Here is a 115,343-nt window from a genome sequence, read left to right on the forward strand (position 1 = left end):
GTCGTTCGGCGAGTCGAAAACGCTGTCTCCGAGGCACTTGCGCATTCCGATGTCAGCCTCGACCGAATCGCCGATCTACTCGGGCGTCCGACGAGCAGCCTGTTCGCTGCCCGTGTCGGTCACTCGCCCGGAAAGAGCGTCGACCTCGAATTCGTCCGAACCGCAACAGAACTTCGATTGACGGTTGATGCCGGGCTGTTCGACGCCGCGACTGCGGACGCATTGCTCGACGGTGTGATCGCGGTCCTCGGTCACGAAATCAGCACTGTCGTCGCGGATCTGCGACTGGCGGAAAACAAGCCGGATCGCGACCCGGGCCGACGCGCGACGCCGCCGTCGGGGATCTCGCAGTTGTTCGCTCGACACGTCAGCCGCCACCCCGACGACATCGCGGTGATCTCCGGCGAGGTCGGAATTACCTACGGGGAACTGTCGGCGCGCGTCGACGAGCTGGCCCGCGAACTTCTCGCGGTCGGCGCCGGACCCGAGAAGGTAGTCGCCGTCGCGCTGGATCGAAATGCGGATCTGGTGGCCGGACTGCTCGCGGTACTGCGCATCGGCGCTGCGTACCTGCCACTCGACGTCGATTACCCGACTGAGCGGCTCGAGTTCATGATCGAGGACGCGGCTCCGGTGTGTGTCCTGACCAGTATCGACAGCGCCGGGCAACTTCCGTTGACGGTCGCCACGTGTGTCTTCGTGGACGGTGAGTTCACCAACTCGGGTGTCGTGCTTCCTCCGCCGCCCGCGGCGGGTGATCACCTCGCCTACATGATCCACACCTCCGGTTCGACGGGTCGCCCCAAGGGCGTGATGGTCTCGACGGGCAACCTCGCAGCCTTCGCGGACACGGTACTCGAGGATTGCTGGATCAGGCCGGGCGATCGCATCGTCGCGGTGACAACGGTGTCGTTCGACATCGCGGCACTGGAGTTGCTGTGCCCGCTCGCGGCGGGCGCGACTGTCGTGATCGCAGACCGCAGGACGGTTCGCGATCCGGATGCGTTGTCGGCGTTGATCATCGCAAGCGATGCGACAGTGATGCAGGCAACGCCGGCGCTGTGGCGAGTGGTCACCGAACACGAGAACGCAGTCGGACTCGCGATGGTGCGAGCCCTGGTGGGAGGGGAAGCCCTCCCGCAGGATCTGGCCGACGATCTGGTGGCCAACGCTGCTTCGGTCCGGAATGTCTATGGACCCACCGAGGCCACGGTGTGGGCGACATCTTCGGTGATCACGACCGGCGACCGAGTCACGATCGGTCAGCCCTGGACCGATGTGCACGTGCGAATCCTCGACGAGGACCTGCGTGAGGTTCCGGAAGGCGTTGCGGGCGAGCTGTATCTGGGCGGTGCGCAGGTGGTACGCGGATACCTGAACCGCCCCGATCTGACCGTCGCTCGGTTCGTCGCCGATCCTTCTCTGCCGGGGGCACGCCTCTACCGCACCGGCGATCTGGTCCGACGCCGGCGAGGGGTTTTGCACTTCCTTCGTCGTGCGGACGATCAGGTGAAGGTTCGCGGTTTCCGCATCGAGCTCGGCGAAGTCGAAGGCGCGCTCGGATCGGTGGCAGGTGTGTTCCGCGCGGCAGCCACCGTTCGCGTCGATGCGGCGGGTACCGGAAGTTTGCACGGGTATGTGGTTCCCGAAGGTGCAACCACACTCGATTCGGTACTGGTGCGCAAGGAGATTGCGCAGCTCCTACCCGAACACATGGTGCCGCAGACCATCACGGTGCTCGAGGCACTACCACTCACCCTCAACGGGAAGGTGGACCGGAAGGCATTGCCCGACACCGCGCCGGATCGCGTGCCGAGTCCGCTCGTGGCCGTCGATGCGGATCGTCGGGCGCGGCTCGAGTCGCTGAGCCCGGGCTGGCAGGACGTACTACCACTCGGTCCCTTGCAGGAAGGCATGTACTTCCAGTCGGTTCTCGACGGCGCCGGCGGCACGGATGTCTATCACATGCAGCCGCGATTCGAGTTCTCCGCCGATGCCGCCGTCGACGTTCGCTCACTCCGCGCAGCAGGGGATGCGCTCTTGCGACGCTATCCGAACTTGCGGGCCGGCTTCACACACGCCGGGTTCGACGCTCCGGTGCAGTTCGTGCCCAGGGAAGCCGAAATGCCTTTCCGTGAGATCGATCTGAGCGCAGTCGCACCCGAGGACTTGGATATCGAGGTCCGCGCCGTCGACGAGGCCGACTTCGGCAGGCTGTTCGACTTGAGTGCGCCGCCACTCATTCGAATGGTGCTGGTCTGGTTGCCAGGTGGGGGAGCGCACCTCGTCTTCACTCAGCACCACCTGCTCACCGACGGTTGGTCGCAGACCTTGATGTACGCGGAGTTGTTTGCGCTCTACGAGTTTGCTCGCACACACGGCACGGACCCGGTTGGACTCGACGGCGCGCTCGACAAGCCTGCGGACTTCCGTGATCACCTGCGATGGATCGCCGAAGCGGATCGCACGGACGCCATCTCGTCCTGGAAGGACTACCTCGCGGATCTCGAGCAACCCACACTCGTGGGTGGTACGGGATCAGCCGGACGCGCTCCGTTGCCGGTGTTCACCCGGGTTCAGCTCGAACAGAAGATCACCGAGCACGTACGCGAGTTGGCCAGACGTAGCGGAGTGACGCTGTCCACCGTCGTCTCTGCGGCGTGGGGTCTGGCATTGCGCGCCGTGACGGGCCGTGACGACGTGGTCTTCGGATCGACGGTTTCGGGACGTTCACCCGAGGTCGAGGGCGCCGACCGCATGGTGGGATTGGCGCTCAACACCATTCCCGTGCGTGTCCGGGCCCGGCCCGGCGAGGAGATCTCGGCGTTGCTCGGACGCCTGTTCCGTGAACAAGGTTCGCTGCTGGGGCATCACCAGCTCGGGCTCGGCGACGTGCAGCGAAGCGCTGGGTTCGCAACACTGTTCGACACGCTCTACGTCTTCCGCAACACGCCTCGTGACGAACAGGCACGTCGAGACACGTTCGGGCGCAGTGGAATCGTCGGGTTCGACGCAGTGGACGGCACCCACTATGCGCTCACGCTCGACGTGGATCCGGGTGTCGGGGACGCGGCGATGGCGCTCACACTCGAAAACCGTCCTGACCTGATTCCGCACGACGTGGCTCAGGACATCCTGTCCCGCACCATCACGATTCTCGAAGTGATGGCGAATTCCGATACCGCCACGGTGGCGGACACGGCGGTTCCGCTTTCGCGCACCCCCGCGGAATTCGCTTCGGAGCACGTCGTGATGCCACGGCCGGACCAGGCCGGCGGTAGCGTGGACGCACTACTGCGCGAAAGGGCAGCGGCAACTCCGGACGAGACGGCGCTGGTCTTCGGAGACGTCACACTGAGCGCAGCCGAGATGAACTCTCGGGTGGACAGACTGGCACGGATACTCGCTTCGGCGCTGGGGCAGTCGGTACCAGGCGGGGGACCGACCCGTGTTGTCGCGCTCGCGCTTCCGCGTACTGCCGATCACGTCGTCGCAATCTTCGCCGTCATGAGAACCGGAGCGGCCTACCTTCCCTTGGATCTGGCTCACCCGCCGGCACGCCTGCGCGAACTCATCCTCGACAGCGATGCGGCGCTGGTAGTCACCACGACTCAGACGCGTGACCTCGTTGTTCCCGATGGACAGCCATGTCTGGTCCTCGACGACCCGGATGTGGCCGGGGTACTCGACGGGCAGTCTTCGGCACCAGTTGTCGACGAGGCTGCGGTCTGCGGGCCGACCTCACCGGACCAGCCTGCCTACGTCATCTACACCTCGGGCAGTACCGGAAAACCCAAGGGCGTCGTGGTGGGTCACCGCGGGTTGACGACGATGTATCACAATCACAAGGCCGAGATATTCACTCCGACCGAAAACAGTGTGGGTGGCCGACGTCTGCGCATCGCGCATACAGTCTCGTTCTCGTTCGACATGTCGTGGGAGGAACTGTTCTGGTTGCTCGCGGGGCACGAAGTTCACGTGATCGACGAGCAGGCGCGACTGGACCCCGCGTCTCTGGTGAAGCATTACCGCGAAGTCGGTATCGACGTCGTGAATGTAACCCCCTCGTATGCACGGGAACTGATGGCCGCCGGTCTCCTCGACGGTGAGCGGACGCCGGTGTTGGTGATGCTCGGCGGAGAAGCTGTACCTGCCGAGTTGTGGTCGCGATTGCGCGATCAGGACGGTGTCGACGGGTACGACCTTTACGGGCCGACGGAGTTCACGATCAACGCGATGGGATCCCCGGTTCAGGGGAGCGAGACACCCTGCTTGGGTCGTCCGATTCTGAACGCGTCTGCGCGGGTATTCGATTCGGGTCTGCGGGAGGTACCGATCGGAGCGGCGGGCGAGCTGTACATGTCCGGAGACGGAACGGCGATGGGTTACCTTCACCGGACCGCGTTGACCTCCGCTGTGTTCGTTGCTGATCCCTACTCCGTCGGCAAGCGCATGTACCGCACGGGTGACGTTGTACTGCGTCGCCGCGACGGCGAACTCGAATATCTGGGTCGCGCAGACCATCAGGTCAAGATCCGAGGCATTCGGATCGAATTGGGTGAAGTCGAATCCGCGCTGGCGTCGTTGCCAGGAGTGTTGCGAGCGGCAGCGTCAGTCCGTAGCGAAGGCGGTGCGCCGCCGCGACTGGTCGGCTACGTCATCGAAGAACCCGGTGCCGATTCAACCGATCTGCGAGCTGCGTTGCGGGAACGCGTACCGGCACACCTGGTTCCGTCGGACATCGTCGTCGTGGATTCGATTCCGCTGACGCCCAACGGAAAACTGGACCGCGGTGCGTTGCCGGCACCCCCCGCCCGTGTAGCGGCCCGAGCACCGCGAACCGAGATGGAAAGGCAACTGTGCCAGGTCTTTGCGCGGGTACTCGGCGTCGAGGCAGTCGATCCCGAAGAGAGTTTCTTCGATCTCGGCGGCGACTCGCTTCGAGCAATGCGACTGGTGGGGGAGATGGAGCACGACCTGTCGGTGAGCGTCGGTGTGGCAACGCTGATGGCCCGTCCGACAGTCGCCGAGCTCGCAGCACACCTTGACGAGTCGGCGTCCGAAATCGATCTGAGTCGCGATCGCCTCCTGACACTGCGAGCCGAAGGCAGCGGAGAGCCACTGTTCTGCGTGCATCCGGCCGGTGGATTCGCTTGGCCCTTTGCGCCTTTGACCGGTGTTCTCGATGCCGACCGTCCACTGTTCGGCCTGCAACTGCCCACAGTTGCCGGTGAGCCACTCGAACCGACGAACGTGGACCAACTGGCAGCGATGTACGTCGACACGATTCGCGGCGTGCAACCGAGCGGGCCGTACCACCTGCTCGGCTACTCGTTCGGTGGCAACGTCGTTGCCGCGATGGCGGCTCAGCTGGTCGATATCGGCGAGACGGTGGAGTTCGCCGGTCTGATCGATACTCATCCACTGGGAGATCGTGACGATCACGGTCGCGACGATTCCGACGACCGAGATCTGGCCGCCGCCCTGCCACCCGAGATCCTCACTCAGGCACCGGGACTGGTCGACGCTGTTCGGGCGGGTTTTGATGCCACTCGTTTGCTCGTGGCCAGTTCGACCGACACAACCTACGACGGACCGGTTACTCTGATCACCGCCGACGCCGAGGCGTCCGGACAGCTGCTGGCCGATCGCTGGCGCAGAGTCCGCGGGGACCGGGACATGGCAGTACACCATCTGCCGTACGACCACGCCGGATTGGTGACCCCAGCCGGGTGGGCGGCGATCGCCCCGCTGCTCGACAGCCATTTGTCGAAACGCACGGCCACATAGTTCGAAAACCACACAGTTGAAACACAATGGGAGCTCAATGATGAAGTCCACACCGCCCCTCGCGATACGGAGTTGGCGACGATTCGTCGCCATCGCAGGGTTGCTGATCGTCGCACTCGTGGCGATGATCGGTTGCAGTAGCGATTCGAACGACGAACCGACCAAGGCTGCAGAGCCCACGACCCGTGTGATCGAGACCGAGAAGGGCTCGGTCACCGTGCCCGCGTCGGCGGAGCGCATCGTGGTTCTGAGCGGCGGTCTCGCCGGATACCTGTACGCCCTGGACGCACCGGTGGTTGCCACCGATACCCGCGTCCTCGGTGTCACGAACCTCGACGGTGGATTCCCGCCGGCTTGGGCGGACGCCGCAAAGGCGCAGGGCACCAAGGAATTGCCGGCCGGCGAGCAGCTCAACATCGAAGCCGTCGCGGCGGCTGAGCCCGACCTGATCATCGGCGGTGGCCAGGGAATCACCTCTGTTCAGTCCGAGGAACTCTACGATCAGCTCACTGCTATCGCACCCACCGTCTTGGTCCCCAAGACGGTCGCCGCGTGGGACAAGCAGCTCGAAATCGTCGCCGACGCGGCGGGCCGTTCCGACCAGGTTCCGGCGCTGATGAGCGCATACGAGGACAAGGTCAAAGAGGTCAAGGGCAAGATCAAGGTTCCCGAGGGCAACGTCGTCTACTTCCTCTCGGTCTCGAGCAACAAGCCGTACCTCGTTCCGCCGACGGCCGCGCTGCCCGCGATGCTCGCCGAGCTCGGTTTCAAGGCCGACGACGTCATGGCCAAGGCCGGCAACCCGCAGCTCTTCGGCTCGGGTGACTCGTTCGAGGTCAGCCCGGAACTGCTCTCGCAGGTCGCCGATGCTCCTGTCGCCTTTGTGATTCCGGTGTCCGGTCGCCCGATGGCCGAACTTGCCACCGATCCGCTTTACTCGCAGTTGCCGTCCTTCAAGGCAGGCACGACGTTCGAGCTCCCCGCCAGCAGCTACCGTCCTGACTACGACGGCGCAATGGCTACCCTCGACCTGATCGGCCAGACCTTCGCATGACTCGATTCGCTGGGCTGGTGATCGATGTTTCACCCTTGCGGACCAGCCGTCCCTTCAGGTACGCCTTTTCCGCGCGATTGATCTCGCTGCTCGGGATCGGACTGCTCGTCGTAGCCGTCCCCGCGCAGACGTACCAGCTCACCGGCTCGACCTTGCAGGTTGCCGGAGTGTCCACGGCGATGGCCATCGCCATGTTCTTCGGCAGCCTGTTCGGCGGCGTGCTCGCTGACCGTTACGATCGGCGACGCACCATCCAGTTGGCCCGCAGTGCTGCGGGTCTCGGCTTTGTCATTCTCGGGTGCAACGCGCTCTTGCCACACCCGTCGATGTGGGTCATCTACGTCGCGGCAGCTGTCGACGGCTTGGCCGGCGGTGTCAGCAGCTCGGCCTTGATGGCTTTGATGCCGACGTTGTTGCCGCGCAACAAGATGGCTGCGGCCGGCGCTTTGGTAGCGCTGACCACCGACATCGGGACGATGATCTCGCCGGCAATCGCCGGCGTGATCATCGCCTCCGGCGGCATTCCCGCGACATACTTTGTTGCTGCGGTGGCCACCGCAGCAACTGTCACGTTGTTCCAAGCCATCGGCCCTTCTCCTGCACCGGGCACGAATCACGAAAGCCCGATGCGCGCGCTGGTGACCGGCGTGAAATTCGCCGGCACGCACACAGTCATTCGCGGCATCCTGATCAGCGGTCTGTTGGTCATGTTCGTCAGCGGGCCGATGGTGTTGCTGCCTGCCTTCGTCGACCAGGTCCTCGGCGGCGGACCCACCATGCTCGGTCTGCTCTACGGCGCCCCCGCTGTCGGCGCTGTGGTCGGTTCCCTCACCAGCGGTTGGACCGGACGAGTCCACCGCAACGGCGCCGCGATGTTGATCTCTGTTGCGCTGATGCCTCTCGGCCTGGTGGTACTGGGTGCGTCGGGAGCAGCGATTGTCGCGTTCCTGGGCCTGGCCGGATTCGGCCTCGGCCGCGCACTCAACGACATTCTGAGATTTGCAGTCCTTCAACAGAACACGCCGGACGAATTGCGCGGACGCGTGTCCAGTCTGTGGATGGTGCAAGCCGTCACGGGTACGGCGATCGGTTCGATGGCAGCCGGGTTCCTCGGGCAGTGGCTCGAGCCTGGCGCCGCGCTACTGGTCTTGGGGCTCGCCGGTGTGACACTGGGCCTGGTGCTCCTGGCAGCATTGGGTTCGGTGCGCCGGGTAACTTCGGAGATCAACGAAGTCGATCTCTCCGAAAACACTGTGCCGGTGGGGAATGCTCCGCCGGAAAAGGAAGGTAGTTCATGAACCGAGGAGACCACCTCGCGACCATCGCCGAAGTTCTGGCGGGAACCACCGGCGCAAAAGTGCCGTACCCCATCGGCATTCGCGAACTCGAAGTTGTTCGCAGCGAAATGGTCGGGACCGGACTGTTGCGTCTGACCTTGGGTGGACCGGAGTTGGCGGGCTTCGAATCGCACGCTCCCGACGAGCATGTTCGCCTGGTCTACCCGGATGCAGACGGAACTTTACGTCTACCCGAACGCGACGGATTCAGCCTGAAGTGGCCTCGTCCATTGCCGATCTCGCGTGAGTACACCGTCCGTCGATACGACGCCGAGGCGGGGGAGCTGGACCTCGACTTCGCGCTCCACGAAGGTGGGTACGCCTCTGATTGGGCTCAGGCGGCGACCGTCGGCACTCGGGTGCACGTGGCAGGTCCGCCCGGTGGCGTCGTGGTTCCGTGGACGTACGACCGCTATCTGCTGGCCGGTGACATCACCGCCCTTCCTGCCATTGCTCGTTGGCTCGAGATGATGCCCGCTGCTGCCGCCGGGTGGGTGTTCGTCGAGATCACCGACCCTTCACAGGAAATCGAACTCACTGTTCCGGAAGGCGTCGAGGTGCGATGGCTGCACCGCGGTGACGTCCCAGCCGGTCACTCGGATCTGCTCGAGCAGGCAGTACGGACGGTCACCGTGCCCGAGGGCGAGCGTGTCTACGCCTGGATCTCCGGTGAGGCCACCAGTCTCAAGCCGATTCGCAGATTCGTGCGCGACGAACTCGGCCTGAGTTCGGGCGACCACCTGATCACGGGCTACTGGAAGCGCGGAGTCGCAGACTTCGACGAGGACGACGACGACCACTGAACATCGGTTGATGCCGGTTTCGGCATCGTCACCGCGACAACGAGTCCGACAATCGCAACGATTGCCGCCACTCCGAAAGCTGTGGCGAATGCCGAGTGCTGGGGAAGGCCGCCGGATGAAGTCGCGCTCGCGATGATCCCGGCGGCAATTTGGGTTCCCACAGCAGAACCCAGCGATCTGGCGATCGTGACTATTGCCGTCGTGACACCTACGCGGTCTGCCGGTGCGCTGTCGGCGGAGATGACGAACACTGCCGTCGACGCGGCGGCAACGCCGGTACCCGCAAGGATCAGCACCACAACGATCTGCCACATCGTTGTTGCAAAGACCCCGACGGCGCCGCTCAGGCCGAGGAAGGCAACTCCCGCTACCGCAATGGCTTTCGTGCCGACCCGTTGTGCGAGCTTTCCGGAGATCACCGACGCGATGACCGCTGCGCCGTAGCCGACGCACAGCAGGAAGCCGATGGCGCTGGTCGACGCACCGCGGCCGAATCCGCTCTCTGCCGGCACGGCGAGTTGTTGCGGAAGTAGATAGACAACAGCGCCGTAGGTGAACCCGAAAACCACGCCGACGACCACGGCGCTCCACATCGAACGATGCCGCATCATCGTCAGGTCGACCATCGGCTCGGTTGTCCGGCTCTGATACCTGGCCCAGATCGCGAACACGGCAGCGGAAGCGAGAAGCAGCAGCATCGACGTCGGTGCGCCCCACCCGTTGCTCGATGCGCTCGCCAGCCACGCCGTCAGCGTCAACAATCCAAGAGCCAATCCGCCCGCTCCCGGCCAATCGAGTCGGCCGCCGACGTTCGACATGTGATCTCGTGGTGTGCTCACGGCAAAAGCAATTGCGCCGAGCAAAACGAACGCGGTCGGAACTGCATACATCGCGGTGCGTGAGACGTTTTCCGCGACGGGCCCGGACAATACGACTCCCAGAGCGCCGCCGGCCACTACAACAGCCCCGAGCAAACCCGTGGCCGTCTTCAGTCGGTCCGAGGATAAAGTGCGTCGTAGGACCACGAAGCTCACGGGAAGCAACCCGAGCCCGAATCCCTGGAGAAATTGGCCGAGGACGAACAGCGGGAAGATCGTTGCGAGAGCGGACACGCTGCCGCCCAGGACAACGATTGTCGTGATCGCGAGCAAGGTGGGGCGGGCGCCGTACACGTCGGCTATTCGCCCGGCCATCGGCGTGACGAGGACAGTGCTCAACGTCAGAGCGACGGATGCGAGCGCTCCGACGTCGGCCGTCACTCCGAAGTCTCTCTGTATCAGGGGGAGTGCGGGGACGATGATGCTTTCGAGCGCGGCCACGGCAGCGATCAGCAGGGTCAGGCTTGCGATAGTTGCTACCGGTCGCGGCTGATTGCCGGAGACGCTCTCTGTGGTCATCGTGCTCTCTTTCGATCGGGGAGTGAGGAGCTTATGGACGCGACGAAACGCCGCCCCTCCAAGAGCCCGGAAGGGTTGTGGCACTGGATATATCGGGCTGTGAAGTAGACCGTCCCGCTATTTCGTTACGCGTACCGTTATTGTGGAGAAATGTAATCGGATTCAGCGCACAAAGCAAGAGTCGGATGGGGTGGAAATGGTGCCATGTATCGCCAGATCGCAACGGGCAGACTTTTGCTGCTACCGTCGGTTGGTGTCAGGCGATGTGACGATGGGGCTCATTTCTCGATGAGCATGACGCTGGTCACCAAAATGCTTCTCCGAGCAGGGAGTTCATCTGCCGGACACATCCAAGGTCCCCGTTTGAATGCCGGGTTTGTTAGCTTTCTGCCTGTGACGCGACGTCACAGAAAGTTCACGAATCACGGAGGATCATCATGGGTTCTATTTCAACGATCATCGGAATCTTCGAGCTCTACAAGCTTCTCGAGCCGCTGCTGAGCTCGCTGAGCTGATTCAGGTGTGATTTCGCTGTTGAGCCGGGGCGCCGAGGGACTCGGCTCGACAGCGGATCTCGAGGATCCGGCGCGATCAGGACCCGTGGAACGGATGTCGGCACCGGCAGAATTCCATCGCTCCGGTGTAGTGGTCCATCACCAGGATTTCTGCACACCGAGCGGGCTGCGGTGCGAACCTGAGGCAGCGCTCGATCCAGCCGCGCTCCAGCGAAGGGGCGGGGTGCGCGCAGTTCCCGCATCGGCCGGGACGTTCGGCGACACGTACGGAACCGTAGTGCTCCGGGGGCATGCCAAACATCTTGGTGGTGCGATGTTTCCAGGGCAATGGTTCGGCTCGAGCGGAAGCTATGTCACGAAAGCCCGGCGGCGATATGCGAGGACCGAACCCGTTGAGCTGCGCTACCTGGCTCCCTGATAATCCGATTGCCCAGACTGAGTTTTTTGGTGCAAGTTGCGGCTACTGCGCTGACGCCCAGAAATTCTCGGACTATCTGGGCAACGATCATGCGGTGGTGACCGCGAACAGAATCCGATCCGGCTCGCGTTGCATACGGGTGATCGCGACGCGGCCTCCGATCCAAGCACCAAGTGCACCAATCGCAACAGCGACAGGGATGGCGAAATAGTTCACCGGGTTCGGTAGCAGCGCTCCTAGTAGCACGCCGGGCGCCGTTGTCGCGGCGAAGATGACGATGGCGAGGATGATCAGTCCGAAGGACGAGCCATTGAAGGATCCACGGGTGTTGAGGGAGAACGACTTCTTCATCTCCGGGACCGGGTAGGGGGCTTTGGCGGATATCGCTACTGCCAGTCCTGCACCGACTCCCATCATCGAAATGCCGACGGCGAGCGGCACGGCCAGTCGGTCGGTCCCGAGGTCCCCGAAGATCCGTACAGCAGCTGTTGCGACGACCACGAAGGGTGTCGTCACGATCGCCCACGCGATTTGTCGGCCCCGGACGTCAGCGGCAGCGGCTTCGGGGATCATCACCAGATGCCAGATCGATGCGCCGTCGAATCCGTACAGATTCGATCCGGCTGCCATTGCCAGGTAGATCAGGAACCAGGCACCCCATGCGGCGGAGAAGGGGATCGATGACGAGATCAGCGGTCCGAAGCCGGAGACCAAGGTCATGATGGCAACGGAGAGCAGTTGTGTTCGTCGGCGCATGTCTCCGTGCCAGAGCGAAAGCTCGCGAGAGATGACGGTGCCCAGTCGGGATGCGCGCCAACCGGTTCGAATGTCGCGGCCCTGGTTCTTCAATTGCACGGAAGTGGCGCCCGCTGATTCTGCGACCTTCCCGTTGAAGTAGCGAACGACCAGGCGTTGCCATGACCACAGCAGTGCGAGATCGACCAGCACCAGGGCGAGGACTGCTCCGGCGGCGAGGAGCCAGGCGCCTCCTGCTGCTGCGTCGACACTGGTGATTCCCCACGCGAACGGGATCGAATGCGCGACCGTGAGCGGCCACGTGACGTCGCCGTCCACGACCGTGCCGAGGCGACTCTGCAGCGGAAATTGCAGCAGATACAGTCCGCCGAAGAACGTGCCGAATGCCAACAGTCCCAGTTCGCGGCTGCGACGACTCCGCAGGAGCTGCGACATCGCCAGCATCGCGACCCGTGAGGTGCCGACAATGAGCAGGACCGTTGCGGGCCAAGCGATAATGGCCAATGGCAGTGCGGCAGGGTGGTGTGTAGCGGCATAAATTGGAATCGCTGCTGCAGCCAACGCGGTAATCGGCACGGTCATACCGACCAGCGACGTCGAGAACAGTGCTCTGGCGAGTCGGACGGGTTCCAGGGGGAGTAGCTGGAAATGTCTGGGGTGAAGATTGTCATCTGACAGACCAGACATGATCGGCATCAAGATCCACATCACGCCGATAGCCGAAAGTGCGAGACTGGTTGTGCCGCTGACGAGATCGGGAGAAACACCGTTCTTTCCCGAAGCTCGTAGGCACAGTAGCGCTGCCCCCAGAACCCCGAACAACGCTGCAATGACCTTGATTACAGCTCTTCCACCGGTGAACTGACGTTTGTAGAGGGTCATGCGCATGCGGAGAACAGTGCGCCACACAGAGACCGACGGGTTCCAGTGTGTCGGTGAAAAGCTGGTGGTGGTCATGCGCGCATCCATGACAGTCCGTCGGGACTGGGACTGCGGCTACCGACCAGGCGAACGAATGCCTCGTCGAGAGTGTTGCCTGCGCGCACCTCGTCGACCGTTCCTGAAGCCACGACGCGACCGTCTGCGATGACTCCGATGTGAGTACACAGTTGTTCGACAAGGGCCATCACGTGACTGGAAAGAATGACCGAGCCACCTGAGTGGACGAACGAGAGCAGAATGCTCCGAATTCCGGCCGAAGAAATGGGGTCGACAGCTTCGAACGGCTCATCCAGTACCAGTAAGCGAGGGCCGTGCAACAAGGCCGAGGCCAACCCGATTTTCTTCGTCATGCCCGCTGAATAATCGGCGATGACCGTTCCACCTGCATCGGCGAGATCGAGCGCGGCCAACAGTTCGTCGCGTCGTGACGCGATGACGTCCTCTGGCATACCGCGCAGTCGCCCGAAATAGGTGAGTAGTTCATGACCGGTGAACTGGGCGGGTAGCGCCAGACCGTCGGGTAGAACGCCGAGCAGACTCTTCGCTGCCACAGGGTCGTTCCACACGTCGTAGCCGTACACCAGGCTGCGACCGTAGTGCGGGCGAAGCAATCCGACAGCCATCGACAATGTGGTCGTTTTTCCCGCACCATTCGGGCCAACCAGACCGAACAACGAACTTGAGGGCACCGCAAGAGAAAGGTCGTTCACAGCAACTTTCGCGCCGAACGCCATGCAGAGGTGTTCCACTTGCAAAGCCATCGGTCCGGGAGGTAACTGTCCTGTCTCGGGGAGAGGGTGCATCGATCGAGGGTAACTGTCCGGAGCCATGTGCGCGGAGACGGAGCGGAGCGATGCAGGCTGCGTGCACCGAATGTCATTCCTAGGTGGGGGTTGCGACATGAGTCGCTGGTTCGCAAGGGGAGCGGATGGCAGGAGTCGAACCTGCGTGGACGGTTTTGCAGACCGCTGCCTTGCCGCTCGGCCACACCCGCATTGATCCAATTATGTTCGTAGTGAACAACAGTCGCCACCATTGTGATCAGGGTGAGTTGATCGCCGGGTGACGGATCGCAGGGACTGCGGGGGAAGTGCCGGGTCAGGCGCGGGAGAACACCGCGACCAGGAATTCGGAATCCTCCTTGAACGGGCGAAGATCCCACGTGGAGAGCAGCAGATCAGCCTCGAGGCCACTCGCGGTCGCGTCGGCGAGAAACTCGGGGAACTCGTAGCCACGGCCGGCACCGAATCCGATGACTACTCGGCCGCTCGGAGCGAGATGACGAGCAAATCCTGACAATACTGCTTGCCTGGTGGACGGCGCGAGAAACGCCACCACATTGCCTGCCGACACGATGACGTCGAAATCCGCCTCGACACCGCGGGCCGGCAGATCGAGTTCGGCGAGATCGCCGACAAGCCACGTCGGTCCGGGGTGGTCTTCTTCTGCGGCAGCGATGAGAACCGGGTCGACATCGACTCCGACAACCACATGCCCGACGTCGTGCAGATAACCGCCGAGTCGGCCAGGCCCGCACCCTGCATCGAGAACCCGGCCACCGCGTCCGAGCATCGCGTCGATCAAACGTGCTTCCCCGACAATGTCCTTGCCGTCCGCTCTCATGGAACGGAAACGCTCGACATATCGTGTGGAATGCGTCGAGTCGGCTGCAGTGATCTCTTCCCACTGGCTGGGGATGCGCTCGTTCGGGGCGTGTGCAGTCATCTTTCGAGGGTACCGACAGCTCACCGGGTGCCGACGACCGTCCCGTCTGCGGCATATCCGACGAGGGTTGGACGAGGGGACGTGAGCGACAGGGGAATCCATCCGTAGAAGCGGTCTTCGGCAAGAATTGTCGGATAGATCTGGCCGTCTGCGGTGTGAAGTTCGGCTCGGACAGCACCTCCCGCTCCTGCGTCGTAGGTCGCCTCGTGCGGACCGGCCTCGTACCCGGCGCCGCCCCCGAATGAATCTGCGCCGTACAAGTCAATTGATCTGCAGCCGTGTCCGAGGCCGATGAATTTCGACGGACCAACCTTGTCGATGTCGGCTGACGCCTCGAAAACCGGGGCGACGCACCTCCAGCCATTAGCGCCGTGGGCGACAAAGACGCTGAACAAGGTTCCGTCAGGTCCGGGAATGGACCCGACCCGCTCGGCGGTGGACGGATCTATTCCGCCGTTGGTTCCCGGCATCGTCTGCCAACCCGAGTACATGTCGGTGAACGCTTTCGGCATCATCCCCGTGGCAGCGGCGCAGCCCACCACCACTGCTGCGCAGATCGCCGCGACGAGAACGATGGCACCGACGCGACGGCGTGGAGCTTTGGTTGCCCCAATGTTGTTTTCGGTAGCCATGATTCGGGTGCGTGCGGCATCTTGGACGTTCTCGGGCCAGAGTTCGGCGGAAACCGTATCGCTCGGCCGCAGCTTCTCGAGCGTGGTGAGCGGATCTTTGGTCATGGGGTACTCCCGTGTTCGGCGGCAGCGCAAGGTCGGGCGGTGTTCATCGGGATTACGGTGTCGGATTCTGAAGTCAACCCGGCGCGCAATCGACGCCGAGCGCGAAAGAGACGAACATGCATGGCCGGAACCGAACACCCAGCGACCCGCGCGGCTTCGGTGGCGGTCAACCCGTCCCAGGCAGTCAGGAGCAGGGCTTCACGTTCGGTGACGGTGAGTGTTGCCAGTGCTTCGAGCAGTTCCGTGCGTTCGGTGACAGTGACGTCGGCGCCCGGCGTCGATGCCGCAATCTGCTCGATGCGTCCCATCTTCTCGGTGAGCGCGTCAAGGCGCCGAACGCTGCGACGGTTGTTGTTCACGGTGTTACGAGCCACCACCAACAGCCACGGCAGTGCCTGGTCGGGCACTTCGTCCAAGCGTCGCCAGGCAACGAGGAACGTCTCGGAGACAACCTCCTGCGCGCTGTGATGATCAACGTGGCGACAGGTATACGCGAACACCCGACCGGCGTAGGCGTCCCACAGGGCGGTGAACCGCTCTTCGCCGCTCGGCGGCGGTTGTTCCTCGGATTTCGGGGTCATATGAAGAGATGTCCGGCTGGTTGCTGATCCTTACAGCCTCTGAGCTAATGGACGGTTTGGCGTGTTACTCCGGCCGAGAACTCCCACTGTCAGAAGCAACAGAGCGAGGATGTACAGCGTCATGATCCAGATGCCCGCAGCGGCGGGCTGCCACTTGTTCGCCTGGCCGAGCAGGATGAGGGCGTCAGAGGTGAGGAACAGCGCGCCGCCGATACCGGTGATCGAGTTGTACGTCAGTGCGGTTGATGCGGTTCCCACCAGGATTGCGGCGTACACGGGGACGGCAATTCGAAGTTCAGGTTCGAGACCGGGCCAGGTGTACGACACAAGAGCGATTCCAGCGATGGTGTAAGCGCACAGAAACCATGGCCGCCTTCGTATCTCCCGAAGAGCGCCGTGTGAGAGAAAGAATCGGATGAAGCAGAGGTGACCGATCGCGAAGGCTGCCATGCCGATGACAAACGTGGAGTCCCAGATCAGGAACAGGTCTCCGAAAGCACAGGCAATCAGTGCCGCAGCCACAACTCGAGGTCCGCGTCGGGCGACAACCCAGGCAGCCAGAATCGGCGCGAGCATGACCTTGGTGATCCCGTCCCAGGGCGCAGCATCAGCGGCATTGAGGATCAGATGGACAATCGCTACCGCTGAAAACCCGACAAACCATGGCGACCGGATGGTGCTCGGCAGTCCGGCGTCGCAATCAGATTCACCCATCGGCTCAGTGTAGGAAGTCCGCTGCACGCTCGGCGAGGTCGAGCGCCGGCTGGGGGAGTATGCCGAGGATGAGCGTGACACCGGCGCCGAGGCCGATCACACTGCTGGTCAGTGCACTCGGCACCACGACGGTCGGAGCGTCTGCGGCCGATTCGGTGAAGAACATCAACACGATCACTCGCACGTAGAAGTACGCGGCGATCGCGCTGCACAGGACGCCGACGATCACGAGAGGTGCGGCCCCGCCCTCGGCTGCCGCGCTGAACACCGCGAACTTTCCGATGAACCCACTGGTCAACGGGATCCCGGCGAAAGCCAGCAGGAACAGTGCAAAGACAACTCCGACCAATGGTGAGCGCCGGCCCACCCCGGCCCAGCGCGAGAGCGTCGCGACCTCACCGTCTGCGTCCCGAACCAGACTCACGACGGCGAACGCGCCCACGGTGCTGAATCCGTAGGCTAGAAGGTAGAACATCGCCGAGGCCAGGCCGGCATCCGAATCCGCAACCACAGCGGTCAGAATGAATCCGGTGTGCGCGATGGCCGAATACGCGAGCATCCGCTTCATATCGGTTTGCGTAACAGCGACGATCGATCCGACAACCATCGTGAGAATCGCGACTGCCCACATCAGTGGACGCCAGTTCACGTACTCGTTGGGCAGAGCCACATAGAAGACACGAAGGATGGCACCGAATGCGGCGATCTTGGTCGCGGTAGCCATAAAACTGGTGATCGGCGTCGGCGCCCCTTGATAGACATCGGGAATCCACGAATGGAACGGCACGGCACCGACTTTGAACAGTAATCCCACGGCCACGAGTGCTGTCCCGAGCCACAGGAAGGCATCGGTACCCGACCCGCTGCGTGCTGCGTCGGCGATACCGGAGAGCGTGACCGTCCCGGCATAGCCGTACAGCAATGCGATTCCGAAAACGAAGAACGCCGACGAAAATGCCCCGAGCAGAAAGTACTTGAGCGCAGCTTCCTGGGAGAGCAGGCGACGTCGGCGTGCCAGACCACACAGGAGATACAGAGGCAGTGAGAACACTTCGAGCGCAACGAACATCGTCAGCAGATCGTTGGACGCGGGAAAGAGGAGCATGCCGCCGACAGCGAAGAGGGTGAGCGGAAAGACCTCGGTCTGGGCGATACCGACCTTGACCGCTTCTTGTTCCGCAACACTTCCGGGGACGCTCGACGCTTGAGGGGTGAAACCGCCGAGCGCGTCGTGTTGCGCGATCACCTCGGCGGTGTTGCCCGAGCCTCGCTCGGCGATCAGCAGTACTGCGGGGATCGACACGAGAAGGATCGTGGCCTGCAGGAAAAGGGTCGGACCGTCGACCGCTACAGAACCCATCATCGCCGTCGACCGCGTGCCGGCGAGTAGAAGCACTGCCACGAACGCGGCCGCCAAACCTCCGACACCGAGGACGAGTTGCACGGGGTATCGAATGCGCCGGGGTGCAAACGCCTCGATGAGTACGCCCACAACCGCAACACCGAACACGATCAACATTGGCGAGAGCAAGCTGTATTCGACACTGGGTGACGCCGTGCCGGCTGAGCCGAGGATGGTCACGTCGTTGAAGGAACTCATTTGTGGGCACCTCCTTCGTGGTCGGCGACGAGCGGGGTCGGAGCCTCGTCGACGACCGTATGGCTCACTGCAGGAGTGATGACGTCCAAGGCAGGCTTGGGGTAGATGCCGAGAAGCAACAGGAGTGCGATCAGAGGGGCGACCACCACGAGTTCGCGTCGAGCGAGGTCGCGGATCGTTCCCTGCCCTTCCTTCACAGGTCCGCCCATCATGCGCTGGTAGAGCCAGAGTATGTAGATCGCGGACAGGACAAGCGCGGCAGTCGCCGCGATAGCGGCCACGTGGTATCGCGAGTACGTCCCGATCAGCACCAGGAACTCACTGATGAACGGCGCGAGACCCGGCAGCGACAGCGTTGCCAGCCCCGCAACGAGGAATGTGCCGGCAAGTACGGGTGCAACTTTCTGGACGCCGCCGTACGCCGCGATCGATCGAGTACCTCGCTGCGAGACGAGGAATCCCGCAATCAAGAACAGAGCCGCAGTGGAGACTCCGTGATTGACCATGTACAGCGCGGAACCCGCCTGGCTCTGGCTGGTCATCGCGAAGATTCCGAGAATGATGAAGCCGAAGTGCGAAATCGACGTGTAGGCGATCAGTCTCATGACGTCTGTTTGCGCGATCGCCAGTATTGCGCCGTAGACGATCCCGATAACGGCGAGCGTGATGATCCACGGTGCAAAGGTCGACGACGACTCCGGGAACAGTTGCAGGCAGTAGCGAATCATCGCGAACGTGCCCACCTTGTCCACGACCGCCATCATCAACACTGCTGTCGACGGAGTCGATTCCACCGCGGAGTCCGGCAACCAACTGTGCAGCGGCCAGAGCGGTGCTTTCACCGCGAACGCGAACATGAATCCGAGGAACAAGGCGTTGAGCACCCCGGGTCCCACACCGAGTTCACCGCTGTTTGCCGCTGAGGCGATCGCCCGGAAGTCGAAAGTGCCGCTGGCGAAGGGACTCTCGTCGCGCGTGGTGACCACATACAGGCCGATGACCGCAGTGAGCATGACCAGGCCGCCGAGGAGATTGTAGAGCAGAAACTTCACGGCTGCGCGAGATCTGCCCACTCCGCCGAACCCGCCGATGAGGAAATACATCGGTATCAGCATGGCCTCGAAGAAAATGTAGAACAAGAGAATGTCCAAGGCGCTGAACGAAATCATCACCATGGACTCGACAACAAGGATCAGCGCGAAATAGGTGTGCGGCATTCTCTTGGGTGATGCCGGGTCTGCCGGGACGTCATTCCAGCCCGCGATCAGGAGTAACGGCACCAGCACGGCGGTGAGAAGAACCAGAACGAGTGCGATCCCGTCGAGTCCGAGTGTGTAGCTGGTACCGAAAGCCGGTATCCAGCTGTGGCTTTCGACAAATTGAAATTGTTCGCCGCCGCGGTCGAACGCAACTCCGAGAACGGCGGCGACCACCAGGACTGCCACGGACACAGCCAATGCGAGAGACTTCGCAAATTGGTACGACCGTGCCGGCAGAGCGAGGACTACACCCGCTCCGATGAGCGGAAGCAACCAGAGCACCGTCAGCGCAGGGAAGCCGGTATTGGTCACAGAGTCGCTCACCGCCGCTTCGATCACCACAGTGTCACCGCCATCATTGTCGCGACCACGAGTGTTGCTCCGACAAACATCACCAGCGCGTACGAGCGAACAAACCCGGTCTGTAGCTTCCGCGTGAGCGCGGACAGCCCGGTGACGACCACCGCAAAGCTGCCCACGACGCCGCCTATTCCCTTGGTGTCGAACACTTCCAACGACTTGGTGAGTTGTTGTCCAGGCTTCATGAACACCGTCTCGTTGAAGGCGTCACCGTACAGATCGCGGCGAGCCGCACCGGTCAACGGTGAAACCGGAGTCGGTGCCACAAGTGGAATCTCCCGGGTGGCGTACTCGCGATACGCAATCGCGACGCCGGCGGCAACTGCGAGCAGCGCCAGCGCGGTGATCGACCATGCGGGTATCGGCGGTTCGACGTGATGTGAGCCGACAACCGGTTCGAGCCAGTTCTGCAAGCTGGACCCGATGGTCAGGAGCATCCCGGCGCCGACGGACCCCACCGCCAGGATGATCATCGGAGACGTCATCACTGCCGGAGATTCGTGAGGTTTCTGGTTCTCCCAGCGGGCCTTCCCGAAGAAGGTCATCAGCATCACGCGGCTCATGTAGAAGGCAGTGAGGGCCGCACCCAACAGGGTGACGATGCCCAGCACAACACCCTTGACGCCACCCTCGCCGATCGCAACCTCGATGATCTTGTCCTTGGAGAAGAACCCGGCAAACGGCGGAACACCGATGATGGCAAGGTATCCGAGCCCGAACGTGACAAAAGTCAGTGGCATGAACGCTCGAAGTCCGCCGTAGCGCCGCATGTCGGTTTCGTCGTTCATCGCGTGCATCACCGAACCCGCGCCGAGGAACAGGCCCGCCTTGAAGAATCCGTGGGTGATCAGATGAAGGATTGCGAAGGCGTATCCAGCTGGTCCGAGGCCCGCCGCCAGGACCATGTATCCGATCTGACTCATGGTCGACGCGGCGAGCGCTTTCTTGATGTCGTCCTTCGCGCAGCCGATGATCGCACCGAACAGCAGCGTCACGGCACCGACGATGACAACCACGAGTTGAGCGTCGGGTGCGAGATCGAAGATCGGATTGGCGCGCACGATCAGATAGACGCCGGCCGTGACCATCGTGGCCGCGTGAATCAGAGCCGAGACGGGGGTGGGGCCCTCCATCGCGTCGCCGAGCCACGACTGCAGTGGCACCTGCGCCGACTTCGCGCATGCAGCGAGGAGGAGCATCAGGCCGATCGCCGTCAGGACACCTTCGCTTGCACCAGACGCGTCGGCGAAGACGCTGCTGAACGAGAGCGAGCCGAACGTGCTGAACATCAACATCATCGCGATCATCAATCCGATGTCGCCCACCCGATTGACGACAAAAGCCTTCTTGGCAGCGGTCGCCGCCGACGGCTTGTGCTGCCAGAAACCGATCAGCAGGTACGACGCCAAACCGACGCCTTCCCAGCCGACGTAGAGCCCGAGGAAGTTGTCGGCGAGCACGAGGAGCAGCATCGCAGCGAGGAAGAGATTGAGGTAGGCGAAGAACTTACGACGCTCGGGGTCGTGCGCCATGTAGCCGACCGCGTAGATGTGGATCAGCGAACCTACACCGGTGATGAGCAGGACGAAACACATCGACAGTTGATCAAGCTGCAGTCCGAACTCGACCTGAAGACTGTCGACCGGGACCCAACTGAACAGGTGCTCGGTGACGGTGCGGTCGGCGGTGTCGCGGCCGAGCATGGCGATGAAAAACACCACTGCGACGACAAACGACGCGAGTGTCATGACGCAGGCGAACAGGTGGCCCCACGCGTTCGTGCGACGACCCGCCAGCAACAGGACAGCGGCGCCGCACAGGGGCAGGGCGGGGAGCAACCAGATGGCGGACGTGATTCCTCCTGACATGTCAGTACTTCAGCAGGTCTGCGTCGTCGACGGATACAGAACGCCGAGATCGGAAGATGATCATGATGATTGCCAAGCCGACGACTACTTCGGCCGCAGCTACCACCATCGTGAAGAAGGCGAAGATCTGCCCGTCCAGATTGCCGTGCATGCGCGCGAAGGTCACGAATGCCAGGTTCGCGGCGTTGAGCATCAATTCGATACACATGAACACCACGATGGCGTTGCGTCGCAGGAGGACTCCCGCAGCCCCGATGGTGAACAACAGGACCGACAGATACAGATAGTTCTCTGGATTCATCGCTGCGTTTCCTCGCCGGTATCGGGATCCGGGGATCGCGGAGTGAGGGCGCTGCTGACGGAGAGGGTCGAGAACGTTCCGTCGGGCAACAACGCCGGCATGTCTACTGCGTTGTGACGTGCGTACACGCCGGGACTGGGGAGGGGAGTGGCCGAGCCCTTGTCGGGATTGCTCTCATCGCTGCCCAGGTACGCGAATCGTTGCTGCGAGAGTTCGCGTTGGCTGAGTGTGGCTCCGATCTTCTCCCGATGCGCGAGCATCATTGCGCCAAGTGTCGCCGTGATCAGCAGTGCGCCGGTCAGTTCGAAGGCCCAGACGTAGCGGATGAAGATGAGATCGGCGAGAGCGTCGATGTTGCCCTGCTCGAGTCCGGTGAATCCGGTGAACCCCGAGATCGACGCATTTCCGAGGCCGCCGATAAGGAGTAGCCCGAATCCGACGCCGATCACGATCGCGCTGACGCGTTGTCCCCGTAGCGTTTCGACCAAGGAGTCCGAAGAATCCACGCCGACCAGCATCAGGACGAACAGGAACAACATCATCACTGCGCCGGTATAGACGACGATCTGGACGACACCCAGGAACAGTGCGCCCTGCACGATGTAGAAGACGGCCAGGATGATCATCGTCATTGCAAGGAAGAGTGCAGAGTAGACGGCCTTGGGGGCGGCGACCACGCCCAAAGCGCTGATCACCGCAAGGGTTCCGAGGATCCAGAACTGCACCGCCTCGCCGGTGGAGGTCGATGTCATCGTTCCCTCAGCCAGGATCGTGGTCGTGACCGCCGCGATCATTTCTCGGTCTCCGGGTTCGGCTCTTGCTCGGGTACTGCCTGTTCGGGAGCTGCTGTGATGTCGCCGCGGTAGTAGTCGTCCTGAGTTGTGCCGGGACGCAGCGTGTGTGGTGGCGCTGCCATGTCGGGTTTCAGGGGCGCGAGAAGGCGGTCCTTCTCGTAGATCAACCCGGCTCGGTTGTCGTCGGTCATCTCGTACTCGTTGGTCATGGTGAGAGCCCGAGTGGGGCAAGCCTCGACGCAGAGGCCACAGCCGATGCACCGCAGGTAGTTGATCTGATACACCCGCCCGTAACGCTCGCCGGGGGAGAACCGTTCTTCTTCGGTGTTGTCAGCACCCTCGACATAGATCGCGTCGGCGGGGCAGGCCCAGGCACACAGTTCGCAACCGATGCACTTCTCGAGTCCGTCCGCATACCGGTTGAGTTGATGGCGACCGTGGTATCCGGGCGCGGTGGGCCGCTTCTCCTCCGGATAGAACTCGGTCTCGGGTTTCTTGAACATTGTCGAGAGCGTCACTCCGAAACCCGCGATAGGTCCGAGGAAATCAGGCATGGGAGTCCTCCGATGTGTCGGAAACATCTGTCCGCCGCGGCGGTGGCACGTTCTGACCCGGTAGTTTTCGGGGCGGCAGCGTTTGACCAGGTAGGGGTGGAACCGGGAAGCCGCCCGACATCGCATGGAAAGGCCGGGTCCCCGAATCGGGCACCAACGCGGCGGTTCGGCGTCGGCTGCGGTAAGTCCCGGCCAACACGATCAGGAGCGCAGCTCCGAGAACCAGTGCGACGCAAAGAAGTACGACCCAGGTGTTGTAACCCTCGTTGCGGAAGGCACGAACAGTCGCGATCACCATCACCCACACCAAGGCAGCGGGGATGAGAATCTTCCATCCGAGATTCATGAACTGGTCGTAGCGCAACCGCGGAAGGGTACTGCGCAGCCAGATGAAGACGAAGAGGAAGCCCCACACCTTGGCAACAAACCACAGCACGGGCCACCAACCGGAATTGGCGCCGTCCCACAGGTTGAACGGGAACGGTGCGTGCCACCCACCCAGGAACAGTGTCGTGGCCAGAGCGGACACCGTCACCATGTTCACGTACTCGGCCAGCATGAACATCGCGAACTTGAGTGAGGAGTACTCGGTGTGGAACCCACCCACCAGTTCACCCTCGGCCTCGGGAAGGTCGAAGGGAGCCCTGTTGGTTTCGCCGACCATGGCTGTCACGTAGATCAGGAAGGACGGCAGGAGGAGAAAGACGTACCAGGCACCTTGTTGGGCACTGACGATTCCGGACGTGGACATCGTTCCGGCGTAGAGGAAGACGGCGGCGAAGGACAGCCCCATTGCTACCTCGTAGGAGATGACCTGCGCGGTCGATCGAAGTGCGCCCAATAGTGGATACGTCGATCCGGACGACCAGCCGGCAAGCACGATCCCGTACACACCGATTGAAGTCACGGCGAGGATGTAGAGAACTCCGACCGGAAGATCGGTCAGTTGCAGGGGTGAAAGGGTTCCGAAGATCGACACCTGCGGACCGAACGGGATGACGGCAAAGGCCATGAACGCGGGCACGACTGCGATGACGGGCGCGAGGAGATAAATCGGTTTGTCGGCGCCGGTCGGTGTGATGCCCTCCTTGAGGGCGAGCTTGATTCCGTCAGCGAGACTCTGGAGCATTCCACGGGGGCCGACGCGGTTCGGTCCGACACGCATCTGCATGCGTGCCATGACCTTTCGTTCCGCGTAAATTGCCACCAGCGGTGTGAGTACAAGGAACACGAAAATGGCGAGAGCCTTGCCGATCACCAACCACCACGGGTCGTGCCCGAACGCCGACAGGTCGACCGGAGCTGACAGGGTCCCGTACTCGTGGGTGGTCATTGCGCTCCCGCCTTCGCAATCTTCACCACGGAACCCGCGGTAACGCAGAGCGTTTCGTAGATCGTGCTACCCGGTGAATTGAGCGGGAGCCAGACTGTTCGAGGCGGGAGTTCGGTGATCTCCAACGGTAATGTGATGGAACCGGATTCAGTCGACACCGCAACGTGATCGCCGTTGTCGGCGCCGATCTCGGCAGCGGTCTCGGCAGACAAACGTACGAGTGGGAGCCGTGCCGTACCCGCCAGGTTGGGCTCGCCGTCTTGCAATCGGCCGTTGTCGAGCAGCATTCGCCAACTCGACAACACTGCCTCGCCCAGTGCCGGTGTGGGCATGGTGCCTGACGGGACCTGAGGCGAGGTGGGGCGCGATCCGGACCAAGCGCCGAGGCGGTGTATCTCCGAGCGTGCGGAATCTGCGTCGGGTAGGCCCAGATCGATGCCCATCTCGGCTGCGATCGCGTGGAGAACGCGCTGATCCGGCATCACTCCTGTCGTTCTCAACGCAGTGTCGAACACGCGCTCGCGGCCTTCCCAATCGAGGAAGGTTCCGGGCTTCTCGGCGACCGGTGCCACCGGGAAGACGACGTCGGCGAGTTCGGTGACTCCGCTGTGACGGATCTCCAAACTCACCACGAAACCTGCTGCTTCGATCGCGGCCCTTGCCTTCGCCGGGTTCGGGAGATCACTCAATTCGACGCCGCCGACAAGAAGGGCAGCAGTCGTCTGCCCCGGATCCAGCAGACTCGCGGCGTCGCGCCCGTCGGATGCCGGGATGGAGGCCCCCCACACTGATTCCACCTCCTGACGTGCTGCCGGGTCCGCAACGGGGCGTCCGCCGGGAAGCAATCCCGGTAGTGCGCCCGCCTCGACGGCGCCGCGATCACCAGCGCGGCGTGGGACCCAAGCCAAACAAGATCCTGTCGCTTCGGCGAGACGTACCGCCGCGGCGAAGCCGCCCGCCACCTCACTGAGTCGTTCGCCCAACAGGATCACTGCACCGGGCTGCCGGAGGAGCTGGCCCTCCTCACTGCTGGGGTGAGACAACGAATCCATCAGAGCTGCTTCACTTCCGGGTACGGTCCGAAGCAAAGAGCCGCCCATCTTCTGCAGGCCGCGCGTAGCGAATGGCGCGCTGGAGAGCACCGTCGTCTTGCCGAAAAGTGCGGCCTTGCGTAGCCGCAGGAAGATGATCGGTGACTCCTCCTCGGGCTCGAGAGCTACCAGCAATGCGGCCGGGGCCGACTCGAGGTCCTGGTACGTTACCGACTCTTCGAGTGTGCTGCCGGCGACGTGTGCTGAGAGGAAACCTGCCTCTTCGGCAGAATGAGCACGGATTCGGAAGTCGATGTTGTTGGTAGCGAAAGCAACTCGCGCGAACTTGCCGTAGGCGTAGGCGTCCTCCAAGGTAGAGCGTCCGCCGACGAGTACGCCTGCGTCACCGCGGGCCTGCGCGAAGGATCGCGCAACGAGGTCGAGTGCCATGGGCCACGACGCCGGAATCAATTCGCCGTCAGCGTTGCGGATCAGGGGAGTGGTGATCCGATCACCTTGGGTCGTGTACGTGAATGCGAAACGGCCCTTGTCGCAGTTCCATTCCTCGTTGACTGCGGGGTCGTCCCCGGCGAGACGGCGGAGAACCTTTCCGCGACGGTGGTCCGTGCGCTGAGCACATCCGTCGGCGCAGTGTTCACACACGCTGGGGCTGGACACCAGATCGAACGGTCGCGCCCGGAATCGGTATGCCGTACTGGTAAGCGCGCCGACCGGGCACACCTGGATGGTGTTGCCCGAGAAGTAGGACTCGAAGGGCTCGTTGGCGTAGATCCCGACCTGTTGAAGCGCGCCGCGCTCGAGGAGATCGATGAACGGGTCGCCGGCGATCTGGCCCGAAAACCGTGTGCATCTGGCGCAGAGGACGCAACGCTCGCGGTCGAGCAGGATTTCGGACGAGAGTGGGATGGGCTTGGGGTAGGTCCTTTTCTCCTCACCGAACCGGGATTCGGTGCGACCGGTCGACATCGCCTGGTTTTGAAGCGGACACTCGCCGCCCTTGTCACACACGGGGCAGTCCAGAGGGTGGTTGATGAGCAGGAGTTCCATCACCCCGCGCTGCGCCTTCTCCGCCACCGGTGACGTGAGCTGTGTGGTGACGACCATTCCGTCCGCAACCGGTGTCGTGCAGGACGCCACCGGCTTGCGTTGACCTTCGACCTCCACGATGCACTGTCGGCACGCCCCGACCGGGTCCAGAAGAGGATGATCGCAGAACCGCGGAATCTGTGTGCCGATCATCTCTGCAGCGCGAATGATCAACGTGCCCTTGGGTACCTGGAGTTCCCGGCCGTCGATGGTGAGGGCGACCAGATCAGTGGGCGGTGCCGTGTCGGTCTTGGTGGCGTCGTTCTTGGTAGCGTCGGCTGCAGTCATGAGACGAACGCTCCTGTCGCGAGAACGGATCGGCGAGGATCGAACGGGCATCCGTTGCTGTCGAAATGCGCTACGTATTCCTCGCGGAAGTACTTCAGGGAGGACATGATCGGGCTGGTCGCTCCGTCGCCCAACGCGCAGAAGGATTTTCCGAGGATGGTGTCCGAGATGTCGAGAAGTTTGGTGAGATCAGCTTCAGTACCTGTTCCGCCTTCGAGTCGCCGCAGGATCTGCACCAGCCAGTACGTGCCTTCGCGGCACGGCGTGCATTTACCGCAAGATTCGTGGGCGTAGAACTCGGTCCACCGCAGCACCGCGCGCACGATGCAGGTTGTGTCGTCGAATATCTGCAGTGCCTTGGTGCCGAGCATCGATCCCGCCGCGCCGACACCCTCGTAGTCGAGTGGGACATCGAGATGTTCGTCGGTGAAGATCGGAGTCGAGGATCCGCCGGGAGTCCAGAACTTGAGGGTGTGCCCGGTGCGAACGCCGCCCGCGTAATCGAGAAGTTCTCGCAACGTGATGCCGAGCGGCGCCTCGTACTGGCCGGGAGTGGTGACATGACCAGAGAGCGAGTACAACGTGAACCCCGGCGACTTCTCGCTTCCCATCGACCGGAACCACTCCGGGCCGCCCAGGACGATCGACGGCACACTCGCGATGGACTCGACGTTGTTGACGACGGTCGGGCAGGCGTAGAGGCCGGCGACGGCGGGGAATGGCGGCCGCAGTCGAGGCTGACCGCGTCGTCCCTCCAACGAATCGAGGAGGGCTGTCTCCTCACCACAGATGTACGCGCCTGCTCCGGCGTGCACGACGAGATCCAAGTCGAATCCCGAACCGAGGATGTTGCGGCCCAGGTATCCGGCCGCATAGGCCTCGGCCACGGCGGTCTGCAGACGTCGCAGGACCGGGACCACCTCGCCCCGGACGTAGATGAACGCCTTGGCCGCTCGAATTGCATACGCCGCGATGATGACTCCCTCGACCAACGTGTGTGGGGTCGCCATCATCAACGGCATGTCCTTGCATGTGCCCGGTTCGGACTCGTCGGCATTGACGACGAGATAGTGGGGCTTGCCGTCTCCTGGCTTGTCTTCGGTGCTCTGTGGGATGAAACTCCACTTGAGGCCCGTCGGGAAACCGGCGCCACCGCGCCCACGAAGGCCCGCGTCCTTGACCGTTTCGATCACGGCGTCGGGGGACATGGCTAGCGCTTTGCGTAGGGCTTGGTAGCCGTCGTGACGAAGGTAGCTGTCGAGAGTCCACGAGTTCGGTTGATCCCAGTAGCGACTCAGGACGGGGGCGAGTGTCATGTCACTTCCCTTCGCCGGTAGCGTCGGCTGCTGAGGCCGAGCCGGGTGGGTTGTCGTCGTGAGATCGGCTGATACGCAGTCCGGCAAGAGTTGCCCCGCCGATTGTTTGTGCTTCGGCTGCTTCGATTCGCGTATCCGGGAACCCGGCCAAGGTGCGTGCGGTCTGTCGGAACGAACACAGTGTGGCACCGCGACTGGGTGTCACGCGCTCTCCGGCGCGGAGCGCATCGACGAGTGAGCGCGCCGATTCCGGAGTCTGGTTGTCGAAGAACTCCCAGTTGATCATCATGACGGGGGCGTAGTCGCACGCCGCATTGCACTCGATGTGTTCGAGGGTGATCTTGCCGTCGGACGTCGAGATGGAGTGTCCGCCTTCGTCTCTGGAGCCTGCTGACCCGAGATGCTCTTCGAGTGCTGCGAGGATGTCGTCTCCGCCCATGATCGCGCACAGCGTGTTGGTGCAGACTCCGACCAGATACTCACCCGTCGGACCACGGCGATACATCGAGTAGAAGGTGGAAACGGCGGCAACCTCGGCGCCGGTCAAACCCAGCTTGGCACTGCAGAAATCGATCCCGGCCGGGGTGATGTACCCGTCCTCGGACTGCACGAGATGAAGGAGCGGCAGGAGGGCTGATCGACTGGTGGTCGCCGCGGCGTCAGGCTCACGGTAACGAGCGATGACGGTTTCGGCATCGGCGTCGAGTCGGGCGAGTACGTCAGGCGGATAACTCGATCGTGCGCCAGGGCGTACCAGTTGCGTGGGCTCGTCCGGGCGCGGCCCGAGTTCGATGAACACCCGTGACGAGCCGTTCGGGCCGGTCATCGGTCCACTCCGCCCATGACGGGATCGATACTGGCAACCGAGGCGATCACGTCGGACACCATGCCTCCCTCGCACATCGCCGCTACCGCTTGAAGGTTGGTGAATGACGGATCCCGGAAATGGACGCGGTACGGCCGGGTTCCCCCGTCGCTGACCATGTGCACACCCAACTCGCCACGCGGGGACTCGACGGCGACGTACACCTGGCCGGGCGGCACGCGGATTCCTTCGGTGACCAGTTTGAAATGGTGAATCAGACCCTCCATGGACGACTCCATGATCTTGGCGATGTGCTTCTGCGAATTGCCGAGGCCATCCGGTCCGACAGCGAGATCGGCAGGCCAGGCGATCTTCTTGTCGTCCACCATGACCGGCCCCGGTTGCAGTTTGTCGAGGCACTGCTCGACGATCTTGAGGGACTCCTTCATCTCCTCGACACGGATGACGTACCTTCCGTAGCAATCGGATCCGTCGTGCGTCACGACGTCGAACTCGTAGTTCTCGTAGCCGCAGTAGGGCTGCGCTCGACGCTGATCGTGGGGGAGTCCCGTGGCGCGTAGGACCGGCCCCGTCACGCCGAGCGCCATGCAGCCGGTGAGATCGAGATATCCGATTCCCTGGGTGCGGGCTTTCCAGATGGAGTTGTCGCTGAGCATCAGTTCGACGTCACGCAACCGTTTCGGTAGGACCTTCAACAGTTCTCGTACCTTCGCGACCGACCCGTCGGGTAGATCCTGAGCGAGACCACCAGGCCTGATGTAGGCGTGATTCATCCGCAGTCCGGTGATCGTCTCGAACACGTCCAGAATCAATTCGCGTTCGCGGAATCCGAACAGCATCGCCGTCACGGCGCCCAGTTCCATTCCACCGGTTGCCAGGGCGACAAGGTGCGACGAGATTCGATTGAGCTCCATCATCATCACGCGAATGACGGTGGCTCGCTCGGGAATGTCGTCGGTGATGTCGAGAAGTTTTTCGACTCCGAGGCAGTACGCGGTTTCGTTGAAGAACGGTGAGAGGTAGTCCATTCGAGTAACGAAAGTGACGCCCTGCGTCCAGTTCCGGTATTCGAGATTCTTTTCGATTCCGGTGTGCAGGTAGCCGATTCCACACCGAGCTTCCACGACTGTCTCACCCTCGATTTCGAGAATGAGGCGCAGGACGCCGTGAGTGGACGGATGCTGCGGGCCCATGTTGACCACGATCCGTTCGGCCTCGCCGGTTCGCTGGCGAGCGGCCGCGGTGACGATGTCGTCCCAGTCCTGACCCGATGCTGTGACGACGGTTTCCGTCGTGGCACCGGAGTTGCTTCCTGTCGTCTCGTTCATCAGTTGTACGACCTACGCTCGTCGGGTGGAGGAGTCTGGGCGCCCTTGTACTCGACCGGGATACCGCCGAGCGGATAGTCCTTGCGCTGTGGGTGGCCCTTCCAGTCGTCGGGCATCTCGATACGGGTCAGGGCCGGGTGACCGTCGAAGACGATCCCGAAGAAGTCGTAGGTCTCACGCTCGTGCCAATCGTTGGTGGGGTATATCCCGACGATGGACGGAATATGTGGATCGGAGTCCGGCACGGACACTTCCAGTCTGATCCGGCGGTTGTGCGTGATCGAAGCAAATGGATATGCGGCGTGGAGCTCGCGACCGGTGTCCTGCGGATAGTGGACTCCATCGACACCCAGGCAAAGTTCGAAGCGAAGTTCCGATTCGTCGCGCAGTCTGCGCGCGACCTGCGGGAGGTGAGACCGTTCGACATGCAGCGTCATCTCGTCTCGAAAGATCACTACCCGCTCGATTGCATCGGTGAAAGTGCTGCCCGCGCTGCGCAATGCGGCATCCAAGGAGTCCGCAACTTCGTCGAAGTATCCACCGAACGGTCGAGAGGCCTTGTCCTCTACTGAGATCGGCGGGGCGAGCCGGCTGTAGCCCGAGGTGTCACCACTGCCGCGGACCCCGAACATCCCCCTCGATCCGTTGTTGCCCGCGGTCATCGCAGAAGCCCCTTCATGTCGATGGTGGGGGTGGATGCCAGTGCGGCGCGCTCGGCTGCCGCGCGTGCCTCTTCGCGGTTCACGCCGAGGGGCATCTCCTGGATCTTTCGGTGCAGTTCGATGATCGCGTTCAGGAGCATCTCCGGCCGCGGCGGACAGCCGGGCAAGTAGATGTCGACCGGCACGATGTGGTCGACGCCCTGTACCACTGCGTAGTTGTTGAACATACCGCCGGACGACGCACACACACCCATGGCCAGAACCCATTTCGGCTCGGCCATCTGGTCGTAGACCTGACGAAGTACCGGCCCCATCTTTTGACTGACCCGCCCGGCCACGATCAGAAGGTCTGCCTGTCGCGGCGACGCGCGGAATGCCTCCATGCCGAACCGCGCCAGGTCGAAGCGACCTGACGTGGTTGCCATCATCTCGATCGCGCAGCACGCGAGCCCGAAGGTGGCAGGCCACAGTGATCCTTTGCGGGCATACCCTGCCAGGCCCTCGACAGTGGTCAGTAGAAATCCGCTGGGGAGCTTTTCTTCGAGACCCATATCCGACTCTTTTCAGTCGCAACTGCTGCGGTGTGACCGGTTTTGTCTGACGTATGTGTGCTGTACCTGTGTCCGCTGGCCTAGTCCCAACCGAGACCGCCTCGTCGCCATTCGTATGCGTATGCCACCGAGACGTTGACTATGAAAAGGCCCATCGCCGCGAGGCCGAACAAGCCGAGCGAATCGAAATGCACCGCCCACGGGTAGAGGAAAACGATCTCGATGTCGAAGATGATGAACAGCATTGCCGTCAGATAGAACTTGACGGGAAACCGCCCGCCACCGGCGGTACGGGGTGCCGGTTCGATTCCGCATTCGTAGGCTTCGAGTTTCGCCCTGTTGTACCGCTTCGGGCCGACCACGGACGCGAGAACAACCGACACCACAGCGAAGGCCATCGCGATGACCCCGAGGACGAGAATGGGGATGTAAGCGTTCATGTCACCCGAACTCCTCTCCGCTGTGCGGATGTCCGCCCAGCCCGAAGGTGCCGTTCGATTTCGATACTGCCAGCAATTCGATACTTATGTGACCTGCGACACCCACACTAGGGGAGGCCTCCGACATTGGGTTCGTTTTCGGGGTGCGGAGTTTCGCTCTCGAAAGTCCGAAGTAGTCGGCGCCGCAACGAATCACCGCTGCAACGGGTGCTCACCGGCTCAGTTGTCGACGCAGAAGCGCGATGACGGTGGAAGCAAGTTCGATCGGATCTATCGGCTGCGGCACTGAGGCTTCCGCTCTCGACCACGACGCCAGCCACGCATCGTCGGGTCGACCGGTCAGTACGAGGATCGGTGGACAGTCGGCGATCTCGTCCTTGAGTTGTTTCGCGACGCCCATGCCGCCCGCCGGACTCGCCTCGCCGTCGAGAATGGCGAGGTCGATTCCGCCGGCATCGAGCTTGGCTACGACGATCGGTGCCGTCGCGACCTCGATGTAGTCGATGGTGGGCATCGACGGATGTGGGCGCTCTCCGAGAGCGAGCCGAACTTGCTCGCGCGTGTGTGCGTCGTCGCTGTAGACGAGGATGCGCACGGGTGCCATGGAGTTGGGCTCTGCGGTCTCGGCGGACACGCGGCCGACGTTACTCCGGGCGGTCCCCGGCTACCGGCGAATCTTCAACATCGGCAGGGACTTCCGCGAAAACACAGCTCGGCTTCACGGCAAACGGCCCCTACCCGGCGATGAACGCCGGAAGTAAGGGCCGCCTGAATTGCGTGTGCGCTCAGAAGTTTTCGACGAACTTCGTCAGGCCCTTGCTCGCTGTTTCCAGCGCCGTCTTCTGTGCCTTCTTCACCAGGAAGCCCGGCAGCGGGATCTTGGGATCGATGGTCAGTTCGAAGGTGACTTTGGTTCCACCGTCGGTGGGAGTCAAGACGTACGAGCCGTCCTGCTGGTTCTGCTGACCGCTCTCCACGAGGGTCCAGGTCACCTTCTCGTCGCCCTCGAAGGTGTAGTCGACTACCTGCTCGTCGTTGATTCCCAGAATGGACACGGCCATGCGAACGCGATGGGGGCGACCGTCGTCGTGGGTGCTCTCGATGGTGATCTTCTTGTGTGCAGACGACCACTCCGGCAGCCGATCGACGGCTGCTACGGCCTTCATCACCGTTTCCGGATCAGCCTTGATCTCGAATTCCTTGACGCCCGAAACGGCCATGAACGTGCTCCTTCTCGCCTTGCGGCAACGGTTCGTGATTACTGCAGTTGCGCAATTAGATCATTCGGTGATCGGGTTGGCGTCGAGCTAGTCCATGCCGTTCTTGCGCATCTGGTCCCGCAATGCGCCCTGGACGGCTTGTGAAACCCACGAGTTGAGGGAGACTCCGTTCTGATTGGCGGCCTCCTCGGCGCGGGCTTTGATCTGTTCCATCATCCTCAACGTCACCCGGCTGATATCACCGCTGACGTCGTCGAACGAGTAGGTTGAGTCCTTCTTCTCGTCGTCTGCCTTCTCGTTTGCACCTTCGCCGCCTGTCGAGTTCGGCGGGCGAACGACGTCGACCAGTAATTCGCTTCCGTCGAGATTGACCTTGACCTCTCGGTCGCCCAGCTTCGCCCCGATCTCCTTGGCCAGTTCCGTCGCCGCGGCCAACAAGACCAGGCGGACCGAGGGTTCGATGGCGGCGGACAACGACGCCGCAATCCGGCGCGTGTGATCGTCGCCGAGTTCGGCTGCAGTGGCGAGGTCGTTCTGCAGCTTTGCGGTGTACTCCGAAATGTCCATGACACCACAGTGGCGTCAAAAGTGACGTCAGTCAAGGATTTGATGACGTCACTCGGTATCGAGGGCGGTCGACCGCTATAGAGTTGCCCAGCACCTGAGGCGAACGGCGCCCGGGTTTCGTGCTGGTCGTTTCGTGCTTGTCGAGGAGTGGGTTGTGCCGAACACGGTGTCGCTGAAGGTGCAGTTGGTGGCGAAGTCCGAGTTCTTCCCGCCCGAGGACATTCCGTGGGAGACGGACGCGGATGGTGGCGAAGCGCTGGTCGAGTTCTCCGGTCGAGCCTGCTACCAGAGTTGGTCCAAGCCGAATCCGCGAACCGCAACCAACGCCGGCTATCTGAGGCATCTGCTCGAGGTCGGACACGTTTCGGTGCTCGAGCATGCGACAGTGAGCTTCTACATCACCGGTATCTCGCGCTCGTGCACTCACGAATTGATTCGTCACCGGCACTTCTCGTACTCGCAACTCTCGCAGCGATTCGTCCGTGAGAACGATGCAAACGTCGTCGTGCCTCCTGCTGTCGAAGGTGATCCCGAGCTCGAAGCACTGTTTCTGAATGCCACCGACGAAAGCCGTCGCGCTTACGGGGAACTGCTGACTGCCCTCGAAGGGAAACTGCAATCGGTGCCCGGTGCCCCGATGCGGGGCAAGCAAGCCAGGCAGGCTGCGCGCTCGGTGCTGCCCAACGCCACCGAGACGCGCTTGGTCGTGACCGGGAACTATCGGGCCTGGCGGCACTTCGTCGAGATGCGTGCCACCGAACATGCGGATGTCGAGATCCGGCGAGTCGCGGTCGAGTGCCTGCGTCAGCTTCGTGATGTCGCGCCAAATGTGTTCGGGGACTACGAGATTCTTCGCGGAAGCGACGGATCGGAAATTGCCGTCAGCGCATTTGCGGCCGAGTCGTGACTCGTGTGCAGAAGTAAGAGCTGAACCGGGTAACCTTCTGACCATGACCTACGGTGATTCCGCTTCTCTTGTCGAGCGTCCGTTCGGCACCATTTCCGTTGCGATGGTGACCCCGTTCACTGCCGACGGGAAGTTGGACGTCGACGCGGGAGTGCGCCTCGCAGCCCATCTCGTCGACAACGGCTGTGACGGCCTCGTTCTTGCCGGTACCACCGGTGAATCTCCCACCACCACCGAGTCCGAGAAGCTCGACCTGCTCCGCGCAGTGATCGACGCCGTCGGTAACCGCGCGAAGATCGTTGCAGGCGCCGGCAGCAACGACACCGCTCACAGCGTCGAACTCGCACGTGACGCGGCTCGCGCCGGAGCGCACGGTCTGCTCGTCGTCACCCCGTATTACTCACGTCCGCCCCAGGCCGGACTGTTTGCACACTTCACCGCCGTCGCCAACGCGACCGACCTGCCCGTCATGTTGTACGACATTCCGCCCCGCTCCGTCGTTCCCATCGAGACCGAGACGATCCGCCGACTCGCCGAGCACCCGCGAATCAAGGCCGTCAAGGACGCCAAGGGCGACCTCAACGCCGGCGCAGAGTTGATCGGCACCACCGAGCTTCAGTTCTTCTCCGGCGACGACCCGCTGAATCTGCCGTGGCTCGCTGTGGGCGCCACCGGCTTCGTCAGCGTCATCGGCCATCTTGTTCCGGGTCGTCTCCGCGACCTTCACACCGCGTTCGTGTCCGGCGATATCGCCCGCGCGCGCGAGATAAACCTCAGTTTGATCCCTGTGATTCGTTCCGTTGCCCGCCTCGGCGGTGTCAGCGCTTCGAAGGCGGGTCTGCGACTCATCGGAATCGATGTCGGAGAACCACGCCTTCCGCAGGTTGCACCCACTAAAGAGCAGATCGACGGTCTTGCCGCCGATCTGCATGCGGCAGGAGTTTTGTAAATGACCCGTCCCCCCCGACGTCGTAGTGCCAGTCGTCAAGCCGGTCCGCCTTCGCCTCCGGCTCCCGAAACGGCCGCAAAGGCCGCACCGGTAGAGGCACCAGCTGCGCCGGCGGCAGAAGCGGCCCCCGCCGCAGCCGCCCCGCCCAAGAAGGCCGCAGCAACCAAATCTGCAGCAACCAAGTCCACTGCCACCAAATCTGCTGCACCCAAGAAGTCGACCGAAGAGAGGTCGCCGCGCAAATCTTCCGGCGGTAACCGACCGGCAGCATCGAAGTCGGGCAACGGGCGCGGAAACAAGCGCCCCGAGAACCGTCCGGCCGTCGATCCCACGGGTCGCCTCGGAACACCCCCGAAGGCGCCGGCATCGGGTCTGCGCATCGTCGCGCTGGGCGGCATCGGCGAAATCGGTCGCAACATGACGGTGTTCGAGCACCGTGGCAAGTTGCTGATCGTCGACTGCGGTGTGCTGTTCCCCGAGGACCAGCAGCCTGGCGTCGACCTGATCCTCCCGGACTTCCGCTACATCGAAGACCGTATGGACGACGTCGAAGCCGTCATCTTGACTCACGGACACGAGGACCACATCGGTGCTCTGCCGTTCTTGCTGCGTCTGCGCGCGGACATTCCGGTCATCGGCGCGAAGTTCACTCTCGCTCTCGTTGCCGCCAAGTGCCGCGAGCATCGCCTGCGTCCGAACCTGGTCGAGGTCGTCGAGGGAAACACCACCACCCATGGCCCGTTCGACTGCGAGTACTTCGCGGTCAACCACTCGATTCCCGACGCTCTCGCGATCGCGATTCGCACCGACGCCGGCGTCGTACTGCACACCGGTGACATCAAGCTCGATCAGCTGCCTCTCGACGGCCGCCTGACCGACCTCGCCGGATTCTCCCGCCTGGGCGACGAGGGCGTCGACCTGTTCCTCGTCGACTCGACGAACGCCGAAGTTCCGGGATTCGTCACACCCGAGCGCGAAATCGGGGGAGTGCTCGACAACGTCATCGGCAAGGCGAAGCAGCGCGTCATCGTGGCATCTTTCGCCAGCCATGTGCATCGCATCCAGCAGGTCGTCGACGTAGCCGCTCGGTACAACCGCCGCATCGTCTTCGTCGGCCGCTCGATGGTCCGCAACATGCAGATCGCCCAGGATCTGGGCTACCTGACGGTGCCCGACGGCCTCGTCGTAGACATCGACACCGCCGCCACCCTTCCCGACGATCGCCTGGTGCTCATTTCGACGGGTTCGCAAGGTGAGCCGTTGGCAGCGCTCTCGCGTATGGCGCGCGGCGAACACCGTCAGATCAACATCCGCGCCAACGACCTGGTCGTTCTCGCGTCTTCGCTGATCCCGGGCAACGAGAACTCCGTTTTTGCCGTGGTCAACGGTTTGGCCAAGCGCGGTGCCACCGTCGTGACCCAGCAGAGCGCCAAGGTTCACGTCTCGGGCCACGCGTCCGCCGGTGAGTTGCTCTACCTGTACAACGCGGTTCGGCCCACCAATGCCATGCCCGTCCACGGTGAATGGCGGCACCTGCGTGCCAACGCCGCGCTGGCAAAGGCAACCGGCGTGCCGGAAGAGCGCATCGTATTGGCCGAGGACGGCGTCGTGGTCGACATGGTGGACGGCCTCGCCGAGATCGTCGGACGCGTACCGGTCGGACACGTCTACGTCGACGGTCTGTCCGTCGGCGACGTCGGTGAGCCGACGCTGTCCGATCGCCTCGTGCTCGGTGAGGGCGGCTTCATCGCGATCACCATCGTCATCAACGAGTCGACGGGCCGTGCGGTCAGCACCCCCGAGGTGTCCGGTCGCGGCTTCTCCGACGATCCGACAGCGCTCAAGGCTGCCGCGGATCTCGTGGAATCGGACCTGGCCCGGTTGGCGAGCGAAGGCGTCATCGACGCTCATCGCATCGCGCAGTCGGTGCGCCGCGTCGTCGGACGCTGGGTCGCGGACAAGTACCGCCGCCGTCCGATGATCATTCCGACGGTCATCGCGGTTCCGTAGATTCGGCACAGCAGGTCGCTTCCGCTCGAACCCGGTCCGGTTCGAGTACTTTGGCGAAGGTGACCTTCGCTCATGACGAACGACTCGCCCTGGTGGACAGCATGGTCGAATTCGGCCCCGATGCTCCGACACTGTGTGGGGAGTGGACCAATCGTGACCTGGCAGCACATCTGATAGTCCGGGAGCGGCGTCTCGACGCCGCTCCCGGAATCATGTTGAGCCCTCTTGCCGGTCACACCGAGAGCGTGCGTAAGGCCGCAGCGGCGCGTCCGTGGGAGGAGATCCTCGACGACGTTCGGAGTGGGCCGCCTCGGTGGTCGCCGATGTACTGGCTCGACGCGCAGGTGAATAGCACGGAAATGTTCGTCCACCACGAAGATGTACGACGCGCACATCTGAATTGGGCGCCGCGTCCGTTGTCGGAGGGTCGGCAGGCTCAGCTGTGGAAGTACGCGCGGCAGATCGGCAAGATGGGTTACCGCAAAGCCGCTGTCGAGGTGATTTTCGAACTTCCGTCCGGCGAGAGTGCGGTCGTCCACAAAGCCGGCTCTCGCAGTGTTGTCCTGCAGGGTGAACCCGCCGAGTTGCTGCTGCACGCTTTCGGTCGCAACGAGGTGAAGATCGAAGCCAAAGGTGAACTGGCCGACGTTCAATCCGTGATGGCGCTCGATCGCAGTTTCTGATGGCCCCCTTCTGCCGGAGCGGAGCTCGACAGACGGGTTGTGAAGATCACGTTTCGCACTCGCCACCAGTGTTGCTGGTGTTGCGGATGGTCCAGATGGGGTCGCACAGACTAGCCTGAACTCCATGGCAGGTAAGTCGAGCGCCCGGGGATCCAGTACAAGCACGTCTACGTCCAGGGCATCGACCAGGTCGTCAGCCTCTACTCCGAGCGCGCGCGCAACCGCAAAACCTCGTGCCTCGCGCACCACGCGAACTGTATCGACTCCTCGAAATGTCACGACTTCGGCCAGGGCTGGTGGGCGCCCCGCGTCGGGCAAAGGCTCCAAGCCGGCGCCCAAGAAGGCGTCCGGTACGTCGTCGGCCGCGCGCCGCCCGGTATCGAAAACCTCTCAGCGGGCCAGCCCGTTGGCCGCTGTGGGCAAGGGAATCGGAGCCGGGTGGTCCCTGGCTGCCCGCGGCGTCGGCGCCACCACACGCACCGTCAGTAAGGTCGGTGAGATCGAAGCCGGCCACCGCCGCGACGGAATAGCGCTCGGCCTGATCGCATTCAGCGTCGTCATCGCCGGTGGCGTCTGGTTCAAGGCCGGTGGTCCGATCGGCGGCGGCATCGACACCCTCGTGCGGGCGATCTTCGGCGCGGCCTCGGCCGTGCTCCCCATCGTCGGCGTCGGTCTCGCGATCCTGTTGATGCGCACCGAACCGAAACCTGAGATCCGGCCCCGACTGATCATGGGATCCTTGCTGGTCGGTCTGCCGGCGCTCGGCCTCTGGCACATCATCTCGGGTTCACCGACAGACGCCACCGGTCGCTCCAACGGCGCAGGGTTTGTCGGATACGTCGTGGGCGGCCCGCTCACCAACGGGCTCACCGTCTGGCTGTCTGCGCCGCTGCTCGTCATCGCCGCCGGATTCGGAATCCTCCTTCTGACCGGAACGACTCTGCGTGAGGTGCCGAGCAAGTTCCAGTCCTTCTTCGGTGCCTCGTATCGCTCGGACGAATACGGCGACTACGGATCCGAATTCGACGAGGACGGCGAGCACCACTACGGCGAATCTGCTTACGATCCTTCACTGTTCGACGCCGACGGCTACCCGGTCGACACCTACGCCGAGCCACCGCTCAAGCCCGCCAAGCGGACCAGCCGACGCGCACCGATCGACAACTACCCGACGGACGAGTTCGAATCCGGAGACAAGAAGACCGAAGTCCTCGGTCTGTGGAACGCCGACGACACCGCAGTACCCGACGAGCCCGTCGCGGCTGCGGCAGCGCCCGTCGTGGAGACGCCGGCACCGCGCCCCAAGGTGCCTGCGCGTTCGGTCCCCATCGCCAAGCCCGTGCCGAAACCCGAACCGGAGCCGGAGGAGAAGGAACACTTCGTCACCGATCGGGTCACCGACGGTGACTACAACCTCCCGCCGACGACGTTGCTGATCGAGGGAGACCCGCCCAAGCTCCGCAGTTCTGCGAACGACGCGATGATCGAGGCGATCAGCGAAGTCCTCGAACAGTTCAAGATCGATGCCGCTGTTACCGGTTTCACCCGCGGACCGACGGTGACGCGCTACGAGGTCGAACTCGGCCCAGGCGTGAAGGTCGAGAAGATCACCGCGCTCGCCCGCAACATCGCGTACGCCGTGGCAACCGACAACGTCCGCCTCCTGGCCCCCATTCCGGGTAAGTCCGCGGTGGGTATCGAGGTACCGAACTCCGACCGCGAAATGGTCCGCCTCGCCGACGTTTTGAACGCGCCGAGCACCCGACGCGATCACCATCCGCTGGTGATCGGTCTGGGTAAGGACATCGAAGGTGACTTCGTCAGTGCGAACCTCGCGAAGATGCCCCACCTTCTGGTGGCAGGTTCGACCGGCTCGGGTAAGTCGAGCTTCGTGAACTCGATGCTCGTCTCGTTGCTCACCCGAGCAACGCCCGAAGAAGTACGGATGATCCTCATCGACCCCAAGATGGTCGAGCTCACGCCGTACGAAGGTATCCCGCACCTGATCACGCCGATCATCACTCAGCCGAAGAAGGCAGCGGCAGCGCTGGCCTGGTTGGTCGAGGAGATGGAACAGCGCTACCAGGACATGCAGGCCAACCGGGTGCGTCATATCGACGACTTCAACTCCAAGGTCAAGTCCGGCGAAATCACCGCCCCGCTGGGCAGCGAGCGCGTCTACCGTCCGTACCCCTACATCCTGGCGATCGTGGACGAGTTGGCCGACCTCATGATGACCGCGCCGCGCGACGTCGAAGAAGCAATCGTCCGCATCACGCAGAAAGCCCGTGCTGCCGGTATCCACCTGGTGCTGGCAACGCAGCGCCCGTCCGTCGACGTCGTCACCGGCCTGATCAAGACCAACGTGCCCTCGCGTCTGGCGTTCGCGACGTCTTCACTGACGGACTCGCGAGTCATCCTCGATCAGCCCGGCGCCGAGAAGCTCATCGGTATGGGTGACGGCCTCTTCCTGCCCATGGGCGCGGGTAAGCCGACCCGTATGCAGGGCGCGTTCATCACCGACGAGGAAATCTCGGCAGTTGTCGACTTCGCGAAAAACCAGGCCGAGCCCGAGTACACCGAAGGTGTCACCGCACAGAAGGCAGGGGAGAAGAAGGACGTCGACCCCGACATCGGCGACGACATGGATGTCCTCCTGCAGGCCGTGGAATTGGTCATCACGAGTCAATTCGGTTCGACGTCGATGTTGCAGCGCAAGCTACGAGTCGGGTTCGCCAAGGCCGGCAGACTGATGGACCTCATGGAAAACCGCGGCGTCGTCGGACCCAGCGAGGGCTCGAAGGCACGCGAGGTGCTCATGAAGCCCGAGGAGCTCGACGGTCTGCTGTGGTCGATACGCGGCGGCGACCCGAATGAGGCACCTGCAGACGAGTAGGGACACCTCGGCGGAGAAGCCGTCGACAGACGACCGGAGGAACCCGTGCATGTGACGCCGTTGGCTTGGGGAATCACGATCGTGGTGATCCTCGGCCTGTTCGTCTTCGACTTCTTCGCCCACGTCCGCACTCCGCATGCGCCGACCTTCCGGGAGTCCGCATTCTGGTCGACGGTCTACATTTCGATCGCCATCGCCTTCGGCCTCGTCGTGATGTGGATCTGGGGCACCACGTACGGCGGTGAGTACTTCGCCGGCTACGTCACGGAGAAGGCGCTCTCGGTCGACAATCTGTTCGTCTTCGTGATCATCATGTCGACGTTCGCCGTCCCGCGAGAGTTCCAGCAGAAAGTCCTGCTGATCGGCATCGTCCTCGCATTGGTGATGCGCGGAATCTTCATCGGAGTCGGTGCGGCCGCCATCAATGCGTACAGCTGGGTGTTCTACCTCTTCGGTGCGTTCCTGATCTACACCGCGTACACCCTGATCCGCGATCACGGGCATGAGAAGGAAGCCGAGGAGAAGCGCGACAGTCGCATCATCTCACTCGTGAAGCGGGTGCTGCCGACAACCGAGGAATACGACGGGGACAAACTGATCACCCGGATCGACGGCAAGCGCGTCGTGACACCGTTGTTGTTGGCGCTCATCGCAATCGGGTTTGCCGACGTGCTCTTCGCGCTCGATTCGATTCCGGCGATCTACGGTCTGACCCAGGAACCGTATCTGGTGTTCACCGCCAACGCCTTCGCGCTGATGGGTCTACGGCAGCTGTACTTCCTGATCGGTGGGTTGCTCGAACGGCTGGTCTATCTCTCGTACGGGCTCTCGATAATCCTGGCGTTCATCGGTGTGAAATTGGTACTTCACGCGTTGCACGAGAACACCCTCTCGTTCGTCAACGGAGGTGAACACGTCTCCGTCCCGGAAATCTCCACGGCACTCTCACTCGGAGTGATCATCGGAGTATTGGCGGTGACGACGGTCGCGAGCCTGTTGAAGACTCGCGACCGGGCGGGGGAGTAAGCCGGGGCCGGGGCCCTCAGGCGCTGAACTGACCCAACACCGGAACCCACTCGGTGATCCGGACCTTCTCGATCAAATCGGCGATCGCGAACGGATCGTGGGTGAAGAGGAGGGAAACGGTGTCGGCGTCTGCGGCGTCGACGATGATCAGCGCGCCGTTTCCATCTGCAAACGGGCCGGATGACAAGACGATCGAGCGGGAAACCAGATCCGCGAGCCACGCGCGGTGATCGCTACGGACTTCGTCGCGCTGAGCGTTCTTCTCGGGCGCGTAGGTGTATTCGACGAGGAACAACGACATCGTGAACCGCTTTCGGGGCTGGTGATCGAGAGGGTGGTGTGTGAAGAGTCTGAACGGTTCAGAGAGTCAGGAGCATGCGAGTATTGCCGAGTGTGTTGGGTTTCACATAGCTCAGATCGAGGAACTCGGCGACGCCGGCGTCGTAGGACCGACACATTTCCGCATAGACCTCGGCGGTGACGGGGGTGCCGTCGATCTCCGCGAATCCGTGACGGTGGAAGAACTCGGTCTCGAACGTCAAAACGAACAACCGTTCCAACTCCAATTCCTTGGCGACCTCGATGAGTTTGTCGACGACGTGGAAACCTGCGCCCTGGCCTTTGGCAGTCGGATCGACTGCGACGGTGCGGATCTCACCCAGGTCCGCCCACAGCACATGCAGTGCGCCGCAAGCGATTACCTGGCCGCCTCGCTCGGCGACCCAGAACTCCTGGACTGCCTCGTACAGCGTCACGAGATTCTTCTCGAGGAGGATCTTGCCGGCGTAGATGTCGATCAGACGCTTGATTTCGGGGATGTCCGACGTTCGCGCGCGACGCACGATCAACTGGCTCTCGGTATAGGTCGGCGCGGTCGAAGTCATGTGGTGCACATTAGTCAATGGCCCTACCGATATTCTAAGTCGCGTGCCTGTCCGCCCCACGCAATTCCCGCGCCGCTCGGCTTTGTCCCGGGTTCGGCTCACCGCCTGTGCGGCGATCCGATGAGTACCCCGCGCGATCAGACCGACGCCCATCGCGCCGCCGTCGGCCCGTCCGACGGCACACCTGTCGCGGACAACCCGGTTCCGTTGCTGAACATCGCGAACATTCTCACGATGGTCCGAATGGTTCTCGTTCCGGTTTTTCTCGTTGTTCTGTTCGTCGACGGCGGACACTCGACGTGGTGGCGTCTCGGGGCAATGGGCGTGTTCATCGTCGCCGCGATCACGGATCGGATCGACGGCCAATTGGCTCGGAAGTACGGTCTGGTCACCGATTTCGGCAAACTCATGGACCCGATCGCGGACAAGGCACTGATCGGCGCCGCGCTGATCGGTCTTTCGGTTCTCGGTGACCTGTCGTGGTGGGTGACCGGAATAATCATCGCCCGAGAACTCGGAATCACGCTGTTGCGGTTCGCGGTACTGCGGCACGCGGTCATCCCGGCGGGCAAGGGCGGCAAGCTCAAAACCCTCGTGCAGGCCGTCGCGATCGGGTTCTACCTGTGCCCGCTGCCGAGCAGTTGGGACATCGTCAGCGGATTGCTGATGGCTGCTGCCGTCGTGCTGACGGTGGCGACGGGAATCGAATACATCGTGCAGGCGATCAGGCTTCGCGCCGGAGTTCGCGCAGTCGAGTCATGACGGACCCGCTGCTCGCACTCGGAGTGGTCGAACTCGTCGACGCCCTTGGCGCCGCGAGGCAGACTGTCGCCGCCGCCGAATCTCTGACGGCTGGCTTGTTCACGGCTGCGGTCGCGTCCGTGCCAGGGTCGAGCGCGGTGCTGCGTGGGGGTCTGGTCGTGTACGCGACCGACCTGAAAGCAACACTGGCCGGTGTGGATCCAAGCCGCCTGGCAACGGACGGCCCCGTGTCCGAGAGCACGGCGGTGGCATTGGCGCTCGGTGCCCGGACGAAGTGCGGTGCGGACTGGGGTATCGGTCTGACCGGAGTCGCCGGTCCGAGTGAGCAGGACGGACACCCGGTCGGAACAGTGTTTCTCGGTATCGCCGGCCCTGACGGAACCAAATGCGAACCGCTCGCGCTCGGCGGCGAACGGTGGGAGATTCGGACAACCGCGGTCGCGACTGCCGTGTCGCGGTTACGTGATCGTGTCGCAGAGCGTGCGGCACGATAGGCTCGGGAACCAATCGGATGTGTTCGGACGTTGACGATTGTGAAGACGTACGACCATGCACGATGAGGTCACGGATGAAGGAGGAGCGAGATGGCGCTGCTATTGCGTGAGGCAATCGGTGACAGTCTCCGGCGTACGCGCGTTTCGCAGAGCCGCACGCTACGTGAGGTGTCGAACAGCGCGCGTGTGAGCTTGGGCTATCTGTCCGAAGTGGAACGTGGACGTAAGGAAGCATCGAGCGAACTGTTGGCGGCGATCTGTGATGCGCTCGCAGTCCCACTGTCCGACGTGCTGGTCGACGTGAGCGAGACCCTGGCCACGAAGAAGAGCGCTCCGGTAGCTGGTCGACAGGTCGCCGAACCCGCCGTGTCGGCTTCCGGTTCGGTCTCGGCTTCCGGTTCGCCGACAATCGCACGCGATACCCGCGTCGTGATTCCGGCACCGAACGCTCGAAGGTTGGCGGCGGCGTAGCCACTACCGGCCGTAACCGATAGATTTTGTACGTAACCGCCGGTTTCCAGCAGGTGGGGTCAGAGCAGATAGGGCGCAGCCCTTGTTTCGGTGCGCGACGGTCGCGCTCCGGGTCGCGTTCGGCGCGGCGCATCAGATGGAGGCAGGATCAAACCAATGGCTAATCCTTTCGTCAAGGGCTGGAAGTACCTGATGGCGCTCTTCAATTCGAAGATCGATGAGAAGGCAGATCCAAAGGTTCAGATTCAGCAGGCGATCGAGGACGCACAGCGCCAGCATCAGGCGTTGTCCCAGCAGGCTGCGTCGGTGATCGGTAATCAGCGTCAACTCGAGATGAAGCTCAGCCGTCAACTCGACGAGGTCGAAAAGCTCAACGCCAACGCGCGCCAGGCCGTCAACCTCGCCGATCAGGCCGCTGCTGCCGGCGACAACGACAAGGCGATCCAGTACACCAACGCTGCCGAAGCTTTTGCGGCCCAGTTGGTGACGGCCGAGCAGGGCGTCGAAGATCTGAAGGCACTGCACGACCAGTCCTTGCAGGCCGCCGCTCAGGCCAAGAAGGCTGTCGAGCAGAACGCGATGACTCTGCAGGCAAAGGTTGCCGAGCGCACCAAGCTGCTCAGCCAGCTGGAGCAGGCCAAGATGCAGGAGCGCGTGAGCGAGTCCCTTCGGTCCATGGACAGCACGCTGTCGGCTCCCGGCAACACACCCAGCCTCGATGCTGTGCGCGACAAGATCGAGCGGCGTTACGCCGACGCACTCGGCTCTGCCGAACTCGCTCAGAACTCCGTTCAAGGCCGCATGATGGAGGTCCAGCAGGCCTCGGTCCAGATGGCAGGGCACAGTCGCCTCGAGCAGATTCGTGCTTCCATGAAGGGCGAGGCACTGCCGTCCGGCGGCGCAGCAGCCACTCCTGCGACTCCGTCCGTCGAGAAGCAGCCCCCGGCTGCCGGTCAGACCGGGCAGTAGCCGAATCCTCGATGTCGGCAGTGATGCTCTGATGTTTTCTTCACGAGACGGTCGATCTGGGCGCGAGCCCCGGTCGGCCGTTCCCGTTTCCGTATCCGGCGCCTTCGGAGCGTTGGGACGCACCGCGGACACATTGCGCGAGGTCGGACTGTCTGCGGCGGATGCCGCTCGGCGGTGGCAGGACCCGCGCGCCAAATTCGAGCGCAAACGTGCCCGTGCACGTCGACGCGCTCAGCGTTGGGGTTTCATGTCCGGCGGATCAGTGGTCGGCACGGCCGGCCTTGCTGTTGCGTCGGCCCCCGAGTGGTCGGTGGTCGTGGCAGGCGGGGGAGCGGCACTGTTCGCGGTTCCCGCCGTCATCGCGGTCGGCCGCTACCGTTCGATGAGTTCCGGCCCACCGCCGTCGGCGCCGATTCGCCGGCGCTTGCCACCGTCGTCGTCTCGCGCGTTCATCCCGATGTCTCGCCTCATCGGCGCCGAGACTTCGTTGTTCGAGATCTTGAGTGTGCTCAGGCGCGCCGACACCATCGACCCCGGTGAGTTGGACGAAATCACTGTTACCGCCGATTCGGCATTGAGAGCGATGTTCGCGGTGTCTTCGGATGTCGTCGCAATGGAACGCGCCGTGGCCGCTACACCCAAGGTGACCGAACCTCTTGATCCCACCATCGACGGCGCAGTTCTTGAGTTGCAGTCGGGGTTGGATCAGTACGAGGATCTGGTGACCTCCGCAGCTGCATTGACAGCGCCTCACAGCCCTTCGGCTCTGGTGGGATTCAACCGAGAACTCTCGGCGCTGCACGCGGCCGCCGAGCGACTTTCGGCGCTTGCCGACGCCATCGGCGAGGTGGACGACATCACCCGCAAGTACAACTGACAGTTCCTGGTCTGATTGGCGCTCAGTCGTCGGCGCCGCGGGCTGCCAATGCTTCACCCATCGCATCTGCGGTCATCAGGGTGCCGACGATGACCGGCACTGCGAAGGAACGCAGCGAGAAGCCGAGCCCTCGTGCCTTGCGTGCTTCGGACACCTGTGTGATGACCTCGAACATCAGCGGAATGCACCGGATCGTCATTGCCAGGAGCAAGGCGATCCGTTCGGGATTGACGCCGAAGCGTCGCAAGGGTGTCAGGAACCGGGTGATCGCGTCGAGCATCTCGGAGATCCGCGTGGTCAGACCCATGATCGCCGCGAAGGCGATCGAGATGATCAGGACGCCGCACACGACGGTCGCTCGCTGCCACCCCGCGACCACCAGCTGGAACGCGCCGATGAACAGCAACATCCACAGTGCGGGTCGCAGCTGCCGGATCGCCGTCATCGGCGGGATGCGCGCAATGACGTACAGGGCGATGACGACGATCGCGGGAGCTGCCAGCTGCCACGGCTCACGTACGAAGATCGAGACGGCCAGGATCGCCACGATCAATGCGAAGAGCTTGATCCCCGTCGGCATCCGGTGCAGGAGCGATGTGCCCGGCCGGTAGACGCCGAGAGTGGTCACGAGACCAACGACCGGTAATGGCCGATCGAGTCGGCGGGGGAGCCGTCGGCGACGACACGGCCTTGGTCGACAACCAACACCCGTTCGAATGATTCGAGGAGGTCGAGTTGGTGGGTCACGACGATCAGTTGTTGATCGAGTGACTCGAACACCGAGCTGATGAGTCGCGAGTTGCGAAGATCGAGGAGCGTGGTGGGCTCGTCGGCGACGAGTACGTTCGGCTCTGTCACCATGATGGCCGCGAGCGCGAGTAGCTGCTTCTGCCCACCGGAAAGCTGGTGGGTGGGATGGTCGGCGTGCCCGGCGAGGCCGTAGCGTTCGAGCACCGAGGCCACCTTTGCGGCGCGCTCGGCTTTGCCCAATCCGCTACGGCGGAGCGAGAATTCGATGTCCTCGGCAACCGTCGGCATCACGATCTGGTGGTTGGGATCGGTGAAGACGAATCCGACCTGCTTGCGTACGTCGCGGCCCTTCTTCGCCGTGTCCAAGCCGTTGACGTGGACGTGTCCTTCCGTCGGAACGACCAGTCCGTTGATCATGCGAGCGAGCGTCGACTTGCCGCTTCCGTTCGCACCCACGATTCCGATTCGCTGCTCGCTCAGTCGCAGATCTATCTGCTGCAGGACCGTTCGTTCACCGAAGCTGTGTCCGACGTTCTCGAAGACGATCTCACTCATCGGAGATTAATTCGCCACCACGGTCTTGTTCGACGAGATCACCGAGTCGCGCAGTAGTGCCGGGTATGCCCGGTGAACCTGGGACGCGACCAACGCGGTGACGACTGCTTTTGCGGCGTCGAGCGGGATGAAGGCGGCGTTGGCCGACCACGCGGCAACGAAGCTCATGTGTCCGCGGACCATCATTCCAACGATGCCGAACGCGTAGAGAACGACGACGCCGCCGAGAAGGTTGATGCCGATGCCCGCGATGATCCGGTACTTGGGCAGCATCTTGGCGGTCAGCCATCCGATAACAAACGCCGTCGGGATCCAACCGATGAGGAATCCGGCTGTCGGGCTCGATAGAGACACGAGTGCGGTGCGACCGCCGGCAAGGACCGGTAGACCGACCAATCCCAGAGCAATGACCGTCAGGACGGCGAGAACACCCTTGCGCGGTCCGAGTAGAGCGCCGGCCATCATGACGCCCATGGACTGAAGGGTGATCGGCACGCCGGAAATGCCGATGTTGATCGACCCGGGTAGGCCCAGCGCGATGATGAGTGCGGCGAAGACGGCTACATGCGCGAGATCGCGAGCGGGGAAACGGGTCGTAGACACTGCGGACGTGCTCCTTCGGCATACGGGATCGAACTTCGCGAGTTTACGCCAGGAGCAAGCTCCCATGGGTTGGACACCTGACCTGCGTGAGGGCCGGTCTCGGGGTGAACCCTGATCTTTACCTGAACTTGCCGCTGAGCTGCTGCTTTGTCACGCCAGACCTGTCAGGCTGGTTCTACGGACGACGCAGCACCTGTCCGATTCGACTGATTATTCAACGGCACGTTGGAGGTAAGCATGTTTTGGAAGATCGTTTTGGCCGTCGTACTGGTGTGGGTCGCACTCGCGGTGGTCGGTGCGCTGATCAAGGGGCTTTTCTGGGTTCTGGTGGTCGGCGCTGTCGGCTTCGGAATCTACTTCCTGGTGAAGGCGATGTCGGGAAGTGACGACAATTCGCCCGCTTCGCGGTTCTGACGGGCAAGATCTGCCCTATGGAAAACTTCCCCGAGGACTGGCAGCGCGCGATTGTCATCGTGGCGCATCCCGATGACATCGAATACGGCGCAGCCGCAGCAGTGGCGCAGTGGACCGATCGCGGCAAAGACGTGCGATATGTCCTGGCCACGCGCGGCGAGGCCGGAATCGCCGGTCTGTCGCCCGAGGAGTCCGGCCCGATCCGCGAGGAAGAAGAGCGTCGCTCGGCCGCGATCGTCGGTGTCGGTGAGGTGGAGTTCCTCGGCCTGCCCGACGGTCGTCTCGTGGAAGGCTTGGAGTTGCGCTCGACTCTCGCCGCAGCAATTCGCCGCCACCGTCCGGAATTGGTGGTGACGATGAACTTCTCCCACACCTGGAGCCCCGGCTATCTGAACAGCGCAGATCACCGTGCACTCGGGATCAGCGTTCTCGACGCAACTGCCGACGCAGCAAACGAATGGATCTTTCCCTCGTTGACGGCGCAGGGACTGGCGCCGTGGCCCGGTGTTCGGTGGGTTGCGGTCAATACGATGACTCCCACACACTGCGTCGACGTGACGTCGACGGTCGATCGCGCCGTGGATTCGCTCGCGGAACATGCGCGATATCTGGCGGCGCTGAGTTCCACGCCGATCCGGGAACAGGCGCGCGCACAGATCGACATGGTCAGCGGACCGAAGCCTGGTTTCGACGCCGAGCGAGCAGTTGGTTTCGAGTTGTACTATTTCTGATGATCTCTGAGCGAGAGAAATCGCAAGTCCCGACGGGATTACCGGTGACTTGTCCGGTATTGTGTTACACGCGATGGTAATCCGTAACGCAGATGACTCATTTGCCCCTCGCAAGGCAGATGGTCAGCGCATCCCCAGCCGCGAGATCGACGACGTGATTCTCGACGCAGCAAGGTCGTGTGTCCTCGATTTCGGAATGCAGCGAACCACACTTGCCGAGATCTCGCGTCGCGCCGGCGTGAGCCGACCGACGGTCTACCGGCGATGGCCGGACACGCGAGCTGTCGTCGCGGACCTGCTCACCCGGGAGATCCGATCGGTGCTGCCCGAGGTGACCTTCAACGGGTCTGCCGGCACGTTGCTCGTGGAGGCGATCGGTGACGTCGTCGGCCAGATTCGCGACCATCCGCTCTTCGTGAAAATTCGGCAAGCTGATCAAGAATTGCTGACGACCTACATCGTGGACCGGCTCGGCGCGAGCCAGAAGTCGATTCTCGAGCTGATCACATCCGTTGTCGCGGCCGGCCAACAAGACGGTTCGATTCGCGAGGGAAGCGTCAACGAGATCGCGGCGATGGTTCTACTGATGGCTCAGTCCGTCGTCATTTCTGCGCCGACTCTCGAGCCGGAGCTTTCCTCCGATGCGTCGGTCGAGCAACTTCGATATGCGGTCGCTGCTTATCTGGCACCCGTCAAGAATTCGGGAGAATAGCTGTGAGCCCCCTAGATTCAGCAGGCAGCGATTCAGCGCTCAACGCACAACGGCGTACTCGTGAACTCGAGCAGTTGGCGAACGGCGATTCGGTCGACGTCCTGGTGATCGGCGGCGGAATCACCGGTGTCGGTGTCGCTCTCGACGCCGTGACTCGTGGGCTCAGTGTTGCGCTGGTCGAAAAGCACGACCTCGCGTTCGGCACCAGCCGCTGGAGTTCGAAACTCGCACACGGCGGCCTTCGGTACCTGGCTTCCGGCAATGTCGGTATAGCGCGTGAAAGTGCGGTCGAGCGCGGCATTCTCATGACGCGCACCGCGCCGCACCTCGTTCGCGCCATGCCCCAACTCGTACCGCTGTTGCCCGAAACGTCGTTCCTCGGGAAGGCCCTGGTGCGTACCGGTTTCCTGGCTGGTGACGCTCTGCGCATGTCGGCGCGAACCCCGGCTTCGGTGCTGCCCAGATCACGGACGGTCAGCGCTGCGCGGGCGCGCGAATTGGCTCCCGCGGTCAAGCGGGAAAACCTACGAGGCGCCTTGACCGCGTTCGACGGGCAGCTCATCGACGACGCCCGCCTCGTCGTCGGTATCGCCAGAACCGCAGCGTCGCACGGCGCGCGAATCCTGACGCGCGTCGGTGCTTACGACGTATCCGGAACGTCGGCCACCTTGCGCGACGAGTTGACCGGATCCGAGTTCTTGATGCGTGCCCGCGTCGTGGTCAATGCGACCGGTGTCTGGGCTGATCAGGTCGACTCCAGCATCACCCTGCGCCCCAGCCGCGGGACGCACCTGGTGCTCGATGCAGCGCGATTGGGGAACCCCACGGCAGCACTGACCGTGCCGATTCCCGGCGAGACCAACCGTTTCGTCTTCGCCCTGCCCGCCCAGCTCGGCCGGATCTACCTCGGGTTGACCGACGAAGCAGCGCCGGGACCGGTGCCTGACGTACCGACGGCGTCCGAGGACGAGATCGGCTTCCTGCTCGACACCGTGAACACGGCGTTGGAAGCTCCGCTGACCCGTGGGGACGTCTTGGGGACCTTCGCGGGTCTGCGTCCGCTGCTGGACACCGGTGAAGGCTCGACGGCCGACCTCTCGCGCAATCACGCTGTAGTCCGTTCGGACTCGGGCTTGGTCACGGTGGTAGGCGGAAAACTCACGACGTACCGCAAGATGGCCGAAGACGCCGTCGACGCTGCGGTCGAGGTCGGGTCGCTGAGCGCCGGGGCATGTCGGACACGCGCGTTGCCGCTGGTAGGCGCTGCATCACCGGCGGAATTGAAGAAGATCAAGGCACCCGCGTCATTGGTGGCGCGATACGGCACCGAGGCCGAGGTCGTTGCCGCGGCGAGCGGCGATCGTCTCCGGTCGGTTGCGGACTTGGAGATCTGCGGTGCCGAGTTCGATTTCGCGGTGTCGCATGAAGGCGCCCTCGACGTCGACGACGTCCTCGATCGCAGGACGAGAATCGGATTGGTGGTTTCGGATCGCGAACGCGCACTGGGTGCGGCGGAACAGGCCTTTCACTCGGTGTGACACTCTGATCCGGTGCGTGTAGCCGTTGTTGCCGGGCCGGACCCGGGTCATGCTTTTCCCGCAATAGCGTTGTCGCTGGCGTTGATCCAGGCCGGCGACGAACCGATCCTGTACACGGGGACCCGGTGGGTCGAGGCAGCGCGAGCAGCCGGCGTGGAAGCCGAGCCGCTCAAGGGCTTGGCCCCGCGGCCGGGAGACGACGATCTTGATGCAGGTGCTCGGATTCATTCGCGCGCCGCCTATATTTCCACCGAACTGCTTCCCGACCTGAAGTCCGTCTCCCCGGATCTCGTCGTTTCCGACATCCTCACTGCCGGAGGCGGATTGGCCGCCGAAAGACTTGGCATCCCCTGGGTGGAACTCTCGCCTCACCCGCTGTACTCACCTTCACGGGGGTTGCCGCCGATCGGCAGTGGGCTCGCGCCCGGCGTCGGAATTCGTGGTCGACTCCGCGATACCCTGATGCGCGCAGCGACGGGACGTTCGATCAAGCAAGGGTTGGCCCAGCGATCCCAGGCCCGTGTCGGTGTCGGACTGCCCGCTCTGGATCCCGGTCCGCAAGCGCGGCTGATCGCAACACTTCCGGCACTCGAAGTGCCTCGCCCCGACTGGCCGGAGCGCGCTCACGTCGTCGGACCGCTTCTGTGGGAGCCGACCGAGGTGATTCTGGATCCACCGCCAGGTGACGAACCGCTGGTTATGGTGGCGCCCTCCACGGCGCACACCGGCGCAGTGGGAATGTTCGAGGGCACGGTCGAAGGACTCGGCGGAGCCGGTGTGCGGCTGATCGCGTCGATGCTCGACGGAGCCGAAGGCGAGCATCCCGATTGGGTTCGTGCAGGTCTCGGACGCCAGGACGCGATGCTGCGTGACGCGTCGGTGTTGGTGTGCGGCGGCGGGCACGGCATGTTGGCGAAGGCCTTGCTGGCCGGCGTGCCGACGGTCGTCGTTCCCGGGGGTGGGGACCAGTGGGAGTTGGCCAATCGCGCTGCGCGGGCAGGGACGTCGGTGATCGTGCGGCCCGCAGATGCCCGCTCGATTCGCGATGCCGTACTGCAGGTGCTCTCCGACAAACGATTTGCGGAAGCTGCGATGTCCGCTGCCGCGACTGCGTCGCAGGTCACCGATCCGGTGGCGGTGTGCCGACAGGTGGTCAACGGCGGTGTGACGGCGTGAGCATGTTGCGCCTGAATGCAGGTGCACCGCTCTGTGGACTACGGTGGCGGCTGTGCGGTTGACCGAATTTCATGAAATGGTGCGCGAAGAGTTCGGACAGGTACGAGGCGACTCGATGCTGATCGACCATGTACTCCAGAGTCTCGACGGAATGACTGCCGCGGAGGCCGTCGAAGCAGGCTGGGAGCCTCGCGAGGTGTGGCGTGCGCTCTGTGTGGAGTTCGACGTACCACCCGCCCGCCGCTGATTCTTCGGCGTGTCGAACGTCTCCCATCTTCTGTTCGAACACGTGTTCGTCTATGCTGAACCTGTTCGGTGGTGACGCTCCTTTGGCAACTGCGAACTTTCGATGTTCTACAAACGCGGTGACCTACAAACGCGGTGACCTACAAACGCGGTGACCTACAAACGCGGTGATCGACAAGCGCTAAAGCAAGATCGAAAAGTCTGTCGGTGGCCGGATCTACTCTGATCGCAACACACCAACAGGGTCGGCTCAGGCAGGCGCTGAAGAGACGGAGTCTGCTCAGGCAGGCACTGAAGACTGAAACAAGGATGGGGATCACGATGGCACCACAGGCACCTGATCGGGACAAGGCACTCGACCTCGCGTTGGCGCAGATCGACAAGAACTTCGGCAAGGGTTCGGTGATGCGCCTGGGTGAGGGTGTCCGCCAGCCCATCGCCGTCATTCCCACCGGTTCCATCGCGCTCGACGTCGCGCTGGGTATCGGCGGACTGCCGCGTGGCCGCGTCATCGAGATCTACGGCCCGGAATCTTCGGGTAAGACCACCGTGGCACTGCACGCAGTTGCCAATGCTCAGGCCAACGGCGGCATCGCGGCGTTCATCGACGCGGAGCACGCACTCGATCCCGACTATGCAGCCAAGCTGGGCGTCGATACCGATGCACTCCTGGTCTCGCAGCCCGATACGGGTGAGCAGGCCCTCGAAATCACCGACATGCTGATCCGTTCAGGCGCCCTCGACATCGTCGTGATCGACTCCGTGGCCGCTCTTGTTCCTCGCGCCGAGATCGAAGGCGAGATGGGTGACAGCCACGTCGGTTTGCAGGCTCGACTGATGAGTCAGGCGCTGCGCAAGATCACCGGTGCCATGAACAACTCGGGCACCACCGTCATCTTCATCAACCAGCTTCGCGAGAAGATCGGTGTGATGTTCGGTTCTCCCGAAACCACCACCGGTGGTAAGGCACTGAAGTTCTACGCTTCGGTCCGCCTCGACATCCGTCGTATCGAAACTCTCAAGGACGGTACCGACGCAGTGGGTAACCGCACTCGCGTCAAGGTCGTCAAGAACAAGGTCGCGCCGCCGTTCAAGCAGGCCGAGTTCGATATTCTCTACGGCCAGGGCATCAGCAAGGAAGGCTCGCTCATCGACATGGGTGTCGAGCACGGGTTCATCCGCAAGTCCGGCTCCTGGTACACCTACGAAGGTGACCAGTTGGGTCAGGGCAAGGAAAATGCTCGTAAGTTCTTGCTGGAGAACACCGATATCCGTGACGAGATCGAGAAGAAGATCAAGGAAAAGCTCGGTATCGGTGCTGACGTCACTGCAACCGACGAAGCTCCCGCCGACTTCTGAGTTCAGTCATGAGCTTCGACGACGGTGACAACGGCGAGAATGCTCGTGAAGAGTACGGCGCTCCTCGGCGTCGATCCCGTCAACGATCCGAGAAGCCGTCGCAACGCGCAGAGGGTGGGACGGAGGCGCAGGCCAAAGATGCTTGCCTACGCCTCCTGACCGACCGGGCGCGCAGTCGTTCCGAGCTGGAAACAAAGCTGAGCGGGCGCGGCTTCGAGCCCGAGATCATTGCCAAGGTCCTCGATCGACTCCAAGAAATCGGGTTGATCGACGACGCAGACTTCGCGAACCAGTGGGTTCATTCGCGGCACACGTACTCGGGCAAGGGAAAGCGTGCGCTTGCAGTCGAGTTGCGGCTCAAAGGAATCGACCAGGACACCGCTTCCGAAGCGTTGTCACAGATCGATCCGGAAGACGAGCGCGAGCGAGCAGCGGAGCTGGTTCGGCGGAAGCTGAAGAACAAGCCCGTCGATGATCGCGACAAGGTCACGCGTCGACTGGTCTCGATGCTGGCACGCAAAGGATATTCAGCTGGGATGTCGTACGAGGTGGTCAAAGCCGAGATGGCGGCGGTCACCGACTCGTAGCGAAGTGCAGCATTCAGAACAACAGGGCGGGGGTACCACCGAAATTCGGTGGTACCCCCGCCCTGTTGTGTATTCACGCTAACGCGGCTGGATTCGACTCACGGCTCCATCTGATTCACGGCTTGGTCAGGTCCATACCCGGAACCGAAACAGCTGGGTCGGCGGACGGAGCCGCGATGGGGCCCTTGCCCTTTCGCTTCCCGGACCGCAGGCGCTTCTCCACCTTGGTTGCCAGGAAGGTCAGAGCCGAGTTGAGAGCGATCATGATCGCGGCGACCACGATGAGCGCCGGCAGGAAGTTTCCGTAGAAGGTGCCGAGCTGTTGGGCCTGACGCACCAGCTCGACATATCCGATCAGGTAACCGAGGGCGGAGTCCTTCAACGCCACGACCATCTGTGAAATCAGGGCCGGGAGCATGGCGGTAACCGCCTGGGGGAGCAGGATCGTCACCATGATCTGCGTCTTGCGCATACCAAGTGCCTTGGCGGCCTCACTTTGCCCTCGTGGGAGTGAGTTGATTCCGGCACGGACGATCTCGGCGATCACAGAACCGTTGTACAGAGTCAGACCCACGACGACTGCCGCGAGTGCGAGGTACTTGGACTTGAAGACCTCGTATTCGGCGAACACCTGATACGAGAAGATCATCAGAATCAGAACCGGTACTGCTCGGAACAATTCGACGATGACGCCGCAAATCTTCCGAATGATGTTGTGCTCGGAGAGTCGGCCGATACCCAGTGCAGAACCGAGGATGAGCGCGAAGACGATGGACATCGCAGCCGCGATCAGCGTTCCCCGGATGCCGGGTATCAGATACGTTGTCCACGACGTGGATTCGAGGAACGGATCCCACTTCGCTGCTGTCAGCTGGCCCTTTTCGTCGAGTGCGCGGTAGATGACGTAACCGATTGCGACCATGAGTGCAGCGACGACAAGGGACGCGAATCGGTAGAGATTTCGCGCTCTCGGACCTGGCGCGTCGTAGAGGACTGTTGCGCGGTTGCTCATCGTGAAACCTCGAATCGCTTGCTCAGCTTGCCGAAGATCAAGCCCATGGGAAGTGTCAGGATCACGAAACCGACAGCGAAGATTCCACCGACGACGAAGATCGCCGCTTCGTTTTCGATCATCTTCTTCATCAGCGCTGACGCTTCGGATACGCCGATCACCGCGGCGATGGTCGAGTTCTTGGTCAGTGCGATCAGCACGCTACCCAGCGGTGCTGTGACCGCGCGAAATGCCTGAGGCAGGACGATCAGCCGAAGATTTTGTGCAAACGACAGACCGAGTGATCGGCCCGCTTCGGCCTGGCCGACCGGAACGGTATTGATTCCCGATCGAAGTGACTCACACACGAACGCGGCGGTATAGACACTGAGGCCGAGTACTGCGAGTCGGAAGTTGTTGTCTGTCAAGAACGTCGGTGAGTCCGACTTGGCGAGATTGACTCCGAGCGTCTGCGACAGACCGAACAGACAGAACAGCAGAATCAGTGTCAGGGGGGTGTTGCGGAACACGGTCACGTACGCGGTACCCAGGAATCGGGCGACCGGAACCGGTGACACGCGCATGGCCGCGATCAGGACACCGATGATGACGGCGCCGATCGCGGAGAAGAACGTCAGCTGGATCGTGGTCCAGAAGGCTTCCAGAATCTGGTCGCCGTACTTGCTCAGAAGGTTCACTTGCCGTCTCCCCAGATCACGGGATCTCCGTTGGTGGCGTCACGCGCTGCGGCTCCCGAAGTGGGGAGCCGCAGCGAGATTGACGGTGAAAAAAGCAGGTCAGTAACGATCAACGGTGGGCGGGGCCGGGATGGGGTAGCCCGAAGCACCAACGGTGTTGTTGAAGGCTTCTTCCCACGCGCCGGTGGAGATCATCTTCTCGATGGCATCGTTGATCTTGCCGCGACCCTCGGAATCGTCCTTGGCCAGGCCGACACCGTACTTTTCGGTCGTGAACGGTTCTCCGACGACCTTCAGCTCGCCCGGGTACTGGGCAGCGTAGCCGGCGAGGATGATGTCGTCGGTGGTGACAGCGTCGACAGCGCCGTTGCGCAGAGCCTCGACACAAGCGGAGTAGGTGTCGAGCGGCTGGAGCTGGACGTCCTTGGCGTAGTTGTCCTGGATGTTCTGCGCCGGAGTCGAACCCGACACCGAGCAGAGCTTCTTGCCGCCGGTCAGGGAATCGGGGCCGGTGATGTCGGTGTTGTCGGAGCGAACGAGCAGCGACTGGCCTGCGATGAAGTACGGGCCGCCGAAGCTGACCTTTTCCTTGCGCGTGTCGGTGATCGAGTATGTCGCGACGATGTAGTCGACCTCGCCGTTCTGGATCAGGGTCTCGCGCTGGGCTGACGGAGATTCCTTGAAGGTGATGCCTTCGGGCTTTACGCCCAGTTCGTTTGCGATGTAACGGGCTACCTCGACGTCGAAGCCGGAGAAGGTGCCGTCAGGGTTGCGCTGACCGAGGCCGGGCTGATCGAACTTGATGCCGACGGTGAGAGTGCCGTCGGAAGCGCTCTCGGTGATCGACTTGTTCTCCTCGCCGCCGCCACAGGCCGTGGCAGCGAACGCGATGGCCATGATTCCGATTCCGAAACGGACGGAACGATTGATCTTCATGAAGATCCTCTCAGTTGTCGACACACGAACAGTGCAGTCGAGATGAACGGTGCAGCCGAGGTGAACGGTGCAGTCGAGCAAGTTGTCTTGTGGACGAGGACAGGACTGTCGGAGGGGAGACTGTAATCAGTGCGTGAGGATCTTGCCGAGGAAGTCCTTGGCCCGATCCGACTTCGGATGGGTGAAGAACTCTTCGGGCGTGGTGTCTTCGACGACCTGGCCGTCAGCCATGAACAGCACACGATCGCCGGCTTTGCGGGCGAATCCCATCTCGTGCGTGACCACGAGCATGGTCATGCCTTCCTTGGCGAGGGAAGTCATGACGTCGAGAACCTCGTTGACCATCTCGGGGTCGAGAGCGGAGGTGGGCTCGTCGAACAACATCACCTTCGGCTGCATCGCAAGAGCGCGAGCAATCGCGACACGCTGTTGCTGACCGCCGGAAAGCTGCGCCGGGTACTTGTCGGCCTGATTGGCGATACCGACGCGCTCGAGCAATGCCTGCGCCGTCTTCTTGGCTTCGTCCTTCTTCGCCTTGCGGACCTTCATCGGTGCGAGCATGACGTTCTCGAGGATCGTCTTGTGTGCGAACAGGTTGAAGGACTGAAAGACCATCCCGACGTCGGCACGAAGTGCGGCAAGTGCTTTGCCCTCCTCGGGGAGCGTCTTTCCGTCGACGGCGATGGTGCCGGAGTCGATGGGTTCGAGGCGATTGATGGTGCGGCACAGAGTCGACTTACCGGAGCCCGACGGACCGAGGACGATCACCACTTGGCCCTTGGGTACCTCGAGATTGACCTCTTGCAGGACGTGAAGTTCCCCGAAGTGTTTGTTCACCGAGGTCATCGAAATCATGGATGTGGAATCGCCGGAGGTGGTCGGCGTCGTCGCATCGTCGGCTTGGGTCATAAACGAGAACCTTAGGCGTAGTTTGCGTCGACGCCCGTGATTTCGCCATGGTTCTTGCCATATGTAATGGAAATTTTACTGTGACGACGTTTATGTCGCGTTTCGGCTGTTTATCAGGGCGTTATTACACGTCGTAGTGGACGTGAGCTAGGCTGAAGCGTGTCACTGATCGACGAAATGTCCCCTGCACTTCCGGAGCCGACTGCAGTTCCGGAGCCGACGGCGAAGTCTGTTCGCACCTACGAGGTGCGGACGTACGGCTGTCAGATGAACGTCCACGATTCCGAGCGACTGTCCGGTCTGCTCGAGGACGCCGGGTATTCGAAGGCGGAGACCGGAACCGATCCTGATCTTGTCGTCTTCAACACGTGTGCGGTCCGCGAGAACGCGGACAACAAGTTGTACGGCAACCTCAGCCAGCTCGCCCCGAACAAGGAGGCGAACCCCGACATGCAGATCGCGGTCGGCGGGTGCCTGGCGCAGAAGGATCGTGACACCGTCGTCAAGAAGGCGCCGTTCGTCGATGTCGTCTTCGGCACTCACAACATCGGCTCGCTTCCCGCGCTGCTCGACCGTGCGCGTCACAATCAGCGCGCCGAGGTCGAAATCCTCGACGCACTCGAGGCGTTTCCGTCGACACTGCCAGCCAAACGCGAATCTGCTTATGCAGGTTGGGTTTCCATCTCGGTGGGCTGCAACAACACGTGTACGTTCTGCATCGTTCCGGCCCTGCGTGGCAAGGAAGTGGATCGACGTCCCGGCGACATTCTGGCCGAGGTGCAGGCACTCGTCGACGAGGGTGTCTCGGAAGTGACCCTGCTGGGACAGAACGTCAACGCCTACGGCGTGTCGTTCGCCGATCCGGAGCAACCGCGCGATCGCGGAGCCTTCGCCTCCCTCTTGAAGGCATGTGGACACATCGACGGCCTCGAACGGGTCAGGTTCACATCGCCGCACCCGGCAGAGTTCACCGATGACGTCATCGAAGCTATGGCAACCACTCCCAACGTCTGCCCGCAACTGCACATGCCGTTGCAGTCCGGTTCGGACAAGGTTCTCAAGGCGATGAAGCGCTCGTACCGCAAGTCGAAGTACCTCGGGATCATCGAGAAGGTGCGCGCCGCAATGCCGCACGCCGCCATCACCACGGACATCATCGTCGGGTTCCCGGGGGAGACGGAAGAGGATTTCGAGGAGACGCTGGACGTCGTGCGTAAGGCGCGATTCTCCAACGCCTACACCTTCCAGTACTCCAAGCGCCCGGGCACGCCGGCGGCGGAGATGGCCGATCAGCTTCCCAAAGAGGTTGTCCAGGAACGCTACATGCGATTGCTCGCCGTTCAGGAAGAAGTGAACATCGAGGAAAATCGCAAGCTCGTCGGCACCGAGGTCGAACTCTTGGTGGCAGCGGGGGAGGGTCGGAAGAACGCGGCGACTCAACGTCTCAGTGGTCGCGCGCGAGACGGCCGCCTGGTGCATTTCCGCCCCGAGGGAAACCTCGACGGCACAATCCGACCCGGTGACGTGGTGACGGTCGTCGTCACCCACGGAGCCCCTCATCACCTCGTGGCAGATGACGGAGTGCTCACGCACCGTCGGACCCGCGCCGGTGATTCGTTCGAAAAGGGCATCACACCCAAGACCCCGCCCATCGGCGTAGGTCTCGGACTACCGAAGATCGGTGCCCCGGCCCCACAACCCGTCCAGATGGGATGCAACGCATGACCTCGCAACACGAGAACACGACACCACAGCCGGGCGACGACGCCTTCGAGGGCTACCGCAAGGATCTCGACGACGCGGAACGCAAGGTCGCGGGAGAAATCGATCCGGGTGTGCGCGCCATGGTTGTCGCGGTTGCGGTGCTCGTGCTGGTCGGCACCCTTGCCCTGCCCCATGCGGGAGTTGCGAACGGCTGGGATGTGCTCGCGTACAACCAGGACGCGGAAACCGAACGGATTGCACTGTTCTCACGCTTGTTCGTGTGGTTCGTCGTCATCTTCGGCATCGGATTCTCGATGCTCGCGCTGGTCACGCGGCGTTGGAGTCTGGCCTGGGTCGCACTCGCCGGCAGTGCCGTGGCGAGCGCTCTCGGCATGATGGCCGTCTGGTCGCGTCAGACCATTCCCGCCGGTTTCAATGTGGCAGGACCGTCGATCGGGCTGATCATCGGATGGTTTGCCGTCGTGTTCTTGACGTTCCATTGGCTCAAGGTGGTCTGGACACGAACCAACATTCAGCTCGCTGCCGAGGAGCAACGCCGGATCGCTGCGGCCGAAGCCGAGAAGCATCAGGAATGGAACGTCGGCTGACACAGCAGGCCGTCCGTCCAAAGCACAAGACAACGCCGGCTGACTCCTTTCGGAGTCAGCCGGCGTTTTTGTTGTCTTTACGGCTCGTCGTCGATTACTCGTTGACGGCGCTTTCGGCAGCTTCGGCCCACTCACGCCACTGCTTGGCCTGAGCGAGAGCCTTCTCGGCGTCCTTCGTCTTGCCGGCAGCCTGAGCCTTGGCGGCCTGCTCCTCGAACTGGCTCACCCGCTCCTTGAACTGCGCGACCCGGGCAAGTGCTTCCGGATCGGTGCGACGCCACTCGGCGTCGACCGCGTCGCGCACCTTGGTTTCGATGGCCCGGAGCTTCGCTTCGAGTTCCTGCATTCGGTCGCGCGGCACCTTGCCGATCGCGTCCCACTTCTCCTGCAGGTCGCGAAGCGCTGCGCGGGCGTTCTCGAGTCCGTGCGCCGGATCGATGTTCGCATTGGCAGCGAGCAGCTCCTCTTTTGCAACCGCGTTCTGCTCGAATTCGGCATCGCGCTCGGATGCAGCAGCGTTGCGCGCGGCGAAGAACACATCCTGAGCGCCCTTGAAGCGCTTCCACAGGTTGTCGTCGGCCTCGCGCGGTGCGCGGCCGGCAGCCTTCCACTCGCTGAGCAGATCGCGGAATTCCCCGGCGGTCTGTCCCCATTCAGTGGAGGTCGACAGCTTCTCGGCGCGCTCGACCAGTTCTTCCTTCGTCGAACGGGCGCTCGCACGATCCCGGTCGAGTTCGGCGAAGTGGGCTCCACGTCGTCGGTTGAAGGACTCACGAGCCTTCGAGTAACGCTTCCACAGTGCGTCGTCGACCTTGCGGTCGATTCCGCGAATCGTCTTCCACTCGTCGAGAATCTCGCGCAGTCGATCACCCGCGGTCTTCCACTGGGTCGACTCCGAGCCGATCTGCTCGGCCTCGACTGCGAGGGCCTCCTTGCGGGCGGTGCTTGCCGCGCGCGACTGTTCCTTCTCTTCCTTCGCGTGCGCTGCGGCCTCGTCGGAACCGGCAACGATCACGTCGAGTCGGCGAGCCAAAGCGTCGAGGTCACCGATCACTGCAGCGGTCGAGAGGGATTCGGACAGAGCGATGGCGGCAGCCTTGGTCTTCTTGGCGTCTCCGGCGCCCGACGTCAGTCGCGCCTCGAGTAGCGAGACCTCGGTCGCGAGGTCGTCGTAGCGACGACCGAAATGGGCGAGGCCCTCGGTGGCGTCGCCGGCCTGCCACGAACCGATCTGACGTTCACCGTCAGCGGTCTTCACCCAGGCGGTTCCGTCTTCCTCGACGCGTCCGAACTTGCTCGGGTCGCTGGCCGGTGCGGCGGTGACGGCATGCGAGGCTGCTGGTCCGGGGCGAGGTGCTCCGGGGCGGGGCGCACCGGGGCGTGGTCCACCAGGTTTGGGAGCGCCGGGTTTGGGTGCTGCCGGGCTCGGGCTGGCCGAACTGCTGTCGGCGCCGGTGGTGGGTTCACTGTTCTCGGTCATCGGTCCTCGTCTCTGCCGCGCGTCACGGCTGCCTGATCGCATTCCTGGTTCCATTGAACCCGGTACTCACGTTCTCCGACTATTGAATCAGGTAAGAGGGTGTGAGGTCGCCACCTCGGGGTCGACTAGCGTGGCAACTGTGTTGACTTCCGCTGTTCTCGTCCCCTCGGCGCCGTTACTCGTGCCGGAATTGTCCGGTGATTCGACCGAGTCCGCTCAGGTGCGTGCTGCAGCGACAACCGCTGTGCGCCGGCTCGCTCACGAGGCGGTGCACTGGGTGGGCGTCGGCGTCGGCCCCGAGAATGCAGAACCCGAGAAAGCAGCAGGCGAACACTGGCGATCGGGCGTCGGACGTGGGCAAATCGGTACGTTCGCTGGATTCGGCGCCGATGTCCGGACGTCACTGGACGCGGATGCGGCAGGCGAACCGGTGCCATCTCTCGAACTGTGCGCCCTTGTTGCCGGCTGGCTGCGTGGCCGAACAGACGTGGAGATAACCGTCGACATGCACGTCGTCAGTGCAAAGGCGTCGGCGAATGAATGTCGTGAATTCGGGCAGCAGCTGCGCAAGCAACTCGACAGCGACAACCGACCGCAAGGGCTTCTGATCGTTGCTGACGGTGCGTCCACGCTGACGGCAAAGGCGCCAGGAAGCTTCGACGAGCGCGCCGCGGGTGTGCAGTCGGCCATCGACGACGCCCTGACGGCCGGTGACCCGGAGGCGCTGCTTGCTCTCGATCCGCGGCTCTGCCGCAGTGTCGGAGCCCAGGGGCGCGCGGCGTGGCAGGTCCTGGCCGGTGCCTTTACGGGCTCGTCTCGGTCGGCCCATCCTCGCGCGACGGTCGACTACAGCGATGCGCCGTTCGGCGTCGGTTACCACGTCGGGACGTGGCGGCCGTGAACGTCCCTGAAGAACTTCGCCCGATCGCAGTTGTCGGTCCGACAGCGTCGGGAAAGTCCGATCTCGCGTTGGCACTGGCCGAAGAATTCGGCGGTGAAATCATCAACATCGACGCGATGCAGCTCTATCGCGGCATGGATATCGGGACCGCCAAACTGACACCGGCCGAGCGCCGTGGGATTCCGCATCACCTGCTCGACGTTCTCGATGTGAAGGAGACCGCCACCGTCGCGCGTTATCAAAGCGACGCGATCGCGATCGCCGAGGATCTGATCGCGGCGGGCAAGGTTCCGGTGATCGTCGGCGGATCCATGATGTACGTCCAGTCTTTGCTCGACGAATGGTCCTTTCCGGCAACCGATCCCGAGGTTCGTGCGAAGTGGGAGGCGGTGCTCGCCGAAGGAGGGGTCGGTGCGGTGCATACGGCGCTTGTTGCTGCTGATCCGGTAGCAGCGGCGTCGATACTGCCGACGGACGGTCGGCGGATGGTTCGGGCGCTCGAGGTCGTCGAGCTGACAGGTCTGCCGTTCGCGGCCTCGGCGCCGCAGATCGGTGACCCTCGATGGGGAACCCGCATTCTCGGCGTGGATCGGGATACGGAAGAACTCGACGCCCGGATTCGGTTGCGAACAGAGCTGATGTTTTCAGACGGACTTGTCGACGAAGTTGCCGTGCTCGTCGAGCAAGGATTGCGTGATGGCGTCACCGCGCCGCGAGCCATCGGCTACGCACAGGTGCTCGCACATTTCGACGGTGAATACGATCTGGCCGAAGCACTCGAACGGACGTTCATCGGGACACGGCGCTATGTTCGCCGACAACGATCATGGTTCCGTCGTGACGCACGCGTGCACTGGCTCGACGGTGCCGATCCGGAGCTGCCCGACTCCGCCTTCGCGGCGCTCGCAGATCGCGGTCTGTAACACGATCGAGCGGATCAGCTATCTTACAGTTAGCTCTTTCGCGATCCATTCGTTTCGCGATCGACGGACTGGAGGACAACGAACATGGCGCAGACCGGGACACACGCGCGACCGAGAGGCCGACGCGCGGGTCGGCTGCCGCTTCTCCTACTGCTCGTCACATTTCTCGCGGTCGGCGGGGTGCTCGTCTATTTTGCGGTGAGTGCGGCCGGGAAGCCCATCAGCGCACCTGTTCCCGAAGCACCCTTCGACGTGGGAGCTCCAACCGATCCAGGGGCGAGTTGGGCGCCTGCGCCAACGGATCTGCCGCCGAACACGCTCGCGATTCCCGATCTCGATGTGCGAGCCGACATCGTGACCAGTGGGTTCGGCGCCAACCGCGGAATGATCCTTCCGCATCCTGACAAGGTTTCGCATTTCACCAACGGTGTGCAGTTCGGATCTTCGGAGGGCACCAATCTTGTTGCCGGCCACGTCGACGACGGTGACCGCACGCACGGCGCCTTGTGGGCGCTGCACCAGATGAAGCCTGGAACACCGATCTATGTCAGTGACGACACCGGAACGATGTTCACCTATCACGCAGCGAGCCTGAAGTTGTACGAAAAGGTGGCTTTGCCTGCGGAGTTCTTCTCCGAATCCGGTGCGCCCAGGCTTGTCCTGGTGACCTGCGGGGGCGCGACGGTGCCGGATCCCTCGTTGCCGTCCGGCTTCACCTACGAACAGAACGTGGTGGTCACCGCGTCACCTGCGTAAATCGCTCGGTAGGTCCGGATAGGATGGCGACCATGGATTTCAGTAAGGGCCACGGCACGCAGAACGACTTCGTTGTTCTCCCTGACCTCGACGTTCGGATCGATCTCGAGCCGACGCGAGTTTCAGCGTTGTGTGATCGTCAGCGTGGCCTCGGCGCCGACGGCATCCTTCGTGTCGCCCGGGCAGGCGCACTTGCGGACGCGGGCGTGCTCGGTGCGCTGCCCGACGGCGTCGCTGCCGAAGACTGGTTCATGGACTACCGCAACAGCGACGGCTCCATCGCCGAGATGTGCGGAAACGGCGTTCGCGTATTCGCCCACTATCTCAAGGCCTCGGGCTTGGAGAGCAAGGACGAGTTCGTGGTCGGCAGCCGCGCCGGAGCGCGTCCGGTCGTGGTGCACGGCTACGACGCCACGCATGGTGACGTGACCGTGGCGATGGGCCCGATCAAGGACCTCGGCACCAGTTCGGCAACAATCGACGGCCGCGTCTTCGCCGGTGTCGGGATCGACGTCGGTAATCCGCATTTGGCGTGTGTCGACGAGCACGTGACGCCAGAAGTGTTGAGTTCGCTCGATTTGAGTGTTTCGCCGGGCTTCGATCCCGGGTTCTTCCCGCACGGCGTCAACATCGAGATCGTGACTCCGATCCACGACGGTGGGGTTCACATGCGCGTCCACGAGCGCGGTGTGGGCGAGACTCGTTCCTGCGGAACCGGAACGGTCGCAGCTGCGGCCGCGGCGCTGAGGTACGACGGCCGCGATGAAGGCTCGGTACTGGTGCGCGTGCTCGGTGGCGAGGTGCAGGTCACCGTCGAAGGCGGCAAAGGGTCGTTGCGGGGGCCCTCGGTTCTGGTGGCGAACGGGACGATCAGCGATGCCTGGTGGCAATCGCTCGTGTGATATCGCCCGCGGGAAATACGCCTGCAGGAAATACGGATGCACCGTGGCCAGGTTTCGTGGGACCATAGATCTTGTATGACGAACACACATGAAAACGAAGAGTCCACCGCTCACGAGCAGTCCGAGTACGCGCAAGCCGAATACACGGCAGCGTCCGCATCGAGCAACCCGTCGACCGGTGAGATGCAACTCGCAGATCGCGGCGCCCTGCGCCGCGTGGCCGGTCTGTCGACCGAGCTCGAGGACGTCACCGAAGTCGAGTACCGCCAGCTTCGACTCGAAAGAGTTGTCCTGGTCGGCGTCTGGACGCAGGGAACTGCCGAGCAGGCCGAGGCGAGCATGACCGAGTTGGCCGCACTTGCCGAGACGGCCGGCTCCGAGGTCCTCGAAGGACTGGTTCAGCGTCGCGACAAACCCGACGCTGCCACCTACATCGGTTCCGGCAAGGCGCAGGAACTGCGCGAAGTAGTCCTGGCGACCGGCGCCGACACCGTCGTCTGCGACGGTGAGCTGACGCCGGCGCAGCTCACGGCGCTGGAGAAGATCGTCAAGGTCAAGGTCATCGACCGGACAGCTCTCATTCTCGACATCTTTGCTCAGCACGCCACTTCGCGTGAGGGTAAGGCGCAGGTCGCTTTTGCTCAGATGGAGTACATGCTCCCGCGTCTGCGTGGTTGGGGCGAGTCGATGTCGCGCCAGGCCGGTGGCCGTGCCGGCAGTAACGGCGGTGTGGGCCTGCGTGGTCCCGGTGAAACGAAAATCGAGACGGACCGCCGTCGTATTCGTGAGCGCATGGCAAAACTACGCCGCGAGATCAAGGGCATGAAGGCCGCTCGCGACACCAAGCGCACACGTCGACTGCAGAGCGACATCCCGTCGATCGCCATCGTCGGATACACCAACGCGGGCAAATCGAGTCTGCTCAATTCGCTCACCGGATCGGGTGTGCTCGTGGAGAACGCGTTGTTCGCCACCTTGGACCCGACCACTCGCCGCGCAGCACTCGACGACGGCCGCGAGTACGTACTCACCGACACGGTCGGCTTCGTGCGACACCTGCCGACTCAGTTGGTCGAGGCATTCCGCTCGACTCTCGAGGAAGTAACCGACGCGGATCTGCTGCTGCACGTCGTCGACGGTTCGGATCCGTTGCCGACAGAACAGATCAAGGCTGTTCGGGAAGTCGTCACCGATGTTCTGCGCGAGACGGATTCGAAGGCTCCGCCGGAGTTGATCGTGGTCAACAAGATCGACGCGGCAGATCCAGTTACGTTGACGCAACTACGTGGTCTGTTGCCTGGTGCCGTGTTCGTCTCGGCGCGGACGGGTGAGGGAATCGCCGAACTAAGAGCACATCTCAGCGAGGTGCTGGTTCGGCCGGAGGTCGAGGTCGACGTGCTGGTGCCGTACACGCGCGGTGACTTGATGGCTCGAATCCACTCGGACGGAACGATTTTGGAATCGACTCACGAAGAGGCGGGAACGCGGGTGCACGCACGCGTGCCACAGATGTTGGCCTCGGCATTGGTCGACTACGCACCTAGTGCGTAGTTTCGGGGCCGTGGTCGCGGTGATTGCTGCGACTACGGCAACCGCACTGCTTCCCGGAGCGCTCGCACAGGCGTCGTCGTTCGAACCGAGCGAGTTCGCCCCACTCTGTACGCCTACCGATCCTGCGCTCCAGGAGTTGTCGGGGATGGTCGTCGTCGACGATCGGATCTACGCGATGGGCGACGGCGGCAGTGACGACTTCGTATTCGAAATGGACCTGAACTGTGTTGTCCAGAAACAGATTCCGGTCCCGATAGATCCTTACGACGTCGAAGATCTTGCGGTGAGTGGGCGAACGCTCGTTCTGTCGGACACCGGTGACAACCTCCGGACCCGCGAAACAGTGGCGTTCATCACGATGGACCTCGATTCCGGTGACGGTACGTTGCACCGCCTCACGTACCCGGACGGTGCGCACGACACCGAGTCGATACTGCTCGACCCCGACGGCCACGTTTTTGTCGTGACCAAGGAATTGTTCGGCGAAAGCAGTGTCTACACACCGGTCGGGGATCAGAAACTGAGTGACTTGGCGCAGCCCGGCCCGACGCCGCTCGAGCGCGTCGGAGCCGTGTCCCTCGGACCGGAGAAGCCCGTGTCGGTGATGTTCACCGGGGGAGCGGTGTCGTCGGACGGTTCGGCGATCGCACTTCGGAGTTACTCCGACCTGTACCTGTACGAAGTCGTGGACGGCGGAATCGGCGCGACGCTCACCGGTACCGAACCGCTGCGGATCCCGCTCCCGAAGGAGCCTCAGGGTGAGGCGGTGGCATTCAACGATGCGGGCGATGTTCTGATCGGTTCTGAATCTGCCGGCGGAGCGTTGCCGCCGGTGTACGTGATGCGAGCGCTCGTGGACGCGACAGAAGCGACGGCTGACTCGTCTGACGGTTCGGTCGGTGTCGGGGTCGATCCGTGGACATTCGTGTGGGCCGGGTTGGTCGCGGCAGGATGTGCGATCGGGGGCGCGGCGTTCGTGAGATTTCGACGACGCCGCTGATTCCCAAATAATTCCACGAATTCGCAGACCGACGGTAGATGTGGATACTGGAACGAATGCACGGGCATCAACTCCTGACGCGGCTCTCGCGTATGTCACTCGAGCACGGACACATCACCGCAGCGCTGCTCGTGGGTTCCGTCATCGTCGGCGTCGGCACGTTGCTTCTGCTTCGGTGGTTGCCGCGTCGGGCCGCGTTGGTCGCGCTAGGTCTGTCAGTGCTCGGATCAGCCACCGGTGCGATGTTCGTGTGGCTCAGCTTTCGGCCGCTGCCCGCGCAGCTACCGGCGTCGAATTTTGTCTGGATAGCGCTGGCGATGTTCGGAGTCATCGGCGCCGCACTCGTTCTCCTTCGGCGCCCAGGGCTTGCGCGTGGCCTTTCGGTGACGGCATTCGCCGGGCTGGCCGCGATCGTCGCGGTAGGTCAGGTCAACGCGCAGACCGGCACCTATCCCACACTCGGCTCACTGGTCGGGCACTGGCCGGTCGGGTCGGTCGAGAACGTTGCCTTCGATTCGCTCCCCGGGGCCGAACCTTGGGTTCAACGGGGACTGCCCACCGAAACTCATTGGCAGGTTCCGGTGCGGATGCCGAGCAACGGTGTCGTGACGGAAGCGGCGATTCCAGGAAACGTTTCGGGATTCGACGCGAGGCCTGCGACGCTGTATCTCCCGCCGGCCTATCTTGCCGATCCGCGTGCCGAGTTGCCCGTACTGGTGTTGGTGGCGGGTGAGCCCGGCAGCCCCAGCGACTGGCTGGACAGTGGCCGGCTCGCGACCACCGTCGACGCCTATGCGTCGAGGCATTCCGGGCTTGCTCCCGTCGTGGTGGTGCCCGACGCGTTGGGGGACTACGACGCCAACCCCGGCTGCATGGATTCTGCGCTCGGCAACGTCGCGACGTATCTGGACCAGGACGTCCCGAACTGGATCGAATCGAACCTTCAAGTGAATCCGGACGCTGCGCAATGGGCTATCGGTGGGTTCTCCTACGGCGGGACATGCGCGATCGAAATGGCCGTGAACTTCCCGGACCGATACCCGTCGTTCCTGGACTTCTCCGGCCAGGACGAACCGTCGACCGGTGACCACGAGGACACTGTGGCTGCGATGTTCGACGGCGACGAAGACGCTTTCGACGCGGTCAACGCCCGAGACCTGATGGCGCAGAATCGGTATCCGCAGTTGTCTGGTGTATTTGTCGCGGGTGAGGACGACGACATCTACCGCCCTCAGCAGGAGATCATGTTCGAGGCTGCACGCGCCGCCGACATGAACGTGGACTACTACACCCTTCCCGGCGGACACTCGGGTGATGTGTGGGGCACTGCTCTGGAACTCGAAATGGACTGGCTGGGCCGGACACTCGCACTGACTCCGTGAGAGTGTCCGGCCCGCTACACAGCACCGACTGACATCAGGTCAGGCGTCGAGATCAGCGGCTACCAGCTCGGCGACCTTGGCGAGTGCGTCGGCGTCGTCGGACTCGATGGTTACTTCGGTGTCCTTGGCGGCTCCGAGCGTCATGATCATCAGTGCCGAACCTGCATCCACGGGTTCGCCGTCGGCGACTGCGAGGGTGACCGTGGCGCCGGAGGCTCCGACTGCTTCGGCGATGAGAGCGGCGGGGCGGGCGTGGAGGCCGACTGCGGAACCGACGGCAACTGTCTTGCTGGGCATGGGATCTCCTCGTTGTAGAACTGTCGTTGCGGACGTTATGGGGTGTTCGGGCAGATCTGGTGACTCGGGTGGTGACTGCAGTGTTGCCTGCTGTCGATCATGCCGCAGCGGGCACGATTTCGGGGTCGAGTTCGGCATCGGACGGCCCCTTGCGGAAGAACTCCTTGGCTCCGACGACGGCGAGCGCAGCTACCACGGTTCCCGCGGCGAGCGAGACCAGGAACCAGCCGATTCCGCCGACTGCGAAGAAGACGAAGATGCCGCCGTGCGGGGCGCTGAGAGTGACGTCGAAAGCCATGATCAGCGCGCCGGTGACCGCGCCGCCCGCCATCATCGAGGGGATCACGCGAAGCGGGTCGGCAGCGGCGAACGGAATCGCGCCCTCGGAGATGAATGCCGAACCCAGCAACCAGGCAGCCTTTCCGTTCTCCCGTTCGGCTTCGCTGAAGAGCTTGGGACGCAGCACCGTCGAGGCAAGTGCCATGGCAAGCGGCGGAACCATACCGGCAGCCATGACAGCCGCCATGATGCGCAAAGTGGCCGGGTCGTTGACGTTGAGTCCGGCGACGGCGAAGGCGTAAGCCGCCTTGTTGACCGGTCCACCGAGGTCGAAGCACATCATCAGGCCGAGAATGATGCCGAGGAAGATGGCCGAGCTGCCGGACAGTCCGTTGAGCCAGTCGGTGAGACCGGAGGTGATCGCGGCGAGCGGACGCCCGAGGACGATGAACATCAGTGCTCCGACGACCAGCGTCGCGAACAGCGGGATGATTACCACCGGCATCAGGCCTCGCAGCCACTGCGGGACGGCGATCCGGCCGATGTAGAGCGCGACGACACCGGCGATGAGACCACCGACCAAGCCGCCGATGAAACCGGCACCGACGAACACGGCGACCGCGCCGGCTGTGAAGCCGGGAGCGATGCCAGGCCGGTCGGCGATGGCGAAGGCGATGTAGCCGGCCAACGCGGGCACCAGGAAGCTGAATGCCAACGAACCGATCTGGAACAGCACTGCGCCGAGATAGGTGGCCAGACCACCGTCGGGAAGGTTGGTGATCGAGTTGTTGAGAACGATGTCCTTGGCCGGACCGGAGATCTCGTATCCGCCGAGCAGGAAGCCGAGTGCGATCAGCAGACCGCCGGCCGCGACGAACGGGATCATGTAGCTGACACCGGTCAGGAGGACCTGACGGAGGTGGGTGCCGAACCCTACGGAACCGGCATCGGAATCCGCGGCCGCTGCGGCGGTGCCGTCAACGGTGGCGGCGGCGGGATTCTCGGAGGCGCGCAACGCTTCTGCGAGCATCTTGTCCGGCTCGTTGATTGCCCGCTTCACACCGGAAGCGACGACGGGCTTACCGGCGAATCGTTCGCGGCCCTTCACGCCGACGTCGGTGGCGAAGATGACCGCGGCGGCTCCCGCGATCACCGAAGGGTCAAGGGGGGTGCTTCCGCTTGAACCTTGCGTTTCGACGTGCACCTTGACGCCGGCGCGTTCACCCGCGGCGACGAGTGAGTCCGCCGCCATGTAGGTGTGAGCGATTCCGGTCGGGCAGGCGGTGACCGCGACGATGTGACGCTCCGCGGGCGCTGGTGCCGGGGCCTCCTCGGTAGCGTGTTTCCCGGTGGAAACAGGTGCCGGGGGTGTCGCTGCCGCAGCATTTGCTGCAGGATCCTTCGGTGCGGGATTGAGTACCTCGTCGACCAGTCTCACGATCTCGTCCGGCGTCGACGCTTCACGAAGTGACGTGACGAACGCGGGCCTGACGAGTGCTCGGGCCAAGGAGGAGAGCAGCTTCATGTGCTCGGCCCCGGCGCCTTCGGGTGCCGCGATCAGGAAGACCAGATCGGCGGGGCCGTCGGGTGCACCGAAGTCGACCTTCGGATCGAGGCGAGCAAACCCCAGGGACGCGGACGAGACAGCCTCGGCGCGGCAGTGGGGAATTGCGATTCCGCCGGGCAGTCCGGTCGCGGACTGCGCTTCGCGAGCGAGTGCGGCATCGACCAGTCCCGCGGCGTCGCTCGCCCGCCCCGCTGCAGTCAATCGCGCTGCGAGAGAACGAATGACATCTTCCTTGGTCGAACCCAGGTCGGTGTCGAGTGAGATCAGTTCGGGACTGATGATCTCCGGGCCGGAACTGCCGGCTGCGGTGGTATCGGACATGTCAGGTTCCTTAGGGCGTCAGGCGAGTTCGGTGGGGACGGGGATGGGAGAGGCGGCATCTGCTGCAGATACCGAAACCGCTGCCAGATCGATCTGTTCGGGTGTGGGAAGGGTTGTGCCGGGAAGGGAGGCAGCGGCGCTTCCGTAGGCGACCGCGTGACGTAGCCGCTCGGATTCCGAGCCGCCGCCCGCTTCGGCGAGGATGTAGCCGGCCAGCGACGAATCGCCTGCGCCGACGGTACTGACTGCGACAATCGGGGGAGCGGTGGCGATCCACGCGCCGTCGGCCGTGACGAGGACGGCACCGGCTGCGCCGAGTGTGGCGAGCACACTGCCGACGCCGCGATCGACCAATCGCTGTGCCGCCGTGATCGCAGGCCCGGGATCACCGTTCTCGGCAGCACGTTCGAGGACGTGGCCGTCGACGCCGGTCAGTTGCGCGAGTTCCTCGCCGTTGGGTTTGAGCAGGTCGGGTGCCGAGCCGGGGAAGCCTTCGGCGAGTGCCGTCAGCGGGGCGTCCGAGGTGTCGACCGCCACCTTGCACGGGTGATCGCGCAGCGCCGCGACAAGTTCGCCGTACCACCCCAGCGGAACGCCGGGAGGCAGTGAGCCGGACAGCGCGAACCACAGTGCGGTATCGGCGCGGACGATCAACTCCTGTGCCAGGGCGTCGAGCGTCGAACAGGACAGCGTTGCGCCCGGTTCGTTGATCTTCGTCGTGGTCCCGTCCGGTTCCGCGATGGTGATGTTGGTGCGAGCCGGACCCGTTGTGGCGACGCCGATGTGGGGAATCCCACCGGTTGCGAGCGCCGAGAGCAGAGGGTCACCACCGTTTCCCGGTAGAACGGCGAGCACGTCGAGGTCGGCTGCGGCGAGAACACGCGCCACGTTGACCCCCTTGCCGCCGGGGTCGCTGCGACTGGAGTGGGCACGTAGGACGGAGCCTCGTTCGAGCCGTTGCTCGAGTTGTACTGTCCGATCGATACTCGGGTTGGCTGTCAGTGTGACGATCATGCGATCACCACCTCGATTCCGTGGTCGTGGAACTCGGATGTGTCTGTGGGACTGATCTCTTCGTCGGTGATGAGGACGTCGATGCTGTCGAGTGGTGCGAAGCTGATCAAGTGCTCGCGGCCGACTTTGCTGGAATCGGCCACCACGACAACGTGATTGGCGGCCTTGACCATCGCTCGTTTGACGGCGGCCTCTTCGCTGTCCGGGGTGGAGAGTCCGTGCCCGACGCTGATCGCGTTGGTTCCGACGAAGGCGACGTCGACCCGCAACGTGCTCAGCAGGCGCAGAGCGTCCTCGCCGACCGCGGCTTGCGTCACCCCGCGTACTCGTCCGCCGAGCAGGATCAGGGAAATCGAGTTCATCGATGCCAGTCGTGCGCCGATCGGCACGGAATTGGTCACGGCCGTGAAGTCGTTCTCGGTCGGAAGTTCGGGGATCATGCGGCCCGTGGTCGTGCCCGCGTCGAAGATGACGCTGCCGCCGGTAGGAGGGAGATAGGTGACCGCGCAGCGGGCGATCCGGTCCTTCTGTTGCGCGCGGGTCTGATCGCGTTCCGCCATGCCCGGTTCGGTCACGTGGAGGGATCCGGTCGGAACGGCGCCGCCGTGTACACGCCTGATCTGTCCGATCCGCTCGAGGAAGGCCAGATCGCGACGCACGGTCTCGGTGGTCACACCGAAGGTCTCCGACAGCGCCGCCACGGACATGCGTCCGCGCTGCGACACCATGGTGCCGATCGCTTGTTGGCGTTCTTCCGCGTACACGTGCTCTCCGATTCCGAAATGTGATCCGACGGTGCGTTGTGGATCACAGTGAATGTTGCTGTATGTTGTTTTACGCCCGAGTGTGTTGACATGTCAAGACTTGGGAGTAATCTTCGTCACAACGAAGGTGAGGGCTTTACGCGCTCGAGGTGATCCGGTGTGGCACCGGGCCCATCGCTCAAGGAGGACAGATGACCGAACAGCTCAACCGAATCACCGTGCACGGCACCCCCGTCGTGCCCGGAATTGCCTACGGCCCGGCTATCTGGCCGTCCAGCCGACCAGAACTCGTCACCGAAGCACCGGCCCTCGACGAGGCCGATCGAGAGTCCGCTGCAGACGCCTTCGTCGCAGCAGCGAAGGCTGTCGAGAACCGCCTTCTCGGACGGGCTGCCGAAGCCACAGGCGCGGCCGCAGAGGTCTTGCAGGCCAATGCGGCGATGGCAGCTGATCGTGGCTGGATCGGGGCGGCCAAGAAGTCGATCACCGGCGGAGTGCCCCCGGTGCAGGCTGCGATCGCGGCGACGGAGCAGTTCGTGGTGCTGTTCACCAAGGTCGGCGGTGTGATGGCCGAGCGCGTCACCGACCTCGAGGACATCCGCGACCGCGTGATCGCCGAACTCTCCGGATTGCCCGAACCCGGAGTTCCGATGCCCGAGACGCCGTCGGTGCTGTGCGCGGACGATCTGGCTCCTGCGGACACCGCGGGCCTCGATGCAACCAAGATCATCGGACTCGTGACCATCTTCGGCGGCCCGACCAGCCACACGGCAATCATCGCGAGGCAGTTGGGCATCCCGTGCATCGTGGCCGCGAAGGAATTGGAATCCATCGCGGCCGGAACACCGATTCTGATCGACGGAACCACCGGCGACGTGATCGCGGAGCCCGATCCCGAGCAGGCGCGCGAACTGGTCGAACAATCCCGGATCGATCGCGAACGCGTCAGTACGTGGACCGGACCAGGCCGGACGTCGGACGGCCGGCCGGTAGACGTCCTCGCCAACGTTCAAGACGGCGCCGGCGCTCGGGCCGCGGCGCTGACCGCAGCGGGAGGCATCGGGCTCTTCCGGACCGAACTCTGCTTCCTCGGCCGTGAGACCGAACCGACCGTAGACGAGCAGGCGGCGATCTACGCCGAAGTTCTCGAGGCCTTCGCAGGCAAGAAGGTCATCATTCGCACGTTGGACGCGGGTTCGGACAAGCCGCTCAAATTCGCCAACCATCAAGAGGAAGCGAATCCGGCACTCGGCGTTCGTGGGGTCCGAATCGCCTGGCAGGACATGGGAATTCTCGACCGCCAGCTCGACGCGATCGCGGCAGCCGCGGCGTCGACCAACTCGTCGCCGTGGGTCATGGCACCGATGATCGCCACCCCGGCCGAGGCGAAACGTTTTGCCGATGCGGTGCGGGCACGCGATCTTGTTCCCGGTGTGATGGTGGAGATCCCGGCGGCGGCGCTGTTGGCCGACCAGATTCTCGAACACGTCGAATTCCTCTCGATCGGTACCAACGACCTCGCTCAGTACACGATGGCCGCTGATCGGATGTCCTCCGAACTCGCCGACCTGACCGATCCATGGCAGCCCGCGGTGCTCGCCCTTGTCGCACGTACGGCCCAGGCCGGTCAGGCGGCAGGCAAGCGTGTCGGCGTCTGCGGTGAGGCGGCCGCCGATCCACTGTTGGCCTGCGTACTTGCCGGTCTCGGCGTTTCCTCGCTGTCGTGCGCTGCGGCATCGGTAGCGGGTGTGGGAGCGAAGGTCGGGTCAGTCACCATGGCGCAATGTGAGGCGGCTGCGGCGGCCGTGCTGGCAACCGGTGATCCCGTGGCAGCGCGCAAAGCGGCGGCTGACGCAATCAGCTGATCTGGTTTCGTTGGTCTCGGTCGGAGACCGAGCGCCTGACCTCTAGTATTTCGACCTGTGATCGAACGAGAAACAATGACCGGGACCGGCGGAATCGGCTGGACTGTCCACGGAGACGGCAAGCGGATCGCCGACGGCGCCGTCGTGGCGCCGGATGAACGACTGAGTTGGCCGCGCACCATCGGGATCGGGATGCAGCACGTCATCGCGATGTTCGGAGCGACACTGCTCGTTCCGACCATCACCGGCTTTCCCGTCACGACGACGCTGTTGTTCTCGGGTATCGGCACGGCACTGTTCCTGCTCATCACCCGGGGCCGGATCCCCAGCTATCTCGGTTCGTCCTTCGCGTTCATCGCGCCGCTGACAGCGTCAGCAGGGTCAGGCCCGGCCGCGCAGCTCGGTGCCGTCATGGCCGTCGGCATCGTGTTGATGTTGATCGGCGTCGCCGTACGTCTGATCGGCAGCCGGGTCATCGACGCCGTCATGCCGCCGGTAGTGACAGGTGCCGTCGTCGCGCTGATCGGTCTCAACCTCGCTCCGACGGCGGTCGGTTCCTTCGAATCGCAGCCGCTGATCGCCACGGTCACGCTCGTTTCGATCCTGCTGGTCACGGTCGTCGGTCCCGGGCTGCTCGGCCGGTTGGGCATTCTGGTCGGCGTCGTGATCGGCTGGGTCTTCGCCGCGGTCATCGGTGGTCTCGACAGTGAACGAGTGTCCGCTCTGCGCGAAGCCGACTGGTTCGGGCTGCCGAGTCTGCACGGACCGTCGTTCGACTGGTCGGTGATCGTGCTCGCGCTGCCCGTGGTGATCGTTCTGGTCGCCGAGAACGTCGGACATGTCAAGGCGGTGTCCGCCATGACGGGTAAGTCCCTCGATGACCTGGCCGGCAATGCGCTGTTTGCAGACGGTCTCGCCACGACCTTGGCGGGCGCCGGCGGCGGATCCGGAACCACCACGTATGCCGAGAACATCGGGGTCATGGCAGCGACGCGTGTGTACTCGACCGCGGCGTACTGGGTAGCGGCCGCCACCGCCGTGATCCTGGCATTTTCGCCCAAATTCGGTGCACTGGTCTTCACGGTTCCGAACGGCGTCATCGGCGGTGCGACGATGGTTCTCTATGGACTCATCGGCATTCTCGGTGTGCGCATCTGGATGGAAGCGAAGGTGGACTTCACCGATCCGGTCAACCTGACCGTCGCCGCTGCCGCACTGGTTGCCGGCATCGGGAACCTGACGCTGACCATTGGTTCGGTCGAGCTGGGCGGCATCGCTTGGGGGTCGATCGGCATCCTGGTCGCCTACCCGATCATGCGATACCTCGCCAAATTCCGTACTTCGAGTAACAGATAACCGCTACAGTCACGAATCGTGATCGTTCGGGTCATCGACGGGTATCGCAACAGGTTCTACCGTCGGAGGCAGTGACGTGGGCCCGCGAACTTCGGCGTGCCCAGTCTCAGCGAAAACATCCCGACCGGGTACATCATCCCCACCGGGTACATCACTGAAGTGCCGTATATCGAATTGCAAGGAGTCGGCGTGGAGCGCACCCTGTTCGAACCGGAACATGAACTCTTCCGGGAGTCTTACCAGAAGTTCTTGGCACAGCACGTGGCACCGAACCACGAGAAGTGGGAAGAGCAGAACATCGTCGATCGTGACGTCTGGGTCGAGGCCGGAAAGCAGGGATTCCTGGGAACCGCGGTACCTGAGGAATTCGGCGGCGGCGGTGTCAAGGATTTCCGCTACAACGCGATCATCACCGAGGAAACCACCAAGGGTGGCTTCAGTGGTATCGGCTTCACGCTGCACAACGACGTGGTGGCGCCGTACCTCCTGGAGTTGACCAACGAGGAGCAGAAGCAGCGTTGGCTACCCGGATTCGCGTCGGGTGAGCTGATCTCGGCGATCGCGATGACCGAACCGGGTACCGGTAGCGACCTGCAGGGCATCAAGACGAAAGCAGTTCGCGACGGGGACCACTGGGTACTCAACGGTTCGAAGACCTTCATCACCAACGGAATCAACGCCGACATCATCATCGTTGTCGCGTGCACCGACCCGGACAAGGGTGCTCAGGGCTTCAGCCTCCTCGTGGTCGAGCGGGACATGCCCGGCTTCGAGCGAGGACGCAATCTCGACAAGATCGGCATGAAGGCTCAGGACACCGCCGAACTCAGCTTCACCGACGTACGCGTTCCCGCTGCCAACCTGCTGGGCGAAGAGGGAATGGGCTTCTTCTACTTGATGAAGAACCTTCCCCAGGAACGACTCTCGATCGCCGTCGTTGCTGCCGCCGCAATGGAATCGGTTCTCGAGAGCACGATCCAGTACTGCCGTGACCGCAAGGCATTCGGCAAGTCGATCGGCAGCTTCCAGAACACCCGATTCGTACTGGCCGAATTGGCAACGGAGACCACGGCAGTGCGCATCCTGGTGGACAAGTTCATCGAGCAGCTCAATGCCGAGAAGCTGACCGTGCAGGAAGCTGCGATGGCAAAGTGGTGGACCACCGAAGCTCAGGTCAAGCTCATCGACCGCTGCCTCCAGCTGCACGGAGGCTACGGCTACATGAAGGAATACCCGGTTGCCAAGGCGTACATGGACTCTCGTGTGCAGACCATCTACGGTGGCACAACCGAGATCATGAAGGAGATCATCGGACGTTCGCTGAATCTCTGATTCGGGTGATGGACCGCTGATCGTCACGAAAAGACTCTGGGCCCCGGCTGATGCCGGGGCCCAGAGTTTTGTGATCGAGGGTGCGAGCGAACTCAGATCTTCCGCATGACCGTGACAACCTTGCCCAAGATGACGGCGTTGTTGCCGGGAATCGGCTCGAAGAGGTCGTTGTGCGGCATCAGCCACACCTCCTTCTTCGTACGCTTGAACGTCTTCACGGTGGCTTCGCCGTCGATCATGGCGGCCACGATGTCACCGTTCTCGGCGACGTTCTGCTGACGGACGACAACCCAGTCGCCATCGCAGATCGCCGCATCGATCATCGACTCACCGACAACCTTGAGCATGAAGAGCGAACCTTGGCCGACGAGCTCGCGGGGGAGTGGAAACACATCCTCCACAGCTTCCTCGGCGAGGATCGGTCCGCCGGCAGCGATGCGGCCCAGGATGGGGACGAACGCCGGCTCTGGCAGCGGGTCGGCACTGTTGTACTCGCCGGAATGCTTCGACACCGACGCGATGGCGGTATCGGCCGCAACCTCGTCGAGACCCCGAACATCGACTGCACGAGGGCGATTGGGATCGCGTCGAAGGAAGCCCTTGCGCTCCAACGTTCGCAGTTGATGCGCGACCGACGACGTGGAGGTAAGCCCCACCGCATCCCCGATTTCGCGAATGCTCGGCGGATACCCGCGCTCCGTCACCGAATCGCGGATCACTTCGAGAACGCGCCGCTGACGCTCGGTGAGCGTCTCGCTCGACGGAGACGGAACTGCAGAAGCTCCTGCCTCCGCGGCTGTGCTGGAGCGATCGTCCTTCATGGCCTGTTGCCTCCGTGTCTGAAGAAGTCGTGTCTGAAGAAGTCGTGTCTGAACAAGTCGTGTTTGAAAACTGCCTGCAAAAGTGCCTGGTGCAAGTCGCGCAGAAACCTGTCGGTGCCTCCTGCCAACATTCGAGCTGTCGACAAACACGGAGGCTTTCGCAATTCCCGCTGTGTGGTCTGACACGAATCTAGCCGGATTTGCTCGCGGTTTCAAACATCTGTTCGATTCGTGTCGCTCCAAGTAGAGACATTGTCGGCCAGGCGTGGTAGAAATTCGAACATGCGTTCCATCGAACGCATGATCGAACACATCGATCGGTGTCGACCAGCGGAGGTCACGATGGGTAACGCAGCACTGAAAAGCAACAGGGTTTTCGACGACGCGATTGGTTTCGACGCGTTTGGTTTCGACGGTACGTCGGCACTGAAGTACCACCCCTCGTTCTATGGGCCCGATGCAGACGCTGTGTCCTTCGAACGGCGCGGAGCGCCCGAAATGCATGGCGTGGCCAGGGATGTCGACAACGAACCGCAGGCGGCCGTCGTTCGCCGGGTTCCGGCGGTGGGCGCGGTTTCAGGTTCGCGTTCATTGCGCGAATCTCCTCGCCGGTGGGACAGCGAGCACGATTCGTCACGCCCGTACGGAGGAAGTTTCGCGCACCGAAACAGGGTCGGTGTGTCACGGGTCGAACATGAAGTGGCCGCCGAGGATGTCAGTTGGAAGACGGTTTTCCTGGGCGCCGTATTCACCGCATTCGCAGTGTTGGCGTTGGTGGGGATCGGCGCTTTGTCGAGTGGTGACGTAGCTGCGACAAACGGCGCGACCGAAGTGGTTCGCGTTGCCGCGGGTGAATCCCTCAGTGATATTGCTGCCAAGGTTGCACCTGGCCAGGCTGTCGGTTCGGTGATCGAGCAGATCATGGATCTCAATGCGATGTCGAGTTCCGGACTGTCAGTGGGACAAACGCTGATCGTGCCGGCCTCGGGGCGCTGACCTACCCCGTACCAGGCGGGGGCGTACCGAGCGTGAGAGTAGTCCGTCCACAGCGAGTAAGCTGTCCACTTGACAGTCCCACCACCTCGGGTGGTCGCGTTGAGTACGTGGATCTGCTCTGTAAATCGTCGGAGGATTTGCAGTCGGTAGCGAATCTGAGTTGCGGCCATTTCGGCGACAACGAAGGAACCCCGATGCATTGCCCGTTCTGCCGGCACCCTGATTCCCGAGTGGTCGATTCGCGCGAGGCCGACGAGGGCCAGGCGATCAGGCGGCGCCGTTCGTGCCCCGAGTGTGGCCGCCGATTCACCACGGTCGAGACGGCAGTTCTCTCGGTCGTGAAGCGCAGCGGCGTCACGGAGCCTTTCAGCCGAGAAAAGGTTGTCAAAGGTGTGCGTCGCGCATGCCAGGGCCGCCAAGTGGACAACGATTCGCTGAATTTGCTCGCCCAGCAGGTCGAAGATGCCGTTCGAGCTTCGGGTTCTGCCGAAATTCCCAGTAACGAGGTAGGGCTCGCGATCCTCGATCCGCTTCGAAATCTCGACGAAGTCGCCTACCTGCGATTCGCATCGGTGTACAAGTCCTTCAGCTCGGCTGCGGATTTCGAACGTGAGATCACCGACATGCGCGAGCATGCAGAGACCCGTGCCGCCGAGAAGGCTCCCGGCGCCGAGACCGTTTCCGTCGACTGAGGCCTTCGCCTCAGATAACGCTGAGAGCACAGAGCGGTCTTAGGTAACGCTGAGAACACAAAGCGAACAATCTAACAAATCGGGCACGTTATTCGCTTAGTGTCTACCAGGTACGTTCGTCCGCATCTCGGATCTTCACGGAGGCGTTATGAACTTAGTTGCAGTTCTCGGAGTCGTGAACAGCCTGGTAACCCTCGGGTTCGCCAACACTGTTGCCACCTTTGGCGGTTTCCTCACCAACGTCAACATTCAGACAATCTACTGATCGCGCAATTCTCGCCGAACATCAACGCTTGATCGCTTCGATAGCTTTCAGGACTCGCTTTTCGGAAATCGGTGTGGGTGTACCGAGGGACTGCGCAAACAGGCTCACGCGCAGTTCCTCGATCATCCAACTGATCGCGTCGACATCTCGAGCAGTGCGACGCTCTTCGGGAAGCGAACTCAACAACCGGTCGTACGCTGCGTACACCCGGTCGAGGACATCCATAGCCTGCTGATCTCGTTGTGCACTTGCGGGCAGAGCTTCGAGACGGAATTTTGCTGCGGCAAGATACCGCGGTAAATCGCGTAGGCGGGCCGATCCCAGTTCGGCGACAAATCCCGGAAACAGCAGTGAGGTCAACTGTTCTCGGACGTCGTCGGCTGCCTCGCCGCGCGAGCGGTCCAGCACGACGCTCAGTCGGTGTGCTTGTTCGAGGATCGGAACAATCATGCGCAGGATCGCGGAAACGCGTCCGGCCAGTTCGGAGCGTGCGATCTTCACCAGGGCATCGAACGCTTCAGGCGTGCGTACCGGTCCACCGTGGGCCGCAATCACTTCGTTGGCAGCTGCCACCCGGCAATCTTCGACGAGGGCCTCCAAGCCGCCGTCCGGATTCTGGCCGAGAGCCAGACGCTGAGTGTTCGACAAGCCGGCGGTCACTGCCTTGAGTTGGGTGGGAACGGCCGCGAGGAGAAGCGCCCGCGTACCTTCCCTCATCGCCTGCGCCTGCGCGGCCGGCGTACTCAGGACACGAACGGCAACTCCGCCGTTCTCCGGCACCAGAGCTGGGTAGCCGGTCACCTGCTGTCCGCCGATGGAGCGAGTGATGGTCTGTTCCAATGCGCCCAGCGTTTCGGATGTCCAGACGGTTGCCGCTGCCCGTTCGGTTCCGGTTGCCGCCTTGGCCACTTCCTTCTGCACGCGCGGGGCGAGCGTGCGTCGTAGCTGCGCCAGATCCTTACCCTTCGCGAGCACCTTGCCCGATTCGTCCTCGACGACAAATGTCATCCGAAGATGGTCGGGCAGCGCGGCGGGATCGAAGTCCTTGGCGTCGATCTGGATCCCGCCCAAGTGCGAGAGTTCGCGGGCCATCGCGGTCATCAACGGCTCGGATCGAGGTTTGACTGCTGCCAATGCTGCGGCGGCAAAATCCGGAGCCGGAACGACAGCGCGTCGAATGTTCTTGGGCAACGTCTTGATCAGAGCGGTAACGAGATCGACGCGCATACCGGGGACCAACCAGTCGAAGCCGACCGGCTGAAGTTGCGCGAGCAGGCCGACCGGGATGTGCGCGCTGACGCCGTCATCGTCCTTTCCCGGCTCGAATTGGTAAGTGAGTGGAAACTGCATGTCGCCTTGGCGCCAGGCGTCCGGGTACTCGCCGCCCAGTACTGCAGCTGCGTCGGAGTTGACCACCGTTTCCGGTGTGAAAGTCAGCAGACTCGGATTCTTGCGCCGCTCGGTCTTCCACCACTGGTCGAAATGCTTGGCGGATACGGCTTCCTGGCCGATACGTTCGTCGTAGAACTCGTAGAGAGTTTCGTCGTCGACGAGGATGTCGCGTCGGCGCGCGCGGTTCTCGAGTTCTTCGACGTTGTCGAGGAGTGCACGGTTTTCGTGGAAGAACTTGTGGTTCGTCTGCCATTCGCCCTGCACGAGCGCATGGCGGATGAAGAGATCGCGAGAGGCCTCGGGATCGATTCGTGAGTACGTCACTGCGCGGCCGGTTACCAGAGGAACTCCGTAGAGAGTGACCCGCTCGTATGCCATCGCCGAGCCGCGCTTGGAGGACCAGTGCGGTTCGGAATAGGTCCGTTTCACCAGGTGCGGGGCGAGCTTTTCAGCCCACTCGGGTTCGATACGCGCGGACATGCGCGCCCACAGCCTCGACGTTTCCACGAGTTCGGCGGCCATGACCCAGCGTGGTGGCTTCTTGAACAGTCCCGATCCGGGGAAGATCGCGAAGTGGCTGCCTCTGGCGCCGAGGTAGTCCCGCTTCTCGCCCTCGCGTAGCCCGATATGCGAGAGCAACCCGGCAAGGAGCGACTGATGGATCGCGTTCTCGCTTGCCGGTGTCTCTCCCACTGTCCAGCCGAGACCGCGGGTGATCTGCCGGAGTTGCCCGTGCAGATCCTGCCATTCGCGGATGCGGAGCCAGTGCAGGAACTCGTTCCGGCACATCTTGCGAAACTGGTTGGAGGACAGATCGTTACGTTGTTCGCGTAAGTAGTCCCACAGTTTCAGGTAGGCCAGGAAGTCGGAGTTCTCGACGTTGAAGCGGGCGTGCTTTTCGTCGGCGGCTTGCTGGAACTCGGCGGGCCGCTCGCGAACGTCCTGGATGGACAACGCCGCGACGATGACAAGGGTTTCGTGAAGGCAACCGTTGTTCTTGGCTTCCACCAGCATCCGTGCCATCCGCGGATCCACCGGAATCTGGGCCAGCTCGCGGCCGACCGGCGTCAGTTCGGGGTGGCTGGCCTCGGAACCTCGCGCGATGGCGCCGAGTTCCTCGAGGAGTCCGATTCCGTCCTTCACGGCGCGCTGGTCCGGCGGTTCGACGAAGGGGAATGCCGCGATGTCGCCCAGGCCGAGGGCCGTCATCTGCAAGATCACGGATGCGAGGTTGGTTCGCAGGATCTCCGGTTCGGTGAATGCCGGCCGTGACTCGAAGTCCTCCTCGGAATACAGGCGGATGCAGATTCCTTCGGCGACGCGGCCGCAACGCCCGGAACGCTGACGAGCTGACGCCTGCGAAATGGGCTCGATCGGCAACCGCTGAACCTTGGTGCGCACCGAATATCGCGAAATGCGCGCGGTTCCCGGATCGACGACGTACCGAATGCCGGGAACGGTCAGCGAGGTCTCGGCCACGTTGGTGGCAAGGACGACGCGTCGGCCGGTGTGCGGCGAGAACACTTTGTGTTGCTCGGCAGCAGACAGCCGCGCGTACAGCGGGACGATTTCGGTGTTGCGAAGACGCCGATCGCGTAAAGCATCTGCGGTGTCGCGAATCTCGCGTTCGCCGGAGAGGAAGACCAAGATGTCGCCTTCGCCCTCCGCGCTCAGCTCGTCGACCGCCTCGCAGACCGCGTCGACGGGATCGCGGTCGAAGGTGATGTCGCCGGATTCGACGGTCAGTGGCCGGTAACGCATTTCGACAGGGAATGTTCGCCCGGATACCTCGACGATCGGCGCGGGCTTACCGTCGACAGCGAAGTGCTTGGCGAAGCGCTCGGGATCGATGGTCGCCGACGTGATGATGACCTTGAGATCGGGTCGGCGGGGGAGCAGCTGAGCCAGGTAACCGAGGATGAAGTCGATGTTGAGGCTGCGTTCGTGCGCTTCGTCGATGATCAGCGTGTCGTAGCGTCGGAGCATACGGTCGCGCTGAATTTCGGCCAGGAGAATGCCGTCGGTCATGAGCTTGACGTAGGTGCGGTCCGAGACCTGGTCGGTGAACCGCACGGTGTATCCGACGGCGTCGCCGAGTTCGGTGTCGAGTTCTTCGGCGATACGTTCGGCAACGGTGCGTGCTGCCAACCGGCGCGGCTGTGTGTGTCCGATCAGACCGCGGACGCCACGTCCGAGTTCGAGACAGATCTTCGGGATCTGGGTTGTCTTACCCGAGCCGGTCTCGCCGGCGACGATGACAACCTGATTTTCCGAGATCGCGGTCGCGATGTCGTCCTTGCGCTGACTGACGGGCAGAGCTTCCGGATACGAGACTGCGGGAACATTGGCGGAGCGTGCGGCCAACCGCGTGCGGGCCGTTTCGATTTCCTCGGCCAGCGCCACCAAAGCGTCTGGTGTGCGGGCACGGTCGAGTTTGCGACGGAGTCGACTCTCGTCGCGGAGTGAGACCTGCGCCAGCGCGCTCTTCAGGTCACTCCGCTTGGGGGAGAGCGGGGCCGGTGGTGTTGTAGACATGCTGATGACAGCCTATCGAACGCGTTCACAACTACCGCTCGCAGATCGTGCTGATGTGCAAATATCGACCAGTGACGACAAATACCGCAAATGAGTCATCGGTGCCTGTCTTGTCGACGCCGATCGCCGTGCGAGCCCTGAGACTGTTGTTTGCTGTGTTCGGACTTGCCGCTTTGCTGTGGATCCCGATCCGTGACGCGGCTGAGCTGTCTCTGTCGAACTATCTGAGCTACTTCACCATCGAGAGCAACATTCTTGCGGTGATCGTGTTGCTGGTCGGTGCAATTCGAGATCCACAATCGCAGGCGTGGCAGTCGATCCGCGGGGCGGTGACGCTGTACATGGTGATCACCGGGATCATCTACGCCGTGCTCCTGGCCGATATCGACGTCAATTTGAACGATGCCTGGATCAACTCGGCACTGCATCGGATTCTTCCCCTGGTCATGCTTCTCGACTGGGTGTTCTTCGCTTCGAGGCACAGGATCTCCGAAGCCCGCTCACTGCAGTGGCTGCTGTTTCCGGTGATCTACGCGGTGTACACGTTGATTCGAGGGCCGATCGTCGACTGGTATCCGTATCCGTTCATGGATCCTCGCCACCAGGGCTATCTGGCCCTGTTCATCGGATTCGTCGTACTGGGCATCGCGATGGCCCTGATGGCGTTGGCAGTCAATGCCGTCGGACGGCTGGGAGCCGGGCTACGCGGACGGAACGCTGCGAAGTCCTAGGGGATTGCCGGAGGCGAGCACCTGCTCGAGGCGGTCCACGTTCGGATGCTTACCGGGGTTCGCCCGCGCGTCCTCGGTGTGCTCGGCGAAGATCGTCAATCCTGCCGAGGCGGCTTCGGGTGTCAGCGCGCCGTAGACCTGAGCGAGATGGTTGTACACCTTGACCGAGCCGGACTTTCCGGGCTTGTTCTCCACGGTGTCGATGACGTTTCCGTCGGCGTCGAGTACCTCGATGGCGGCCAGATGATCGATGGCGGGCAGTGCGGCGAGATTGTCGGCAAAAGTCATGGTCGACAGATTACGGGTGCGCCCGTGAAAGCCGGTGCCGGGCGAGCGCCGTCGTGCGCGGATTCCTGGTGTCGATATAGTCGCAGCACATCGTTTGCACACCAGCATCGTTTGTATTCGAAGGGGACAATGATGGCTTCGGCATTGTGGCACGGGTTCGCGGACATGGGCGCTGTGGAGAAGAACGGCGCGTTTGTCGTCTCTCGCGGTGAGGGCGCGTACATCTGGGACCGCGAGGGCACGCGGTATCTGGATGCGACGGCGGGCCTGTGGTTCACCAATGTCGGGCACGGGCGCACCGAGATCGCGGATGCGGTGGCGGCTCAGTTGTCGAAGATCGCTCATTTCTCGAATTTCGGTGATTTTGTTCCCGAGACCACGCAGGTGTTGGCGGAGCGGTTGGCGACGATCGCGCCGGTTGCCGGGAGCAAGATCTTCTTCACTTCGGGTGGTTCGGATTCGGTGGACACTGCGGCGAAGCTTGCTCGTCGGTACTGGCACGAGGTGGGGCAGCCGGAGAAGGCGATTATCGTCGGTCGTCAGAAGGCGTATCACGGAATGCACGTTGCGGGAACGGCTCTCGCTGGTATTCCGGTGAACCGTGAGGGGTACGGCGAGCTGATGGCGGATGCGGCGACCGTCGGCTGGGATGATGCGAAGAGCCTGCTCGAGTTGATCGAGAAGATCGGTGCGAACAAGATCGCGGCGTTCTTCGCGGAGCCGATCATCGGTGCGGGTGGGGTGTATCTTCCGCCGGAGGGGTACCTGGCCGAGGTGCGTGACATCTGCCGCGAGCACGACATCCTCTTTGTCGTCGACGAGGTCGTGACCGGTTTCGGCCGGATCGGTGGTGAGTGGTTCGCGTCCACTCGTTTCGATTTGCAGCCCGACATGATGACCACGGCAAAGGGTTTGACGTCGGGTTACGTGCCGATGGGTGCGGTGTTCATCGCGCCGCGGGTGGCGGAGCCGTTCTATGCCGGTTCGTGGTGGCGCCATGGGTACACCTACGGCGGTCATGCCGGTGCTGCTGCTGCGGCGATGGCGAACCTCGACATTCTCGAGCGTGAGAATCTGCTCGCGGAGTCGAAGCGTCTGGAGGCATCGTTGCATACGCATCTGCAACCGCTGGCCGAGCATCCGCGGGTGGCGGAGGTTCGCAGTGGGCTCGGTGCGGTCGCCGCGGTGCAGTTGGCTGATCCGGCGGAGGCGTTGCCGTTCGTGAAGACGCTTCGTGAGCACGGTATTTCGGGTCGCGCCGCGGGTCAGGGTGCGATGCAGATTTCGCCGACGTTTGTCATGACCGATGATCAGGTCGCGGAGATGGCAGCAGGAATCCTCGCAGCTCTCGGATGAGTTCAGTTGCGGCGCCGGAAGAGTTTCTCGATTCGGCGCCGCACAGCGTTGGGTGCAGGTTCCAGTTCCAGAACCTCTTGTTCCGACTGCTTGGCGTAGGCCTGGGTGTACCGCTCGTGCAGTACCGAGCGAATCTCGTCCGGAGAGTAGGCCCGACGCTGGCGTTCGCCGCGCGCAACGAGGACCCCGGTGGCGGCAACGCCCATCGCGCCGGCGAGGCCGACCAGTTTCCAAACGTGCGAGGCGCGCAGAGGAGTAGGAAGTTTCATCCCTCTACGCTAGAGGCATGGACCGACGATTGCTTTCGCAGGTGAGTCTCGACGAGGCCGCCGCGGCGACCCGCACGGGCGACATCTGGATCTTCCGCGGAGAGTCGACGGCGGACCGGGCCATCCAGACGCTGACCAACAGCCCGGTCAACCACGTCGGAATGTCGGTCGTGATCGACGACCTCCCGCCGCTGATGTGGCATGCGGAACTCGGTCACTCGCTGCAGGACATGTGGACCGGACGCTTCCAGCGTGGTGTCCAACTGCACGATCTGCGATCGGCCGTTCAGGTTTGGGGCGCCAAGTACGGGCAGCGTGGATGGTTGCGCCAGCTCGACCACGAGATCACCCGGGAGCAGGAAGACGCTCTGCTCGAGACGATCGCGCGGCTGGACGGTACGCCTTTCCCGTCGACGGCCAAGCTTGCTTCGCGCTGGTTCGGCGGCCGAATCCCGAAGCTGCGCAAGAAGTCCGACGTATCGGCAGTAGCCGTCGAGAGCGCCTACTGCGCCGAAGTGGTTGCCAAGACCTATGAAGCGATGGGTCTGCTCGTCGGTAATCGTCGTGTCAACTGGTTCGACCCGGGCAAGTTCTGGAGTGGAGATCAGTTGCCCCTCGCGCCGGGAGTTGCGCTCGGTGACGAGATCTCGGTATCACTGAGTGCACGTGACCTCGAGGCCGGACGCAATCCCGCCGGGTACTCACAAGGTTCGTGACGGCTCGGCGACGACGCGGCCGCCGACTTCGAGCCAACCTTCCGGAGAGAAGGTCGTGTGAAGGACCGATCCGCGTCCCTGGGTGATGAGCAATGATTTCCTCAATCGGTCCGTGATGCGCAGCGCTGCAGATCCGGTCGCCTCGTCCTCGGCGATTCCCATCACCGGTGCGAACATGCGTGCGCGGATGGCAGCTTCGAGCTTGTCCTGCCATGCCCACAGATACGAATGATCCGCCTCGTAGTCGGACGGATCTGCGTCGATGACGTCGTCCACCGTGTCCATCGGATAGATCGCGAATTCCGGTGCCCATTCGGCACGCGCGCGTACCCACGTCAAAGCGCCGGATTGGCGGACGTCGACACTGCCGGCAGGAACGTCGAGGGCGCTCACGCGACGGCCCTGTTCGCCCAGCCACCACGTGGCACCGACGGTCGGGTGTCCGGCGAAGGGGAGTTCTGCTGCCGGAGTGAAGATCTGGACCCGCGCACGCGAGGCGCCGTCATCCGGAACGTCGATGAAGATGGTCTCGCTGTAGTCGAGTTCCTTCGCGACGGCTTGTCGATCCGATTCTGCAACCGTGGACGCGTCGACGATTCCCAGCGGATTCCCGTGCTTGCCGTTCTCGTCCGTGAAGACCCGGACCACACTCACCTCGATACCCATCGGTCCACCCTAGCGCGCGAAAAGCCCTCCCCACCTTCACGGTGGGGAGGGCTCGTCGAACTGCACTCAGGTCCGAGTGATCAGACCTGTGCGGCAGAGAGGATCTCGTTGGCTTCGACAGCCTGTGCGACGCCCGCGACGATGGAACCGGCGCGGATCGCTTCGAAGATGACCTCGCGGTCGACACCTTCCTGGCGGAGGGTGTTCTCGTGAGCTTCGAGGCAGTGGTTGCAGCCGTTGATCGCGGACACTGCAAGCGACCACAATTCGAAGTCGGCCTTGTCGACGCCCGGGTTGCCGATGATGTTCATCCGCAGGCCGGCACGAAGGTCGTCGTACTTACCGTCGAGGTAGCCCTTGGTGCGGTAGAAGACGTTGTTCATGCCCATGATCGACGCTGCGCCGAGAGCGGCGTTGTATGCCTCTGCCGACAGGTTGTCGGCAGCCTCGGAAGCAATCTCCTTGAGCGTGGACGCAGACTTGGTGGCTGCGGCCGTTGCGAGGAGCGTTCCCCACAACTGCTGCTCGTTCAGGACCGTCGTGCGCGCAATGGAACTCAGGTTGAGCTTGAGGTCCTTCGCGTACTCGGGAAGCGAGTTCTTGAGGTTCTCGACGCTCATACTCAGACGCTCGCAGTCAGGAGCTCGCCGGCGTTGATGGTCGGGTCGCCCTTCTTCCAGTTGCATGCGCACAGCTCGTCGCTCTGGAGAGCGTCGAGGACGCGGAGAACCTCGTCGACGTTACGGCCGACGGAACCGGCTGTGACGGAGACGAACTGGATCTCGTTGTTGGGGTCGACGATGAACGTCGCGCGGTCTGCAACGCCGTCGGCGTTGAGGACGCCGGTGGCCTCGGCAAGCTCGCGCTTGAGGTCCGAGAGCATCGGGAAGGGGAGGGTCTTGAGCTCTTCGTGCTGTGCACGCCACTGGAAGTGCACGAACTCGTTGTCGACGGAAGCGCCGAGAACCTGAGCGTCACGGTCTGCGAACTCTTCGTTGAGCTTGCCGAATGCAGCAATCTCGGTGGGGCACACGAAGGTGAAGTCCTTGGGCCAGAAGAAGACGATGCGCCACTTGCCTGCGTAGTCGTCACTGGTGACGGTGGTGAAGTAGTCATCGGGCTGCTGGGCATCGACCTTGGACAGGTCGCCGCCGATGACAGCCGTGAGGTTGTAAGCGGGGAACTGGTCGCCGATTGTGAGCAGAGCCATGTGTCTCATTCTCCTACGTGTCTCGTGAACAGGAATTTCTTGCGCACACGATCCGGCTGTTCGGACTGTGACGGCCGAACGTGCTGGATCGAGAGGGTTTGTCACCGTCAGCGGGTCGGACGGTTTCGACTGGAGTGTCGAGGTTGTGACCGGCGCTTTTTGGTATGAGTCCATTCTGCATCAAACCGTTCAAAAGGTAAAGGTGATGGGTGGCACTACACTGATAGGCATGTCTGATCAGACTTATCAACCTTCCTTGTCACAGCTGCGTGCCTTCGTGTCAGTCGCCGAGTATCGGCATTTCGGTACTGCCGCAGCGCGTTCCGGTGTGAGCCAACCCACACTGTCGCAGGCGCTGGCAGCTCTAGAGGCGGGGCTGGGAGTCAGACTGATCGAACGCAGTACCCGGCGCGTGCTCGTGACCGCGGACGGACAGCGCTTGCTCGGTCAGGCCAAGCAAATCCTCGAGGCTGCCGACGGTTTCGTCGCGAGCGCGGCCGGCTCCGGCGACTCTCTGACCGGACCGCTACGCATCGGGTTGATCCCGACCGTTGCGCCCTACATTCTTCCGGGGTTGTTGCCGGAGCTGCGCGAGAAGCTGCCGTCGTTGGCGCCGCAAATAGTCGAGGATCAAACGGCGCGCTTGCTTGATGCCCTGCGATCGGGAGCGCTCGACGTCGCGGTGTTGGCGCTTCCTGCCGGAACACCTGGCCTGGTGGAAGTTCCTGTGTACGAAGAGGATTTTGTGATGGTCGTGCCGAACGATCATTCCTTGGCCGGACGTGTCGATCTCACAGCGGACGTGCTCGACGCGCTGCCGTTGCTCTTGCTCGACGACGGCCACTGCCTGCGCGACCAGACGTTGGATCTGTGCCGTTCGGTAGACGCCCATCCGCTTGCCGGCGACACGCGGGCTACCTCTCTCGCAACAGTCGTGCAATGTGTGGCCGGGGGACTCGGGGTGACTTTGGTCCCGGAATCGGCTGTTGCCGTGGAGGTTCGACGCGGGGACTTGTCGACGGCGCGTTTCGCTTCGCCGGCTCCAGGTCGCACGATCGGCGTCGTGTTCCGCTCGTCGAGTGGCCGAGCAGAAGGATTCCGTCAGCTGGCCGAGCTGGTCCGTTCGGTCAGCCCGACGGTTCCTCGATGACGTGACTCGTTCGACGTCGACGTGAAAGCTAGTCGAGAGAGCCTTCTTTCACGGCAATGACGGCTCCGGGATTGAGAATCCCCAGCGGGTCGAGCGCATCCTTGACCTTGCGATTGAGGGCCATGACGTCTTCCCCCAACTGTGACGGCAGCCAGTCGCGCTTGAGTCGACCCACCCCGTGTTCGCCGGTGATCGTGCCGCCGAGCGCGATGGCGAGATCCATCACCCGTCCGAATGCGATCTGTGCGCGTTCGGACATGTCCGGGTCTGCGGGGTCGAAGACGATGAGCGGGTGTGTGTTTCCGTCTCCGGCGTGCGCCACCGTGCAGATCAGGACGTCGAGGTCGTCGGCGATGGCTTCGACCCCGGTTACCAGCTGGGGGAGTGCGCGCATGGGAACGCCCACGTCTTCGAGAAGCAGACTTCCCATCGCGAGCACGGCCGGGAACACCGCTCGCCGTGCCGCCGCAAAAGCGTCACCTTCGGCCTGGTCATCGGTGGCGAATACTTCGGTGGCTCCGTTGTTTTCGCACGCCTGAACAATCGTCTCGATTTCCAGCACGCCTGCCGCGCCGGGTGCGTCGGACTGCGCGAGCAGTAGTGCGTGAGCCTTGCGGTTCAGACCCATGCGTACCGAATCCTCGACAGCATTGATACTGGCGTGATCCATGAACTCGAGCATCGCCGGACGCATGTTGCTGGTGATCGTCAAGACCGCGTCGGCAGCTTCTTGTACCGAGTCGAACGACGCGACGACGGTTGATGCGGGCGGCTGCGCGGGAATCAAACGCAACGTGATTTCCGTGATGATGCCGAGAGTGCCCTCGCTGCCCACGAACAGTTTGGTGAGTGAGAGTCCGGCGACGTCCTTGAGAAGGGGACCTCCGAGGCTGACAGCTGTACCGTCCGCCAGCACGACCCGGAGTCCGAGAACGTAGTCGGTGGTAACTCCGTACTTGACGCAGCAGAGTCCGCCGGCGTTGGTGGCTGCATTGCCGCCGATGGAACAGATCTCGAAGGACGACGGGTCAGGTGGGTACCAGAGTCCGTGCTCTGCGGCGGCTTTCTTGACCTCCGCATTCATCAAGCCGGGCTGAGTAACCGCCACACGGGCGACCGGGTCGATCGTGATCTGTCGCATTCGCTCGGTGCTGACCACGATGCAACCGTCGACGGCGCTGGATCCACCGGAAAGGCCCGAGCCGGCACCTCTGGGAACCACCGGAACGCGGTGGGCGGTTGCCCATCGCATCACGGTTTGGATGTCTTCGGTGCACGTAGCGCGAACCACGGCAGCGGGGTGGCCGGCGGTCGGATCGGCGGCCCAGTCCTGGCGGTAGCCCGCGGTCACATCCGGATCCAGCAGGACGGCTCCCTCGGGGAGTGCCGCTACCAATTCGTCGAGGGCTGAAGAACTCGCGGGAGTCATACTCTCATCATGCTCGACGGAGTTCGACGATGCGCCAATTCGCGAGACCACAGCCCGAGTCTGTCGCGCCTGATCAGTTCAGCGTTGTCCGGCAGCGATCCTCCGAGTTGCCAGTTGAAGCCCTAGCGGCCCTTCTGCTTTCCGGAGAACCGGCCACCCGAACTCTTGGTCCCACCGGACTTCCCGCTGCCTGATTTGCCGCCCGCCTTGGCCTTACCGGAACCGGCGTTGCGTCCGGATATGTTCTTCGCGGTGCCGGCGCCCTTAGCTTTCTGCCCGTTCTTGGCAGCTTCTGCGCGACGCTCGCGGGCCGCGATCTTGGCCTTGACGGAGCCCTTGATCTTCTCGGCCGGCTCGCCGTTCCGTCCGCGGGAACTCTGTGCCGTTCGGCCCCGCACGATGCCGATCAGTTCCTCGACCAGATCTGTGGTCTTGGACTCCATCCATGCCAAAGCCACAGGAGCCTCGGGCGCACCGTCCACCGGACGGAAGGTCAGGTCCTTGCGATGGTGGAACCGCGCCAGCGAATGGGGAACCACGACAACTCCGACGCCGGCGGCCACCAACTCGATGGCGTCGGCGATGGTCGCGGGTCGCTCGGCGGCGGTCTTTCCGGGACGGGTCGGCCAGTCGAGTCTGTCGTCGAGAGGATCGAGCACTATCTCGTCGGCCAGATCGTCGACGGAAATCTGATCGACAGTAGTGAATACGTGATCTTTCGGTACCACCACCACCGGGGTTTCCGCGTACAGCGAGATGGCGCTGATGCCGGTCCGGTCGATCGGCAGTCGAACCAACCCTGCATCTGCTTCACCGGCGCGAAGTGCAGCTTCGAGTTCGAGAACCGGGAACTGAACAAGTTCCAGACGCACCTCGGGGAGCCGCTCGTGCCACACCCGGACCCACTTGGTGGGCGTCACCCCCGGGGCGTACGCGAGTCGAAAAATTGCCTGACTATCCGCGTCTGTCACCAGGCAAGGCTACCGCCTTGGTAAAAGCACCCGTATCGGCTGGTTACTCTTGTTGCATGACGTCGAACAAAACTCCCCAGACGATGAAGCCGACGACGGCTGCCAAGAAGCTGGGTGTGTACCTGGAAGCAACACCTGCGCAGTTCCAGGAAGGCGACGTGACTCGTGACGAGCTGACCGCTCTGCAGACCGATCCGCCGGAGTGGCTGCTGGAGCTGCGACGCACCGGACCGCACCCTCGCCCGGTCATCGCCGCCAAGCTGGGCGTATCGATCGCCGGGCTGGCCCGCGGCGGCGTCGAAGAAGCACTCACCACGGATCAGATCGCCGCACTCCTCGAAGAGAAGCCCGAATGGCTCGAAAAGGAACGCGCTGTTCAGGCCGAGGTGCGGGCCGAGAACGTTCGCATCAAGGAAAAGCGCGCTGCTCGCCGCAACCAGCCGCGGAAGGCTCGAAGGGGCTGACGCCCCCTGTGCGCCTTTTTGGTAGCGCCGACTACCAGAAAGGCGCACAGGCGCTAGCCTTCTACGACGCTCAGCTCGTCGAACACGATTTCACCCGCGGCATCCGATTCCGGGATGTCGACGACTGCAAGCAGTGCCCATCCGTGATCGCCCTCCGGATCCTCGAGCACCTGCCGCACCCGCCAGAACTCACCCTCTTCGGTGACCTGGAAGAGCGCCGGCCCGCGCGCCGATGGCCCGGTTCCGATTGTTGCGTACTCCTCGAAGTACGGGAGTAGTTGCTCCTCCCACTCGGCGGCGTCGATACCGTCCTCGAGGCTTTCCAGCTCATTCCACTGCCGACGCGACGCGAGGTCGATGCGTCGGAACATCGCATTGCGCACCATGACGCGGAATGCGCGCGGGTTCGCCGAGATGGGACGGGGAATGTCGGCGCCGAACGCAACCTCTTCCGTGTCTGCCTCGGCTCCGGGGTCGGTGAGTGACTCCCATTCGTCGAGCAGGCTCGAGTCGACCTGACGGATCAGCTCACCCAACCACTCGATGATGTCTTCGAGTTCCTCGGTGCGCGCTTCCGTCGGGACGGTCTGTCGCAGCGCGCGGTAGGCGTCGGCGAGGTAGCGCAGGACGAGGCCCTCGGACCGGGTGAGTCCGTAATGGCTGATCAACTCGGCAAACGTCATGGCGCGTTCGATCATGTCGCGCACCACGGACTTGGGGGAGAGGGCGAACTCGGTGATCCACGGGTGGCCACCCCGGTACATTTCGAAAGCCGGGAACAGCAAGTCCGACAACGGTTTCGGCCACGTAACCTCTTCGAGGAGTTCCATGCGCTCCTCGTACTCGATGCCGTCGGCCTTCATCTGTGCCACCGCTTCGCCACGAGCGAAGTGCTGCTGCGCCATCAGAACCTGACGCGGATCGTCGAGCGTCGACTCGATGATCGAGACGACATCGAGTGCGTAACTGTCGGATTCGACGTCGAGAAGTTCGAATGCCGCCAAGGCGAACGGTGAGAGTGGCTGGTTCAAGGCGAAGTCGCGTTGCAGGTCCATCGTCAACCGAGCCATGCGGCCGTACTCGTCGGGTTCGTCGAGGCGTTCCACGATGCCGGCGCTGAGCAATCCGCGATACAGCGAGATCGCTTTGAGGATGTGCTTGCGCTGCGCCGGACGCGATTCGTGGTTGTCCTCCAACAGGTGCCGCATCGCGTCGAAGCAGTTACCCGGGCGGGCAATGACATTGAGCAGCATCGAGTTGCTGACCGAGAATCGCGACACCAACGGCTCGGGCGAGGCGGCGACCAAGCGATCGAACGTCGCTTCGCTCCAGGACACAAACCCCTCGGGAGCCTTCTTGCGTTGAATCTTCTTGATCTTCTTCGGATCGTCGCCGGCCTTGGCGACTGCCCGCAGATTCTCTACTTCGTGTTCCGGTGCCTGGACGACGACGGTGCCCATCGTGTCGTAGCCTGCACGACCCGCGCGGCCGGCGATCTGATGGAACTCGCGGGCTTTCAGATGCCGAGTGCGGACGCCGTCGTACTTGGCCAGACCCGTGAGCAGCACCGTGCGGATCGGGACGTTGATGCCGACGCCGAGGGTGTCGGTACCGCAGATCACCTTGAGAAGCCCGTCCTGTGCGAGAACTTCGATGAGCCGTCGGTACTTGGGCAGCATGCCCGCATGGTGAACGCCGATGCCGTGCCGGACCAGGCGGGAGAGTGTTTTTCCGAACCCGGTGGTGAAGCGGAAACCACCCAGCGCCTCGGCGATCGCTTCCTTCTCTTCTTTGGAACAGAAGTTGACGCTCGTCAGTGCCTGGGCGCGTTCGAGCGCGGCGGCCTGCGTGAAATGCACGATGTAGACGGGGGACTGGTTGGTGGTCACCAGATCTTCGATGGTTTCGCCGACCGGCGTGGTCGCGTAGGAGAACATCAAAGGCACGGGGCGTTCTGTGCCGGAGACGACGGTGGTGGGTTTCCCGGTACGCCGCGTCAGATCTTCGGAGAAGAAGTCGACCTCACCGAGAGTTGCCGACATCAACAGGAACTGGGCGTGCGGCAACTCGATGAGCGGAACCTGCCACGCCCAACCTCGATCGGGTTCGGAGTAGAAGTGGAACTCGTCCATCACGACCTGGCCGATATCGGAGTTCGGGCCCTCGCGCAGTGCAAGATTCGCGACGATTTCGGCCGTCGCACAAATGATCGGCGCCGACGAGTTCACGGCGGCGTCGCCGGTCATCATGCCGACGTTCTCGGCACCGAAGACCTCACACAGTGCAAAGAACTTCTCGCTCACCAAGGCCTTGATCGGCGCTGTGTAGTACGTGCGCTTGCCGAGCGACATCGCATAGAAATGCGCGCCGATCGCCACCATCGATTTGCCTGACCCGGTCGGCGTCGCAAGGATCACGTTTGCACCCGAGACCAACTCCATGACGGCCTCTTCTTGGGCCGGGTAGAGCGTCAAACCTCGTTCGATGGTCCACGAAGAGAAGGCGTCGAAAACGGAATCAGGATCCGCGTTGTCGGGGAGAAGTTCCGTCAGCAGCACTCGTACAGGCTAGCCGCAACCGTGGATCAGGTTGCGCTTCGCTCGTCCGAGCCCATGGCGTCGAGCACCGCCATGCGGGTGGACGACGTTCCGGTGATGGTGTTCTCGCCGACCCCGGAGATCAGCATGTGGCGCCAGCGAGCCTCGTCGAAGACGAGTGGTGCGGTGCTGGAAAGAAAATCTTCGACGATCTGCAGGAAACGCATCGGATCGTCGCGGAACGGGAAGTGGCCCGAGCCGCGGAAGACTTCGAGGCGTGAGTTCGGCATCGCCGCGTGCGCGAGATGAGCGTGGGAGACGGGAATGACGGAGTCGTCGTCGCCCCAGATCAGTTGAACCGGCAGATTCTCGGTCAGATAACAGCGGTCGAGCATCGTGACCACCTGTCCGCGCCAGTCCACGACGGCCCGCAGCGTACGAAGGTAGGCCTCGTAGGCAGTGGGGTCGGGGAGATCAGCGAGCACGCGAATCAGGTCCGGTGTGTCGTGCAACATGGTGCCGGGACGCAGATTTGAACCGTGAACTACTCCGGCAAGGTTCCCGGCCATCCGGACGAGCGGCATTGCACCAGGTATCCGGAGCAGCTTTACCACCTCGTTGACCACCGGAACGGACATGAGGCGCAGTAGCGGATGGACGTCCTTGGTGACGCCACCGGCCGAGACCAGCACGAGGCGATCCACCATGTGTGGGAATTGGTAGGAGAACTGCATCGCTACGCCGCCGCCGAGCGAGTGCCCGATGACGGTGACGTGCTCGATGCCGAGCGTCGACAGAAGATCCCGCATGCCGTTGGCGTACGCGGCTACCGAGTAATCCGCGCGTGGCTTGTCGGAACGGCCGTGACCCAACAGGTCAGGTGCGATGACTGTGTACTTCTTGGCGAGGTGGGGAATGATCTCGGTCCACGTCGACGAGTTGTCGCCGATTCCGTGCAGGAGTAGTACTGCCGGACCCTCGCCGGCTATCCGAAATGCGCGTCGGTAGCCGTGAATCGTCCGGAACATCATCCGCGGTTCCTCGTCGGGGACCGGTCGGAGCTGACGGTTCCGTGGTCTGCTCATGTCGCCTCCTGGCTCGGCGTGTGACCACGTTGACTGTCTGCTCCAGTTGTTGAGCCGTCAACGAAAATCACACAGAGTTTGAGGCTATCCGACGGATGTGTCCTGAACAACAGCCCAGGTAACGGAGGGGTTGCGGAATGCGCACAATGTCGAATTATGCGCCCTGCCCGTCACATTTTCGTCAGTCGTCGCCTCGATCGAGGTCTCCAGCTGAGCCGAAGTCGTCATTTCCTGCCTGTTCGGCCAGGAACTTTTCGAACTCTGCGCCGATCTCGTCACCGCTGGGAAGGTCGGCCTCGCCGGCCAGAAGGGACGACTGTTGTTCCTGAGCGGCGACAAAAGTGTCGTATTGACGCTCCAAAGCGTGGACTACAGTCTGAACTTCTTCGTTCCCGGCTATGTGCTCGTTAACCTGTTCCCGAACGCGCGCCGCGGCCTCACCCAGTGCAACCAAGGGCAACTCGAGATCCGAAACCTCGGAAACGTTTTCGAGCAAAGTTTCTGCGGCGCCGGGGTAGTCCGTTTGCGCGAGGTAGTGGGGGACATGCACCGAAAAGCCCATCGCTTCGTGCCCGTGCTGAGACATACGAAGCTCGAGCAGTGATGATGCGCTGCCGGGAACCTGCAGTTCACCTGACCAACGCTGATGGTCCTGGATCAGGTCCTTGTTGGTCGAATGTGCTGTCACACCCAGCGGTCGGGTGTGCGGGATTGCCATCGGAATCGCGTTGAGCCCGATGGTTCGACGCACTCCCAACTGTTCGGACAACAGACGAACGGCTGTGGTGAACCGCTCCCACTTGAGGTCCGGTTCCATCCCCGCGAGCAGCAGGAACGGCGTGCCGGCCGTATCGCGCAGTGCGTACAGATTGAGCGCCGGAGCGTCGTAATCGGAGAAATGATCGGCCTTGAACGTCATCGTCGGTCGACGCGAGCGGTAGTCGATCAGCTCGTCGACAGCAAACGACGCGACAAGTTCGGTCTCGAGGCTTTCGCGCAGATGCGTCGTCGCCAACTTCACGGCGTGACCGGCGTCGGAGTAACCCTCGAGTCCGTGAATCAGGATCGGTCCCTGGCCGTCGGCAGCCGCCAACTGGGGCGCCGGAAATTCCAGCTCGTACATCCTCGACTGTTCGTCCATCGCAGTCCCCTTCGCTCTTCGGTCTTGATCTCAAGTGTCCACTATCGGCGCACGCTCGACAGCATCGGAGTCAGGTGCCCGACAGCACTGGATCAGACGTTCATCGGTAAGAACACCGAGTCGGTGACCGATCATTCCCGATCCGACGAGACGGGCGTTCGCCGAGAGCGAAGCTGAGCGGTATCTTTCGACACTTGGCCTGGGCGTTCGCTAGATGTCGGGTGCGCGGCTTCGGACATGGCAGAGTGGAACACAAGGTCGGCACGGCTGATTTGTCCGAAATGGATTGGTCGATTGTCGGGATCGGTCGAGTGCGGAGGCTTACATGCGGGTGTGTCCACGATCGTCCAGGCGAGTGGCCGCATGCTCACTTGCTGCGGTGGCCGCCGTTGCACTACTCGCGGGCTGCTCCGGGTCGGTCCAAGGAGCACCCGTTCCGGACTCCGCGCCGGCGACTGCCGGTGCGACCGACAGCGGCACGGCGGCGCCGAGTACGACGGCTGCACCCAAATCCTCGACGCCGAAATCTACCTCTCCGAAAACGGCGGCACCGCTGTCCGAACTGCTGCTGACTCCCGAGGAATTCCCCGAGCCCTTCGGCGCTGTTGTGCTGCCCCCGCAGGCCGTTCCGATGGCAGCACCGGATCTAGTCGGCGTCCCGCGCGGTGCCACCGTCGATCCGTCCGAATGTGAGCCACCGGAACAGGATTACGGTCCGAACGGGACCGTGATGGCGGTCGGGACCGACAACGCGACGAGGGCAACGATTTCGGTTGAACTCACGAAGGTCGATGCACCACTGGACGAGTTGGAAGCGCAAACTCGGCAGTGCCCGTCCATGACTGTCACTGCGAACGGCATCACTACGGCAGTGACGACGGAAATTCTTCCGCCGTCGCCGATCGATGCCGACAAGACGATGTCACTTCGCCGCACTGTCGTGTCCCCCAAGGCCACAGCCGGTGATCAGACGATGCTGACCTTGATCGCGCAGGTCGGCGACGTACGGGTGGCGACAACACTGATGACGTTCGGTTCTGCGACGCCCTCGACGGCACCGCTGGATCAAGCGTTCACTGCAGCCGTGCAGAAGGTCAAAGCAGGCAAGTGATTTCGCAGCACAAAGGTACGACAAGTAGCGGAGCTGCTCGGTGCGGCGCGGTACTTGGTCCCCAACAAATGCGGTAATCCACAGACGAGTTGGACGCAGCTGTTTTCCCTGGTCGAGCAGACGGCCGGGTCAGGGTGATCAGCGACGGTGTGTGCATGACGACATCACCTCTTCCGGGAGAATTCGAATTCTCCGACGACGACCTTGCCGCCCTTCTCGGATGCGTCGAACGCGTCTCCGATCCAGGCGAATTGATCGCGGCAATACCCGCACTCCTGGGCTTCCACCCGTCCAACTCTGTGGTTGCGCTGTCTCTGATGGGCGCCTCCGCCTCGACGCTCGGACCAGTGATGCGGCACGACTACTTTCCCGGTGTCAGGGGAAAGCCCGCGAGGCAGATGAGCGCGGCGCTGCGCCAGTTCGCCGCCGTCTGTGACGGGGAAGGCGCGCGTGCGGTCGTTCTCGTGGTGATCACCGATTGCTCGGCAGCTGAAACTCTGATCGATGAAACCATCGAGCTGGCCGAGGTATTCGAAGACATGCTCGGCGGAACCTGCGTCGAGCTGGCCGACGTATTGTGCACGGCCGCAATAGAATCTGGCCAGCCGTGGACGAGCGTCATGCGTTCGATTCACCGCGGCACCCTGCCAGACCCGGCATCTTCGTCGGTTGCGGCAGCACAGGTGTTGGGCGGGAGGGTCATTCGCCGTTCGCGTGAGGAACTGGTCCGGTGGGTACACGGCGCCGCTCGCAATCACGACACGATTGCCCGACTGATCGCGAGCCGACGAGAGTCGAGCGCGCACAGAGGGGGACCGAGCGGTGAAACCGCAGTTCAGCGCCGGATCGATCTGGTGTTGGAACATGTCCGCCGTGTCGAGGCAGGCGCTCACCGCCCTGACCCGCAGGAATGCGCCGATCTGGTGGTCGCATTGACGGACGTACGCGTGCGCGACGTGGTGCTGGGATTGGCGATCACGTCCGTTGCGGCACATGCTGAGCAATTGTGGCTCGTGCTCACCCATGAAGTCCCGTTGCCCGAACGAGCTTGGCCGGCAACACTTCTCGGCTTCTTTGCATACGTGCGTGGCGACGGACCTCTGGCAGGTGTTGCGCTGTCGGCCGCGCTGTCGGCCGATTCGGAACACACCTTGGCGGGATTGCTGGATCTATCGCTGCAATCCGGTATGCGCCCCGACGGAATCCGTGACCTCGCGGCCGTCGGATTGTCCATCGGGGAATCGCTCGGAATCACCGGCTTGCCGCCGGCACTGCCGAATGGAAGCTAGCGAGCAGCGTGTGAGCGGTCGCCCAGATCCTGGAGGAACTGCCATGCGTCGGCGACGATGACGTCGAGATCGGTACGCGTGGGCGTCCAACCGAGCTCGGCAATCGCCTTGTCGCTCGATGCGATCAGTACTGCCGGATCACCCAGCCGTCGTGACGCGTCCTCGACGTTGATCGGCAGGCCGGTGACCCGCGCACAGGCGGCGATCACCTCGCGCACGCTGAAGCCGGCACCGCTTCCGAGGTTGTAGATGCGGTGCTCGCCGGAAACCGAGGATTCGAGCGCCAGTAGATGTGCTTCGGCGAGGTCCAGCACGTGGATGTAGTCGCGTACCGCGGTTCCGTCCGGCGTGGGCCAGTCGGTTCCGAAGACCGAGATCTTGTCCCGCTGCTCGAGTGCGACCTGAAGGACGAGCGGAATCAGGTGGGTTTCGATCACCCGGTTCTCACCGGCGGACTTGTACGCGCCCGCGACGTTGAAGTAGCGCAAGCTCGTCGCACCGAGGCCGTGGGCGATCGAGTACGAGGTGATCGCATGATCGATCGCGAGCTTGGTCGCGCCGTACGGATTGGTGGGGCGGGTCGGAGCGGTCTCCACGATCGGGGACTGCTCCGGTTCGCCGTACGTTGCGGCGGTGGACGAGAACACGAGGCGCGGAGTACCGGAGACACGGATCGCCTCGAGCAATTCGATGGTCGTGACGACGTTTCCGCGCCAGTACTTTTCGGGGTGCAGCACCGATTCGCCGACCAGCGACTGCGCCGCGAAGTGAAGCACACCGTCGAAAACCGGTGAACCCGCACTGCCGAGGACGTCGGCAGCAAGCGCTCCCACGTCTCCTTCGATGAACTCGGCACCGGCAGGCACCGCGTCGGCATTTCCGGTGGAGAGGTCGTCGATGACGACAACCTCGTGTCCACGCTCGAGCAACACAGTGCTGCACACACTGCCGACGTAACCGGCGCCGCCGGTGACCAGGAGTTTCATCTACTTCCTCAGACCTGCTTGACCTGAACGGCGTGAGCCATTTCCTCGGACAGGTCGAACCCGCTGTGACCCGGCACGATGATCGTCACCGAGCCCGGACGGGTTTCGACCGTCACCCTGGCGTCGGGAACGACGCCGGCGTCACGCAGCTGCGCGATCACCTCGGGATCGGACTGCACGTGCTCGGCCAGTCGCCGAACGACCACAGCTGTCTGTGCGCCGTGCGGAATATCGGTCAGGCGCACCAATGTTTCGGTGGTGGCAACCGGGCCGTCGAGTCCCAACTGGTCCAAGCCCGGAATCGGGTTGCCGTAGGGCGACGTCGTGGGGTTGTTCAGAACGACGACGAGCCGACGCTCGACCTCCTCGCTCATCACGTGCTCCCAACGGCATGCCTCGGCATGTACGTCTTCCCATTTGAGACCGATGACGTCCACCAGCAGGCGCTCTGCCAACCGGTGCTTACGCATGACAGAGATCGCGAGATCGCGACCCTTGTCGGTGAGTTCCAGATGTCGATCGCCGGCGACCATCAGCAAGCCGTCACGCTCCATACGCGCAACAGTCTGGCTGACGGTGGGTCCGCTCTGTTCGAGCCGTTCGGCGATCCGCGCCCGGAGTGGGACTACGCCCTCTTCTTCCAAGTCGTAGATCGTCCGGAGATACATCTCCGTGGTGTCGACTAGATCCTTCACACTCAACCCCTTCGTCAGTTGATCATTCTACCGTTCAGTTCGTGGTTCCGGTGCCGCCTCCACCGCGGCGAGTCCAGCGCGTGTCCGAATTGGATTCGTGTCACTCGATCTCGGTCTCCGAAGCGGGCCACGAGTGTGGTGTGCAGCACGAAACGAGAAGGAAGTAGCGTGATCCCATGACCGCGTCGATCAGATCTGACGGGGACCCCGCGGCGTCTCGAGCGAATCGAGTCGTGGTGTGGAGTCCGGAGTACCTGAGCTATCGGTGGAGCGCCGATCACCCGATGAATCCCACTCGCCTCGATCTCACGATGGCACTCTCGCGAAGCCTCGGACTTCTCGAGGGCATCGAATTTCTCGAACCGAGTGCCGCGTCCGATGCCGACCTCCTCAGAATCCACACACCGGCATATCTTGCAGCGGTCAAAGACGCGGGTAACTCTGCGAACAACGGTGTGAGCGGCCAGGATGTTCCCCACGGGCTCGGTACCGAGGACAACCCGGTCTTCCCGCACATGCACGAAGCCAGTGCGATCCTCGCCGGCGGCTCGCTGGCCGCAGCGCAGGAAATCGCTTCGGGACGTACGAGGCGCGCGGTCAGCATCGGCGGCGGCATGCACCACGCGATGGCGGATTGGGCCTCTGGATTCTGCGTCTACAACGATGCGGCGGTTGCGATTTCGTGGCTGCTCGACAACGGCTACGACCGCATCGCCTACATCGACGTCGACGCTCACCACGGCGACGGAGTGCAACATGCGTTCCTCGGGGACCCGCGGGTGCTCACGGTCTCGCTGCATCAGCACCCGGCAACCTTGTGGCCGAACACCGGATGGTCGAGCGAGGTCGGCGACGGGGCCGCCGAAGGTACGGCGGTGAACATCCCGGTGCTGCCCGGAACCGTCGACGCGTTGTGGCTGCGTGCATTTCACGCCGTCGTCCCGGGAGCCATTGCAGCCTTCCGCCCGCAGATCATCATCAGCCAGTGCGGAGTCGACTCGCACCGCGAGGACCCGCTCGCGGATCTCGCCCTCACCGTCGACGGTCAGCGCGCCGCGTTTTTGGCGATGCGTGACCTCGCCGACCGCTACTCCGAGGGGCGGTGGCTGGCAGTCGGAGGCGGGGGATACGGACTGGTGCGCGTCGTGCCGAGGGCATGGACTCACTTGATCGCTGCAGCGCTCGATCGCGAGATCGACGTCGACACCGCTGTCCCGGAAGACTGGAAGGAATCGACGAAGCTGCGAGCGCCGAGCGTCGACCTCCCGCCGACCATGGGGGACGGCGGCGATGTCGCCTACACGCCGTGGGACGGCCCGGGTGGTACACCGGAGACAGGTGTCGCCTCGGTGGACCGTGCACTCACCCGTATCGACTCGGCGATCATCGCGACACGTCGCGCTTCGTTCCCGCTACTCGGACTCGACCCGGAGGATCCCCGTGACTGAACAGTCCGATACCGAAGCTGCAGGCGGCGAGGCGAGCGGCCAGGCGCCGAAGACCGACCCCGCTCACACCTATCCCCATTCCTGGGTAGTCGATGTTCTCGCCTCCGACGGCGGAGCGGTGGCGTTGCGACCCATCGTTCCCGAAGACGCGGACAAGCTCGTCGAATTCCACGGCAAACTCTCCGAGCGCACCCGGTATCTGCGCTACTTCGGCCCGTACCCCACGATGTCGGCGCGCGACGTCAAGAACTTCACGACGGTCGACCACCACAACCGTGTGGCGTTCGTGATGATGCTCGGCGACGAGATCATCGCGGTGGGTCGATACGAGCGACTGCTCGACGTCGGTGACGGAAAGTCTGCCGAGGTCGCCTTCGTCGTCGCCGACGCACACCAGGGGCGCGGCCTCGGCCCGATCCTGCTCGAGTACCTGGCAGCGGCAGCGGCCGAGAACGGTCTGACGATGTTCGTCGCCGAGGTCCTCTCCGAGAACCGCAACATGGTGACGGTGTTCCGTGAGGCGGGGTATCAGGTGAGCCGCTCTTTCGACGGTGGCGTGCTGAGACTCGAATTCGCGATCGACCCGACGGAAGCGCTTGTTTCAGTACGCAATTCGCGTGAGCGGGCAGCTGAGGCCCGCAGCATGGGAAACGTGCTCAGCCCGCGATCGGTGGCGGTGATCGGCGCATCAGCGGACCCGGCCAAAGTGGGTAACGCGGTGTTGACCAACCTGCTGCGCGGCGGATTCACCGGACCGGTCTATCCCGTCAACGCGGAGCATCGTTCGGTACACGGCGTTCGGGCATATCCGACGGTTCGTGACATCCCCGACGACGTCGATCTCGCCGTCGTGGCTGTACCTGCAGAATCGATCAATTCGGTACTCGACGACTGCCTCGACAAGGGCGTCAAAGCGCTGGTGGTCGTCTCGTCGGGCTTCAGTGAGAGTGGTCCGGACGGGCGCTCGTCCGAACGCAAACTGGTCCATGCAGCGCGCGCTCACGGTATGCGCCTCATCGGCCCGAATGCGCTGGGTGTCGCGAACAACGACCCGGCGATTTCGTTGAATGCGACGCTCGCGCCGGTCTTGCCGGTGGCAGGCAACGTCGGCTTCTTCTGTCAGTCCGGCGCGCTCGGTATCGCCATTCTCGACGAAGCCGCTCGCAGCCGAATCGGATTGTCCGCCTTCGTTTCCGCCGGTAACCGTGCGGACGTCTCGGGTAACGACCTTCTGCAGTACTGGGATTCCGACCAGTCCACCGAAGTGGTCCTTCTCTATCTGGAGAGCTTCGGCAACCCACGGAAGTTCTCTCGCATCGCGCGTCGAGTTGCGCGGAAGAAGCCGATCGTCGCAGTGAAGAGCGGTCGGCACGCGGTTCCGCCGGTGCTCGCCGCCACCGGAGTCGAGATCGACGATTCGATCGTCCGCGCCCTCTTCGAACAGGCGGGCGTCATTCAGGTCGGGTCCATTTCACAATTGTTCGACTGCGCCTTGCTCTTCGGATACCAACCGTTGCCCGCCGGCCCCCGGCTTGCGGTCATCGGCAACTCGACCGCGCTCGGTGTCCTTGCTGCGGACGCGGCCCGCAGTGAAGGTCTGCAGGTCAGCGACCCGGTCGACCTCGGCGCCCAGGCGAGTCCGGAACTGTTCGCCACTGCCGTGCGCGACGCTTTGGCGTCGTTCGACGTCGATGCCGTCATCGCCGTCTTCGTTCCCCCGGTCGCCATTCCGGTCGAGCCGTTCGCGAAAGCACTCAAGGACGCCGTCGCAGACTCGGACAAGCCGATTCTCACCACGTTCCTCGCAGCTGAGGGTGTGCCGGACGTCCTGGCGGTTCGTGACGAAGTCGGTAACCCGACCCGCGGTTCGGTGCCGTCCTACCCGGGGCCGGAGCGTGCCGCCCTGGCGTTGGCGAGGGCTTGGCGATATGCGGAGTGGCGCAGCAAGCCTGCGTCGAAGGTGGTTCGCCCCGTGGGTATCGACTCCGAGCGAGCCCAGAAGATGGTGGCAGATTGGCTTGAAAACTCTCCTGGCCGTTGGCTTTCAGATGTGGAAGCGGCGGCGCTGCTCGAGTGTTACGGGGTCGCCGTCGTCGAATTCCGTTCGGTCCTGAGCGAAGACGAAGCTGTGGAGGCAGCGGATGCTGTCGGCTACCCGGTCGCGGTCAAGGCAACCGGCGAAATGTGGCGACACCGACCGGATCTGGGCGGTGTCAGGCTGGATCTGAGTGGACCGGAATCGGTGCGCCTCGCTTACCGAGATCTTGCGGCAGCGTCGGGTGAACCGCTGCTGCACGTGCAGAAAATGGCAACCAAGGGCATCGGATGTGTGGTTGGTGTCCAAGACGACCCGTCGTTCGGTTCGCTGATCTCGTTCGGGCTTGCCGGTGTGATCTCCGATCTCCTCGGTGACCGTGCCTATCGCGTACTGCCTCTCACCGAGGACGCTGCTACGGAATTGATCGACGCGCCCAAGGCCGCGCCGCTTCTCTCCGGATACCGCAACGCCGTTCCGGTCAACAAGGGTGCGTTGGTTGATCTGGTCCAGCGCATCTCGGCGCTGGCCGACGACATTCCCGAAGTCCGCGAACTGGCCTGTGAGCCGGTACTCGCTTCGGCTACCGGCGCGGAGATCACCGATTCACGTGTCCGAATCGGACCTGAGCCGAGCGCAATCGACCTGGGGCCCAGGCGGCTGCGGTAGACACAGCGAACAACACCCGCCACCGCACATTCCCGAGGGGGAGGGAAGTAGCGGTGGCCGGTGCTTTGTGCGGTGCGTCAGCGCGAGTGGTGTGGCGCGCTGACGCACGTGCTGTGTTGTTTGATCAGCTCGCGTAGGACCGCAGTTTCTCGGCGCGATCGCCGACGCGGAGCTTGCCCATGACCTCACGCTCGATCTGACGAACCCGCTCACGCGAGAGGCCGAAGAGCTTGCCGATCTGATCGAGGGTGCGGGGCTGGCCGTCGTCGAGACCGTAGCGAAGTCGGATGACCTGCTGCTCCCGCTCGTCGAGCGTCCCGAGCACGCTGCGCACATCGCTGTGCAGCAGACCGGCGATGACGGCGTTCTCGGCCGAGGTCGCCTCGGAATCTTCGATGAAATCGCCCAAGGGCGCTTCTTCGTCGTTGCCCACAGGCATGTCCAGGCTTACCGGGTCGCGGCTGTGGTCGAGCAGGTCGGCAATCTTGTGCGCCGGGATGCCCGACTCTTCGGCCAACTCGTCGTCCGTGGCTTCTCGCCCGAGCTGCTGGTGCAGTTCGCGCTTGATGCGGGCGAGCTTGTTGACCTGCTCCACGAGGTGGACTGGGAGCCGGATGGTGCGGCTCTGATCAGCCATTCCGCGGGTGATCGCCTGACGGATCCACCAGGTGGCGTACGTCGAGAACTTGAAGCCCTTGGCGTAGTCGAACTTCTCCATTGCACGGATGAGTCCGAGGTTGCCTTCTTGAATCAGATCGAGGAGCGGCATGCCGCGGCCGGTGTAGCGCTTGGCCAGCGACACGACGAGTCGCAGGTTCGCTTCCAGGAGGTGGCTACGTGCCGACTGTCCCTCGCGAACGATCGTTGCGAGATCCCTCTTCTTGGCGACTGTCAGGCGCTTTCCCGTGGCAAGGACGTGGCTGGCGTACAGCCCCGCTTCGATTCGCTTCGCCAGTTCGACCTCGTCTGCTGCTGTCAGCAGTGCAGTACGACCGATCCCGTTCAGGTAGACGCGGACCAGGTCTGCGGCCGGGCTCTGGGCGTCCAGATCTGCGGCGCTCGGACGAATGCGAGTAGTGGTGCTGGGGCTTGTCATGACTTGCCTCCCTATCGGCGGTCTCTCACACAGTTCAACGTGTGAGAGTTCCGGGAAAGTTCCCGTGCCGATTTCCGCTAAATCGCCGTGACCTGCAGTTATTTCCCAGTCGTCCTGAGAAGTTGCTGAGAACACAAAAATCTGCAACTCACCGGGAACTCAGTTCGTGACGGGAAGCACCAACCCGTGTCGAACCAGCGAGACCATCATTGTGACGACGGCCTCACGTAGCTGGTTCGGGTCTTCGCCGTTCGCCGCGGCAAGAAGTTCGATCAATTCGTCGACCACCAGTCCATCCGCTCGGAGTCCGGCCAACAGCGCAGCACCGAGCTCGTCGATCTCGTGCTGCCAGTGCGGTCCGTTGCCGCGGTGCACACGCGTGACCACTTGTTGCCATCCCTCGTCACCGGGGAGGTAGACGCGTTCGAGAGCCGTGTCCGGATCGAGGACGAAGCGTTCCTCGAGGACGTCGTGTTCACGCAACCAGGCAAGACGGTCGAAGTAAGCGAGCGCCTCGGCCCCGAGCGGGTCCGAGAAGCCGTGCATGAGGTCCTCGGCCATCAGGTCGGTGGGGGAGTCGGTGCGGCGAAGGAACACGAAACCGAAGCCGACGCCCTCGACGTCGGATTCTTCGAGGTGATCCAGCCAGGCGTTTGCTCTCGATGCCGTTTCCGGATCTCGCGGATCCTGCCCGCCGTCCTTGAGCCACGTGCCGACGTACAGAGCCGGATCCGCGACATCGCGCTGGACCACCCAGGCATCGACGCCGTGGGCCGGCAGCCATGACGCGATCCGCGACCGCCAGTCCTGCCCTTCGACGTGCACCCAGGACGCCAACAGAGCTGCCGTGCCGCCGGGGTTCAGGTAGTCGATCGATTGCGAGATCATCAATTCGCTCGCACCGTCGAGATCGAGGCCGGAATCGCGGTAGGTGTGATGGACGCGTGCCTCGCCGACGACAAACGGCGGATTGGCGACCACCTGGTCGAAGGTTCGACCCTCGACGGGTTCGAACCAGGACCCTTGAAGGAGTTCGACGTCCAGTCCGTTGAGGGCCATGGTTGCTGCCGTGAGGTCGACAGCGCGTTGATTGATGTCGGTTGCGGTGACCGAATCGGCGTACGTGTTCGCGTGCAGGGCTTGGATGCCGCATCCCGTACCGAGGTCGAGCACGCTGCCGACCCTCGCGGTGGGCGTGGCCTGCAGCAAGGACAGCGACGCATGCCCGACGCCCAGCACATGATCGGCCGTGGCCTTCTTGGGACGGATTCCGCCGTCGAGATCCGAGATCACCCAACGATCGCCGTCGCCGACGTCGATGGGGCGAAGATCCACCGCGGCCCGCACGAGCGGATTCTCACTGTCGAAGTTCTCACCTTCGAGCAGACCGGCGTCGACGCACTGCGCGATTGTCAGCGGAGCCAGCGCCGCGGCGACGTCGCCGGCCGGGCAGTCATCGGCGAGAAGGAACAGTCTGATGAGAACGCCCAGGTCCCCGAGTTCTCGGGTGGCGCGGCGCACGGGCACCGGCTCACTTCGACCGAGAGCAGCGTGAACTTCGGGACCCAACGCCTCGAGCATGGTTCCGGTGTCGAATCGATTGCGAAGCAGAGCCTCACGCAGCGCAGGGGTGATGGACAGGAGCGTTTCGCTTCTCACCCTGTCATTCTCGCAGGCGGAACTTGTCAGCCTTCGATGGTGTGGTGCGTCGCGGATTCGATCTCGCCTGCGGTCTTCTTTCGTCCGTCGTATCGACTCGGTTCGTCCTTGGTGCGCGGTGGTCGGTCGTTGGCGATCAGGACGGCGATCCAGGGAAGCGGAATGGATGCACCGATGATGAGCATCGAGATCCAGGCGTTGGCCCAGATGCCGTACGCGATCGCCGCGAGGATCAACGCCGGGAACCGGAAGGACATGATGATCATGTACTTGCGCACTCGGGCTTTGTGCTGTTCTTCGACGGACTGCTGCGCTTCGGTGATCAGTACGGGATTGTCGGGAGTCCCGGCCTCGTCGGACCTGCCGAACGCGCCATTTCGTGCCATGACTCCACTGTTCCACTCTCGGCCGACAATTGCACACGACCCGTGGGTCGCACCGCTGTGACGGAGACGGCATTATTGGAGGGGTGAGCACTCAAACCAAGGAACGTCCCGACGTCTCCACCGACGAAACGACCGACGACGACACCCCGAAGTTCTTCCACTACGTGAAGAAGAACAAGATCGCCGAGAGCGCCGTCATGGGAACCCATGTCGTCGCGCTGTGCGGTGAGGTGTTTCCCGTGACGAAGTCCGCCAAGCCGGGATCACCGGTGTGCCCGGACTGCAAGAAGATTTACGAAGGACTCCGTAAGGGCGACTGACCTCGGGTCAGGCGAGCGGGAGTACTTCCGGAGCTCGGCGGATCGACAGCCTCGACGCAGTCGGCCGCCGGGCTCTTCGCGTCTGCGTGCGGTTCATCGCAGGGATCTTGGTCGACGCACGAGTTCTGGCGCGACTCCGATTGTCTGCTCTCGGTTTGTCTGCTGCGGGGCCGCCCGTACGAGGGGACCGTGGCCGGGTCCGCTTTGTCGCCCGAGATGCGGATCGGGCTGGTGGCCAGGTGCCAGGTCAGGTTGGTGACCGGACCGGTCTTTTCGTCGGTGTTCTGAGCCGCAAGCCACTCTCGCATCTGCTCCATCCGAGTGGCACGAGCGGGCCAGAACTCCTGAACCGTCGCGTTGAACTCGGCGCCGAGCACGACGGCAAAACCGAGGAAGAACGTGAAGAGCAGAAACGCGATCGGCGTTGCCAGTGCGCCGTACGTGTAGCCGGTGCTGGTGACGAATCCCAGGTACCAGCGCAATCCGGTGCTGGCGGCCATGAAGAACACACCGGCGACAAGGGCGCCCGCGAGCAGCCGATGCCACGGCAGCGACTTCGGCAGAGCGACTTTGTAGAGCGTCGTGAGGCCGATGATCACCAGCAGACCGACAGCGGGGTAGTAGAACGTGTCGACCAGATTCGATCCGACCACGTACCAGGAGGCCGGCAGTGCTCGCCCGACGAGCGTCGGCCCCAGAGCTACCAGCGGCAGGATGAACACCGCCATCACCAGGAACATCACGTAGAGCAGCAGGGCGAAGATGCGCTGCCAGATGGGATTGCGGGCATCCTGCTGCCCGTGTGCTTCCACGATCGAGTCGACGAACGTACTGATCGCCGATGATCCCGCCCACAGGGAGAGCAGGAAGCCCACCGAGATGATCTCCGGGCGTCCGCGCTGAAGGACGTCCGTCACCGTCGGGCGGATGATCTGGTCGACGACGCTTTCGCTGAAGATCGTTCCGCTGAACGTGACGATCTTGGATTCGATGATCTCGACGGTGTTGGGTCCGAACCACCCACCGATGTAGCCGATCATTCCCAGAAGGCCGAGCAGCAGGGGAGCAAGCGACAGCGTTTGCCAGAACGCGGCCGTAGCCGCCTTTCCGAAGATGGAATCGTCCCAGGCCTTGCTCAGGGTTCGACCGATCAACTGCCCGGTGCGGCGTAGCGGATGCCATCTGCGGTGGTGCAGATCACTTCCGCTCGACTTCTCGCCTCGCGCTTCACTCATGATGTCTCCAGCATCCCTGACGACACACCCGGTTGCCCAACCATGGCGCCGACGTGTCGCACATTTCTGAGACAATTCGCGTGCAGGTCGGCAGGATGCGAGAGAAGCGAAACCTCGCCGGCCGGAGTGAGAACGGCCATGAGTACGCGCTTCGAGTGCGGCTTTGGTCGGTGGCGGCGGCTAGGCTCGTCGCCGGACATTGATGAAAATTCGAGGAGCGCGAGACAACAGTGCGATTCCAGTGGAGGCGCGGCCTATGACGTCTGAGACCGTGGCAGCCGAGTTCGGCAAGTCGCCCGAACCCGCCGGAGCTCAATCCGCGGGAACCCAACCTGGCGCCCCTACCGGTTCCCTTCGTGCATGGCAGCGCCGTGCACTGACCAAGTACCTTTCCAGCAGTCCGCGTGACTTTCTGGCGGTCGCAACGCCGGGAGCAGGTAAGACCACCTTCGCTCTGCGGGTAGCTTCGGAATTGCTCCGTGACCGGACGGTCGACCAGATAACCGTCGTGGCGCCGACCGAGCACCTCAAACACCAGTGGGCGGAGTCCGCACAGCGCTCCGGCCTCGCATTGGACTCGCGGTTCTCCAACTCGACCGGCCAGACCTCGAGTGACTATCACGGCGTCGTGCTGACCTACGCCCAGGTTGCCTCGCACCCGTCGAAGCATCGTGTGCGGACCGAGGGCCGCAAGACGCTGGTCATCCTCGACGAGATCCACCACGGCGGCGACGCCAAGAGCTGGGGCGACGCCATTCGTGAAGCGTTCGGCGACGCGACCAGGCGTCTCGCACTGACCGGAACCCCGTTCCGCAGTGACGACAGTGCCATTCCTTTTGTCGAGTACGAGCCGGACAAGGAAGGTCTGCTCCGCTCGAAAGCCGACCACTCCTACGGATATTCGGATGCCCTCAAGGACGGCGTGGTTCGCCCCGTCGTGTTTCTCGCCTACTCGGGCGAGGCACGGTGGCGAAACAACGCCGGCGAGGAATTCACCGCTCGACTCGGCGAGCCGCTGAGCGCCGAGCAGACGACTCGGGCCTGGCGCACGGCCTTGGACCCTGCCGGCGACTGGATTCCTGCCGTGCTGCAAGCAGCAGACACCCGTTTGGCGCAGCTGCGCAGTACCGGTATGCCCGATGCCGGCGGACTTGTCATCGCGACGGACCAGACAGTGGCCCGCGAGTACGCGAAGGCCCTGACCGCGATCACCGGCGAACAGCCGGCTGTCGTGCTGTCCGACGACCCCACCGCGTCCAAGCGAATCGCCGAATTCGGTGCGAGCGACCAGAAATGGATGGTCGCGGTCCGCATGGTGTCCGAGGGCGTCGACGTTCCCCGTCTGGCGGTCGGTGTGTACGCGACCAGCGCGTCGACTCCGCTGTACTTCGCTCAGGCGATCGGGCGCTTCGTGCGCTCGCGTCGTAAGGGCGAAACTGCCAGCGTCTTCCTGCCGTCGGTGCCGGTGCTTCTCGACCTTGCCGCACAGCTCGAGGCCCAGCGTGATCACGTACTCGGCAAGCCGCATCGTGAGAAGGACGGCCTCGAAGACGACCTGCTCGCCGATGCGAACAAGCAGAAGGACGAGCTGGGCGAGGAGGAGAAGGCGTTCACGTCCCTGGGCGCCGATGCCGAACTCGACCAGGTGATCTACGACGGATCGTCCTTCGGTACCGCGACATTCGCCGGAAGTGACGAGGAAGCCGACTACCTCGGTCTGCCAGGTCTACTCGACGCCGATCAGATGCGGGCGTTGCTGCGTCAACGCCAGCAGACACAGGTCGAGGCCAACTCGGCCAAGGCTGCCGCCCCGCAACCCACGGCGGCAGTGGTATCCGATCGAGCGGCCACGGCAGATCAGCTCGGTGCGCTCCGCAAGGAGCTGAACGGGTTGGTGGCGATGAACGTCCACCGCACCGGTAAGCCGCACGGCATCATTCACGCGGAACTGCGCCGGGTGTGCGGCGGTCCGCCGACGGCCATCGCTACTGTCGATCAGCTGACCGAACGCATCGCGATTCTCCGCAGCTGGTAGCAGCCGATACCGGTCCCGCACGCTTCGCGTGCTTGCGACCCCGGAACGGCAGAACGGGCGATCACAGTGACTGTGATCGCCCGTTCTGGCGTTCATGGCGCGCCTCGTGAAGAGGCCACCCCCGGCTGACAGGTCAGATTGCGGGTTCGCTTTCGGAGACGACGGCATTCATCTCGCGAAGTCGATCCGCGTGTTCGGTTGCGTGGTGTCCGCAGAAGAGAAGCTCGCCGCCGGTGGGAAGCACGGCGCGTACGCGTGCTCCGGCACCGCACCGGTCGCACCGGTCGGCAGCGGTCAACTGTGGGCTGGTCAGTGTTCCGGGCATGACTCCTCCGTACTGGCTTTGCGGCATTCGG

Annotated in this window: 105 protein-coding genes and 1 tRNA gene (1 of these 106 cut by a window edge); 48 read left to right on the plus strand and 58 right to left on the minus strand. The window is 63.1% G+C overall.

Features of this window, described 5'->3' with window-relative positions; all coding sequences use genetic code 11:
- The 4 genes in view from ASU23_RS21540 to ASU23_RS21555 are tightly spaced (at most 40 nt apart) and all read left to right on the plus strand, a layout consistent with a single transcriptional unit that may run on beyond the window.
- On the plus strand, positions 1–5,790 hold the final stretch of the coding sequence (locus ASU23_RS21540) for a non-ribosomal peptide synthetase (protein WP_253741430.1). It extends 6,672 nt beyond the left edge of the window; 5,790 of the gene's 12,462 nt are visible here — the last part of the coding sequence; its start codon lies beyond the left edge, outside the window; the stop codon is at positions 5,788–5,790.
- Between the two features lie 40 nt (positions 5,791–5,830).
- Complete coding sequence (locus ASU23_RS21545) at positions 5,831–6,844, plus strand: Fe2+-enterobactin ABC transporter substrate-binding protein (protein WP_003942170.1); 1,014 nt, start codon at positions 5,831–5,833, stop codon at positions 6,842–6,844.
- On the plus strand, positions 6,841–8,142 hold the full coding sequence (gene entS / locus ASU23_RS21550) for an enterobactin transporter EntS (RefSeq protein WP_058038680.1): 1,302 nt from the start codon (positions 6,841–6,843) through the stop codon (positions 8,140–8,142). The genes ASU23_RS21545 and entS overlap by 4 nt, the downstream gene beginning before the upstream one ends.
- Complete coding sequence (locus ASU23_RS21555) at positions 8,139–8,984, plus strand: siderophore-interacting protein (protein ID WP_047271424.1); 846 nt, start codon at positions 8,139–8,141, stop codon at positions 8,982–8,984. Before entS ends, ASU23_RS21555 begins: the two co-directional genes overlap by 4 nt.
- Here ASU23_RS21555 and ASU23_RS21560 read toward each other — a convergent pair.
- From ASU23_RS21560 to ASU23_RS21685, 25 genes are all read right to left on the minus strand, one after another.
- Entirely contained in the window at positions 8,933–10,381 is a 1,449-nt protein-coding gene (locus ASU23_RS21560) for an MFS transporter (RefSeq protein ID WP_047271426.1), read from the minus strand. The two genes, ASU23_RS21555 and ASU23_RS21560, sit on opposite strands and share 52 nt — an antisense overlap.
- A gap of 1,020 nt (positions 10,382–11,401) precedes the next feature.
- On the minus strand, positions 11,402–13,027 hold the full coding sequence (locus ASU23_RS21570; protein ID WP_058038847.1) for a hypothetical protein: 1,626 nt from the start codon (positions 13,025–13,027) through the stop codon (positions 11,402–11,404).
- Positions 13,024–13,815: an ABC transporter ATP-binding protein gene (locus ASU23_RS21575; protein ID WP_058038682.1), complete on the minus strand. Its 792-nt coding sequence runs from the start codon at positions 13,813–13,815 to the stop codon at positions 13,024–13,026. Before ASU23_RS21575 ends, ASU23_RS21570 begins: the two co-directional genes overlap by 4 nt.
- Before the next feature lie 120 nt (positions 13,816–13,935).
- Positions 13,936–14,006: transfer RNA gene (locus ASU23_RS21580), tRNA-Cys, on the minus strand.
- A 104-nt stretch (positions 14,007–14,110) separates the two neighbouring features.
- The gene (locus ASU23_RS21585; protein ID WP_003942244.1) at positions 14,111–14,737 is read right to left on the minus strand and encodes a trans-aconitate 2-methyltransferase; all 627 of its coding nucleotides are present in this window, start codon (positions 14,735–14,737) and stop codon (positions 14,111–14,113) included.
- 20 nt (positions 14,738–14,757) lie between these two features.
- Complete coding sequence (locus ASU23_RS21590) at positions 14,758–15,474, minus strand: hypothetical protein (protein ID WP_050655780.1); 717 nt, start codon at positions 15,472–15,474, stop codon at positions 14,758–14,760.
- Positions 15,471–16,055, minus strand: a complete 585-nt coding sequence (locus ASU23_RS21595) for an RNA polymerase sigma factor (protein ID WP_007735137.1) — start codon at positions 16,053–16,055, stop codon at positions 15,471–15,473. The genes ASU23_RS21590 and ASU23_RS21595 overlap by 4 nt, the downstream gene beginning before the upstream one ends.
- Positions 16,056–16,085: 30 nt before the next feature.
- Positions 16,086–16,769, minus strand: coding sequence for a lysoplasmalogenase (locus tag ASU23_RS21600; RefSeq protein WP_058038683.1), 684 nt, complete (start codon positions 16,767–16,769; stop codon positions 16,086–16,088).
- A 4-nt stretch (positions 16,770–16,773) separates the two neighbouring features.
- Complete coding sequence (nuoN, locus tag ASU23_RS21605) at positions 16,774–18,369, minus strand: NADH-quinone oxidoreductase subunit NuoN (RefSeq protein WP_058038684.1); 1,596 nt, start codon at positions 18,367–18,369, stop codon at positions 16,774–16,776.
- Positions 18,366–19,970, minus strand: a complete 1,605-nt coding sequence (locus tag ASU23_RS21610; protein WP_058038685.1) for an NADH-quinone oxidoreductase subunit M — start codon at positions 19,968–19,970, stop codon at positions 18,366–18,368. Before ASU23_RS21610 ends, nuoN begins: the two co-directional genes overlap by 4 nt.
- Positions 19,964–21,856 carry an NADH-quinone oxidoreductase subunit L gene (gene nuoL, locus ASU23_RS21615; protein WP_058038686.1) on the minus strand — a complete coding sequence of 631 codons (1,893 nt, stop codon included), beginning with the start codon at positions 21,854–21,856 and terminating at the stop codon, positions 19,964–19,966. Before nuoL ends, ASU23_RS21610 begins: the two co-directional genes overlap by 7 nt.
- 1 nt (position 21,857) lies before the next feature.
- On the minus strand, positions 21,858–22,157 hold the full coding sequence (nuoK, locus tag ASU23_RS21620) for an NADH-quinone oxidoreductase subunit NuoK (protein WP_003942238.1): 300 nt from the start codon (positions 22,155–22,157) through the stop codon (positions 21,858–21,860).
- Entirely contained in the window at positions 22,154–22,951 is a 798-nt protein-coding gene (locus tag ASU23_RS21625; RefSeq protein WP_058038687.1) for an NADH-quinone oxidoreductase subunit J, read from the minus strand. The genes nuoK and ASU23_RS21625 overlap by 4 nt, the downstream gene beginning before the upstream one ends.
- A complete protein-coding gene (nuoI, locus tag ASU23_RS21630) occupies positions 22,948–23,505 on the minus strand; it encodes an NADH-quinone oxidoreductase subunit NuoI (RefSeq protein ID WP_058038688.1) in 558 nt (185 codons plus the stop codon). Before nuoI ends, ASU23_RS21625 begins: the two co-directional genes overlap by 4 nt.
- Positions 23,498–24,838, minus strand: a complete 1,341-nt coding sequence (gene nuoH, locus ASU23_RS21635; protein ID WP_058038689.1) for an NADH-quinone oxidoreductase subunit NuoH — start codon at positions 24,836–24,838, stop codon at positions 23,498–23,500. Before nuoH ends, nuoI begins: the two co-directional genes overlap by 8 nt.
- Positions 24,835–27,264, minus strand: coding sequence for an NADH-quinone oxidoreductase subunit G (locus tag ASU23_RS21640; RefSeq protein ID WP_058038690.1), 2,430 nt, complete (start codon positions 27,262–27,264; stop codon positions 24,835–24,837). Before ASU23_RS21640 ends, nuoH begins: the two co-directional genes overlap by 4 nt.
- A complete protein-coding gene (gene nuoF / locus ASU23_RS21645; RefSeq protein WP_050655787.1) occupies positions 27,261–28,580 on the minus strand; it encodes an NADH-quinone oxidoreductase subunit NuoF in 1,320 nt (439 codons plus the stop codon). The genes ASU23_RS21640 and nuoF overlap by 4 nt, the downstream gene beginning before the upstream one ends.
- Before the next feature lies 1 nt (position 28,581).
- Complete coding sequence (gene nuoE / locus ASU23_RS21650; protein ID WP_058038691.1) at positions 28,582–29,406, minus strand: NADH-quinone oxidoreductase subunit NuoE; 825 nt, start codon at positions 29,404–29,406, stop codon at positions 28,582–28,584.
- Positions 29,403–30,734 carry an NADH dehydrogenase (quinone) subunit D gene (nuoD, locus tag ASU23_RS21655; RefSeq protein WP_003942229.1) on the minus strand — a complete coding sequence of 444 codons (1,332 nt, stop codon included), beginning with the start codon at positions 30,732–30,734 and terminating at the stop codon, positions 29,403–29,405. The genes nuoE and nuoD overlap by 4 nt, the downstream gene beginning before the upstream one ends.
- Positions 30,734–31,396: an NADH-quinone oxidoreductase subunit C gene (locus ASU23_RS21660; RefSeq protein WP_042922617.1), complete on the minus strand. Its 663-nt coding sequence runs from the start codon at positions 31,394–31,396 to the stop codon at positions 30,734–30,736. The genes nuoD and ASU23_RS21660 overlap by 1 nt, the downstream gene beginning before the upstream one ends.
- Positions 31,393–31,947, minus strand: a complete 555-nt coding sequence (locus ASU23_RS21665; RefSeq protein ID WP_003942234.1) for an NADH-quinone oxidoreductase subunit B family protein — start codon at positions 31,945–31,947, stop codon at positions 31,393–31,395. Before ASU23_RS21665 ends, ASU23_RS21660 begins: the two co-directional genes overlap by 4 nt.
- Positions 31,948–32,027: 80 nt before the next feature.
- Positions 32,028–32,387 (minus strand): NADH-quinone oxidoreductase subunit A, encoded by a 360-nt coding sequence (locus ASU23_RS21670; RefSeq protein WP_003942165.1) that lies wholly within the window; start codon positions 32,385–32,387, stop codon positions 32,028–32,030.
- A gap of 211 nt (positions 32,388–32,598) precedes the next feature.
- Positions 32,599–32,991 carry a response regulator transcription factor gene (locus ASU23_RS21675; RefSeq protein ID WP_042450864.1) on the minus strand — a complete coding sequence of 131 codons (393 nt, stop codon included), beginning with the start codon at positions 32,989–32,991 and terminating at the stop codon, positions 32,599–32,601.
- Positions 32,992–33,172: 181 nt separating this feature from the next.
- Entirely contained in the window at positions 33,173–33,607 is a 435-nt protein-coding gene (locus ASU23_RS21680; RefSeq protein ID WP_003942203.1) for an SRPBCC family protein, read from the minus strand.
- A gap of 87 nt (positions 33,608–33,694) precedes the next feature.
- Positions 33,695–34,174: a toxin-antitoxin system HicB family antitoxin gene (locus ASU23_RS21685; RefSeq protein ID WP_003942206.1), complete on the minus strand. Its 480-nt coding sequence runs from the start codon at positions 34,172–34,174 to the stop codon at positions 33,695–33,697.
- Positions 34,175–34,328: 154 nt separating this feature from the next.
- Between ASU23_RS21685 and thyX the strand changes: the two genes are divergently transcribed.
- The 6 genes from thyX to ASU23_RS21715 all read left to right on the plus strand — a co-directional run bounded on the left by thyX (position 34,329) and on the right by ASU23_RS21715 (position 42,645).
- Positions 34,329–35,081 (plus strand): FAD-dependent thymidylate synthase, encoded by a 753-nt coding sequence (gene thyX, locus ASU23_RS21690; RefSeq protein WP_003942250.1) that lies wholly within the window; start codon positions 34,329–34,331, stop codon positions 35,079–35,081.
- 43 nt (positions 35,082–35,124) lie between these two features.
- On the plus strand, positions 35,125–36,030 hold the full coding sequence (gene dapA / locus ASU23_RS21695) for a 4-hydroxy-tetrahydrodipicolinate synthase (RefSeq protein ID WP_003942142.1): 906 nt from the start codon (positions 35,125–35,127) through the stop codon (positions 36,028–36,030).
- Positions 36,031–38,040 (plus strand): ribonuclease J, encoded by a 2,010-nt coding sequence (locus tag ASU23_RS21700; protein ID WP_054188536.1) that lies wholly within the window; start codon positions 36,031–36,033, stop codon positions 38,038–38,040.
- A 59-nt stretch (positions 38,041–38,099) separates the two neighbouring features.
- Positions 38,100–38,723 carry a TIGR03085 family metal-binding protein gene (locus ASU23_RS21705; protein WP_058038692.1) on the plus strand — a complete coding sequence of 208 codons (624 nt, stop codon included), beginning with the start codon at positions 38,100–38,102 and terminating at the stop codon, positions 38,721–38,723.
- 124 nt (positions 38,724–38,847) lie between these two features.
- Positions 38,848–41,619: a DNA translocase FtsK gene (locus ASU23_RS21710; RefSeq protein WP_082661445.1), complete on the plus strand. Its 2,772-nt coding sequence runs from the start codon at positions 38,848–38,850 to the stop codon at positions 41,617–41,619.
- A 45-nt stretch (positions 41,620–41,664) separates the two neighbouring features.
- Positions 41,665–42,645, plus strand: coding sequence for a TerC family protein (locus ASU23_RS21715; RefSeq protein WP_058038693.1), 981 nt, complete (start codon positions 41,665–41,667; stop codon positions 42,643–42,645).
- Between the two features lie 16 nt (positions 42,646–42,661).
- Here the strand turns inward: ASU23_RS21715 and ASU23_RS21720 are convergent, their stop codons facing one another.
- Positions 42,662–42,946, minus strand: coding sequence for a YciI family protein (locus ASU23_RS21720; RefSeq protein WP_003942124.1), 285 nt, complete (start codon positions 42,944–42,946; stop codon positions 42,662–42,664).
- 58 nt (positions 42,947–43,004) lie between these two features.
- Positions 43,005–43,529 carry an amino-acid N-acetyltransferase gene (locus tag ASU23_RS21725; RefSeq protein ID WP_007735157.1) on the minus strand — a complete coding sequence of 175 codons (525 nt, stop codon included), beginning with the start codon at positions 43,527–43,529 and terminating at the stop codon, positions 43,005–43,007.
- A gap of 120 nt (positions 43,530–43,649) precedes the next feature.
- Here ASU23_RS21725 and pgsA point away from each other — a divergent pair, with 120 nt between their 5' ends.
- The 5 genes from pgsA (at position 43,650) to ASU23_RS21750 (ending at position 47,102) form a co-directional block, all read left to right on the plus strand.
- Positions 43,650–44,291, plus strand: a complete 642-nt coding sequence (pgsA, locus tag ASU23_RS21730) for a CDP-diacylglycerol--glycerol-3-phosphate 3-phosphatidyltransferase (RefSeq protein WP_020969465.1) — start codon at positions 43,650–43,652, stop codon at positions 44,289–44,291.
- Positions 44,288–44,785: a CinA family protein gene (locus ASU23_RS21735; RefSeq protein WP_058038694.1), complete on the plus strand. Its 498-nt coding sequence runs from the start codon at positions 44,288–44,290 to the stop codon at positions 44,783–44,785. Before pgsA ends, ASU23_RS21735 begins: the two co-directional genes overlap by 4 nt.
- Positions 44,786–44,875: 90 nt before the next feature.
- Positions 44,876–45,256 carry a helix-turn-helix domain-containing protein gene (locus tag ASU23_RS21740; RefSeq protein ID WP_003942191.1) on the plus strand — a complete coding sequence of 127 codons (381 nt, stop codon included), beginning with the start codon at positions 44,876–44,878 and terminating at the stop codon, positions 45,254–45,256.
- Between the two features lie 156 nt (positions 45,257–45,412).
- Positions 45,413–46,225: a phage shock protein PspA gene (pspA, locus tag ASU23_RS21745; protein ID WP_003942098.1), complete on the plus strand. Its 813-nt coding sequence runs from the start codon at positions 45,413–45,415 to the stop codon at positions 46,223–46,225.
- Between the two features lie 31 nt (positions 46,226–46,256).
- Positions 46,257–47,102 carry a hypothetical protein gene (locus tag ASU23_RS21750; protein ID WP_231917320.1) on the plus strand — a complete coding sequence of 282 codons (846 nt, stop codon included), beginning with the start codon at positions 46,257–46,259 and terminating at the stop codon, positions 47,100–47,102.
- Positions 47,103–47,124: 22 nt separating this feature from the next.
- Here ASU23_RS21750 and ASU23_RS21755 read toward each other — a convergent pair whose 3' ends face one another.
- From ASU23_RS21755 to ASU23_RS21765, 3 genes are read right to left on the minus strand one after another with little or no spacing between them, the layout of a single operon-like run.
- On the minus strand, positions 47,125–47,730 hold the full coding sequence (locus ASU23_RS21755) for an energy-coupling factor transporter transmembrane protein EcfT (protein ID WP_054825715.1): 606 nt from the start codon (positions 47,728–47,730) through the stop codon (positions 47,125–47,127).
- Positions 47,727–48,407 (minus strand): energy-coupling factor ABC transporter ATP-binding protein, encoded by a 681-nt coding sequence (locus ASU23_RS21760; protein WP_054828100.1) that lies wholly within the window; start codon positions 48,405–48,407, stop codon positions 47,727–47,729. Before ASU23_RS21760 ends, ASU23_RS21755 begins: the two co-directional genes overlap by 4 nt.
- Before the next feature lie 6 nt (positions 48,408–48,413).
- On the minus strand, positions 48,414–49,010 hold the full coding sequence (locus ASU23_RS21765) for a biotin transporter BioY (RefSeq protein ID WP_007735162.1): 597 nt from the start codon (positions 49,008–49,010) through the stop codon (positions 48,414–48,416).
- Positions 49,011–49,247: 237 nt separating this feature from the next.
- Here ASU23_RS21765 and ASU23_RS34310 point away from each other — a divergent pair, with 237 nt between their 5' ends.
- The 8 genes from ASU23_RS34310 (at position 49,248) to recX (ending at position 55,773) form a co-directional block, all read left to right on the plus strand.
- Entirely contained in the window at positions 49,248–49,424 is a 177-nt protein-coding gene (locus ASU23_RS34310; RefSeq protein WP_003942133.1) for a hypothetical protein, read from the plus strand.
- Between the two features lie 17 nt (positions 49,425–49,441).
- Positions 49,442–50,155 (plus strand): PIG-L deacetylase family protein, encoded by a 714-nt coding sequence (locus tag ASU23_RS21770; RefSeq protein ID WP_058038695.1) that lies wholly within the window; start codon positions 49,442–49,444, stop codon positions 50,153–50,155.
- A 73-nt stretch (positions 50,156–50,228) separates the two neighbouring features.
- A complete protein-coding gene (locus tag ASU23_RS21775; RefSeq protein WP_050655792.1) occupies positions 50,229–50,867 on the plus strand; it encodes a TetR/AcrR family transcriptional regulator in 639 nt (212 codons plus the stop codon).
- 2 nt (positions 50,868–50,869) lie between these two features.
- Entirely contained in the window at positions 50,870–52,405 is a 1,536-nt protein-coding gene (locus ASU23_RS21780; protein ID WP_058038696.1) for a glycerol-3-phosphate dehydrogenase/oxidase, read from the plus strand.
- Positions 52,406–52,417: 12 nt separating this feature from the next.
- Entirely contained in the window at positions 52,418–53,581 is a 1,164-nt protein-coding gene (locus ASU23_RS21785) for a glycosyltransferase (protein ID WP_007735167.1), read from the plus strand.
- Positions 53,582–53,633: 52 nt separating this feature from the next.
- Complete coding sequence (locus tag ASU23_RS21790; RefSeq protein WP_003942185.1) at positions 53,634–53,828, plus strand: DUF3046 domain-containing protein; 195 nt, start codon at positions 53,634–53,636, stop codon at positions 53,826–53,828.
- Between the two features lie 320 nt (positions 53,829–54,148).
- A complete protein-coding gene (gene recA, locus ASU23_RS21795; protein ID WP_007735170.1) occupies positions 54,149–55,186 on the plus strand; it encodes a recombinase RecA in 1,038 nt (345 codons plus the stop codon).
- Between the two features lie 8 nt (positions 55,187–55,194).
- Positions 55,195–55,773, plus strand: a complete 579-nt coding sequence (gene recX, locus ASU23_RS21800) for a recombination regulator RecX (protein ID WP_054825713.1) — start codon at positions 55,195–55,197, stop codon at positions 55,771–55,773.
- 115 nt (positions 55,774–55,888) lie between these two features.
- Here recX and ASU23_RS21805 read toward each other — a convergent pair whose 3' ends face one another.
- From ASU23_RS21805 to gluA, 4 genes are all read right to left on the minus strand, one after another.
- Positions 55,889–56,785 (minus strand): amino acid ABC transporter permease, encoded by an 897-nt coding sequence (locus tag ASU23_RS21805; protein ID WP_007735172.1) that lies wholly within the window; start codon positions 56,783–56,785, stop codon positions 55,889–55,891.
- Positions 56,782–57,462 carry an amino acid ABC transporter permease gene (locus tag ASU23_RS21810; RefSeq protein ID WP_019748198.1) on the minus strand — a complete coding sequence of 227 codons (681 nt, stop codon included), beginning with the start codon at positions 57,460–57,462 and terminating at the stop codon, positions 56,782–56,784. Before ASU23_RS21810 ends, ASU23_RS21805 begins: the two co-directional genes overlap by 4 nt.
- Positions 57,463–57,561: 99 nt before the next feature.
- Positions 57,562–58,398 (minus strand): glutamate ABC transporter substrate-binding protein, encoded by an 837-nt coding sequence (locus ASU23_RS21815; protein WP_020907523.1) that lies wholly within the window; start codon positions 58,396–58,398, stop codon positions 57,562–57,564.
- 126 nt (positions 58,399–58,524) lie between these two features.
- Positions 58,525–59,253, minus strand: a complete 729-nt coding sequence (gene gluA, locus ASU23_RS21820) for a glutamate ABC transporter ATP-binding protein GluA (protein WP_007735175.1) — start codon at positions 59,251–59,253, stop codon at positions 58,525–58,527.
- Positions 59,254–59,484: 231 nt separating this feature from the next.
- Here gluA and miaB point away from each other — a divergent pair, with 231 nt between their 5' ends.
- A complete protein-coding gene (gene miaB / locus ASU23_RS21825) occupies positions 59,485–61,032 on the plus strand; it encodes a tRNA (N6-isopentenyl adenosine(37)-C2)-methylthiotransferase MiaB (RefSeq protein ID WP_047271495.1) in 1,548 nt (515 codons plus the stop codon).
- Positions 61,029–61,619: a hypothetical protein gene (locus ASU23_RS21830; protein WP_003942155.1), complete on the plus strand. Its 591-nt coding sequence runs from the start codon at positions 61,029–61,031 to the stop codon at positions 61,617–61,619. Before miaB ends, ASU23_RS21830 begins: the two co-directional genes overlap by 4 nt.
- Positions 61,620–61,713: 94 nt before the next feature.
- Here ASU23_RS21830 and ASU23_RS21835 read toward each other — a convergent pair whose 3' ends face one another.
- Complete coding sequence (locus ASU23_RS21835; protein ID WP_003942193.1) at positions 61,714–63,099, minus strand: DUF349 domain-containing protein; 1,386 nt, start codon at positions 63,097–63,099, stop codon at positions 61,714–61,716.
- A gap of 139 nt (positions 63,100–63,238) precedes the next feature.
- On the opposite strand from ASU23_RS21835, the gene ASU23_RS21840 reads away from it, so the two are divergent.
- The 7 genes from ASU23_RS21840 to ASU23_RS21870 all read left to right on the plus strand — a co-directional run bounded on the left by ASU23_RS21840 (position 63,239) and on the right by ASU23_RS21870 (position 70,514).
- A complete protein-coding gene (locus ASU23_RS21840; protein ID WP_058038697.1) occupies positions 63,239–64,000 on the plus strand; it encodes a class III extradiol dioxygenase subunit B-like domain-containing protein in 762 nt (253 codons plus the stop codon).
- On the plus strand, positions 63,988–64,923 hold the full coding sequence (gene miaA / locus ASU23_RS21845; protein WP_058038698.1) for a tRNA (adenosine(37)-N6)-dimethylallyltransferase MiaA: 936 nt from the start codon (positions 63,988–63,990) through the stop codon (positions 64,921–64,923). Before ASU23_RS21840 ends, miaA begins: the two co-directional genes overlap by 13 nt.
- An 84-nt stretch (positions 64,924–65,007) precedes the next feature.
- A complete protein-coding gene (locus ASU23_RS21850; RefSeq protein ID WP_030535550.1) occupies positions 65,008–65,679 on the plus strand; it encodes a class F sortase in 672 nt (223 codons plus the stop codon).
- 32 nt (positions 65,680–65,711) lie between these two features.
- A complete protein-coding gene (gene dapF, locus ASU23_RS21855; protein ID WP_058038850.1) occupies positions 65,712–66,581 on the plus strand; it encodes a diaminopimelate epimerase in 870 nt (289 codons plus the stop codon).
- Positions 66,582–66,656: 75 nt separating this feature from the next.
- Complete coding sequence (gene hflX / locus ASU23_RS21860; RefSeq protein ID WP_058038699.1) at positions 66,657–68,132, plus strand: GTPase HflX; 1,476 nt, start codon at positions 66,657–66,659, stop codon at positions 68,130–68,132.
- A gap of 10 nt (positions 68,133–68,142) precedes the next feature.
- Entirely contained in the window at positions 68,143–69,132 is a 990-nt protein-coding gene (locus ASU23_RS21865) for a hypothetical protein (RefSeq protein ID WP_232508937.1), read from the plus strand.
- Positions 69,133–69,188: 56 nt separating this feature from the next.
- On the plus strand, positions 69,189–70,514 hold the full coding sequence (locus ASU23_RS21870; protein WP_253741432.1) for an esterase family protein: 1,326 nt from the start codon (positions 69,189–69,191) through the stop codon (positions 70,512–70,514).
- Between the two features lie 39 nt (positions 70,515–70,553).
- On the opposite strand, the gene ASU23_RS21875 is transcribed toward ASU23_RS21870, so the two are convergent.
- The 4 genes from ASU23_RS21875 to ASU23_RS21890 all read right to left on the minus strand — a co-directional run bounded on the left by ASU23_RS21875 (position 70,554) and on the right by ASU23_RS21890 (position 74,756).
- Positions 70,554–70,811, minus strand: a complete 258-nt coding sequence (locus ASU23_RS21875) for an HPr family phosphocarrier protein (protein WP_003942144.1) — start codon at positions 70,809–70,811, stop codon at positions 70,554–70,556.
- Between the two features lie 97 nt (positions 70,812–70,908).
- Positions 70,909–72,978, minus strand: a complete 2,070-nt coding sequence (locus ASU23_RS21880; protein WP_058038701.1) for a fructose-specific PTS transporter subunit EIIC — start codon at positions 72,976–72,978, stop codon at positions 70,909–70,911.
- A gap of 18 nt (positions 72,979–72,996) precedes the next feature.
- Positions 72,997–73,992, minus strand: coding sequence for a 1-phosphofructokinase family hexose kinase (locus ASU23_RS21885; RefSeq protein ID WP_058038702.1), 996 nt, complete (start codon positions 73,990–73,992; stop codon positions 72,997–72,999).
- Entirely contained in the window at positions 73,989–74,756 is a 768-nt protein-coding gene (locus tag ASU23_RS21890; protein WP_003942134.1) for a DeoR/GlpR family DNA-binding transcription regulator, read from the minus strand. The genes ASU23_RS21885 and ASU23_RS21890 overlap by 4 nt, the downstream gene beginning before the upstream one ends.
- Positions 74,757–74,947: 191 nt before the next feature.
- On the opposite strand from ASU23_RS21890, the gene ASU23_RS21895 reads away from it, so the two are divergent.
- The 3 genes from ASU23_RS21895 (at position 74,948) to ASU23_RS21905 (ending at position 79,309) form a co-directional block, all read left to right on the plus strand.
- Positions 74,948–76,621 (plus strand): putative PEP-binding protein, encoded by a 1,674-nt coding sequence (locus ASU23_RS21895; RefSeq protein ID WP_058038703.1) that lies wholly within the window; start codon positions 74,948–74,950, stop codon positions 76,619–76,621.
- Between the two features lie 75 nt (positions 76,622–76,696).
- Positions 76,697–77,977 (plus strand): uracil-xanthine permease family protein, encoded by a 1,281-nt coding sequence (locus tag ASU23_RS21900; RefSeq protein ID WP_003942232.1) that lies wholly within the window; start codon positions 76,697–76,699, stop codon positions 77,975–77,977.
- A gap of 189 nt (positions 77,978–78,166) precedes the next feature.
- The gene (locus ASU23_RS21905) at positions 78,167–79,309 is read left to right on the plus strand and encodes an acyl-CoA dehydrogenase family protein (protein ID WP_007735194.1); all 1,143 of its coding nucleotides are present in this window, start codon (positions 78,167–78,169) and stop codon (positions 79,307–79,309) included.
- 92 nt (positions 79,310–79,401) lie between these two features.
- On the opposite strand, the gene lexA is transcribed toward ASU23_RS21905, so the two are convergent.
- Positions 79,402–80,130, minus strand: a complete 729-nt coding sequence (gene lexA, locus ASU23_RS21910) for a transcriptional repressor LexA (protein WP_007735195.1) — start codon at positions 80,128–80,130, stop codon at positions 79,402–79,404.
- 282 nt (positions 80,131–80,412) lie between these two features.
- Between lexA and ASU23_RS21915 the strand changes: the two genes are divergently transcribed.
- Both ASU23_RS21915 and nrdR read left to right on the plus strand, forming a co-directional pair.
- A complete protein-coding gene (locus ASU23_RS21915; protein ID WP_058038704.1) occupies positions 80,413–81,126 on the plus strand; it encodes a LysM peptidoglycan-binding domain-containing protein in 714 nt (237 codons plus the stop codon).
- A 194-nt stretch (positions 81,127–81,320) separates the two neighbouring features.
- Complete coding sequence (gene nrdR / locus ASU23_RS21920; RefSeq protein ID WP_030535543.1) at positions 81,321–81,818, plus strand: transcriptional regulator NrdR; 498 nt, start codon at positions 81,321–81,323, stop codon at positions 81,816–81,818.
- 286 nt (positions 81,819–82,104) lie between these two features.
- Here nrdR and hrpA read toward each other — a convergent pair whose 3' ends face one another.
- The gene (gene hrpA / locus ASU23_RS21925) at positions 82,105–86,010 is read right to left on the minus strand and encodes an ATP-dependent RNA helicase HrpA (protein ID WP_058038705.1); all 3,906 of its coding nucleotides are present in this window, start codon (positions 86,008–86,010) and stop codon (positions 82,105–82,107) included.
- 101 nt (positions 86,011–86,111) lie between these two features.
- Between hrpA and ASU23_RS21930 the strand changes: the two genes are divergently transcribed.
- A complete protein-coding gene (locus tag ASU23_RS21930) occupies positions 86,112–86,741 on the plus strand; it encodes a Pr6Pr family membrane protein (protein ID WP_003942129.1) in 630 nt (209 codons plus the stop codon).
- Here the strand turns inward: ASU23_RS21930 and ASU23_RS21935 are convergent.
- Positions 86,712–87,029, minus strand: a complete 318-nt coding sequence (locus tag ASU23_RS21935) for a DUF2322 family protein (protein ID WP_003942194.1) — start codon at positions 87,027–87,029, stop codon at positions 86,712–86,714. The two genes, ASU23_RS21930 and ASU23_RS21935, sit on opposite strands and share 30 nt — an antisense overlap.
- A gap of 132 nt (positions 87,030–87,161) precedes the next feature.
- Here ASU23_RS21935 and ASU23_RS21940 point away from each other — a divergent pair, with 132 nt between their 5' ends.
- Positions 87,162–88,385, plus strand: a complete 1,224-nt coding sequence (locus ASU23_RS21940; protein ID WP_172827079.1) for an aspartate aminotransferase family protein — start codon at positions 87,162–87,164, stop codon at positions 88,383–88,385.
- Positions 88,386–88,387: 2 nt separating this feature from the next.
- Here the strand turns inward: ASU23_RS21940 and ASU23_RS21945 are convergent, their stop codons facing one another.
- Positions 88,388–88,654 (minus strand): hypothetical protein, encoded by a 267-nt coding sequence (locus ASU23_RS21945; RefSeq protein WP_007732799.1) that lies wholly within the window; start codon positions 88,652–88,654, stop codon positions 88,388–88,390.
- A 17-nt stretch (positions 88,655–88,671) separates the two neighbouring features.
- On the opposite strand from ASU23_RS21945, the gene ASU23_RS21950 reads away from it, so the two are divergent.
- A complete protein-coding gene (locus tag ASU23_RS21950; protein ID WP_030536898.1) occupies positions 88,672–89,370 on the plus strand; it encodes a hypothetical protein in 699 nt (232 codons plus the stop codon).
- On the opposite strand, the gene ASU23_RS21955 is transcribed toward ASU23_RS21950, so the two are convergent.
- The 3 genes from ASU23_RS21955 to ASU23_RS21965 all read right to left on the minus strand — a co-directional run bounded on the left by ASU23_RS21955 (position 89,356) and on the right by ASU23_RS21965 (position 91,246).
- Positions 89,356–90,036 (minus strand): PhzF family phenazine biosynthesis protein, encoded by a 681-nt coding sequence (locus tag ASU23_RS21955; protein WP_003942237.1) that lies wholly within the window; start codon positions 90,034–90,036, stop codon positions 89,356–89,358. The two genes, ASU23_RS21950 and ASU23_RS21955, sit on opposite strands and share 15 nt — an antisense overlap.
- An 80-nt stretch (positions 90,037–90,116) precedes the next feature.
- Positions 90,117–90,656 carry a carboxymuconolactone decarboxylase family protein gene (locus ASU23_RS21960; RefSeq protein WP_003942122.1) on the minus strand — a complete coding sequence of 180 codons (540 nt, stop codon included), beginning with the start codon at positions 90,654–90,656 and terminating at the stop codon, positions 90,117–90,119.
- Between the two features lie 2 nt (positions 90,657–90,658).
- Positions 90,659–91,246 carry a peroxiredoxin gene (locus ASU23_RS21965; RefSeq protein ID WP_003942119.1) on the minus strand — a complete coding sequence of 196 codons (588 nt, stop codon included), beginning with the start codon at positions 91,244–91,246 and terminating at the stop codon, positions 90,659–90,661.
- A 229-nt stretch (positions 91,247–91,475) separates the two neighbouring features.
- Between ASU23_RS21965 and ASU23_RS21970 the strand changes: the two genes are divergently transcribed.
- The gene (locus ASU23_RS21970; RefSeq protein ID WP_030536897.1) at positions 91,476–92,396 is read left to right on the plus strand and encodes a hydrogen peroxide-inducible genes activator; all 921 of its coding nucleotides are present in this window, start codon (positions 91,476–91,478) and stop codon (positions 92,394–92,396) included.
- A 28-nt stretch (positions 92,397–92,424) separates the two neighbouring features.
- Here the strand turns inward: ASU23_RS21970 and ASU23_RS21975 are convergent, their stop codons facing one another.
- Together ASU23_RS21975 and ASU23_RS21980 are read right to left on the minus strand one after the other, a co-directional pair.
- On the minus strand, positions 92,425–93,825 hold the full coding sequence (locus ASU23_RS21975; RefSeq protein WP_058038707.1) for an FAD-binding oxidoreductase: 1,401 nt from the start codon (positions 93,823–93,825) through the stop codon (positions 92,425–92,427).
- A 122-nt stretch (positions 93,826–93,947) separates the two neighbouring features.
- Positions 93,948–94,796: a LysR substrate-binding domain-containing protein gene (locus ASU23_RS21980; RefSeq protein ID WP_003942255.1), complete on the minus strand. Its 849-nt coding sequence runs from the start codon at positions 94,794–94,796 to the stop codon at positions 93,948–93,950.
- A gap of 56 nt (positions 94,797–94,852) precedes the next feature.
- Between ASU23_RS21980 and ASU23_RS21985 the strand changes: the two genes are divergently transcribed.
- The gene (locus ASU23_RS21985) at positions 94,853–95,260 is read left to right on the plus strand and encodes a DUF5997 family protein (RefSeq protein ID WP_007732807.1); all 408 of its coding nucleotides are present in this window, start codon (positions 94,853–94,855) and stop codon (positions 95,258–95,260) included.
- Positions 95,261–95,313: 53 nt separating this feature from the next.
- Here the strand turns inward: ASU23_RS21985 and ASU23_RS21990 are convergent, their stop codons facing one another.
- The 3 genes from ASU23_RS21990 to ASU23_RS22000 all read right to left on the minus strand — a co-directional run bounded on the left by ASU23_RS21990 (position 95,314) and on the right by ASU23_RS22000 (position 100,023).
- Positions 95,314–97,818 (minus strand): RNA helicase, encoded by a 2,505-nt coding sequence (locus tag ASU23_RS21990; protein ID WP_058038708.1) that lies wholly within the window; start codon positions 97,816–97,818, stop codon positions 95,314–95,316.
- 26 nt (positions 97,819–97,844) lie between these two features.
- Entirely contained in the window at positions 97,845–98,882 is a 1,038-nt protein-coding gene (locus ASU23_RS21995; RefSeq protein ID WP_007732813.1) for an alpha/beta fold hydrolase, read from the minus strand.
- Between the two features lie 181 nt (positions 98,883–99,063).
- Positions 99,064–100,023 (minus strand): proteasome assembly chaperone family protein, encoded by a 960-nt coding sequence (locus ASU23_RS22000; RefSeq protein WP_058038709.1) that lies wholly within the window; start codon positions 100,021–100,023, stop codon positions 99,064–99,066.
- A 355-nt stretch (positions 100,024–100,378) separates the two neighbouring features.
- On the opposite strand from ASU23_RS22000, the gene ASU23_RS22005 reads away from it, so the two are divergent.
- Entirely contained in the window at positions 100,379–101,134 is a 756-nt protein-coding gene (locus tag ASU23_RS22005; RefSeq protein WP_058038710.1) for a sensor domain-containing protein, read from the plus strand.
- A gap of 155 nt (positions 101,135–101,289) precedes the next feature.
- Positions 101,290–102,423, plus strand: a complete 1,134-nt coding sequence (locus ASU23_RS22010) for a DUF4192 domain-containing protein (protein ID WP_216637133.1) — start codon at positions 101,290–101,292, stop codon at positions 102,421–102,423.
- Here ASU23_RS22010 and galE read toward each other — a convergent pair.
- Positions 102,420–103,409, minus strand: coding sequence for a UDP-glucose 4-epimerase GalE (gene galE / locus ASU23_RS22015; RefSeq protein WP_058038712.1), 990 nt, complete (start codon positions 103,407–103,409; stop codon positions 102,420–102,422). The genes ASU23_RS22010 and galE overlap by 4 nt on opposite strands.
- An 8-nt stretch (positions 103,410–103,417) precedes the next feature.
- Positions 103,418–104,104 (minus strand): metal-dependent transcriptional regulator, encoded by a 687-nt coding sequence (locus ASU23_RS22020; RefSeq protein ID WP_003942150.1) that lies wholly within the window; start codon positions 104,102–104,104, stop codon positions 103,418–103,420.
- A 176-nt stretch (positions 104,105–104,280) separates the two neighbouring features.
- Between ASU23_RS22020 and ASU23_RS22025 the strand changes: the two genes are divergently transcribed.
- Positions 104,281–105,552: an acetoin utilization protein AcuC gene (locus tag ASU23_RS22025; RefSeq protein ID WP_003942159.1), complete on the plus strand. Its 1,272-nt coding sequence runs from the start codon at positions 104,281–104,283 to the stop codon at positions 105,550–105,552.
- Positions 105,545–108,256 (plus strand): bifunctional GNAT family N-acetyltransferase/acetate--CoA ligase family protein, encoded by a 2,712-nt coding sequence (locus ASU23_RS22030; RefSeq protein ID WP_054827533.1) that lies wholly within the window; start codon positions 105,545–105,547, stop codon positions 108,254–108,256. Before ASU23_RS22025 ends, ASU23_RS22030 begins: the two co-directional genes overlap by 8 nt.
- A gap of 124 nt (positions 108,257–108,380) precedes the next feature.
- Here the strand turns inward: ASU23_RS22030 and ASU23_RS22035 are convergent, their stop codons facing one another.
- The 3 genes from ASU23_RS22035 to ASU23_RS22045 all read right to left on the minus strand — a co-directional run bounded on the left by ASU23_RS22035 (position 108,381) and on the right by ASU23_RS22045 (position 111,397).
- Positions 108,381–109,352: a sigma-70 family RNA polymerase sigma factor gene (locus ASU23_RS22035; RefSeq protein WP_003942639.1), complete on the minus strand. Its 972-nt coding sequence runs from the start codon at positions 109,350–109,352 to the stop codon at positions 108,381–108,383.
- A gap of 159 nt (positions 109,353–109,511) precedes the next feature.
- Entirely contained in the window at positions 109,512–111,011 is a 1,500-nt protein-coding gene (locus ASU23_RS22040; RefSeq protein WP_058038713.1) for a class I SAM-dependent methyltransferase, read from the minus strand.
- Between the two features lie 26 nt (positions 111,012–111,037).
- Entirely contained in the window at positions 111,038–111,397 is a 360-nt protein-coding gene (locus tag ASU23_RS22045) for a DUF3099 domain-containing protein (RefSeq protein ID WP_003942638.1), read from the minus strand.
- Between the two features lie 83 nt (positions 111,398–111,480).
- On the opposite strand from ASU23_RS22045, the gene ASU23_RS22050 reads away from it, so the two are divergent.
- Entirely contained in the window at positions 111,481–111,717 is a 237-nt protein-coding gene (locus ASU23_RS22050) for a DUF3039 domain-containing protein (protein ID WP_003942602.1), read from the plus strand.
- Here ASU23_RS22050 and ASU23_RS22055 read toward each other — a convergent pair.
- Positions 111,690–112,952, minus strand: a complete 1,263-nt coding sequence (locus ASU23_RS22055) for a YihY/virulence factor BrkB family protein (RefSeq protein ID WP_030536891.1) — start codon at positions 112,950–112,952, stop codon at positions 111,690–111,692. The two genes, ASU23_RS22050 and ASU23_RS22055, sit on opposite strands and share 28 nt — an antisense overlap.
- Before the next feature lie 256 nt (positions 112,953–113,208).
- Here ASU23_RS22055 and ASU23_RS22060 point away from each other — a divergent pair, with 256 nt between their 5' ends.
- Positions 113,209–114,987 (plus strand): DEAD/DEAH box helicase, encoded by a 1,779-nt coding sequence (locus ASU23_RS22060; protein ID WP_003942642.1) that lies wholly within the window; start codon positions 113,209–113,211, stop codon positions 114,985–114,987.
- Positions 114,988–115,120: 133 nt separating this feature from the next.
- Here the strand turns inward: ASU23_RS22060 and ASU23_RS22065 are convergent, their stop codons facing one another.
- Positions 115,121–115,312 carry a hypothetical protein gene (locus ASU23_RS22065; RefSeq protein WP_003942643.1) on the minus strand — a complete coding sequence of 64 codons (192 nt, stop codon included), beginning with the start codon at positions 115,310–115,312 and terminating at the stop codon, positions 115,121–115,123.
- Positions 115,313–115,343 lie beyond the last annotated feature (31 nt).

It is taken from the genome of Rhodococcus sp. KB6, assembly GCF_001445685.1.
GTDB classification, from domain to species: Bacteria; Actinomycetota; Actinomycetes; order Mycobacteriales; family Mycobacteriaceae; genus Rhodococcus_F; species Rhodococcus_F qingshengii.

Coding starts and splice junctions, on each gene's coding strand:
- ASU23_RS21545 (WP_003942170.1), top strand. CDS start 5,831: ATGAAGTCCACACCGCCCCTCGCGATACGGAGTTGGCGACGATTCGTC.
- entS (WP_058038680.1), top strand. CDS start 6,841: ATGACTCGATTCGCTGGGCTGGTGATCGATGTTTCACCCTTGCGGACC.
- ASU23_RS21555 (WP_047271424.1), top strand. CDS start 8,139: ATGAACCGAGGAGACCACCTCGCGACCATCGCCGAAGTTCTGGCGGGA.
- ASU23_RS21560 (WP_047271426.1), bottom strand. CDS start 10,381: ATGACCACAGAGAGCGTCTCCGGCAATCAGCCGCGACCGGTAGCAACT.
- ASU23_RS21570 (WP_058038847.1), bottom strand. CDS start 13,027: ATGACCACCACCAGCTTTTCACCGACACACTGGAACCCGTCGGTCTCT.
- ASU23_RS21575 (WP_058038682.1), bottom strand. CDS start 13,815: ATGCACCCTCTCCCCGAGACAGGACAGTTACCTCCCGGACCGATGGCT.
- ASU23_RS21585 (WP_003942244.1), bottom strand. CDS start 14,737: ATGACTGCACACGCCCCGAACGAGCGCATCCCCAGCCAGTGGGAAGAG.
- ASU23_RS21590 (WP_050655780.1), bottom strand. CDS start 15,474: ATGACCAAAGATCCGCTCACCACGCTCGAGAAGCTGCGGCCGAGCGAT.
- ASU23_RS21595 (WP_007735137.1), bottom strand. CDS start 16,055: ATGACCCCGAAATCCGAGGAACAACCGCCGCCGAGCGGCGAAGAGCGG.
- ASU23_RS21600 (WP_058038683.1), bottom strand. CDS start 16,769: ATGGGTGAATCTGATTGCGACGCCGGACTGCCGAGCACCATCCGGTCG.
- nuoN (WP_058038684.1), bottom strand. CDS start 18,369: ATGAGTTCCTTCAACGACGTGACCATCCTCGGCTCAGCCGGCACGGCG.
- nuoL (WP_058038686.1), bottom strand. CDS start 21,856: ATGTCAGGAGGAATCACGTCCGCCATCTGGTTGCTCCCCGCCCTGCCC.
- nuoK (WP_003942238.1), bottom strand. CDS start 22,157: ATGAATCCAGAGAACTATCTGTATCTGTCGGTCCTGTTGTTCACCATC.
- ASU23_RS21625 (WP_058038687.1), bottom strand. CDS start 22,951: ATGATCGCGGCGGTCACGACCACGATCCTGGCTGAGGGAACGATGACA.
- nuoI (WP_058038688.1), bottom strand. CDS start 23,505: ATGCCTGATTTCCTCGGACCTATCGCGGGTTTCGGAGTGACGCTCTCG.
- nuoH (WP_058038689.1), bottom strand. CDS start 24,838: ATGACCACCCACGAGTACGGGACCCTGTCAGCTCCGGTCGACCTGTCG.
- ASU23_RS21640 (WP_058038690.1), bottom strand. CDS start 27,264: ATGACTGCAGCCGACGCTACCAAGAACGACGCCACCAAGACCGACACG.
- nuoF (WP_050655787.1), bottom strand. CDS start 28,580: ATGACACTCGCCCCCGTCCTGAGTCGCTACTGGGATCAACCGAACTCG.
- nuoE (WP_058038691.1), bottom strand. CDS start 29,406: ATGACCGGCCCGAACGGCTCGTCACGGGTGTTCATCGAACTCGGGCCG.
- nuoD (WP_003942229.1), bottom strand. CDS start 30,734: ATGAACGAGACGACAGGAAGCAACTCCGGTGCCACGACGGAAACCGTC.
- ASU23_RS21660 (WP_042922617.1), bottom strand. CDS start 31,396: ATGACCGCGGGCAACAACGGATCGAGGGGGATGTTCGGGGTCCGCGGC.
- ASU23_RS21665 (WP_003942234.1), bottom strand. CDS start 31,947: ATGGGTCTCGAAGAAAAGCTCCCCAGCGGATTTCTACTGACCACTGTC.
- ASU23_RS21670 (WP_003942165.1), bottom strand. CDS start 32,387: ATGAACGCTTACATCCCCATTCTCGTCCTCGGGGTCATCGCGATGGCC.
- ASU23_RS21675 (WP_042450864.1), bottom strand. CDS start 32,991: ATGGCACCCGTGCGCATCCTCGTCTACAGCGACGACGCACACACGCGC.
- ASU23_RS21680 (WP_003942203.1), bottom strand. CDS start 33,607: ATGGCCGTTTCGGGCGTCAAGGAATTCGAGATCAAGGCTGATCCGGAA.
- ASU23_RS21685 (WP_003942206.1), bottom strand. CDS start 34,174: ATGGACATTTCGGAGTACACCGCAAAGCTGCAGAACGACCTCGCCACT.
- dapA (WP_003942142.1), top strand. CDS start 35,125: ATGACCTACGGTGATTCCGCTTCTCTTGTCGAGCGTCCGTTCGGCACC.
- ASU23_RS21700 (WP_054188536.1), top strand. CDS start 36,031: ATGACCCGTCCCCCCCGACGTCGTAGTGCCAGTCGTCAAGCCGGTCCG.
- ASU23_RS21710 (WP_082661445.1), top strand. CDS start 38,848: ATGGCAGGTAAGTCGAGCGCCCGGGGATCCAGTACAAGCACGTCTACG.
- ASU23_RS21720 (WP_003942124.1), bottom strand. CDS start 42,946: ATGTCGTTGTTCCTCGTCGAATACACCTACGCGCCCGAGAAGAACGCT.
- ASU23_RS21725 (WP_007735157.1), bottom strand. CDS start 43,529: ATGACTTCGACCGCGCCGACCTATACCGAGAGCCAGTTGATCGTGCGT.
- pgsA (WP_020969465.1), top strand. CDS start 43,650: ATGAGTACCCCGCGCGATCAGACCGACGCCCATCGCGCCGCCGTCGGC.
- ASU23_RS21735 (WP_058038694.1), top strand. CDS start 44,288: ATGACGGACCCGCTGCTCGCACTCGGAGTGGTCGAACTCGTCGACGCC.
- ASU23_RS21740 (WP_003942191.1), top strand. CDS start 44,876: ATGGCGCTGCTATTGCGTGAGGCAATCGGTGACAGTCTCCGGCGTACG.
- pspA (WP_003942098.1), top strand. CDS start 45,413: ATGGCTAATCCTTTCGTCAAGGGCTGGAAGTACCTGATGGCGCTCTTC.
- ASU23_RS21750 (WP_231917320.1), top strand. CDS start 46,257: ATGTTTTCTTCACGAGACGGTCGATCTGGGCGCGAGCCCCGGTCGGCC.
- ASU23_RS21760 (WP_054828100.1), bottom strand. CDS start 48,407: ATGAGTGAGATCGTCTTCGAGAACGTCGGACACAGCTTCGGTGAACGA.
- ASU23_RS34310 (WP_003942133.1), top strand. CDS start 49,248: ATGTTTTGGAAGATCGTTTTGGCCGTCGTACTGGTGTGGGTCGCACTC.
- ASU23_RS21770 (WP_058038695.1), top strand. CDS start 49,442: ATGGAAAACTTCCCCGAGGACTGGCAGCGCGCGATTGTCATCGTGGCG.
- ASU23_RS21775 (WP_050655792.1), top strand. CDS start 50,229: ATGGTAATCCGTAACGCAGATGACTCATTTGCCCCTCGCAAGGCAGAT.
- recA (WP_007735170.1), top strand. CDS start 54,149: ATGGCACCACAGGCACCTGATCGGGACAAGGCACTCGACCTCGCGTTG.
- recX (WP_054825713.1), top strand. CDS start 55,195: ATGAGCTTCGACGACGGTGACAACGGCGAGAATGCTCGTGAAGAGTAC.
- ASU23_RS21805 (WP_007735172.1), bottom strand. CDS start 56,785: ATGAGCAACCGCGCAACAGTCCTCTACGACGCGCCAGGTCCGAGAGCG.
- ASU23_RS21815 (WP_020907523.1), bottom strand. CDS start 58,398: ATGAAGATCAATCGTTCCGTCCGTTTCGGAATCGGAATCATGGCCATC.
- gluA (WP_007735175.1), bottom strand. CDS start 59,253: ATGATTTCGATGACCTCGGTGAACAAACACTTCGGGGAACTTCACGTC.
- miaB (WP_047271495.1), top strand. CDS start 59,485: ATGTCCCCTGCACTTCCGGAGCCGACTGCAGTTCCGGAGCCGACGGCG.
- ASU23_RS21830 (WP_003942155.1), top strand. CDS start 61,029: ATGACCTCGCAACACGAGAACACGACACCACAGCCGGGCGACGACGCC.
- ASU23_RS21835 (WP_003942193.1), bottom strand. CDS start 63,099: ATGACCGAGAACAGTGAACCCACCACCGGCGCCGACAGCAGTTCGGCC.
- ASU23_RS21850 (WP_030535550.1), top strand. CDS start 65,008: ATGGCGCAGACCGGGACACACGCGCGACCGAGAGGCCGACGCGCGGGT.
- dapF (WP_058038850.1), top strand. CDS start 65,712: ATGGATTTCAGTAAGGGCCACGGCACGCAGAACGACTTCGTTGTTCTC.
- hflX (WP_058038699.1), top strand. CDS start 66,657: ATGACGAACACACATGAAAACGAAGAGTCCACCGCTCACGAGCAGTCC.
- ASU23_RS21870 (WP_253741432.1), top strand. CDS start 69,189: ATGCACGGGCATCAACTCCTGACGCGGCTCTCGCGTATGTCACTCGAG.
- ASU23_RS21875 (WP_003942144.1), bottom strand. CDS start 70,811: ATGCCCAGCAAGACAGTTGCCGTCGGTTCCGCAGTCGGCCTCCACGCC.
- ASU23_RS21880 (WP_058038701.1), bottom strand. CDS start 72,978: ATGTCCGATACCACCGCAGCCGGCAGTTCCGGCCCGGAGATCATCAGT.
- ASU23_RS21885 (WP_058038702.1), bottom strand. CDS start 73,992: ATGATCGTCACACTGACAGCCAACCCGAGTATCGATCGGACAGTACAA.
- ASU23_RS21895 (WP_058038703.1), top strand. CDS start 74,948: ATGACCGAACAGCTCAACCGAATCACCGTGCACGGCACCCCCGTCGTG.
- ASU23_RS21900 (WP_003942232.1), top strand. CDS start 76,697: ATGACCGGGACCGGCGGAATCGGCTGGACTGTCCACGGAGACGGCAAG.
- lexA (WP_007735195.1), bottom strand. CDS start 80,130: ATGAAGGACGATCGCTCCAGCACAGCCGCGGAGGCAGGAGCTTCTGCA.
- ASU23_RS21915 (WP_058038704.1), top strand. CDS start 80,413: ATGCGTTCCATCGAACGCATGATCGAACACATCGATCGGTGTCGACCA.
- nrdR (WP_030535543.1), top strand. CDS start 81,321: ATGCATTGCCCGTTCTGCCGGCACCCTGATTCCCGAGTGGTCGATTCG.
- hrpA (WP_058038705.1), bottom strand. CDS start 86,010: ATGTCTACAACACCACCGGCCCCGCTCTCCCCCAAGCGGAGTGACCTG.
- ASU23_RS21935 (WP_003942194.1), bottom strand. CDS start 87,029: ATGACTTTTGCCGACAATCTCGCCGCACTGCCCGCCATCGATCATCTG.
- ASU23_RS21940 (WP_172827079.1), top strand. CDS start 87,162: ATGGCTTCGGCATTGTGGCACGGGTTCGCGGACATGGGCGCTGTGGAG.
- ASU23_RS21945 (WP_007732799.1), bottom strand. CDS start 88,654: ATGAAACTTCCTACTCCTCTGCGCGCCTCGCACGTTTGGAAACTGGTC.
- ASU23_RS21950 (WP_030536898.1), top strand. CDS start 88,672: ATGGACCGACGATTGCTTTCGCAGGTGAGTCTCGACGAGGCCGCCGCG.
- ASU23_RS21955 (WP_003942237.1), bottom strand. CDS start 90,036: ATGGGTATCGAGGTGAGTGTGGTCCGGGTCTTCACGGACGAGAACGGC.
- ASU23_RS21960 (WP_003942122.1), bottom strand. CDS start 90,656: ATGAGCGTCGAGAACCTCAAGAACTCGCTTCCCGAGTACGCGAAGGAC.
- ASU23_RS21965 (WP_003942119.1), bottom strand. CDS start 91,246: ATGGCTCTGCTCACAATCGGCGACCAGTTCCCCGCTTACAACCTCACG.
- ASU23_RS21970 (WP_030536897.1), top strand. CDS start 91,476: ATGTCTGATCAGACTTATCAACCTTCCTTGTCACAGCTGCGTGCCTTC.
- ASU23_RS21975 (WP_058038707.1), bottom strand. CDS start 93,825: ATGACTCCCGCGAGTTCTTCAGCCCTCGACGAATTGGTAGCGGCACTC.
- ASU23_RS21985 (WP_007732807.1), top strand. CDS start 94,853: ATGACGTCGAACAAAACTCCCCAGACGATGAAGCCGACGACGGCTGCC.
- ASU23_RS21995 (WP_007732813.1), bottom strand. CDS start 98,882: ATGAGCAGACCACGGAACCGTCAGCTCCGACCGGTCCCCGACGAGGAA.
- ASU23_RS22000 (WP_058038709.1), bottom strand. CDS start 100,023: ATGGACGAACAGTCGAGGATGTACGAGCTGGAATTTCCGGCGCCCCAG.
- ASU23_RS22010 (WP_216637133.1), top strand. CDS start 101,290: ATGACGACATCACCTCTTCCGGGAGAATTCGAATTCTCCGACGACGAC.
- galE (WP_058038712.1), bottom strand. CDS start 103,409: ATGAAACTCCTGGTCACCGGCGGCGCCGGTTACGTCGGCAGTGTGTGC.
- ASU23_RS22025 (WP_003942159.1), top strand. CDS start 104,281: ATGACCGCGTCGATCAGATCTGACGGGGACCCCGCGGCGTCTCGAGCG.
- ASU23_RS22035 (WP_003942639.1), bottom strand. CDS start 109,352: ATGACAAGCCCCAGCACCACTACTCGCATTCGTCCGAGCGCCGCAGAT.
- ASU23_RS22045 (WP_003942638.1), bottom strand. CDS start 111,397: ATGGCACGAAATGGCGCGTTCGGCAGGTCCGACGAGGCCGGGACTCCC.
- ASU23_RS22055 (WP_030536891.1), bottom strand. CDS start 112,952: ATGAGTGAAGCGCGAGGCGAGAAGTCGAGCGGAAGTGATCTGCACCAC.
- ASU23_RS22060 (WP_003942642.1), top strand. CDS start 113,209: ATGACGTCTGAGACCGTGGCAGCCGAGTTCGGCAAGTCGCCCGAACCC.
- ASU23_RS22065 (WP_003942643.1), bottom strand. CDS start 115,312: ATGCCCGGAACACTGACCAGCCCACAGTTGACCGCTGCCGACCGGTGC.